This window comes from Paenibacillus sp. CAU 1782, from assembly GCF_054551715.1.
Map to the genome: position 1 here is coordinate 1 of NZ_JBTOLL010000005.1, position 115343 is coordinate 115343.

General features: G+C 50.6%; 95 protein-coding genes (1 of these 95 running past the window's edge). 42 read left to right on the top strand and 53 right to left on the bottom strand.

The genetic code is table 11. The features are described from left to right. Positions 1-249: 249 nt before the first annotated feature. Positions 250-558 carry a hypothetical protein gene (locus ACX93W_RS13615; protein WP_459392927.1) on the top strand — a complete coding sequence of 103 codons (309 nt, stop codon included), beginning with the start codon at positions 250-252 and terminating at the stop codon, positions 556-558. On the opposite strand, the gene deoC is transcribed toward ACX93W_RS13615, so the two are convergent. Next, a complete protein-coding gene (gene deoC, locus ACX93W_RS13620) occupies positions 555-1202 on the bottom strand; it encodes a deoxyribose-phosphate aldolase (protein ID WP_459393155.1) in 648 nt (215 codons plus the stop codon). The genes ACX93W_RS13615 and deoC overlap by 4 nt on opposite strands. Positions 1203-1420: 218 nt before the next feature. Here deoC and ACX93W_RS13625 point away from each other — a divergent pair, with 218 nt between their 5' ends. Further along, positions 1421-2248, top strand: a complete 828-nt coding sequence (locus ACX93W_RS13625; RefSeq protein WP_459392928.1) for a purine-nucleoside phosphorylase — start codon at positions 1421-1423, stop codon at positions 2246-2248. A 72-nt stretch (positions 2249-2320) separates the two neighbouring features. Then, positions 2321-3886 carry an HD domain-containing phosphohydrolase gene (locus tag ACX93W_RS13630; RefSeq protein ID WP_459392929.1) on the top strand — a complete coding sequence of 522 codons (1566 nt, stop codon included), beginning with the start codon at positions 2321-2323 and terminating at the stop codon, positions 3884-3886. A gap of 51 nt (positions 3887-3937) precedes the next feature. Here the strand turns inward: ACX93W_RS13630 and ACX93W_RS13635 are convergent, their stop codons facing one another. The 4 genes from ACX93W_RS13635 to ACX93W_RS13650 form a co-directional block, all read right to left on the bottom strand. Then, on the bottom strand, positions 3938-5656 hold the full coding sequence (locus ACX93W_RS13635; protein WP_459392930.1) for an ABC transporter ATP-binding protein: 1719 nt from the start codon (positions 5654-5656) through the stop codon (positions 3938-3940). Between the two features lie 161 nt (positions 5657-5817). Then, positions 5818-6321, bottom strand: a complete 504-nt coding sequence (infC, locus tag ACX93W_RS13640) for a translation initiation factor IF-3 (protein ID WP_459392931.1) — start codon at positions 6319-6321, stop codon at positions 5818-5820. 154 nt (positions 6322-6475) lie between these two features. Further along, entirely contained in the window at positions 6476-7453 is a 978-nt protein-coding gene (locus ACX93W_RS13645; RefSeq protein WP_459392932.1) for a diaminopimelate dehydrogenase, read from the bottom strand. Positions 7454-7510: 57 nt separating this feature from the next. After that, positions 7511-8770 (bottom strand): Glu/Leu/Phe/Val family dehydrogenase, encoded by a 1260-nt coding sequence (locus ACX93W_RS13650; RefSeq protein ID WP_459392933.1) that lies wholly within the window; start codon positions 8768-8770, stop codon positions 7511-7513. A 499-nt stretch (positions 8771-9269) separates the two neighbouring features. Between ACX93W_RS13650 and ACX93W_RS13655 the strand changes: the two genes are divergently transcribed. After that, on the top strand, positions 9270-10442 hold the full coding sequence (locus ACX93W_RS13655; protein WP_459392934.1) for an amidohydrolase: 1173 nt from the start codon (positions 9270-9272) through the stop codon (positions 10440-10442). Between the two features lie 44 nt (positions 10443-10486). Further along, positions 10487-11311, top strand: a complete 825-nt coding sequence (locus ACX93W_RS13660) for a class I SAM-dependent methyltransferase (RefSeq protein ID WP_459392935.1) — start codon at positions 10487-10489, stop codon at positions 11309-11311. Positions 11312-11368: 57 nt separating this feature from the next. Here the strand turns inward: ACX93W_RS13660 and ACX93W_RS13665 are convergent, their stop codons facing one another. From ACX93W_RS13665 to ACX93W_RS13720, 12 genes are all read right to left on the bottom strand, one after another. Next, positions 11369-12547 carry a mannitol-1-phosphate 5-dehydrogenase gene (locus ACX93W_RS13665; protein WP_459392936.1) on the bottom strand — a complete coding sequence of 393 codons (1179 nt, stop codon included), beginning with the start codon at positions 12545-12547 and terminating at the stop codon, positions 11369-11371. Positions 12548-12692: 145 nt separating this feature from the next. After that, positions 12693-13376 carry an HAD family hydrolase gene (locus tag ACX93W_RS13670; protein WP_459392937.1) on the bottom strand — a complete coding sequence of 228 codons (684 nt, stop codon included), beginning with the start codon at positions 13374-13376 and terminating at the stop codon, positions 12693-12695. Positions 13377-13648: 272 nt separating this feature from the next. Continuing rightward, entirely contained in the window at positions 13649-14569 is a 921-nt protein-coding gene (locus ACX93W_RS13675) for an ABC transporter permease (RefSeq protein WP_459392938.1), read from the bottom strand. Beyond that, positions 14566-15456 carry an ABC transporter permease subunit gene (locus tag ACX93W_RS13680; protein ID WP_459392939.1) on the bottom strand — a complete coding sequence of 297 codons (891 nt, stop codon included), beginning with the start codon at positions 15454-15456 and terminating at the stop codon, positions 14566-14568. The genes ACX93W_RS13675 and ACX93W_RS13680 overlap by 4 nt, the downstream gene beginning before the upstream one ends. 123 nt (positions 15457-15579) lie before the next feature. Then, positions 15580-16344 (bottom strand): ABC transporter permease, encoded by a 765-nt coding sequence (locus ACX93W_RS13685; RefSeq protein ID WP_459392940.1) that lies wholly within the window; start codon positions 16342-16344, stop codon positions 15580-15582. After that, positions 16337-17263, bottom strand: coding sequence for an ABC transporter ATP-binding protein (locus ACX93W_RS13690; protein WP_459392941.1), 927 nt, complete (start codon positions 17261-17263; stop codon positions 16337-16339). Before ACX93W_RS13690 ends, ACX93W_RS13685 begins: the two co-directional genes overlap by 8 nt. An 80-nt stretch (positions 17264-17343) precedes the next feature. Continuing rightward, positions 17344-18039, bottom strand: coding sequence for a response regulator transcription factor (locus tag ACX93W_RS13695; protein WP_459392942.1), 696 nt, complete (start codon positions 18037-18039; stop codon positions 17344-17346). Between the two features lie 27 nt (positions 18040-18066). Further along, the gene (locus ACX93W_RS13700) at positions 18067-18993 is read right to left on the bottom strand and encodes a sensor histidine kinase (protein ID WP_459392943.1); all 927 of its coding nucleotides are present in this window, start codon (positions 18991-18993) and stop codon (positions 18067-18069) included. 375 nt (positions 18994-19368) lie between these two features. Then, complete coding sequence (locus ACX93W_RS13705; RefSeq protein WP_459392944.1) at positions 19369-20442, bottom strand: ABC transporter substrate-binding protein; 1074 nt, start codon at positions 20440-20442, stop codon at positions 19369-19371. Further along, complete coding sequence (locus ACX93W_RS13710) at positions 20439-21248, bottom strand: ABC transporter permease (protein ID WP_459392945.1); 810 nt, start codon at positions 21246-21248, stop codon at positions 20439-20441. Before ACX93W_RS13710 ends, ACX93W_RS13705 begins: the two co-directional genes overlap by 4 nt. Further along, entirely contained in the window at positions 21235-22053 is an 819-nt protein-coding gene (locus ACX93W_RS13715; RefSeq protein WP_459392946.1) for an ABC transporter permease, read from the bottom strand. The genes ACX93W_RS13710 and ACX93W_RS13715 overlap by 14 nt, the downstream gene beginning before the upstream one ends. Beyond that, a complete protein-coding gene (locus ACX93W_RS13720) occupies positions 22043-23182 on the bottom strand; it encodes an ABC transporter ATP-binding protein (protein ID WP_459392947.1) in 1140 nt (379 codons plus the stop codon). Before ACX93W_RS13720 ends, ACX93W_RS13715 begins: the two co-directional genes overlap by 11 nt. 485 nt (positions 23183-23667) lie before the next feature. On the opposite strand from ACX93W_RS13720, the gene ACX93W_RS13725 reads away from it, so the two are divergent. After that, a complete protein-coding gene (locus ACX93W_RS13725; RefSeq protein ID WP_459392948.1) occupies positions 23668-25467 on the top strand; it encodes a 5'-nucleotidase C-terminal domain-containing protein in 1800 nt (599 codons plus the stop codon). Positions 25468-26373: 906 nt separating this feature from the next. On the opposite strand, the gene ACX93W_RS13730 is transcribed toward ACX93W_RS13725, so the two are convergent. Both ACX93W_RS13730 and ACX93W_RS13735 read right to left on the bottom strand, forming a co-directional pair. Further along, positions 26374-28407, bottom strand: coding sequence for a YhgE/Pip family protein (locus ACX93W_RS13730; RefSeq protein ID WP_459392949.1), 2034 nt, complete (start codon positions 28405-28407; stop codon positions 26374-26376). A gap of 166 nt (positions 28408-28573) precedes the next feature. Further along, positions 28574-29176, bottom strand: coding sequence for a TetR/AcrR family transcriptional regulator (locus ACX93W_RS13735; RefSeq protein ID WP_459392950.1), 603 nt, complete (start codon positions 29174-29176; stop codon positions 28574-28576). Positions 29177-29342: 166 nt separating this feature from the next. On the opposite strand from ACX93W_RS13735, the gene ytxJ reads away from it, so the two are divergent. From ytxJ to ACX93W_RS13755, 4 genes are all read left to right on the top strand, one after another. After that, a complete protein-coding gene (gene ytxJ / locus ACX93W_RS13740) occupies positions 29343-29681 on the top strand; it encodes a bacillithiol system redox-active protein YtxJ (protein WP_459392951.1) in 339 nt (112 codons plus the stop codon). A 264-nt stretch (positions 29682-29945) separates the two neighbouring features. Continuing rightward, complete coding sequence (locus tag ACX93W_RS13745) at positions 29946-30368, top strand: MarR family winged helix-turn-helix transcriptional regulator (RefSeq protein ID WP_459392952.1); 423 nt, start codon at positions 29946-29948, stop codon at positions 30366-30368. Between the two features lie 26 nt (positions 30369-30394). Beyond that, a complete protein-coding gene (locus tag ACX93W_RS13750; RefSeq protein ID WP_459392953.1) occupies positions 30395-31033 on the top strand; it encodes a nitroreductase family protein in 639 nt (212 codons plus the stop codon). Between the two features lie 30 nt (positions 31034-31063). Further along, positions 31064-31363 carry a putative quinol monooxygenase gene (locus ACX93W_RS13755; protein ID WP_459392954.1) on the top strand — a complete coding sequence of 100 codons (300 nt, stop codon included), beginning with the start codon at positions 31064-31066 and terminating at the stop codon, positions 31361-31363. A gap of 142 nt (positions 31364-31505) precedes the next feature. Here ACX93W_RS13755 and ACX93W_RS13760 read toward each other — a convergent pair whose 3' ends face one another. Genes ACX93W_RS13760 through ACX93W_RS13770 form a run of 3 tightly spaced genes read right to left on the bottom strand, consistent with a single transcriptional unit; the run spans position 31506 to position 33486 of the window. Further along, entirely contained in the window at positions 31506-32075 is a 570-nt protein-coding gene (locus ACX93W_RS13760; RefSeq protein WP_459392955.1) for a ferric reductase-like transmembrane domain-containing protein, read from the bottom strand. After that, positions 32072-33070, bottom strand: a complete 999-nt coding sequence (locus ACX93W_RS13765) for an FAD:protein FMN transferase (protein ID WP_459392956.1) — start codon at positions 33068-33070, stop codon at positions 32072-32074. Before ACX93W_RS13765 ends, ACX93W_RS13760 begins: the two co-directional genes overlap by 4 nt. Continuing rightward, on the bottom strand, positions 33070-33486 hold the full coding sequence (locus tag ACX93W_RS13770; protein ID WP_459392957.1) for a hypothetical protein: 417 nt from the start codon (positions 33484-33486) through the stop codon (positions 33070-33072). Before ACX93W_RS13770 ends, ACX93W_RS13765 begins: the two co-directional genes overlap by 1 nt. Positions 33487-34039: 553 nt before the next feature. On the opposite strand from ACX93W_RS13770, the gene ACX93W_RS13775 reads away from it, so the two are divergent. Continuing rightward, positions 34040-35287, top strand: coding sequence for an S-layer homology domain-containing protein (locus tag ACX93W_RS13775; RefSeq protein WP_459392958.1), 1248 nt, complete (start codon positions 34040-34042; stop codon positions 35285-35287). 653 nt (positions 35288-35940) lie between these two features. Here ACX93W_RS13775 and ACX93W_RS13780 read toward each other — a convergent pair. Next, complete coding sequence (locus tag ACX93W_RS13780) at positions 35941-36747, bottom strand: YheC/YheD family protein (protein WP_459392959.1); 807 nt, start codon at positions 36745-36747, stop codon at positions 35941-35943. A 436-nt stretch (positions 36748-37183) separates the two neighbouring features. Between ACX93W_RS13780 and ACX93W_RS13785 the strand changes: the two genes are divergently transcribed. Further along, positions 37184-37636, top strand: a complete 453-nt coding sequence (locus ACX93W_RS13785) for a MarR family winged helix-turn-helix transcriptional regulator (protein ID WP_459392960.1) — start codon at positions 37184-37186, stop codon at positions 37634-37636. A gap of 61 nt (positions 37637-37697) precedes the next feature. On the opposite strand, the gene ACX93W_RS13790 is transcribed toward ACX93W_RS13785, so the two are convergent. Then, the gene (locus tag ACX93W_RS13790) at positions 37698-38387 is read right to left on the bottom strand and encodes a class I SAM-dependent methyltransferase (RefSeq protein ID WP_459392961.1); all 690 of its coding nucleotides are present in this window, start codon (positions 38385-38387) and stop codon (positions 37698-37700) included. A gap of 187 nt (positions 38388-38574) precedes the next feature. On the opposite strand from ACX93W_RS13790, the gene ACX93W_RS13795 reads away from it, so the two are divergent. Together ACX93W_RS13795 and ACX93W_RS13800 are read left to right on the top strand one after the other, a co-directional pair. Further along, entirely contained in the window at positions 38575-39330 is a 756-nt protein-coding gene (locus ACX93W_RS13795) for a peptidylprolyl isomerase (protein ID WP_459392962.1), read from the top strand. 101 nt (positions 39331-39431) lie between these two features. Beyond that, a complete protein-coding gene (locus tag ACX93W_RS13800) occupies positions 39432-39866 on the top strand; it encodes a DUF4395 domain-containing protein (RefSeq protein ID WP_459392963.1) in 435 nt (144 codons plus the stop codon). Positions 39867-40127: 261 nt separating this feature from the next. On the opposite strand, the gene ACX93W_RS13805 is transcribed toward ACX93W_RS13800, so the two are convergent. Further along, positions 40128-40937, bottom strand: a complete 810-nt coding sequence (locus ACX93W_RS13805) for a protein-glutamine gamma-glutamyltransferase (protein WP_459392964.1) — start codon at positions 40935-40937, stop codon at positions 40128-40130. A 71-nt stretch (positions 40938-41008) separates the two neighbouring features. Then, positions 41009-41788: a Cof-type HAD-IIB family hydrolase gene (locus ACX93W_RS13810; protein WP_459392965.1), complete on the bottom strand. Its 780-nt coding sequence runs from the start codon at positions 41786-41788 to the stop codon at positions 41009-41011. 240 nt (positions 41789-42028) lie between these two features. Here ACX93W_RS13810 and ACX93W_RS13815 point away from each other — a divergent pair, with 240 nt between their 5' ends. Next, positions 42029-42865, top strand: a complete 837-nt coding sequence (locus ACX93W_RS13815) for a hypothetical protein (protein ID WP_459392966.1) — start codon at positions 42029-42031, stop codon at positions 42863-42865. Between the two features lie 7 nt (positions 42866-42872). Here ACX93W_RS13815 and ACX93W_RS13820 read toward each other — a convergent pair whose 3' ends face one another. Continuing rightward, positions 42873-43262, bottom strand: coding sequence for a hypothetical protein (locus tag ACX93W_RS13820; RefSeq protein ID WP_459392967.1), 390 nt, complete (start codon positions 43260-43262; stop codon positions 42873-42875). A 532-nt stretch (positions 43263-43794) separates the two neighbouring features. Between ACX93W_RS13820 and hflX the strand changes: the two genes are divergently transcribed. Then, positions 43795-45075: a GTPase HflX gene (gene hflX, locus ACX93W_RS13825; protein WP_459393156.1), complete on the top strand. Its 1281-nt coding sequence runs from the start codon at positions 43795-43797 to the stop codon at positions 45073-45075. A gap of 82 nt (positions 45076-45157) precedes the next feature. On the opposite strand, the gene ACX93W_RS13830 is transcribed toward hflX, so the two are convergent. The 5 genes from ACX93W_RS13830 to ACX93W_RS13850 all read right to left on the bottom strand — a co-directional run bounded on the left by ACX93W_RS13830 (position 45158) and on the right by ACX93W_RS13850 (position 51679). Then, positions 45158-46144 (bottom strand): ABC transporter permease, encoded by a 987-nt coding sequence (locus tag ACX93W_RS13830; RefSeq protein WP_459392968.1) that lies wholly within the window; start codon positions 46142-46144, stop codon positions 45158-45160. Continuing rightward, positions 46141-47664 carry a sugar ABC transporter ATP-binding protein gene (locus ACX93W_RS13835; RefSeq protein WP_459392969.1) on the bottom strand — a complete coding sequence of 508 codons (1524 nt, stop codon included), beginning with the start codon at positions 47662-47664 and terminating at the stop codon, positions 46141-46143. The genes ACX93W_RS13830 and ACX93W_RS13835 overlap by 4 nt, the downstream gene beginning before the upstream one ends. 68 nt (positions 47665-47732) lie before the next feature. Then, a complete protein-coding gene (locus ACX93W_RS13840) occupies positions 47733-48836 on the bottom strand; it encodes a sugar ABC transporter substrate-binding protein (RefSeq protein WP_459392970.1) in 1104 nt (367 codons plus the stop codon). A gap of 92 nt (positions 48837-48928) precedes the next feature. Continuing rightward, the gene (locus tag ACX93W_RS13845) at positions 48929-50560 is read right to left on the bottom strand and encodes a sensor domain-containing diguanylate cyclase (protein ID WP_459392971.1); all 1632 of its coding nucleotides are present in this window, start codon (positions 50558-50560) and stop codon (positions 48929-48931) included. Positions 50561-50758: 198 nt separating this feature from the next. Continuing rightward, entirely contained in the window at positions 50759-51679 is a 921-nt protein-coding gene (locus tag ACX93W_RS13850) for an aldo/keto reductase (RefSeq protein WP_459392972.1), read from the bottom strand. 176 nt (positions 51680-51855) lie between these two features. Here ACX93W_RS13850 and ACX93W_RS13855 point away from each other — a divergent pair, with 176 nt between their 5' ends. Next, positions 51856-52344: a CHRD domain-containing protein gene (locus tag ACX93W_RS13855; RefSeq protein WP_459393157.1), complete on the top strand. Its 489-nt coding sequence runs from the start codon at positions 51856-51858 to the stop codon at positions 52342-52344. A gap of 147 nt (positions 52345-52491) precedes the next feature. Here the strand turns inward: ACX93W_RS13855 and ACX93W_RS13860 are convergent, their stop codons facing one another. After that, positions 52492-53856, bottom strand: a complete 1365-nt coding sequence (locus tag ACX93W_RS13860; protein ID WP_459392973.1) for a GerAB/ArcD/ProY family transporter — start codon at positions 53854-53856, stop codon at positions 52492-52494. A 26-nt stretch (positions 53857-53882) separates the two neighbouring features. Continuing rightward, a complete protein-coding gene (locus ACX93W_RS13865; protein ID WP_459392974.1) occupies positions 53883-54122 on the bottom strand; it encodes a hypothetical protein in 240 nt (79 codons plus the stop codon). A 127-nt stretch (positions 54123-54249) separates the two neighbouring features. On the opposite strand from ACX93W_RS13865, the gene ACX93W_RS13870 reads away from it, so the two are divergent. Both ACX93W_RS13870 and ACX93W_RS13875 read left to right on the top strand, forming a co-directional pair. Then, complete coding sequence (locus ACX93W_RS13870; protein WP_459392975.1) at positions 54250-55191, top strand: tyrosine-type recombinase/integrase; 942 nt, start codon at positions 54250-54252, stop codon at positions 55189-55191. Between the two features lie 39 nt (positions 55192-55230). Further along, the gene (locus ACX93W_RS13875) at positions 55231-55953 is read left to right on the top strand and encodes a methyltransferase domain-containing protein (RefSeq protein ID WP_459392976.1); all 723 of its coding nucleotides are present in this window, start codon (positions 55231-55233) and stop codon (positions 55951-55953) included. 6 nt (positions 55954-55959) lie between these two features. Here the strand turns inward: ACX93W_RS13875 and ACX93W_RS13880 are convergent, their stop codons facing one another. Both ACX93W_RS13880 and ACX93W_RS13885 read right to left on the bottom strand, forming a co-directional pair. Beyond that, positions 55960-56946 carry a hypothetical protein gene (locus tag ACX93W_RS13880; protein ID WP_459392977.1) on the bottom strand — a complete coding sequence of 329 codons (987 nt, stop codon included), beginning with the start codon at positions 56944-56946 and terminating at the stop codon, positions 55960-55962. A gap of 335 nt (positions 56947-57281) precedes the next feature. Next, positions 57282-58775 carry an FAD/NAD(P)-binding protein gene (locus ACX93W_RS13885; RefSeq protein WP_459392978.1) on the bottom strand — a complete coding sequence of 498 codons (1494 nt, stop codon included), beginning with the start codon at positions 58773-58775 and terminating at the stop codon, positions 57282-57284. Positions 58776-59032: 257 nt separating this feature from the next. Between ACX93W_RS13885 and ACX93W_RS13890 the strand changes: the two genes are divergently transcribed. Beyond that, positions 59033-61192, top strand: coding sequence for an ABC transporter transmembrane domain-containing protein (locus ACX93W_RS13890; RefSeq protein ID WP_459392979.1), 2160 nt, complete (start codon positions 59033-59035; stop codon positions 61190-61192). A gap of 117 nt (positions 61193-61309) precedes the next feature. Here ACX93W_RS13890 and ACX93W_RS13895 read toward each other — a convergent pair whose 3' ends face one another. Continuing rightward, a complete protein-coding gene (locus ACX93W_RS13895) occupies positions 61310-61906 on the bottom strand; it encodes a hypothetical protein (protein WP_459392980.1) in 597 nt (198 codons plus the stop codon). Between the two features lie 187 nt (positions 61907-62093). Here ACX93W_RS13895 and ACX93W_RS13900 point away from each other — a divergent pair, with 187 nt between their 5' ends. Beyond that, positions 62094-62561 carry a V4R domain-containing protein gene (locus ACX93W_RS13900; protein ID WP_459392981.1) on the top strand — a complete coding sequence of 156 codons (468 nt, stop codon included), beginning with the start codon at positions 62094-62096 and terminating at the stop codon, positions 62559-62561. A gap of 91 nt (positions 62562-62652) precedes the next feature. On the opposite strand, the gene ACX93W_RS13905 is transcribed toward ACX93W_RS13900, so the two are convergent. Continuing rightward, positions 62653-63660, bottom strand: coding sequence for an HD-GYP domain-containing protein (locus ACX93W_RS13905; RefSeq protein ID WP_459392982.1), 1008 nt, complete (start codon positions 63658-63660; stop codon positions 62653-62655). A gap of 379 nt (positions 63661-64039) precedes the next feature. Here ACX93W_RS13905 and ACX93W_RS13910 point away from each other — a divergent pair, with 379 nt between their 5' ends. The 3 genes from ACX93W_RS13910 to ACX93W_RS13920 all read left to right on the top strand — a co-directional run bounded on the left by ACX93W_RS13910 (position 64040) and on the right by ACX93W_RS13920 (position 74479). After that, positions 64040-64750, top strand: a complete 711-nt coding sequence (locus ACX93W_RS13910; RefSeq protein ID WP_459392983.1) for a sensor histidine kinase — start codon at positions 64040-64042, stop codon at positions 64748-64750. Positions 64751-64838: 88 nt separating this feature from the next. Then, positions 64839-65570 (top strand): LytR/AlgR family response regulator transcription factor, encoded by a 732-nt coding sequence (locus ACX93W_RS13915; protein ID WP_459392984.1) that lies wholly within the window; start codon positions 64839-64841, stop codon positions 65568-65570. Between the two features lie 212 nt (positions 65571-65782). Further along, complete coding sequence (locus tag ACX93W_RS13920; protein ID WP_459392985.1) at positions 65783-74479, top strand: GH36-type glycosyl hydrolase domain-containing protein; 8697 nt, start codon at positions 65783-65785, stop codon at positions 74477-74479. Between the two features lie 160 nt (positions 74480-74639). Here ACX93W_RS13920 and ACX93W_RS13925 read toward each other — a convergent pair whose 3' ends face one another. The 5 genes from ACX93W_RS13925 to ACX93W_RS13945 all read right to left on the bottom strand — a co-directional run bounded on the left by ACX93W_RS13925 (position 74640) and on the right by ACX93W_RS13945 (position 81190). Next, positions 74640-75428, bottom strand: coding sequence for a response regulator transcription factor (locus tag ACX93W_RS13925; protein WP_459392986.1), 789 nt, complete (start codon positions 75426-75428; stop codon positions 74640-74642). Continuing rightward, complete coding sequence (locus tag ACX93W_RS13930; protein ID WP_459392987.1) at positions 75421-77112, bottom strand: sensor histidine kinase; 1692 nt, start codon at positions 77110-77112, stop codon at positions 75421-75423. Before ACX93W_RS13930 ends, ACX93W_RS13925 begins: the two co-directional genes overlap by 8 nt. Before the next feature lie 164 nt (positions 77113-77276). Next, positions 77277-78932, bottom strand: a complete 1656-nt coding sequence (locus tag ACX93W_RS13935; RefSeq protein ID WP_459392988.1) for an ABC transporter permease — start codon at positions 78930-78932, stop codon at positions 77277-77279. After that, the gene (locus ACX93W_RS13940) at positions 78929-80035 is read right to left on the bottom strand and encodes an ABC transporter ATP-binding protein (protein ID WP_459392989.1); all 1107 of its coding nucleotides are present in this window, start codon (positions 80033-80035) and stop codon (positions 78929-78931) included. The genes ACX93W_RS13935 and ACX93W_RS13940 overlap by 4 nt, the downstream gene beginning before the upstream one ends. Before the next feature lie 120 nt (positions 80036-80155). Then, the gene (locus ACX93W_RS13945; RefSeq protein ID WP_459392990.1) at positions 80156-81190 is read right to left on the bottom strand and encodes an ABC transporter substrate-binding protein; all 1035 of its coding nucleotides are present in this window, start codon (positions 81188-81190) and stop codon (positions 80156-80158) included. 203 nt (positions 81191-81393) lie between these two features. Here ACX93W_RS13945 and ACX93W_RS13950 point away from each other — a divergent pair, with 203 nt between their 5' ends. From ACX93W_RS13950 to ACX93W_RS13965, 4 genes are all read left to right on the top strand, one after another. Next, positions 81394-81858 carry an Rrf2 family transcriptional regulator gene (locus tag ACX93W_RS13950; protein WP_459392991.1) on the top strand — a complete coding sequence of 155 codons (465 nt, stop codon included), beginning with the start codon at positions 81394-81396 and terminating at the stop codon, positions 81856-81858. 180 nt (positions 81859-82038) lie between these two features. Continuing rightward, positions 82039-82887 carry an SDR family oxidoreductase gene (locus tag ACX93W_RS13955; RefSeq protein ID WP_459392992.1) on the top strand — a complete coding sequence of 283 codons (849 nt, stop codon included), beginning with the start codon at positions 82039-82041 and terminating at the stop codon, positions 82885-82887. 205 nt (positions 82888-83092) lie between these two features. Continuing rightward, a complete protein-coding gene (locus tag ACX93W_RS13960) occupies positions 83093-83428 on the top strand; it encodes an ArsR/SmtB family transcription factor (RefSeq protein WP_459392993.1) in 336 nt (111 codons plus the stop codon). A gap of 178 nt (positions 83429-83606) precedes the next feature. After that, positions 83607-85400, top strand: coding sequence for a SulP family inorganic anion transporter (locus ACX93W_RS13965; protein ID WP_459392994.1), 1794 nt, complete (start codon positions 83607-83609; stop codon positions 85398-85400). A 55-nt stretch (positions 85401-85455) separates the two neighbouring features. Here the strand turns inward: ACX93W_RS13965 and ACX93W_RS13970 are convergent, their stop codons facing one another. The 3 genes from ACX93W_RS13970 to ACX93W_RS13980 form a co-directional block, all read right to left on the bottom strand. Then, entirely contained in the window at positions 85456-86808 is a 1353-nt protein-coding gene (locus ACX93W_RS13970) for an FtsW/RodA/SpoVE family cell cycle protein (protein ID WP_459392995.1), read from the bottom strand. Beyond that, positions 86805-87137: a PadR family transcriptional regulator gene (locus ACX93W_RS13975; RefSeq protein ID WP_459392996.1), complete on the bottom strand. Its 333-nt coding sequence runs from the start codon at positions 87135-87137 to the stop codon at positions 86805-86807. Before ACX93W_RS13975 ends, ACX93W_RS13970 begins: the two co-directional genes overlap by 4 nt. Positions 87138-87500: 363 nt before the next feature. After that, a complete protein-coding gene (locus ACX93W_RS13980; RefSeq protein ID WP_459392997.1) occupies positions 87501-87686 on the bottom strand; it encodes a hypothetical protein in 186 nt (61 codons plus the stop codon). Positions 87687-87962: 276 nt separating this feature from the next. Here ACX93W_RS13980 and ACX93W_RS13985 point away from each other — a divergent pair, with 276 nt between their 5' ends. The 3 genes from ACX93W_RS13985 to ACX93W_RS13995 all read left to right on the top strand — a co-directional run bounded on the left by ACX93W_RS13985 (position 87963) and on the right by ACX93W_RS13995 (position 89900). Then, positions 87963-88394 carry an SMI1/KNR4 family protein gene (locus ACX93W_RS13985; RefSeq protein WP_459393158.1) on the top strand — a complete coding sequence of 144 codons (432 nt, stop codon included), beginning with the start codon at positions 87963-87965 and terminating at the stop codon, positions 88392-88394. Positions 88395-88420: 26 nt separating this feature from the next. Then, entirely contained in the window at positions 88421-88744 is a 324-nt protein-coding gene (locus ACX93W_RS13990) for a hypothetical protein (protein WP_459392998.1), read from the top strand. A 100-nt stretch (positions 88745-88844) separates the two neighbouring features. Further along, positions 88845-89900 (top strand): LLM class flavin-dependent oxidoreductase, encoded by a 1056-nt coding sequence (locus tag ACX93W_RS13995; RefSeq protein ID WP_459392999.1) that lies wholly within the window; start codon positions 88845-88847, stop codon positions 89898-89900. A 193-nt stretch (positions 89901-90093) separates the two neighbouring features. Here the strand turns inward: ACX93W_RS13995 and ACX93W_RS14000 are convergent, their stop codons facing one another. From ACX93W_RS14000 to ACX93W_RS14015, 4 genes are all read right to left on the bottom strand, one after another. Next, complete coding sequence (locus ACX93W_RS14000; RefSeq protein WP_459393000.1) at positions 90094-90975, bottom strand: SMP-30/gluconolactonase/LRE family protein; 882 nt, start codon at positions 90973-90975, stop codon at positions 90094-90096. 162 nt (positions 90976-91137) lie between these two features. Then, positions 91138-92277 carry a toxic anion resistance protein gene (locus ACX93W_RS14005; RefSeq protein ID WP_459393001.1) on the bottom strand — a complete coding sequence of 380 codons (1140 nt, stop codon included), beginning with the start codon at positions 92275-92277 and terminating at the stop codon, positions 91138-91140. 21 nt (positions 92278-92298) lie between these two features. Beyond that, entirely contained in the window at positions 92299-93984 is a 1686-nt protein-coding gene (locus ACX93W_RS14010; RefSeq protein ID WP_459393002.1) for a vWA domain-containing protein, read from the bottom strand. A gap of 48 nt (positions 93985-94032) precedes the next feature. After that, positions 94033-94773 (bottom strand): hypothetical protein, encoded by a 741-nt coding sequence (locus ACX93W_RS14015; RefSeq protein ID WP_459393003.1) that lies wholly within the window; start codon positions 94771-94773, stop codon positions 94033-94035. A gap of 313 nt (positions 94774-95086) precedes the next feature. Between ACX93W_RS14015 and ACX93W_RS14020 the strand changes: the two genes are divergently transcribed. From ACX93W_RS14020 to ACX93W_RS14070, 11 genes are all read left to right on the top strand, one after another. Beyond that, a complete protein-coding gene (locus tag ACX93W_RS14020; protein WP_459393004.1) occupies positions 95087-96286 on the top strand; it encodes a tetratricopeptide repeat protein in 1200 nt (399 codons plus the stop codon). Then, complete coding sequence (locus tag ACX93W_RS14025) at positions 96283-97845, top strand: hypothetical protein (protein ID WP_459393005.1); 1563 nt, start codon at positions 96283-96285, stop codon at positions 97843-97845. Before ACX93W_RS14020 ends, ACX93W_RS14025 begins: the two co-directional genes overlap by 4 nt. Before the next feature lie 11 nt (positions 97846-97856). Further along, on the top strand, positions 97857-99065 hold the full coding sequence (locus tag ACX93W_RS14030) for a tetratricopeptide repeat protein (protein ID WP_459393006.1): 1209 nt from the start codon (positions 97857-97859) through the stop codon (positions 99063-99065). Continuing rightward, positions 99062-100621 carry a hypothetical protein gene (locus ACX93W_RS14035; protein ID WP_459393007.1) on the top strand — a complete coding sequence of 520 codons (1560 nt, stop codon included), beginning with the start codon at positions 99062-99064 and terminating at the stop codon, positions 100619-100621. Before ACX93W_RS14030 ends, ACX93W_RS14035 begins: the two co-directional genes overlap by 4 nt. Continuing rightward, complete coding sequence (locus ACX93W_RS14040) at positions 100608-101846, top strand: tetratricopeptide repeat protein (RefSeq protein WP_459393008.1); 1239 nt, start codon at positions 100608-100610, stop codon at positions 101844-101846. The genes ACX93W_RS14035 and ACX93W_RS14040 overlap by 14 nt, the downstream gene beginning before the upstream one ends. Then, entirely contained in the window at positions 101843-102172 is a 330-nt protein-coding gene (locus ACX93W_RS14045) for a hypothetical protein (RefSeq protein WP_459393009.1), read from the top strand. Before ACX93W_RS14040 ends, ACX93W_RS14045 begins: the two co-directional genes overlap by 4 nt. A gap of 150 nt (positions 102173-102322) precedes the next feature. Then, entirely contained in the window at positions 102323-103696 is a 1374-nt protein-coding gene (locus ACX93W_RS14050) for an ATP-binding protein (protein ID WP_459393010.1), read from the top strand. 886 nt (positions 103697-104582) lie between these two features. Continuing rightward, entirely contained in the window at positions 104583-105527 is a 945-nt protein-coding gene (gene argC, locus ACX93W_RS14055) for an N-acetyl-gamma-glutamyl-phosphate reductase (RefSeq protein ID WP_459393011.1), read from the top strand. 13 nt (positions 105528-105540) lie between these two features. Further along, complete coding sequence (locus ACX93W_RS14060; protein WP_459393012.1) at positions 105541-107298, top strand: AraC family transcriptional regulator; 1758 nt, start codon at positions 105541-105543, stop codon at positions 107296-107298. Positions 107299-107396: 98 nt separating this feature from the next. Beyond that, a complete protein-coding gene (locus tag ACX93W_RS14065; protein ID WP_459393013.1) occupies positions 107397-108440 on the top strand; it encodes an ABC transporter substrate-binding protein in 1044 nt (347 codons plus the stop codon). 383 nt (positions 108441-108823) lie between these two features. Then, on the top strand, positions 108824-109819 hold the full coding sequence (locus tag ACX93W_RS14070) for an NAD(P)/FAD-dependent oxidoreductase (protein WP_459393159.1): 996 nt from the start codon (positions 108824-108826) through the stop codon (positions 109817-109819). A gap of 1092 nt (positions 109820-110911) precedes the next feature. On the opposite strand, the gene ACX93W_RS14075 is transcribed toward ACX93W_RS14070, so the two are convergent. The 3 genes from ACX93W_RS14075 to ACX93W_RS14085 form a co-directional block, all read right to left on the bottom strand. Next, the gene (locus ACX93W_RS14075; RefSeq protein ID WP_459393014.1) at positions 110912-112828 is read right to left on the bottom strand and encodes a hypothetical protein; all 1917 of its coding nucleotides are present in this window, start codon (positions 112826-112828) and stop codon (positions 110912-110914) included. 18 nt (positions 112829-112846) lie between these two features. Continuing rightward, entirely contained in the window at positions 112847-113806 is a 960-nt protein-coding gene (locus ACX93W_RS14080; RefSeq protein WP_459393015.1) for a sugar phosphate isomerase/epimerase family protein, read from the bottom strand. A gap of 73 nt (positions 113807-113879) precedes the next feature. Continuing rightward, on the bottom strand, positions 113880-115343 hold the 3' portion of the coding sequence (locus tag ACX93W_RS14085; RefSeq protein WP_459393016.1) for a glycoside hydrolase. The gene runs 1446 nt beyond the window's last position; only the last 1464 of its 2910 coding nucleotides appear in the window; its start codon lies beyond the right edge, outside the window; the stop codon is at positions 113880-113882.

A 115343-nucleotide genomic window follows, 5' to 3' on the forward strand; every position in this document is an offset into this window, starting at 1 on the left:
TATCAAATCGATTATCTTCAGATACATCATGGTCTACTACAACAGGCAGCGAATCTATACCTCTAATCCAGGGGGCTGGCCCCCAGCTATTTATCGCGAAAGAGTGCTATCACAAGCAGCCTAGTAACGGGATTTCTGTATGAGTGTGTTTTCAAACTGCACTTTTATTGACAACTCCACAACATGTCCGTGAGCAACATGTCCGTTAGCGACATGACCATGAGTAACATGACCATGAGTAACATGACCATGAGTAACATGACCATGAGCAACATGTCCGTGAGTGGCATGTCCGTTAGCAACATAACCGAGAGGAACATGTCCGCCGTTAGCGGCATGACCGTTAACGTTGCATCCGCTGCATTCGCAAACATCGCTCCCTCCCGCAAATCTGGCACGCAAAAAAAGTTGAAGAAAAACGGACCGTTTCTCTTCAACTTTTTATTTTGGGGACTTGTTGGACGAATTAATGACTTGTTTGACGGATTAGGGACTCGTTGGACGGACGACCGCTTGTCTGCTTTACGATCGAGCAGCGCGGAATCGCTTGTTCATTAGTACCCCTCGCCTTTGCCTCCCGTTACGATGGCTACGCTGGAGCTTGCGCCAATGCGCGTTGCACCTGCAGCAATCATCTGCAAAGCAGTATCCAGATCGCGAACGCCGCCGGAAGCTTTTACTCCCAGATCAGGACCAACTGCTCGGCGCATCAGGGCGATATCCTCCGCTGTTGCTCCCCCTTTGCCAAAACCGGTCGAGGTTTTGACAAAATCGGCTCCGGCTTTTACGCAAAGCTTGCTAGCCAGTTCCTTCTCTTCATCAGTCAGAAGCCCTGTTTCCAGAATGACCTTCAGAACGGCTCTGTCGCGGCAAGCCGCAACAACTCCCTCTACATCTCTTTGCACGCCTTCGGCGTCTCCGGATTTGAGCAGGCCAATATTCAGCACCATGTCAATTTCGGTTGCTCCGGCGGCAATAGCTTCCGCTGCTTCAAAAGCTTTGGAGGCTGTTGTTGTTGCACCAAGGGGGAAACCAACAACCGTTGTGATGCCTACTCCCGTGCCCTTAAGCGCTTCAGCTGCAACTGGCACCCAGCTTGCATTTACGCATACGGTGGCAAATTTGTGCTCGGCGGCCTCCTTGCAAATATGGAGAACCTCCTCCCGTGTTGCATCGGCTTTCAAAATCGTATGGTCGATCATTGCTGCTACTTCGGCTTGCGTCAGGCTTGTTTTATTGCTCACTGCTATATTCCTCCCGTTACCTTATGATGGATATTCTTTCATTATAAGCTCTATCTCGCCAATCAACAACAACAGCGCCAATATGGTTTACTTTACCCTGCTTGTTGGGCTATTATGGATATGCTTCGTGAAAAAAGAACATCAGGCGTTCGCCTGATGACAAGGAGATGCAGCGCATGGAACAGATGTTGAACAAAATAAATGAAGCCGCAGCTTATATCGAAGGCAAGCTGAATAAAAAGCCCGCTATCGGCTTGATTCTGGGCTCCGGTCTTGGCGTTATGGCGGATGAGGTGGAGAACGCTACCATTATTCCGTATCGCGACATTCCCCATTTTCCGGTATCTACGGTAGAGGGACATTCCGGCGAGCTCGTAATCGGCGAATTGGAAGGCAAAACCGTCCTGGTCATGAAGGGACGTTTCCACTATTATGAAGGCTACTCCATGAAGGAAGTTGTGTTCCCGGTTTACGTGATGAAAAAGCTGGGCATCGGCACTCTACTGGTCACCAACGCGGCAGGCGGCATGAACCGTGCGTTCTCCGCAGGCGATTTGATGCTGATCAAGGACCATATCAACAACACCGGCAGCAATCCGCTGATCGGCGCCAATATTGCAGAGCTGGGGCCTCGCTTCCCCGACATGTCTCGCGCCTACAACCCGGAGCTTCGCTCCATTGTGGCTGAGCAAGCTGACAAGCTGGGCGTAAAAGTTCAACAAGGCGTTTACGTCAGCATTTCCGGCCCAACCTACTGTACGCCTGCGGAACTGACGATGATGGCGGCATGGGGCGCAGACGCCGTAGGCATGTCCACCGTGCCAGAGGTTGTAGCGGCCAATTATTGCGGCATTTCGGTAGCGGGCATTACCTGCATCACTGATATGGCCATCGGCGACGAGCTGGAGCCCCTTACCCATGAGCAGGTTGTGCGCGTAGCGGAAGAAGCACGCCCTAAATTCATTTCTCTGGTTAAAGCATCCGTCCGTTCGTTCCCCGTATAAACGTTCTGCGGCCGGCACTGCCGGCCTTAACGCGGTGTTTTATCCTATTTATGAGAAGGCGGGATTGGCGCGATGAGCATGAGAAACAACATCCACGGTGAAGGCAGAACCCTGTACCGCGCCTTCCTTCGCATCTTGCTTCGCAATTATTTAATCGGATCCACTGTTGCCGTTTTTGGGTTTGGCGGCATCATTATTTACAACACCCTAAGCATCCCTCTTGAAGAGCTAGTCCTGTTGGGCGGAGTTCTTGTATTATCGCTTTTTATCATGCTTTTTTGCGAATTGATTGTTTTTTACCGGCATATGACGCCGATTTCGTCTATATTCGGCACAGAGACGCCATCCCGTCAACAGCTTCGGGACGCTTATTTGCAGACGCATCGATTTCCGCTGCTTTCTGTAAAGCGCACCTTCGGCCCTCATTTTCTCGGCCTGTCGATACCGGCCGCCTCCGCCAGCCTCTTTTTGATCAGCAACGATTGGATTTCGCTGCCTTACGGCTATGTTCCCATTGCGGGAGCCGGAGCTCTTATGGTAGCGGGCATGCACGCCATGATTGAATTTTTTCTGACCACCTCGGCCATCAGGCCCGTCCTCCAGCATATCGGAAAAAAGCATTTTCACCTATACGGAGAGCAGTTGACGCTTGGCGGTACAGTTATTGTGCCGATTCGTACCAAGTTTACGATCGGGGCTTTTCTAATCGGCATGCTGCCTCTGGTCCTCTTTACGTTGGCTTCGCAAATCCGGATAGACAGCTCCACATTGGGCAGCTCTGCTCTAAGGGCATCCGCCCTGGACAGCTCCGCTTCCTATTGGCAATGGACCAGCATCATCCTCCTCATCGGCATTGCCTTCTCTTATTTGGGAGCTACGCTGCTTGCGCGCAATATCCAGGCACCTATCGCCACCGTTCAGGATGCCATGAGCCGGGTCCAGGACGGGCAGCTTGAGGTACGAGCCGACGATGTTTATTCTGATGAATTTTCCAGGCTGATTGCCGGGTTTAACCATATGGTAGATGGGCTAAAGGAACGCGAGCGAAGAAATGATCAACTGCTGCAGAGCTACTTTTTTACGCTGGCTGCCGCGCTTGACGCACGCGACGCCTATACGGCAGGCCATTCCGAACGCGTGGCGCAATTCTCCGTCATGATCGGCAGATTGGCAGGATGGCCAGAAGATAAGCTCGATCAAGTAAGGAAAGCGGCGCTGCTTCACGATATCGGCAAAATCGGAATACGGGACAACGTGCTGCTAAAGGAAGGCAAGCTTACGGAGGATGAATTCGAGCAGATCAAACGACATCCCGTATTGGGCGAAAATATATTGAAGCAGATCGAACCCGCCGATGCGATGGCAGAGCTGCTGCCAGGCGTCCGATGCCATCACGAACGTTATGACGGCAAAGGTTATCCGGACGGGCTCGCCGGCGAGCAAATCCCCCTTTTAGGACGCGTTATCGCAATTGCGGATGCCTATGATGCCATGACTTCGGATCGCCCCTACAGGCGGGGCATGATAACAAAAGATGCCTTGACCATTCTGGAGAACGGCCAAGGCACCCAATGGGATCCTGCGCTGACAAAACTTTTTGTGGAAGCTATGCGCGGCGAAGGAAAAAATACTGCCTGAGATCAGGCTTAAAAGCATAGCCGAGGTCTCGCACCCGCTTCATCCGCTTGCCTAAGCGCGGCTGAACTGAGCCTCATGAAGTCGGCTATAGATGCCTCCGGCTGCAACGAGGTCATCGTGGCGGCCTTGCTCGCTGATGCCGTTTTCCGTAACAACGATGATCCGGTCGGCATTTTTAATCGTGGCAAGACGGTGAGCGATAACAAGCGTTGTCCGTCCTACGGACAGCTCCGCCAGCGATTGCTGGATCGCCTGCTCCGTTTCCGTATCCAGCGCCGACGTCGCTTCGTCCAGGATGAGAATCGGCGGGTTCTTCAGAAACATACGTGCGATGGCAAGACGCTGCTTTTGACCGCCCGACAGCTTTACGCCACGTTCACCAACTACCGTATCCAGGCCGTTTGGCTGCGACTTGATGAAATCCTCCAGACGAGCGCGCCTGGCGGCTTCCATCACCTGATCGTCGCTTGCGCCAAGCATGCCGTACAGGATATTATCGCGAATTGTGCCGGCAAAAAGGAACACGTCCTGCTGCACAATGCCAATGTTGCGGCGCAGCGATTCAAGCTTTAAATCCCGAATGTCATGGCCGTCGATGGAGATGCTGCCGCTTTCGATTTCATAGAAACGCGGCAGCAGGCTGCACAGAGTTGTTTTGCCAGCGCCCGATGGACCCACGAAAGCAATGGTTTCGCCAGCGGCCACCGATAAGCTGATACCTTCCAGCACCTTCGCTTCGCCTTCATATCCAAACGTTATGTTGCTATAACGAATATCGCCCCTTAGCGTATCCACCTCAATGGCATTTGGCGAATCCGCAATGTCGGGAGCGGTATCCATAAGCTCAGTATAACGCTTGAAGCCGGCAATCCCTTTGGGATAACTTTCTATGACCGCATTGATTTTTTCAATCGGCTTGAAGAAGATGTTGGTCAACAGCACAAACGTCACAAAATCTCCGTAGCTCATATCTCTTGCAATGACATAAAACGCCCCCGCCAAAAGCACAAACAGCTGCACCAGGCGCATCAGCATATAAGAAACCGAAGCGTTCATGCCAATGATTTTGTAGGAAAGCAGCTTTGCTTCACGGAATCGCAAATTGTTTCCTTTAAACAGCTTGCTTTCATGCTTTTCGTTAGCAAAAGCTTGAACGACGCGAATGCCGCCAATGGCGTCTTCGACGCGGGCATTAAAGTCGGCCATGTCGCTGAACAGTCGGTTGGCCGCTTTGGTCATACGACCGTTGAAATAAAGCACCAGCACAATAATAATAGGAACAATCACAAACGTCATAATCGCCAATGCCGGATTAATGTACAGCATGATGCCAAAGGCGCCTGCCAGCGTCATTGCCGCAATAAACATATCCTCCGGCCCGTGGTGGGCTACCTCGCCGATTTCAAACAAGTCGTTGGTCATGCGGGATAGCAAATGACCTGTTTTGTTGTTGTCGAAAAAGCGGAACGACAGCTTCTGCACATGATTAAATAGCGCTTTGCGCATGTCCGTCTCGATATTGATGCCCAGCATATGCCCCCAATAGGTAACGATATACGACAGCAGAGTGTTGACAGCATAGATCAACAGCAGGACGACGCAGGCGGATATAATCAAGCCCCAGTTTTCATCTGGAAGCAGCGTGTTCACGACATAACCGACCGCTAGCGGGAAACAGAGCTCCAGAATGGCAAGCAGCACCGCGCAGCCAAAATCGAGAAAAAACAGTTTTTTGTAAGGCTTGTAATAAGAGAAAAATCGACGCAGCATAGTGAACTCCTGTTCTAACGTAATAGGGTCTGCTCAGTGATAATCATTTTCAAATAAAAGTATGGCAAAGTCGGCGGCCATGTGTCAAGGCTTTTCGGATTAAGCAGCCGGCCGTACATTTCTCGAGCTGGACAAGGTCGAGGTACAACGTGGCAACCTCACTATCCGTTTAACGGAGCCACTTCAACCGCGGCGCCTTTGCCGCTGACTTGAATGCCCGTCGTTTTGCGCCCCGAGCCCGCCAGATCGGTCAACATCCGCTCCAGCAGTTCCTTGGCCTTTGCGCTTTCCTTGCCTTTGGCTTGAACGGAAAGCAAAACGCGATTTCCGCTCCCCAGCAGCTTCTCGGCGCTCCTCAGCTTGGTATCATAATCATGGTCTTCAATGCCGGGAGTCAGACGGATTTCCTTCAGCTTGCCGCCGCCTTGCGCCTTGCGCTCCTCCTGCTGCTGCTTTTCCCGATCCCGCCTGGCGTTGCCTTTGGCAACCAGGCGACAAGGCGGCGGGCTGCTCAGCAAATTGTCGCAGACCAGATCCGCTCCCTGCTCCCGAGCCAGCTTCAGCGCTTCCTCACGGTCGACAACTCCTAAATCTTCGCCGTTTAATCCTTTCAGCACTACTTCGGACGCTTTTATTTGTTCATTCATTACAATCTTGGACGCCATGTTGCCACCCTCCATGCAAAATAGTAAAAACCTTTCCTCATTATAGACGAAGCGAAGGCCAAGCGGCATGTCTTATTTTTTTTAAGCCAAAAAAAACCGCTCCGGCGCCGAAGCGCCAAAACGGTTTGCCGCAAGCCCTTGGGCCGCGATGTGACTAGAGCAGTTCCTTGCGAAGCTCGGCCGGGCTTTTTGGAGACAGGAGGCCAAACGGAATATCGAATACCGTCTTGGCTCCGCTGCTGCCTTCAGCTGCCAGCTTATAGGCTGCCCGTGCATAAGCGACCAGAACGCTTGCCGTAAACTCGGGATTGCTGTCCAGCTTAAGCCCGAATTCGATAAGCTGCGTGCTGTTCACGCCTGTTTTGCCGCTGCGAAGCACCATGCCGCCATGAGGCATAGTGGAATGGTTGCTCCTAAGCTCCTCTTCGCTAACAAAATGAACCACCGTATCATAATCGGCGAAGTAGTTAGGCATGGAAACAATCTCCTGCTTGATGCTTTCCTGATCGGCACCCTCTTCAGCTACCACGAAACATTCGCGAAGATGCTTCTCGCGGGTCGACAATTCCGGATTTTCGCCGCTGCGTACACGATTAACCGCAGCTTCGCTTGGAATTGTATATTGAACGCCCGCTTTTACACCGGATACCCGGCGGATCGCATCGGAATGCCCTTGGCTTACCCCTTTGCCCCAGAAGGTGTATTCCTTGCCTTCCGGCAAGATCGCTTGTGCAAGGAGACGGTTCAGAGAAAACAAGCCCGGGTCCCATCCCGTGGAGATAACGCTGACCTTGCCTGCCGCTGAAGCTTCATTATTCACCGCTTCATAATATTCGGGAATCAGCGCGTGTGTATCAAAGCTGTCCACGGTGTGGAACAATCGCGCAAAATAAGGCCCTTGCTCGGGCAGGTCCGTCGCGGAGCCGCCGCAAAGGATCATGACGTCGATTTGGTCGCGGAACAGCTCAGCATCCTCGATAGCGTAAGCTTTAACGCCAGCCGTAATGGATGCAGGGTCTCTCCTCGTGAATATAGCCTCCAGCTTCATATCCGGATTTTGCGATATTGCCATTTCTACACCACGGCCCAAATTCCCGTAGCCGACAATGCCAATGCGTATTTGCTTACCCATGCTGCTAATCACCTTTTTCTTTAGGATAAAACTTAACTAAAATACATGAACGGCCTCTTAAACCCAACCTCTTGCTTGCATCGCCGCGGAAATACGCTTGATGGCGATCATGTAAGCCGCTGTGCGCAGATCTACGGAGAATTCTTTTGCCAGGTCGCGAACGGCGCGATACGAATGAATCATGTTGTTTTCCAGCTTCTCCAGCACTTCAGCCTCGCTCCAGTAGTAGTGCATCAGATTCTGCACCCACTCGAAGTACGAAACCGTTACGCCGCCTGCATTGGCCAATACGTCAGGAATAACGACTGTGCCTTTTTTAGCCAAAATGCGGTCGCCTTCCGGCGTTGTAGGTCCGTTAGCAGCTTCAGCTACGATTTTGGCCTGTACGGTATGCGCGTTTGCAGCCGTAATGACATTTTCCAATGCCGCAGGCACCAAAATGTCGACGTTCAGACCAATGATTTGTTCGTTGCTGATCGCTTCGGCGCCTTTGTAGGAAGCTAATGCGCCTTCATCCTTAAGGCGTTCAGCCTCTGCGATATCCAGGCCGTCCTGCAAGTAAATGCCGCCTTTGGAGTCGCTCACCGCAACAATCTTGCAGCCGGCTTCGCTAAGCAGACGAGCCGCGATGCGACCTGCATTGCCGAAGCCTTGAACAGCTACGCTTGCATCTTCCGGCGCCAGGCCCATATCCTCGAGCGCAGCCAGAATCGTGTACACGCAGCCTTGAGCTGTCGCTTCGTTGCGGCCTTTGGAGCCGCCAAGAATAATTGGTTTGCCAGTAATAACGCCCGGCGAATATTTGCCTTTCAAACGGCTGTACGTATCCATCATCCAGCCCATTGTTTGCGCGTTGGTATAAACGTCCGGCGCAGGGATGTCCTTGTCGGGACCTACAAAGTCGGCAATCGCCTCCATATATGCCCGGCTGATGCGTTCCAGTTCGCCTTTGCTGTGCAGACGCGGATCGCAAATAACTCCGCCTTTGCCGCCGCCATAAGGAAGGCCAACGACGCCGCATTTAAAGCTCATCCACATCGACAAAGCTTTTACTTCGTCAAGCGTTACATCCGGATGGAAGCGAATGCCTCCTTTAGTTGGGCCGATTGCATCGTTGTGTTGGGAGCGATATCCTTCAAACACCCGAATTGAACCATCGTCCATACGGGCTGTAAAGTTCACGGTTAGCACACGCATCGGGCGCTTCAGAATTCCAGTAATCTCCTCCGGCAATTGAAGGAGCGACGCCGCAGCGTCAACCTGTTGTTGAGCGATCTGGTAAGGATTCAAGTTTTCTTCCACTAACGTAACTGACATCGTAAACTTCAGCCTCTCCTTGGTAAATTTCACCCCTTCGCGACAAGATGGAATAGCCAGCGCTAGCCAAATCCTTTAGTCGACAAAAGAGAGTTTTTCTCATTTTACCCTCTGACACTCCGTTTTGGGAAGATTTTTTTGTATGATAAGTACAAATATTTTGCTGTTTTGTGCATTGAAAATTTATGTTTCATTTCTTGTTATGATGAATGACGAATAATGTTATGTTTTAACGCGTTAAATCGCATCAAAGGACTGCAACACCGAATATTCCTTGCACTATTTTGCATAAATATACAAAAGCGACGCAAAGAGAACATCAAAATATCATTTGTACGATCTGTACAAAAACTAGGCAGGGCACCCAGTTTTTTCTTAGCTCATCCGTTTTTCAGGATATTCGGTCCTGTTTGACGGACAGAAACAGCACATGGTAAGTTGAATGGGAAATCAATATCGCGGCTTTTAAAGGTTGTTCCATAGAATGGGAGAGATTGACATGTACGAACAATGGAAATCGGATTTGGATGCAGAATACGAGCAAATCATTGCCTGGCGGCGTTATCTTCATCAACATCCCGAGCTTTCGTTTCAAGAAACGGAAACAGCCCGTTATATCGCCGAACAGCTTCAATCCATCGGCCTGAACGTCAAAATGAATGTTGGCGGCAATGGTATTTTGTCCGTAATAGAGGGAGCTCATTCCGGGCCAACCATCGCTTTCCGGGCAGATTTCGACGCTTTGCCCATCCAGGAGGAAAATGATGTTCCTTACCGCTCTCTCAGGGACGGCGTAATGCATGCATGCGGACATGACGGCCATACGGCCGCTCTGCTGGGAGTAGCCAAAGTGCTTCAGCGTTATCGCGAGCACCTGCGGGGCCGGATTGTGCTGATTTTCCAGCATGCCGAGGAGAAACCTCCCGGCGGTGCCAAGGATATGATAGATGCCGGAGCGCTAGACGGCGTCGACGCCGTATACGGAGCCCACCTGGCAAGCTATCTGCCGCTTGGCCAAGCCGCTGCGACACCGGGAACGGCGATGGCGGCGGTTGACGCCTTCACCATTACCGTTAAAGGCAAGGGAGGACATGGAGCCAAGCCACATGAAACCGTAGATGCCCTTGTCATAGGCAGCCAGATCGTCGGGGCGCTCCAGCACATCGTCTCCCGTCATATCGACCCGCTGCATTCCGCGGTCGTGACGGTCGGGGTATTCCGCGCAGGCTCCGCTTTTAACGTTATTGCGGATAAAGCCGTTATTGAAGGAACCGTACGAACTTTCAATGAAACAATCCGGGGGCAAGTGGAGAAGGATATCCGCGATATCGTGCATGGCGTAACGCTGGCGGGACATGCCGGCTACGACATTGATTACTTGAACGGATATCCTGCGCTGGTTAATGATCCCGAAGAAAGCGCCAAAGTGGCGACAGTCATCTCGGACAAATTGGGAAATCAAGGACTGGTCGAGCTGCCGCCTTCCATGGGAGCGGAGGATTTTGCTTATTATTTGCAGCATCGCCCCGGAGCCTTCTTTAATGTGGGCTCTCGCGGAAACAGCGATGATACCGGCTATCCTCACCATCACCCCCGGTTTGATTTTGACGAGCAGGCCTTGTTGAACAGCGGTTATATTTTTCTGGGCATCGCGGCAAAGTCACTGCTATAGATCGTTTCAGGAGCAAGAGTGAAGAGTTTAAGGAGGACGAAACCATGCTGGAGGAAATCAGGCAAAGCAATGTTCAAAGATTCCAGGGATTCGGTCAACTGTATGACCAGAACAGGCCGGCAGCCCCAACTGAGATCGTGAGGATTCTTACGTCCTATCTGGGCGGACGTCCCCGTTCCGTTGCCGATGTCGGCTGCGGCACCGGACTATCCAGCTGGATATGGCTGGAGGAGGCAGACCGCATTACCGGCGTGGAGCCAAGCGATGATATGAGGGCAGTCGCCCTGGCCAAGTGGGAAGCTAACGGCGGCCCCGGCCATCTCCAATTTGTCCCGGGTTTGTCCCATGATCTGAACATGCCGGACGGCAGCGTGGATATCGTAACCTGCTCCCAATCGTTTCATTGGATGGAGCCGGAATCCACTCTGGCGGAGTTTGCCCGCGTGCTGCGTCCCGGAGGCATATTCGCCGCTTATGATTGCGACTGGCCTCCCGTTCTGGATTGGAGACTGGAGCAAGCCTACCTCGCTTTGACCACTCAAGCGGACGAAACCGCAGAGCGTTTAGGAAAGTTAGGGGAGCGGGAACCCGCCCATAAATGGAGCAAGGAGCGTCATCTGGAAAACATAGAGAAGTCGGGGTTATTCCGCTATGTGCACGAAATCGTATTCCATAACCGTGAAATCTTCGATGCCGATCGTTATGTCAATCTCGCGCTCAGCCAAGGCGGCCTGCAGACGGCGCTGAAGCTTGGAGCCAGCGACTTGCTGCAAGCGGCTGATCAATTCCGCAAACTGGCGGAAGACGTATTCGACGGCGAAAGCCGCTCCGTCTTATTCAGCTACCGAATGCGGCTCGGCATCCTGTAATCCCAAAACGGTCCATGTCTCCTTCTCGCAGCGAGGTCGGAGCATGGACCGTTTGCTTCAGAACTGGCTAGCTATCGCGGGGCCATACTGATGCTTCAATTCATAATACTTGCTGGTGATATTTTGATGGAGAGCATGTTTTTGCGGAATGCCCATATATTGCGTGACAACCTCGTCCGCCCCCCGTAGCCGAAGCGCATTTTGCAGCTGAACAGCCTCCGGATCATCCTTATGGTCAAACATCATCGCCGCCGCTATCGCCTCCGTCAGACTCTCTGTTCCAAGTCCAAGCCGATGGGCCTGCATAGCGGGACGAATCAGTCTGTCATTCAGCGACAGCTTCCGCAGCGGAGAACGTCCTACGCGAACAATTTCATCTCTTAATCTGGGATTGGCAAATCGTCTTGCCATCCGTTCTATATAGCTGCTGTGTTTATCTTTATCCCAATGATATTTGGCTCTCAGCAGTTCCCCGGTTTCATTCATGGCATTAATAACCCGGCCTCGCAGCTCCGAATCCTTCATAACTTCCTGAATGGTCTCGTAGCCTTCCAGATATCCATGATAGGCCGCCACGCAATGCCCCGTATTAACGGTAAACAGCTTCCGCTCGATATAAGGCTCCAGATCATCCACATATTTAACGCCATCGATTTTCGGGAACCCCTCCAGCATAGTCGAACGGTCAATGACCCATTCAAAATACGGCTCGACCGTTACGCGCAGCGGGTTTTCGTCGGCTTGGGCCGGCACAATCCGGTCGACCGCCGTACATGGGAACGCTACCGTTTCCCCCATGTCCTTCCGCATGTCCTCCGATATATGCTTGAGAATGCGCCGCTTGAGTTGGGTACTGCCGTCAATGGCGTTTTCACAGGCAATGACATGCAGCGGCTTCCGGTTGCCTCGCAGCAGCCGCAGCTCAATGCCCGCCGCAATAGATTCCGCGATATGCGCCAGCGCACCCAATCCTACCGCCGTTGTGACAAGATCGGCTTCGGCAATTTCGTTAGCGATTTTTTGGGCGTCCTTGCTATTAACGGCACTAATATTCCGGACAAGCTCGGTATCTCTTGCTTCGTTAGCTAACGTCACGGAATAACGTTTCTGCTGCTGCAGCAGCTGCACCTTCTTTTCGTTTCTCGCCACAAAGGTGACTTCAAAACCGGACTGAGACAACAACAAACCGATAAACCCTCTGCCTATGTTTCCCGCTCCGAAATGGACTGCCTTCATGGCTTTTCTCCCATCCTTTCAATGTAAAATTACAACCAATAATAATTTGAATATTCCGTCTATTCGGCTTTTAGGAGGAGGCGGTATCATCCGCCCAGGATAAACACCCTCCGTTCGCAGCTATGTCTAGAGGTCAGACTTTGCCTTATGCCCCAACAGCGCTGCTGCCGCAGCCCTTGCTGACAAGCTCGTCAAAATTCACGTCAGCCAGCGATTCCGCATGTTTATTCAGGCTTCCCTCATCAAACGGCAACAGCTTGGTCAGCTCATTGGGAACAATGATGCAATGCATGCCCGCTGCCGCAGCCGCTCTCGCCCCGTTGGGAGAATCCTCGATAGCTACCGCTTCGCCAGGTTCAACGCCTAACCCCGCCAGCGCCAAGCGGTACAATTCCGGATCGGGCTTTACTTTGGCTACATCGTCCGCCGTAGCCATAAATTCAAAGTAATGGCCGATGCCAAGCACAGCCAGATGTCTCTCGATCCAATCCCGTTTGGAGCTTGATGCCAGACCGATTTTCAAACCGGCTGCCTTGGCTGCCTCCAAATAATTAATTACGCCGGGACGGATTTGTTCCTTGCCCATCCATTCCGCATGATCGCGATGCACAGCGGCCCGGAACTCCTCTTCGTCGATAGGCAGGCCGTGCTCGGTCATCAGATACGTATAGGGATTGAATTGATGCAGGCTGGTACCGACGCATTGCGAATACTTTTCCAGCGTCAACTCCACACCATGGCTCTTGTAGCGCTCCCGAAATGCATAATACCACGGCGTCTCTGTGTCAATGATCGTTCCGTCAAAATCAAAAACCAATGCTTTTATCACGTTAAATTGCTCCTTTCCCTGCTTGCGAACAAGCTTCACGTTAATTATGTTAACAAGACCGTAACACGATTTCAGGGATAGCGTCAAGGCTGAACGCCCATAGGAAACGGCTTTTGAACACCAAATCCAAAAATCTGAGAAATCGTGGAAACCGTTGGCATGACTGAAAAGACAGCGTTTTTTGGCATCGCTTTCATTTTTCAGAAAATTTTTTTTATTTTTTTTAAAAAAACCCCCGCCGATTTACAAGCTCTGGCGGGAGTTTGCTACGTTTAAAGATGCGAATGCTTGGCGTATTGCTTGCCGTATTTTTTCTCCAAACCTTTTGAAATCAGATAAAAGCCAGTAATCAACGTCATATAAACAGCAAGCGGTACATAAAAAATCCACTGATGGACATAAAATTGGCTCCGCGCAGCTCCGATCAGTCCGCCCCACTCATGGCTTCGGCTGTGGAATTCCAGCGGGTCGGGATACATGATGGTCCCCCCGGCAAATACATTGAAGATCGCCAGCTGTCCAAACAGAGTCAGTACCAGAATCATTTCCTGCACGGCTAAAATCAGCAAGCTTTCCTTCAGATGCGGCAAAAGATGACGAAACATGATGGCGAAATTCCCCGCTCCGAGCGAATGAGCCGCCGTTACAAACTGTTTTTCTCGGAGAACGATTGTTTTGGCTTTGACCACGGAGGCGACGGAAGGAATGCCTATCGCCAGCAAAAGAAGTCCCAAAATGGCGGACATCGCAAAGGTTGACGCCGATGGATTAATGGAAACGCCCAGCATAGCCAGCCATACGACCAAAAAGATCGGTATGCCGTTTAAAACGCTCCAAAAAGAACCTCCGCCTGACTTCCCCCCGCCCTCACGGCTGTAATAGCCGAGCACCAGACCCGCTAATCCGCCGAGCAGAACCCTCAGCGCCGCAATGCCTATCGAAAGAAACACCGTATATTTGGCGCCGTAGAGCAATTTGGTCATCAGATCATAACCGTATTTATCCGTTCCCAGAGGATGTTCGGCACCCGGCGGAACAGGAGGAACCAACACTTTCCCTTTTCCGTCTTCGCCGACGATGTATTCGATTTTGGTCTGGTGCTTGAGGTCATACGGCGCAATCCATGGAGCCAGCAGCGCCGCAGCGATGAAACTCATTATAATGACAAGCCCCGTAATCAATGTTTTGTTCATCGCGCGAACACCCTCCCCAGACCGTACAGAAACCCTCTCAATATCCAATAACCGATGCCGTACAGCGCCAGGAACGATAACAGCCCATTAACAACAACGCTATATTGGTAACCCCAGCTGCTAAATGCTGCCGCAAAAATAAACTGGGAGATCCCTTTGTTATTCATCAAATATTCCACAATAAACAAATTGCCCATAATAATGCCCATCAGCTTGTGCAAATCGCCTTTGATGTAGGGAAGAACATTCGGCAGCGCATGGTAAAACAGAATGTAGCTCTTCTTTAACCCGCGCGCTTTGGCCGTTCCGATATAATCCTCCATCAATGTCAGCTTCATCTGCATCGACACATTGCGAATCAGATAGCCGGCCGGAATAATCACCATGGCTATGAGCGGCAAAACGACGGCAGGTTCATCCGAATTCAAGGTAGCTACCTCAAACAGTAAAACTCCCGTCTGCTTGAGAACAAAAACGACGCTAAACTGGAGAATAAGAATGATGACAAACTCCGGTATTGATCCCGTAAAATCGACAATGCCTTGCAGCCAGCCCCTTCTGGAGGATCCAAAAAAGATACCGGACATCAAACCGATCACCGTTCCCAGTACCGCGGCGGCAGCAACATAAAAAAACGAAATCATAAAATGGCGGCCGATCATGTCGCGGAAATCAAACTGATTTTTGCCCAAATAGAATTGAAATGACTCTCCGTTCGACAACCCTGTTATGTAGTTTCTCAAGCTCTGAAACCCTTCGCTCCATGACCATCGCAGCGCTGCCTGGCCCTCGCCGCCGGATTGAAGCACAATCGGCATCATGGCGATAATAAAAACAAACGCAAACAAAGCCGCTGCCACAGCAGCCGCACTAACCGCTCTAGACATGTACGCCCCGCTCCCCTCCGGTTTTTCGACAAATATGATTTAGTATAACGCCCTTAGCCCGTTTTGGGTAAGTATAAAATCACAGATGGCAGAAAAATCCCATTAAGCGCCGCACGGAGCTATCTACCTTAAATCTTCCTTCATCTTGTAACGTACCGCGATGAGTCCGAATATGAACAAAGCTACAGCAGCAACGCCGAAAACATGAATCAGGTCTCCGCTATCACCCAGATCCTTGGTACCGGTAATGGTGTTGACCAGAAGGTAACGCGAAAGCCGGGGCGAACCGATCGCCTCCTCCAGGACGGCAAGGACCATACCGTGAACATTAAGAGCGATTACGATCCCGACTGCCACACTCAGCAACGGGTTCCTCGCCACCATGGTGATGCAAAGCACAAGAACAGTAAAGGCGAAGTGCAGCAGAAACTGTCCGATCAGCAGTTTAAGCAGATATCCCAAGTCGCCAATGGCCGCTTGACCGAAAAAAAGCTGCCTGCCGACCAGATCGACGATGAGCATCACCGCAAACAAAAGCAGAGTAAACAGCGCTTGAACGACCATCTTGGACAGAACAGAATGAACACGCGCATGACGCATGCCGATGTAGTTCTTGTAGAAGCCGCTGTTGTATTCGCTCATATAGAAATAAACGGTGAAAACCGCAAGGTATAGCAGCATCCAGGCGGGCGGCTGAGCCAGAGTATTTTGGATAAACTGAATTTCATTCATCGTACTGACGGACAATCCCCCGACCTCCATAGAGGATTGATACTGCCCCATCATAAAGATGCCGAACAATTGGAAAGCGCCAAACAACAACAGCAGCAGCGGCACCACTTTGTTGCCTGCAAAGCGTCGCAGCTCCATCCGCAACAAATTAAACATGCGTATCCCTCCCGACGCCCGTCCGTTCCAGAAAGTACTGCTCCAAACTCTGCTTGTGCTTATGAATCGAATGGACGAGGATGCCGCCTTTCACCAGAACTTCCACTATTCGGCTAGCTTCCGCCCGCTCATCGTAGACATGGAGCACCCGATCGTTCAGCACCTGATAATGCGTCAATCCTAACTCTTGCTCCAAAAGCGGGATAACATCTCTCGCAGCAGGAACCTCCAGTTCAATCCGCTCGCCGCATTTAGCCATCAACTCATCCCTGCTCATGACCTCGATAAGCTCCCCTTGATGAAGGATGCCATATTGCGTGGCGACCTTGGACAACTCCTCCAGCATATGGCTGGCGATGATGATGGTTAGTCCTGTTTTGTTCAAATCCAGAATCACCTGACGGATGTCCGCGATCCCTTGCGGGTCCAGTCCGTTAATCGGCTCATCCAAAATCAACACATCGGGACTGCCAAGCAAAGCGATTGCAATGCCCAGCCGCTGCTTCATACCCATGGAAAAGTGCTTGACCTTTCGTTTGCCTGCTTCCTCAAGGCCTACCAGCTTGAGCAGTTTATCAATCTGCGGCTTCTTCTCCTTCAGCCCATAGGCGGTTGCCAACAGGCTCAGATTCTTTTCAGCCGAATATTGGGGATACAAACCCGGCTGCTCCACAAGCAAGCCCATCCTCTCAAACAGAGAAGGATTATTCTCAGTCGTTCGATTAAAAAAATAGATGTTTCCCTCCGTCGGATACACGAGGCCACCGATCATTTTCAGCAATGTGGATTTGCCCGCTCCATTGCGTCCGATCAATCCAAAAATTTCGCCTTTGCCAATCCTGGCGCTGACCTCGCGCACAGCCGTTATCGCTTTATATGTCTTGGTCAATCGCTCCAGTTCAATGATATTTTCCGCCATGCTTCATCCACCTCCTGTCTCCAGTAAACCGGACAGAGACTAAGCCAACGTCAAGAAAATGCTAAGAAAGATCAAAGATGTCAGGGACTCATTCGAAAACCGATGCCCCAAACGGTATCGATATAGCTCGCAGAGGAGCAGACCTTAAATTTATTGCGAATATTGCTGATGTGGACAGTAATGGTTTTGTCCTCGCCTAGATATGGCTCGTCCCATGCTAGCTCGTATAAGTCTTGCTTGGTAAAAACCCGTTTCGGGTTCCTAACCAGCAGTTCGATAATTTTGTATTCCTGCCGAGTGAGGGGGATTTCCCGCCCTTCAAGCGTAACTCGATATTCTTCGCTATCCAGTTGAAGCTGCTTGTAGCTGTAGGAAGAGGGCGCGGAGACTGGCGATTCTCGCTTGATATGTACTTGAATGCGGGCAACTAGCTCCATAAGCGAAAAAGGTTTTGTCACATAATCCACCGCTCCCAGTGCAAACAGGTTAAGCTTGTGGTCCAATTGATCCTTGGCAGTCAGGACGATGACCGGGGTCGCGGGGCGTGGTTGCTCTTTCAGCTCTTGCATAAAGCGTTCCCCCGACAAGCCGGGCAGCATCAAATCGAGAATAATGAGTTGGAAATCGCCACGTTCCAGTTGCAACAAACCTTCGCTTCCGGAATAAGCTCGCGTGCATCTATACCCTTCTTGAGCAAGGCCGTCGTACAAAATCTGATTGATATGAGCATCATCTTCTACTATTAATATTTTGCCTTCCTTGCTTTCAACAGCCATGACCGTTCTCCTTTCCCGCTCCTATTTTCACTGTCGCATCTTCGTCTCCCCAGCCTTCTCCGTCTTGCAAAAGGTAATACCGAGGTGAAACTCGCCATTTTCCAGTTTGGCGTCAGCATTTCCATTCATTTTTTCCATCAATGACTTGACAATGGCAAGCCCCAGCCCGGAGGAGCGTACGGTGCGCGATGAATCCTCCTTATAAAAACGGGTGAACACACGCTCGATCTGCACTGGCTGGTCATCCCGCAACGAATTGAAGAATACAAGGCGCGCCGTATCGGGATAATTCTCATAACGAATACTCAGGCTTCCGGCTCCATGCAGTAGATAGTTCTGCAGGATGTTCGCAAAAACCCTTTCCAGCGCGTTTCCATTTGCTTTTATCCATAGCGGATGATCGGGCAGCTCAAGCGTCGGCTCATGCCCAATACGGGAAAAATCGTCGATTAAAGCAATAAGGTTGCGCGAAAGCACCGCATTCAGCTCAAGCGCTTCTAATTCAAAACAGTATTCGGGGTTTTGCAGCTTCGTATATAGAAACAACTCGTCCACCAGTTGAATCATTTGGGAGGTTCGGGACTGGGCCTGCTGAATATAATGGGCGTGGTCCTCGGGCTCATCTGTCCGCTCCGCCAGCTGGAGATAGCCGTCCAATGCCGTAAGTGGTGTGCGTATATCGTGGGAAAGGCTAATAATTGTTGTGTTAATCTCCTCATTGCGGCGCGCGAACTGCTGCTCAAGCTCACGCTGGCGTTGCAGCAGCACATTGCAAGACCCCATCAGCCGCTCCACCTCCGGCGGCTTTATTTGGGTTGATATCCACTTGAATGACCCGTGCTTGCCGATAAAATCAAGCTGCTTACCGATATCTCGAATTTGGCTCCGGTACACCAACAGATATCCCGTCTGCAGAATCAGCAGCATCGAAACGATGATCAAGGCGACAACCATGTTACCCTCCCCCTATTGCTCTTCGCTTTCTAATCTCCCATTTACTTTTTTGCCATTTCTCTATCTTGAGTCTACCACGATTTACTCTGACAGACATTTACCATAACAGATGGACATCAATGACCGTTAAAAGCCATTTTTGCTTAACCCTGCTGACAAGCATCAACTTGCAACCACCGTCAACGCCCCCTCGTCCCATTTATGTACAAATAGCCATAAAAAAACAGCGGTTTACCGCAACTTACTCCCCATTGACCGGGTTGCAAATCGCAGAACCGCCGTTTTCCAATCGCGATAAAGATATCCCTTCTCGCTCCCACTACATTTACTTACGATTCATCACAGCCACTTCGGATTGGACTGAAATGATTACATCTACTTCCGATGCATTTTAAATTCCAGAAACAGCTCATTGTAATGGGATAGCATACGAGGCCCCAGGTTGTCGTAAACCTCCAGGCGGCTCGTCAGCTCCTCATCGGGATAGAAACGTTCGTCTCCCGATATCTCCTCGGGCAGAAGCGCAAGCGCGTCTTTGTTCGGCGTGGAATAACCGACGTATTCCGTATTCTGCGCCGCCACCTCGGGGTCCAGCATAAAGTTGATAAACTGATGCGCTCCCTGGAGGTTGCGGGCTGTTTTTGGAATGACCATGTTGTCGAACCACAGATTGGAGCCTTCCTGCGGAACCACGTAATCCAGTTCCTCGTTCTCCGACATGATCTCCGATGCGTCACCGGACCAGACCAGGCCGGCGGCTGCCTCTTCGTTAGCCATCAGCATTTTGATTTCATCGCCGACAATGGCTTTTACGTTTGGCGTAAGGCGCGACAACTTGGCAAGCGCCTCCTGCAAATGCGCCTCTTCGGTGTCGTTAAGGGAATAGCCCAAGCTGTTTAGCCCCATGCCCATTACCTCGCGTGCTCCATCCAGCAGCATCACTTTGTTTCGCAAGCTCTCGTCCCACAGATCATTCCAGCTGTCAAAGGTCAAATCGCCCACCTTATCGGGATGAAACACGATTCCGACTGTTCCCCAGAAGTAAGGCACGGAATAGGCGTTTTCGGGATCAAATGACAGGTGCATGAACCGCGAATCAATATGCTCCAGGTTGGGAAGCAAGGAATGATCGATCTGCAGCAGCAGGTCGTCCTCCTTCAGCTTGCTGATAGCATATTCCGACGGAACCGCCACATCGAATACCGTGCCGCCTTGCTTGATTTTGGTCATCATCGCTTCATTGGAGTCGAAGGTTTGATAAATGACCTTGATGCCTGTCTCCTCCTCGAAGCGGGCAATGAGATCGGGATCGATATAATCCCCCCAATTGTAAACCGTCAGCGTGTTCCCGCCGGAGTAACCCGCGCTGGAATTCATGTACGAGGTTACATAGATCAGAGCGAAGGAAACCGCAAACACCAGCACAAACATCCGCACCAACTGCTTCACAGGCTTCCCTCCTTTGCCGCAGGCCGTACATTATTGCGCTTGTTAATGAAGTAATAGCCGATGACCAGCACGATTGTAAACAGGAAGATCAGCGTCGACAACGCATTGATGGACAAGGATACGCCTTGACGCGCGCGGGAATAAATTTCAACCGATAACGTTGAAAAACCGTTCCCCGTCACAAAGAAAGTCACTGCAAAGTCGTCAAGCGAATAGGTCAGCGCCATAAAAAATCCGGCAAAAATACCCGGTTTGATGTAAGGCAGCACAACCTTGGACAGCACCTGCCAGCCGCTTGCCCCCAGATCGCGGGCCGCGTCAATCAACGTGCCGCTCATCTCTTGCAGCTTGGGCAGCACCATAATGACGACAATCGGAATGCTGAACGCGATATGCGACAGAAGCACGGATACAAAGCCAAGCTGAATGCCCGCCAGCGTAAACAGGATCAGAAACGATGCGCCGATAATAACGTCCGGGCTAACGATCAATACGTTGTTTAACGTCAGCAAAGCGCCTTTTGGCCGATTGCTTCGGATGTAGTGAATGGCGATGGCTCCGAACACCCCGATAATAGTAGAGATCGCTGCCGACAACAGCGCAATAATAAACGTATTCAGTACGATGATCAGCAGCCGGGTGTCTTGGAACACTTCGCCGTAATACTCCAGCGTAAATCCTTCAAACTCCCGCATCGAGCCGCCGCTATTGAAAGAATAAAACATCAGGTAAAAAATTGGCGCGTACAAGATGGCGAATACGGCAATGAGATAGAGGCTCTCGAGCTTCCATTTACCTTTTGACAATGTCGATCAGCCCTCGCTTTCTGTTGCCCGTCAGCAGCATCAGCAGCGCCATGGCAATAATCAGGAATACCGCGATCGTAGCGCCCATGCCCCAGTCCTGCGTGACCAGAAAATGCTGCTCGATGGCTGTACCCAGCGTAATGACGCGGTTGCCCGCAATCAGACGCGTAATCATAAACAGCGACAATGCCGGAATAAATACCGCCATGCAGCCCGCCTTAACGCCGTCCAGCGTCAGAGGAAACACTACTCTGCGGAACGTCATCCAAGACGAAGCGCCGAGATCCCGCGCGGCGTATACCAGGGTTGGGTTCATTTTTTCCAGAGCGTTAAAAATTGGCAACACCATAAACGGAATAAAAATGTACACCGACACAAACACAAAGCTGAAATCGGTGAACAGAATTTGTTTGTTGCCGATGCCCGTAAGCTCAAGCACCGTATTGACGAAGCCGTAGGTGCCGAATAACCCGATGAACGCGTACGCCTTCAGCAGCAGATTGATCCAGCTTGGCAAAATAATAAGCAGCAGCCAAAGCGTTTTGTGCTTGGTGCGCGTCAGCAGATACGCCGTCGGATAGGCCACAAGCAGCGAAAACAGCGTAATGAGGAACGCGTACCAGAACGAGCTAAGCGTCATTCGCAAATAAACGGGCGTAAAAAACTTGGCATAGTTGTCCAGCGTAAATTGGCCCTCTACATTAAAGAAGGAATAATAGAGAACGAGCAAAATCGGCGCCACCACGAACAACACGACCCACAGCATGTACGGAATGAGGTACAGATTGCGCGCCTTAGCCTCCATGGCTGCCTCCGCCGCCTTCCACCGTCTGCCCGGCGCCGTCCTCGTAGGACTCCAATCTCCGATCAAACTCCTCTTCCGTTTCGCCCAGTCTCATAACGTGAATCGCTTCCGGTTCAAAATAAAGCCCGATCCGCTCGCCAACGGCCGCTTTCCGCGTGGAGTGAACCAGCCACTCGTTTTCCGAATCGTCGTAGCAGCTGATTTCATAGTGTACGCCGCGGAACAGCTGAGTATCTACGCGCACCTGCATCTTGCCCTTTTCAGGCGAGGTAATCTCCAGATCCTCCGGCCGGATGACGATATCGACGATTTCCCCATCATTCAGTCCTTGGTCGACGCATTCATACGAATGGCCCGCGATCTCCACCTCGAAATCACGCAGCATGCGGCCTTTGACGATATTGGATTCTCCGATAAAATCGGCAACAAACCGGTTGATGGGCTCGTCGTAAATATCGTTTGGCGTGCCGGATTGCTGAATCGTCCCTTCGCTCAACACAAAAATTTCGTCCGACATCGCCAGCGCTTCCTCCTGGTCGTGCGTGACGAAAATAAAAGTAATGCCAAGGCGACGCTGAAGCTCCCTTAGCTCATATTGCATCTCCGTACGCAGCTTGAGATCAAGCGCCGACAATGGCTCATCAAGCAGCAGGATTTCCGGTTCGTTGACAATCGCGCGCGCAATTGCGACCCTCTGCCTCTGGCCGCCCGACATTTCCGTGATTTCGCGGTTTTCATAGCCGCTAAGGTTGACGAAACGAAGCGCTTCCGTTACCTTGGCGGACAGATCGGCGCCTTTTACTCCTTTGATCCGGAGACCAAACGCGACATTTTCAAATACGTTCAGATGGGGAAACAAGGCATAATCCTGAAACACCGTATTCACCTGGCGGTTGTTGGCCGGTACCTTATTAATCACTTTTCCATTAAAATAGATCTTTCCCTCCGACGGCTCCGTAAACCCGGCGATTAGCCGGAGAATAGTCGTTTTACCGCAGCCGGACGGCCCTAGCAATGTATAAAATTTCCCGCGTTGAATTTCAAAGCTTACGCTTTTCAGTACGGCGGGATCTCCGGGATCATATTGTTTCGTGACATGTTCAAAACGGATAATGCTTTCTTCCGTCATTTATGCGCCCTCCTTGCAACCAATAATTGAGAAATCAATGTGATTATACATCATCTCCACAAAAGGGCAATAGTATTTGTCATTTCTTAAAAGTCTATAGGATGAACAAAATGACGTAGCAATCTAGCGCCATAAGAAAGTTTCTTACGATCGGGAACAAAGGCAGTCGCGTGCCAATATGGCTTCCATATGGGACTTTTCATCCAAATCTAACCTCTGAAATCAATCCTTAAGCCTCAGGATTGCCTCCAACCCCTTTTCATCGCGTCAATTCATTTCACATAAGTGATTGCATCCATTCCCCAAACACAACTCCCATATCACACAACATGTCAGAAAATTCGATCAGATTCTCTACTCTACCTCATTTTAACCTGAAATTTACATAGGTTATGACCCAAAATGACAATTTTATGTTAAACTATTCTAGCTGGTCAGGTATTTACTAGACTGCATGTTACATTATTTCTGGGAGGGAATACAAGTTGAAATTGAGAAACAAGTGGTTAACATTGATTCTGGCTGTTGTTATGGTAATGGGATGGACCACATCTGCATTTGCCGAAACAGCTGCGACAAGCGAAACTGCTAGCCAGGCCGAGAAAAAAGAGGAAGTTACCAAAATTACGCTGCTGCACACAAACGATACACACGGAAGAGCATTGGAAGCTAGCAATGACGGCATGGGATTTGCAAAGGTTTCGACTCTGGTTCAGCAATACAAGGCCAAAAACCCTAACACGCTTCTGTTAGACGCTGGAGACACTTTCCACGGCACGACATTTGCTACGCTGGTTCGCGGCGAAAGCATTGTTGACGTCATGAATCAGGTCGGCTATGACGCTATGGCAGCCGGCAACCATGATTTCAACTATGGCTATGAGCGTCTGTTGGAGCTCGCAGAAATGACGGTATTCCCTGTATTGTCCGCAAACGTGAAGCATCCGGACGGCTCTTACGTCCTGGAGCCTTACATCATCCGCGAAGTGGACGGCATCAAGCTGGGTATTTTCGGACTGACAACACCGGAAACAACATACAAGACTCATCCCGATAACGTAAAAGGCCTTATTTTCGAAGATCCATCCGTTGTGGCAAAAGAAATGGTTGCCGAGCTTACAGGAAAAGTGGATATCGTTATCGCTTTGACTCATCTTGGCATCGACGAATCCAGCACTGACACAAGCATTAAAGTGGCAAAGGATGCACCCGGCATTGATCTGATCGTGGACGGCCACAGCCATTCGACTCTTGTTGAAGGTCTGGAAGGCGCAAACGACACGTTGATCGTTAGCTCCGGCGAATACACGAAAAACCTTGGCGTTGTTGAACTGGAATTTGACGCCAACAAAAAGCTGGTCTCCAAAAAAGCGCATCTCGTAAATAAAGAGGAAACGGCAGAGGTTGAGCCTGATCCTGCAATCGTTAAAGTAATTGAAGAGATCCAAAAAACCCAAGAGGCTGTTTTGAGCGAAGTTGTCGGCTCCACAAACGTGGTGCTGGATGGCGAACGCGAGCAGGTACGCGCAGGCGAAACAAACCTGGGCAATCTCATCACTGATGCAATGCGCGACGTAAGCGGCGCCGAAGTTGCCATCACAAATGGCGGCGGCATCCGAGCTTCGATTTCCAAAGGCGATATCACGAAAGGCAGCATCATTACTGTTCTTCCTTTCGGCAACTACATCGTAACCAAAGAATTGACTGGCGCGGACATTCTGGCTGCTATCGAAGCAGGCACAAACGCTTATCCGGAGCCTAAGGGCGCTTTCCCTCACGTTAGCGGTCTGACGTATGCAATTGATCTGAACAAACCTGCAGGCGAACGCGTCGTTAACGTCAAAATCGGCGGCAAAGCGCTTGATTTGAAACGCAGCTATGTCGTTGCTACAAATGATTTCATGGCAGCTGGCGGCGACGAATACACAATGTTTATGAATGCTCCAATCAAAAACGAGTTCCCGGCATTGGACGAATCGCTTATCGCTTACATCCAAAAGCAAGATAAATTGGATGTAAAAACAGAAGGTCGCGTTCAAATTATCGAAAAAGCGGCTGAGCCGGTTAAGCCAACCGAGCCGGTTAAACCAGCAGAACCAACTAAACCGACAAAACCTGCTCCGCAGCCTGAGCCGGAGAAAGTCGTTTACGTGGTACAAAAAGGCGATAACCTTACGAAAATCGCAAAAAAATACAATGTTACTTGGCAGTACCTTGCTAAGCTGAATGAACTGAAAAACCCGAACCTGATTTTCCCAGGTCAAGTTATTAAAATTTCGGCCTAATCCATTACAGGTTCCGCAAGACTGGCAACATCAAGCACAGCGCAGCGAGCCGTTCAGCACGCTGCAAACAAGCAAGCGAGCCGTTCAGCACGCCGCAAACAAGCAAGCGAGCCGTTCAGCACGCCGCAAACAGGCAAGCGAGCCGTTCAGCACGCTGCAAACAGGCAAGCGAGCCGTTCAGCACGCCGCAAACAAGCAAGCGAGCCGTTCAGCACGCCGCAAACAAGCAAGCGAGCCGTTCAGCACGCCGCAAACAAGCAAGCGAGCCGTTCAGCACGCCGCAAACAAGAAGAGCTCCGCTTAAACAGCAGAGCTCTTCTTGTTTGCATCTATTAATTACACATCAGCATAGTGATGTCACCACACCAACAGCTGGCCTTCAACTATCTAGCGATCACCGATGTTCATTAAAGCTCCAACTAGCTACTTTACTTCTTCTATCGGTCACCGATGTCCATTACAGCCCCAATTAGCCACTTTTACTTCTTTTAACGGTCACCAGTGTCCTTTAGACGCTCAAAAACCGTGTTTAGAGGGCGAATTCAGGCTTTAAAGGTCATGCATGACCTTTAAAAATGGACATTCGATCAAAACAAGGCTCTAACGGTCATGGATGTCCGTAAGGCTCTAAAGGCCACAGACATCCATAGTCTTCTAAAGTTCATCGATGTCCGTAAGGCTCTAAAGGCCACAGATATCCGTAGTTCTCTAACGTTCATGGATGTCCGTTAGGCTCTAAAGGCCACAGACATCCATAGTTCTCTAAAGATCATCGATGTCCGTAAGGCTCTAAAGGCCACAGACATCCATAGTTCTCTAAAGATCATCGATGTCCGTAAGGCTCTAAAGGCCACAGATGTCCGTAGTTCTCTAACGTTCATGAATGCCGCAGTTGTGCAGCATGCCTTAAGCCGTGGTCAGCTTTGCATTTGCCTCCGGCTCTGCGCCGGAGCGGGTGCGGCGATGGACAAAGGTGAAATACGCCAGTGTAAGGAAAGCAAATACTCCCGTAAAGCCCTCAAGCCAGGCCATATCGCTCCACATCCGGCTAATTTCTCCGCTGGAAATCACGTCTTTTAGTCCAGCTACCGTGTAAGTCATAGGCAGCCAAGGCGTCACATGCTGCATCCAGCCTGGAATCAGCTCCAGCGGGAAAGTTCCTGCCGAAGTGGTCAACTGAAGAATCAGCAGAATAATAGCGGCAAAACGTCCCGGATTCCCCATAGTCGTAACAAAGAATTGAACAATCATCATATAGGTAATGCTTGTTGCAATCGAGAACAATATAAACAAAGGTACATTTTGCACGTCAAGCTTCAGAATGAAAAGCAGCGCCGCATCGGCAACAAGGGCTTGCAGAACGCCAATCAGAACCAGCGTCAGCGCCTTGCTCCAGAACCAGCTCCAGCCGTTTGCCGGACGAACCGCAGGTTCTTTCATTGTATAAACAATCGTAATCAGCAGCGCGCCAACATACAAGCCCAGAGACAGGAAGTATGGAGCAAACCCTGTACCGTAATTGGCAACCGTCGTTACTGGCTCTACTTGCAATTGGATCGGCTCGGCGAACATTTCGGCCTTGTCGTCGTTAAATGTCAGGTCGCTTGTTGCCGACGAAGCATCATTCAATTTGGTGGACAGCTCCTGCGCGCCATTATCCAATGTCAGCAAGCCGCCCGACAATTCCCCGGCGCCGTCCTTCAGCTTGGACGAACCGTCATTTAGTGTAGCCGTGGATGTTTTCAACTGCGACAATCCGCTCGACAGCTCGGATGCTCCGCTAGACAACTTGCCGAGGCCCGTTTCCAGCGTTTCTGCACCGCTTTTTGCGCCAATCAAACCTTCCTTAAGCTGAATGCTGCCAGCAGCCAGCTTGCCTACGCCTTGCTCCAGCGAATCAGCCCCGGCCGCAAGCTGTTTCTGTCCGGCTGCGGACTGCTCGAGACCGCCAGCGAGACGTTTGCTAGCTGCCAGAAGAGTCTGGAACTCTGGCGATTCCGCCAATGCCGGATTGGCAGCTGCCATCTGATCCAAGCCGGCAGCCAGGCCGTCCGCTCCGGCCTTCAGTTCAGCTGCGCCTTGCGAGGATGCCGCAAGTCCGGCAGCAAGCTGCTTGGCGCCTGCATCCGCACTCGCGCTGCCTTCCGCCAAAGCCGCTCCTGCGCTCTCCAGCTGCGTCAGACCGCCGGTCAGCTTGCCTGCTCCGGCTTTAAGCTCGCTGCTGCCGCCCGCAAGCGCAGTACCCGCCGCATCCAGCTTGCCCGCGCCGTCTTGCAGAGCGGCCGTGCCTTCCGTCAGCTTGGCAAGATTTTGCTCCAGGAGCTGGGCTCCGTCTTTGGCCTTGGATGTGCCATCGGCGATTTGTCCCGCGCCGTTCCCTGCCTTTACAATGCCGTCGGCGGCATCCTCCAGTTTTTCAAACACGGTTTTTGCATAAGTTTCCGTTACTTCCTTGTTCAGCATCGCTCTCATTTGTTCAACGGCAGTGTTGCCGATTTGGCCGGCAAGAAAGTTGAAGCTTTCATTAGGGAGAAATATCAGCTTTGCCGGCTGCGGCTGATCCGAAGTCAGCGTTGTTGCATCCTGCGAAAAATGCTCCGGTATTTCGATCGTCATATAATATTTGTTGTCTTTCATGCCTTGAAGGGCCTCTTCCTTGCTGACGAATGCCCAGTTGAATTTGCGGCTTTCCTTCAGTTTATCCACAAAGTTGTCTCCGATATGCAGAGACTTTCCTTGAAATTCCGTGCCCGTGTCATTATTGACGACGGCAACCGGCAGCTGATCCATTTTGGAGTAAGGATCCCAGAAAGCTCCCAGAAACATCGCCGAATACATAACGGGCACCATAATAACAGCTATAACCGGAATAAGAACTTTCTTATTGCGCAGTATAGCCTTAAGCTCCTTGCCGAATTGTTTGAATCCATGCCATTTCATTGATGATCCACTCCTGTTTTTTCTATAGAATTCTTGAACTTATATAGGCATTCGGCTGGGCGTATCGATACTAACTGACCGATTTAGTAAAATGGTCATTTTTGTACAAAAAAACAGGTCTCCATCTCTAGGGACGGAGCCATTTTGTTCCTGCTAAGGCGGGTAGTTAGCCCTGGGCCAGCGCGCATCCGGCATCATCGGGCGCCAGGCCGCCTTCCAAATAAAATCTCAGCTTTTCGGAAAGCTGCTGCTTTGAAATGGGACCGTATGTTTTTTGCCAATCCACGGCAAGTGCCATATACAGCTTCAGCATAACAAAAGCGGTCATTTCGGGATCGCAAGGTTTGATCTCCTTACGCTCTACGGCTTTGCCGACCTGAGCCGAAATATAACCGACTACAGCCCGCTCTAATTGGCCCAGCGCTTCCACTGCCATCGGCGTTCCGATTTCGCGCACCTCTTGCAGCAGCTTCAACGCCAACTCATGCTGCTCGCGGAAATCAAGCAACCTCTCCAAGGCCGCGTTCAGATTGTCGAAGAAATGACGGTTGGGCTGGATCACCGATTCCGCTACGTTTTTCATTTCAAGAATCATTTCTTTCATAATGACCTGAAACAGCTCTTCTTTGTTGGCAAAAAACGTATAAATGGTACCTTTTCCAACTGAGGCTATCCGGGCCACGCCATCCATTGTGGTTGCCTTGTAGCCAAACATCGAAAAGGATTTGGCGGCAGCCTCAACAATCAATTGTCTGCGATCAACTGACATCTATACACCTTCCTTCATCTTCGATGGATATGAATGTACAATACCACCAAACTGACCAAAATACAAAAACGGTCATTTCGTATTACCAACTATATCACCGATTGATCTGTGATGCAACTCACTTTTTTTGCTATAATAAAACCATTACAGCCAAGGAGTGAATGAGATGACATACAAGGAAATTACTTCAATTGATGAATGGTCCGGCGCGCTCGAAGCCTCATCACAGCGTCCGCTGGTTGTTTTCAAGCACAGCACCACCTGCCCGGTCAGCGCAAACGCGCATGATGAATTCAAAAACTATTTGAACGGCAGCCCCCGCGAGGATGTCGACTACCTGCTCGTAAAGGTTATCGAATCGCGTCCTGTTTCCAATAAAATCGCGGAGGATACTGGAGTGAAGCACGAATCACCCCAAATTATTTATGTCGATAAAGGCGCCAAAGTATGGACAGCTTCCCACTGGTCCGTTACCAAAGCCCACATCAGCGCCGTTCTGGACTAATTTCCGCAAGCCTGAGCCATAATTTTAATAAACAAACGGCGTCCTGGAGGAGCAGCTCATTCATAAGCCGCCCCCTCAAGGCGCCGTTTTGGCGTGTTTCCGATATTTCCCCATAGGATTTGCAAAAGATAAATACGTATGCTATATTAATTGAGCCGTCAATGATTGATGGGTCAAATATTGATAGGTCAAGTATCAACCATTCAAATACTGATCTCAGCACAATTGTCCTGTTCCATTTTATTCAGCAGGAGGCCACCAGTCATGACTAACCAAATAAATACCAACGAAGATCAAATTCTGAGCTTGCTTAACGCGTTGCGCAACAAGCTTAGTCCCAAGTTCGAGCAATGCACCGGCATAAGCTCCTCGCGTCTTGAGATTCTCCATGAGCTGTGTCAAGTCGACGAGATTAACCAGTCCATGCTCCAAAAGCGCATTAATATCGACAATGCCGCGATTACCCGCCATTTGAAGCAGCTTGAGGCAAACGGCATGGTGATTCGGCGCAGAAATCCAGATGACAACCGCGAAACCTTCGTTACTTTAAGCGAGGAAGGAAAACAGCGAATCGAGGGGTACAAAAGCGAGCGTGACAGCTTCGTTAACCAGATTCTGGACGGCTTCAGCCAGAAAGAAACTCAGCAGCTGGCGGATTATCTCAAGCGTATGATCCATAATATTTAGACAATCAAAAAGGAGATGTTCACATCATGAGCAACAACCAACCGTCCAATGATTTTCGCGAAATCGTTTTAAACCGCCGTTCGATCAAGGCTTACGACCCTGAAGTTAAAATCAGCAAGGAAGAAATGACCGAAATTCTTGCCGAGGCCAATCGCGCTCCTTCTTCCGTCAACCTGCAGCCATGGCGCTTTGTCGTCATCGAAAGCCAGGAAGGCAAGCAGAAGCTTGCTCCGCTGGCACGCTTTAATCAAACGCAAGTGTTGACCTCATCGGCTGTTATCGCTGTTTTTGCCGACATGGAAAACCTTCAATATGCCGATGAAATTTTTGGCAAAGCGGTTGAGCTGGGTTATATGCCTGCGGAAGTAAAGGAAGCGCAAATGCCGATTATTAAAAGCTTCTACGCAAACTATTCGGCTTCCCAATTGCGCGACGTGAATTTTGTCGATGCAGGCCTGGTTTCCATGCAATTGATGCTGGTTGCACGCGCTCACGGTTATGACACAAATCCCATTGGCGGATACGAAAAAGACCAAATCGCCGAAGCATTCGGATTGGACAAGGAACGTTATCAGCCCGTAATGCTAATCAGCATCGGCAAAGCCGCTCAGCAAGGTTATCCTTCCTACCGGCTGCCTGTCGAAACGGTTGCGACCTGGCAATAAAACATCTTACACCAAGAAAGGGCGATTGTTATGTTAATCATCCATGCCCATTTGCAGATCATTCCTGAACAAGAAGATGCATTCCACGAAGCAGCTCGCGCTTTGATTCCTCTAAGCCGTGCCGAAGAAGGCAATGCCGGATACCAGCTGCTGAAAAATACAGAAGTGCCTCATCGCTACACAATGGTTGAGCTATGGAGAGATCAGGAAGCGGTGGCCTTGCACAACGCCAGCAGTCATTTGCAAGCTTTTATCAAGCAAGCTCCCGACTTCATGGCAGCGCCGATGGAATTGCAGGCTTTCACGGGAGAACCCGTCAATAAAGCATAATTGAATTGCAGGCTTTCACAGGAGATCCCGTCAATAAAGCACAATGCTCAGGAGATGCCTCTCCTAACAGCTTCAGATAAAAACAGCCCCGCGGCAGCAAATGCCCGGGGCCGTTTCACTTTTGCTTGGATTGTTTCTTGCCTTACCCTGCACGTCGTGCCGGTTGTGCGTTCTTCGCCCCGCTGCGCAGCCACATTCTGCCGACAAACAAGGCCAAAGTAACCGCAAAGGTGATGATATACATCGCCTGCGCCAAGGGATGGCTGGAATCCGTACCCGCCTTGATGCCGTGCAGCAAGCCCATCAAATAAATTGGATAAGACAACATATGGATCGCCAGCCAAAATGGCCTTTTCAGCTTCGGCCGCAAATCCGTTGTCAGCAAAAGGATCAACATGCCGTACATCGACAAAGTGCCAAGTCCGTACCAGAGCGGATGGTCATGGGCCGTAAACGGGATAAGCAGCTCGCCCCATGTAAACGGCGAATACGTGTCAATAACCAAAACGGCGGCATGGAATAACGCAAGCAGCGTCCCCCACTGAGTAAGCCTCATATGCCATTTGTACAATTCCGCTTTGAGCGGACCTTTGGCAAAAGGATATCCATACAGCATCCCAAGCGCCATTCCGCCAAAAAGCAGCAGGTATGCCGTAATGCCGAAAATACGCGTCAGCTGCCAAGTCGGCCAGCTCGTTAACCAATCCATCATATCCATCTCTCCTCCCCAATGCCTTTCATGTGAGTGAAGGGCTGCCATTCCATCCTGTCCCTAAGCTTGTTTCCCCGCAATTCAATCGATCCGTTCTTCCAGGCAAACAAGACTTCATATCCGGGAGCTTGCTTCTCCATCAGCGCCAGTCCTTCCTCTCCCGCAATACAGACCGTTTTGGCCCAAACCTCGCAGGCAACAGGATCTTGCCCAGCAACCGTAGCCTGTACGATTCCGCTGCGCGACGGCTCGCCTGTTCGCGGATCGATCAGATGATGGCGCATTCCTCCGGAATGCCGCCACATGCGGCCCAATACGCTGGAGGTAGCAACGGCTCCATCATGCAATTGCAGCATGCCGATATCGTCCTTGGCGTTCCAAGGCGACGAAATTGCGAAAGCCGCGGCCCCTCCTTCCCGTCCGCGCCTCCAATAGAAGGCATCACCGCCCGCATTAACAAGCGCCGCTTTTACATAAGCCTTGCCTTTAAGCCATTCACCGGCTTGCAATGTAGTCCAGCTTTTGGCTATGCCGCCAAGATCAACGCCCGCTCCCCCGCTCAGTCGTGCCGCTTTCATGGAGATATCCAGCTCCAACCCTGAACGAAGGATTTCTTTTCGAGGTTCTGCGCTATTGCCGTTATCCCCGCCCGCCCCTTTCATCAGTTCAAAAGAACGGTCATACCCCGCTGCAAGCAGCTCCGGCAATATGCCGATCTGGAACAAACCGTCCGTGACTTCGCGGTACCGTTCGGACATGACCAGCAGCTCAAAAAGCCTGTCCGATAGCAGCACCAGCTTGCCTCCAGAGGAATTGAAGGAGCTAAGCTCGCTATCCCGGCGAAATCGGCTGAAGCTTCCCTCGCAATCCCGGAACCAGTCCCGCAGCACGTTTGCATCCCTCTCCGCCAATGCAGAATGTTCATTGTCATGCTCAAGCTGAGCCTCAACCTCCGTATTCATCGCGGAAAATGCGATGCGCGTTATCCTGTCCATCAGGACCTCCCTGTCCGCGACTGCATCCCGCCGGAGCTCTCCCGCTGCGACAGGCTTCCGCTGTCGCCGCTGCTCCCGGAGCTGTCTGTCGACCCGCTTGACCCCGTCGACCCTGTTGAATCTGTTGATCCGTACGAGCGGCTTGATCCGCTATCGGCGCCCCCTCTTGAGGTTCCACGGCTCCTGCCATAGCCATAACTTTGGCCGCTGGATGAGTTGCTTTCAAAACGGTCCACGTAACCGCTGCTTCCTTTAGAGTCAGCCGTATAGGCTTCCTCCGACGTTCCGCCGCTTTTTGCCTGGACCGCCTCTTGAAAGGCATTGCTGTTTTGCACCATTCCGAACAACAGCATGACAGCCGCCGCGCTTCCCGAACCGATTTTCCATTTGAGCCATTTATCGCTTTTTTTCTTCATTGATGTCACTTCCCTTTTCGATATGGGATTTATATAAGTTGAACAAAAGAGTTTCCGCAGTGTAGGTCGGCGTGTGAAAAGTTCTTCCGATCGCTGTTGTTCCCAGATTTCATGAATCATAAAGTTTAATGGTGGAAATCCGGGTACAAAGGCGAACACTTCGCTTCCACAGAACCATTCACACTCTGACCTGTCGCTATTTTCTTTTGTTCAACTTATCTAGGTTGTATTTTTATTAGTTCTTCTGTTATCAAGAATAAAGGCGTTTCCTGAATTTTTTCTTAACTGAAAATAAACGCTGCATTATAATTCAAAAAAAACACCAGTCTGCATGATGGTTGGTCCTAAGCTGCAACGTGTCTTTTTGACCAGTTCCTTCATTTTTAATAAGCCGAACTAACCACTCCCCGCCTGTTCCCTCCAACCTTATGACCGAAAGACATAGGGCCATCAGAGACCAAAAGGTTGTGTCAATCAGCCCATTCTAAATAACGAATAGTTGTGGTTATCTAGAGAATGTCGGAATATATCGTTTTAGGAGGACGGAATACATATGAAACGTTTTACACTGCTTTTTGTTGGAATGTCGGTGCTTTTGGCGTCGTTCCTTTACCAGCCTGGCGCTGATCGGGCCGAGGCGGCTTTGTCGAATGCTCTGTTTAGCGACACAAAAGGGCATTGGGCGGACGAGACCATATCCACGATGGTCGGCAGGGGTATTTTGGAGGGTTTTCCGGATGGGACTTTTCGCCCTGACGAACCGGTTAAAGTGGATCAGTTTGTCAAAATGCTGGTTCTCTCTTACTCCGACCTTCATCAGAATGGCTCGCGCAGCTGGAACGACGGCTTTATGAGCTCGCTGAGTCCCGAGAACCAGGCGATTCTAAAGCAGGATTATCGTTACTTCAGCTTTTTGCCCGCGACAACCGGATATTGGGCAAAAGATTATATCGATATCGCCAGTGATCTTCATTTTCTCAATAAAAGCCGCTACAGCGATTTTCAAGCCAATATGACAAGAGAAAACGTTGCCGAGGTGATTTATTACACGCTGCAGGAAACCGAGTTTCTGGAGGATGGAGCTTTTGGTCAAAAGATGGCCCAGGCATTTGGCGATATTAAAGGCGCTACAGAGCGGGAGCAGCGCTTTATCGCGGAAGCTCTCGTGAAGGGGATTATGGAGGGTTACCCGGACGGCTTTTTCGGCGTTGGCCGGGAAGTCACGCGCGCCCAGGCGCTCGTTATCCTCAACCGTCTGACAGCTCCGGAGAAACGGATCAAAATCGCGGTATCGCCCGACAAGCTGGAGCGCATTGTGCCGACGGCGGGCGGCGGTAGCAAAATTGTTATTTTCCCGGACAAACGGATGTGGGACGCTTATGAATCCTTGACTGCGGTTGGGCAGCTGCGCGGCTCCAACCATGATATCTACGATACGACCTTGCGCTTGTACAAGGATCAGTCTGAAAAGGAAAGCGTGCAAAACGCGCCCGCTGGCTCAACATCGCTGAATGAAGAAGCTGCCATCTGGCTGGACCCCGCCTACAAAACGTATGGCATCACCATTCGTCTGAGGGATGGCGCGCTTGCCCGCAACCGCGAGGCAGTAGAGCAATTCGCCAACGGCCTGTTCGGCTACAATGCCAGCACCTTCAAGGATCTGTTCAACAGCGTCGCTTCAAAAGTGGAGAGCGGAGAGCCCGTATCCGCATCCAGCATCACGATCGGCAGCGACACCGTCAATGTGCTGATCGATGCGCGCAACAAAACCGTTATCTTTTCCGTAGCGGTGAAAAAATAGATGTATAGGTCGGGCAACCAAGCTTCTGCCCCGAAAAACTTTGTATTCGGAATAAGATGAATCATATCCAGATAAATTGAAAGCGATGCTGGTCATGCATGACCGTTAGAGTGGCAAAAACCGCATCGGTAAGTGGCTGTCTGAAACTTTTGTTACGGTGAATCATAATTCAGCAAAACCGGTTCCTCCCGAAAAGGGTGTCTTGGATGCTTCAAACCTATTGTCCGTCTAGCGGTCACCGATGACCGCTAGAACACCAAATCGATGCATTGGCTTCAGCTAACGGTCACTCGTGTCCTTTAGACGCTCAAAAGCCACGTTTTGGGGAGGAATGTAAGCTTTTACGGTCATGGATGACCTTTAAAAATGGACATTCTATCAAAACAAGGCTTTAACGGTCATGGATGTCCGTAGCGCGGGGCTAGTCCCGGCACTCCACAAAGAAGCGACTTACCGTTTACAAGCCGAATTCGACTTGTAAACGGTAAGTCGCGTCGTGTTTGACTTCAATCGAAGTCAAGCGCGCAGATGTCCTTAAGACAGCAGCTGACCACAGGACTATAGCTGTTGTCCATAGGCCGCTGAATTATGGCCTATTTTTAGCAGCTTCCTAATTGGTCTAGCCGCGGACCAATGATAGCCGTCAGGCTTGCTCAAGGCTTCAGACACGCCAGCTTGTACGTTCGCCCATATTGCTTGCCGTAATGCACGATTCGGCGAATCATCGTTTGATCCTGCAGCACCGCAAACGGACAATGATCCGGACGGGTGTTTACTTCCAGAATCCAGGGCTGGAGCTCACGGTCCAAAGCAACGTCCACGCCAATTTCCTTCATGCCGGGATACGTGCGCCTCAGCGTCTTTATCGTGTTTACCCCTAGATTGGACAATCTGGACAAAAGCTCTTTTATTTGCTGGGGGCTCGCATAAGGACGCAAAACCTGCTCGGCAGGCAGAATCGTTCCCCCTTCACTGCCATTAGTCACGATTTTTCCGGGATAAGCGATTCGAGCAACGATGCCCGTTGTTTCATATCCGCCGGAGGGAGCTTGCTGCACCACCACCCTGAGATCGTACCGCCTGCCTTCGTAAGTCAGCAAATGAATGCCCTTCTGAATCAGATGCCGTTTGCTCCCGGCGGTTTTTTTTAGAGAATGATAGAGGCTCTTGTAATTGGCAAATTCGCTTCTATGGCCCCCAAGCTGATAACCATATGGAACTCTAGCAGCGCCATTCCCTTTTTCGACTCGCATCACGCCTTTGCCCATAGAGCCGACGGCAGGTTTTACATAGACCATTCCATAAGAATCAAGCATGCTTTGCAGTGTGTTAACGTTAAGGCGTTTGGTCGGCGGGACATATTTGCGCAATTCGCGGTCGCGCAGCAAAACATTCGTTTTTGCCCATTTATCGCCCGTTTTCTTCTTATATTGACTGATCTTCACCTTTTTCGCCCACATCGATTCTAATCCTTCTCCCTTCTTACGCGCTCGTCTCCCAACCGCCCTGCACAGTTGTCCGCCTAGCAATTGGATGTTTGTCTCTATTGCTCTCATTCTATTATTACTATACGCTTGGCGTCCGTTTATGTACGTAGGCCTCTGTCGTCATGGAGCGGCAGATTCGGAGAAACATAGGGCATGAAAGCAGCAAAGTTAATAGGCGACTTGACAATAGCCGCCGCAATTCCTATATTTAATTTAACACAATTTAATTGTCTCAAACTTTAAATCAACACTTGCCTTCAACCGAGGTGAAACGCTTCGGGACAAAGGGCTCTTCCGATCGCTGTTAAAGCCCGATTTCATTTTATTTTAAAATGGGCTATGGAAAATTTGATTATTAGGTTGATTCCTTAATTTCATGAAGTTAAATACACATAACCCGGAGGTCATAATGGATTCCGCCAACCCGCTTAAACTCAACAATCAGATCTGCTTTTCCCTGTATTCAATCTCGCGCGAAATTACAAAGCTGTATCGTCCGCTTCTGCAAAATCTCGGCTTGACCTATACGCAATACATTGCCATGCTTGCCCTTTGGGAACAGGACAAAATTACCGTCAGTGAGCTAGGAAGCCGATTGTACCTGGATTCAGGCACCTTGACTCCGCTGCTCAAAAAACTGGAAGCTGCAGGTCTCGTCACGCGTACACGAGATAAAAAGGATGAGCGCAGCGTGCTGATTGAGTTGACCGAACAAGGTGCTGCCCTGCGGGAACAAGCGCTTCATATCCCCGAACAGCTTGCTTGCCAATTGGGCGCCACTCCCCAAGAAGGAATCGAACTGCTAAAGCTGATGCACACTCTGATGGATCGTATTCAGGCCGGTCAAAACGAGGAGGCTTAACCTGGCGCTGCCGGGCTAAACCTCCTCATTTGCAGTCCGAAACGGACGTTGCGAACTTTGTCTAATCCCAGCTTTTCCACCAAACGCCGGCGCATTCAGGCAATAGGCTTTGACCGCTTTTTGCGACCTTATCGCCCAACTCGTCACCAAAGAAAAAACGGCTCAGCTCTTCCGCCTGCTCCGGCGAATCAAATTCGTAATCCAGTCTGATCCACTTGTGGCTGAAGCCATAATCCTCCTCCAGAGCCTTGTAATAGTCCAGCAAAAAGGAGGGCGGCGATGGCGTCTCGAAGCCCGTTCCCATCGTTTCAAACAGAATGGCCTTGCCTCCACTGCGCAGCACCCGCTTCATCTCGCCCATCACCATATCCAGATTGCTGCGCCACTCCGGGTCCAGACTGGAGCACAGATAGCATACACTCCAGCCCGACACAATCAGATCGCTGCATTCATTCTCCAGCGGAAGCCAGCGATGGTCGCCAACCATGACTCCCCAGTTTTGCAGCCCATGCTGCCTAAGCTTATTTCCCGTAATCTCCAGCATGGATTCGGAAGCATCTACCGCAACTATACTCCGGGCCGCTCCCGCAAGCGGGACAGCCAGCCTCCCCGTTCCCGCTCCCATATCGATAATATCAAGACCTTCAACGGGACAAATTTCATTCACGCATGCCAATAGTTCAGGCTGCTTGCTGATCAACGCCTCATATTGATCCGCCTTGTCCCTGTAAATCCCTTCATGATCCGGCATTTCTCCCTCTCCTCTCAAGTGGTTGTCCACAAGCCAGCCAAGGCAAGCAGATAATCCGTTGCCCTTGCCTCTTGTTCCCCCACTTTAAACGTTGACGCAGCGGCAAAGTCAACACCTGCAAGGAACTTTCGTCGGCCAGCAGTATTGTGATACTATGAATCTGGATTAAGTTAAAGGGGGAATATGCTTGTTTACCAATCGTACTAACAAACGCTTCATGCTTTCAGCGCTTCTCCTGCTATCCGTCCTGCTTGTCCTTGCAGGATGCGGAGTCGATCGCAAACCTCAGAACACAAGCGGAGCGGCAGGCGGCGGTTCAACGCCAGCAACGGAAACAGCGACGCCTTCGCCTTCACCGGAAAGCACAGTGGAGCCAACGCCGGAAGGCCCCGAGCTGTTGGGATCTGACCAGCACCCGGAAGTCACGCTTGAAATCAGCAACGGCAAAAATATCGTTATCGAGCTTTATCCGGAGGTTGCCCCAAACTCGGTCAGCAACTTTATTTCACTGGTTGAGCAAGGCTTCTACGACGGCTTGATCTTTCACCGGGTCATTCCCGGCTTTATGATTCAAGGCGGCGATCCCGAGGGGACCGGAATGGGCGGACCTGGCTACAGCATTGCAGGCGAATTCAACAGCAACGGCTTCGAGAACGAGCTTAAGCATACGCGTGGCGTTATTTCCATGGCCCGTTCGGGAGATCCCAATTCGGCCGGCTCCCAATTTTTCATTATGGTAGAGGACGCGCCACATCTGGACGGTGAATATGCCGCGTTTGGACAAGTCATCGAAGGCATGGAAACCGCCGATGAAATTGTCAACCAACCAGCAGGCTCAGGCAACAGACCGGTAGAGCCGCTGTCCATCTCCAAAGCTACAGTCGATGTTAAAGGATTGGACATCAAGGAGCTTGAAAAGGTGGAAGCGCCAAGCCTGGAATAGGACTTGTCTTAAAACTCTCTTAGGGCATCCGTTGTATTTTCATTGCTTCCCATCTATAATAGGGTTATATATAAAAATCCTATAGGGAAAGTTGGGATAGAATGAAGGAAATCCCTGTTCTCTTTGTACGCAGCAATCAGGCCGGCATAGTCCTTACGCTGCTTATCGCAATTACTTTGCAGCTGCCATGGCTGGTAGCCGCTTTATGGCTCATTCAGGCGGTTGGTCTTGCGTTTGGCCCAAAAGCCAACCTATTTATTGCCGCCATACGTCCCTTCGGGGCAGCAAAAGCAGCCTCCGGCCCAACCGAGGCAGCCGAGCTGCAGCGCTTTAACAACAGTCTTGGCATCGGATTTTTAACCTTGTCGCTTATCAGCTTTGCGGCAGGCTGGAATCTCGGAGGTTATCTGTTCGCAGGCATGATGGGCGCGGCAGCTCTGGCAGCCTTGCTGGGCTACTGCATTGGATGCACCATTTATTTTCAGTTCAAGCAGCTTCGCGCAAAAAGGGGCTGTCCAAAAAGTCAAACGCTCTAACGGACACGGAAGTCCGTTAGACGCGTAAAACGCAGATTTTGAAATTCTAACGGACATCCTTGTCCGTTAGAGCCCCAAAATGGGTAATTATTGGATAATTTTCACTGTAACGGACATCAATGTCCGTTACAAACGCAAAAAGTTAAAAAATAAGCGCTAACGGACACGGATGTCCATTAGCGTTTTTAATTGAATCAGATACGCGGATCGGCTTTTGGGACAGCCCCTTTTCCTATTCGATGAAACAGTCCATCGCTTTCTTCAACTGATATCCGCAGTTTCCAATGGAGCTTCCGCCGCTTCAGCAACCGGCATTGCCGCATCCTCATCATCGCGGTATGCCAACAGGCGTATGGATTCGAAATCGGGCGTAAGCACCAGGTTCTGAAGGTAGGCAGAAACCATGCTGCCGGGTCTTCTCGCCCGGTTCAGCTGCGCAATGATCTCCTGCCCCGTTCCGATGCCAATGCCGTGCCCAAAATAAAGGTTGTCGTCCAGCACCACAACATTTTCTCCCTGCCATTCCGGCGTTTGCGGATCATGATCGGGATTTTTAAAATACAGAACGTCGCCATGATACACCTCGTTCAGATCATAGGTGGTGATCAGGCGCATATCGCGGTCATATTGCCAGTCGCGCAGGAACAGATTTTGAAAATGCCGGTCAAAAGCAGCAGGCCCGATTGCATCCAATACGGCTTTGTACAGCAAAATGATGATTGCACCGGCACATTCGAATGCATAAAGATGACCATTCTCGTAAATGTCCGCAACCGCTACGGATGGCGGTACGCCGGGTCTGAGCAGGAACCCGCCATTGGGCGTCCGTATCCAGTATCGTTCGTTGCAGCGGGAGTTGCTGAAGGTCGCGAAGCCTACCCCGCTGGCATACATATCTTTGGCGGATTGAACGATATGCGATCTTAATTTCAATTCAAACAAAAGCGATTCCAAATTGCGGTAGCGATAAACGACAGGGCTGTTCATTTTTCTCTGAAGCGTCTTGCGTTCAAGCTCGGTCAGCATCCGAGGCGGGATCTGAGCGGAGCTGCCGTCCAATATTACAATCACGCTATTTCCCCCAAGCCAGGTTAATGGATTAGGTTATTGTACGTGGGCAATGCGGAATGTGTGAAACGGGATTATTCAGGAAGCAATCCCGCCTTGATTAATCCATTGCGTATGCCGCGCTCGTCCACATGCGTTGTCACGTAATTGGCGAACGGCAGCAGCTCGGGATGACTATTGCCCATGGCCACGCCAAAGCCGACAAAATCCAGCATTTCTTTATCATTCAATCCGTCGCCAAAAGCGACCGCATGCTCTGCCGTGTAACCAAGCTCCTTCAACAGGGCGGCAATGCCTTCCGCTTTGGAGCCGCCCAGCGGCAGCACATCCATTGCGTACGGATGCCAGCGAATCAGCGTAAAGTCGCTTTTCAAGCTTTCGTACAACGGCTCGTCCTGGCTTTCGCAATGCAGGAACACCTGAAAAATGTCTTCATCACGCCAGAAGTCGGGATTATAGCCCGGCAGATCCACCTTCAGAGACAACACGGCCTCCGTTACAAAAGGATGCTCCTCCCGGTCGCTATAAAAAGCATGCTCCCCTTCAAAAACAAGTCCGTGATCATGCTCGCCCGCCAGTTTGACCAGCGTCTCCAGGCTTTCTTTTGAAATGTGCCGTTTATAAAGCGGCTGGCCCTTGTACACCACATAACCGCCGTTCAGGCAAACAAAGGATTGTATGCCGAGGCTTTCGGCTAGCGGCTTAATGAAATAAGGAGCTCTTCCCGTTGCGATAACGGGTTCGATGCCGCGTTCCTTCAGCTCCTGAATGGCCAAAATGGTATCCTGCGGAATTTCCTTTTCCTCGTTAACCAATGTTCCGTCAATATCAAAAAATACGATCTTGTAGCTCATGCTGACCTTCTCCCATCCCTATTATCTATATCGCCATTTTACCATAAGAAATGCCGGCTAATGGTCTTTCCCTTAAAAATTGCAATCCCTTAAATTGGGATTGACCGCTTTGCCCATTTAGGGTATAGTATGAAACAAATATGGTGACCGGCCGGGAAGCACCCGCAAGGATGGAGAACAACTCTGTCCATGCGGGTGCTTTTTGCGTTGCGCGCCGGTTTGATAAAGGAGGATAAGAGGTTGACTGCTCAACTCAAAAAAAGAATGATGGTTTGGCTGGCTTTACCGCTGTTGGTCATGGGAATATGGTCAGGCTACATGCCAGCCGCGACTGCCGCTCCCTTCGTTTTCAGCAGCTCCGCGCAAAAAGCGTTTGACAGCATGGCGCAATCCGCAGCGCCTGCCAAAGGAGGCGAGCTCAGACAGCGCTACGCCGAATTGCAAAGCCGGCAGCGGGAAGAGGTCGAGCTGGATGTCGTAATAAGCAAGCTCCACTACCGCAACGAGGAAAGAGACCAGGCCCTTCGCAAGGCGATCAGAGAAATCGACTCCGGCAAAATCGCCTCGCTGGAGACTGAAGCTGCCAAAGCAAAGAAAAAATACGAACCGCTTTTTTCTCTGTATGAAACGCAAAAGAAACAGCTGAGCATGGCCAAAGCGGCCAAAAACAAAACGCTGACGTCCTATTATCAAATACAGACCGACATTTCGAAAGCGGCCGTGCAAATCGCCAAGCAGGATATCGCAAATAAAACAGCCGCACACAAAAAGGCCAAAGCGGATGCTTCGGCCAAAATGAAGCTTTTGCGGGACATGCTCTTCCCCAACAAGGCACGCTCCAGCGGAATCAAAGCAGCCAAAAGCGAAGCTTCCGCCGCCAAAAAACTGCTTACCGCTGAACTTAAAACCTTGAATCAAGCCGTCAAAAAAGAGGATGTACAAGCTACCCTGACTTCGTTAAATAAGGCATTGACCCATCAGAAAAAGATCAACGCCCGCAAAACTGCGATTCAAGGTCTTGAAAATACAATAAGCGAAACGTTGGGCAAGGCCGAAGCCAAACTCAAAACGCTCTAAGCACGAATTACGAACGGGACTTGCGCACAAAAAACGCAATGATCTGAGCCACGCTTCCTGCGGCAAAGCCGCATACAGTAAACAGCATAAATGTCAGGAAGCCGGCCAGATCCTCCCAGCCCGTCTGCTCGGCGGTATAAGCCGACATGGCAATTAGTCCGGAAATCAGGCCTAGGTTGGAGAACAGCCATAACCAGCGGGCTCCAAGCCAACCCGCCAGACTGAACACGAGAGAAATCACTACGCCGAGCAGCGCAAAACGCAGCATATGAACAGAGGTCAGGGTTTGTCCGTTGATGCCGAAACGTATAAGCCAAAGCGCGCCGCTGGTCAACAGCGTCGACAATAAAGCGATGCTCCACCATATTTTGCTTCCGGCTGCAGGGATCCACCTCATAACGCTACACTCTCCTTGTTGGGGATTGCTCAAAAAGTCCAATTTTCAAAACGGACTTTCTGAACTTGTACTTTTAAAACGCAGCATACAGCGGTTTTGTTTCTTTTGCAAGGGTGGAAGGTTTTTCAATTTTCATTGCTCTTGCGTCATCAAATGTGCTACACTGGTTTCATTCACAGGAATGGAGGGTTGCAGTGTGATAGATTACATCCGAGTTAGGTCTTTGCGTGGCTAATTTTAATATAGCGCCAAAGCTCTGCCCTGCGCAGAGGACTCAGGATAAGTCTGTCCGCATAAGCCGTTACACTGGCGGCAAGCAACCATACGTCATGTTTTGCCTATAGCTTCGGGAGTCATGTTTTTTCAAGGCTTGTTCACTCCAAGCTAATGGCGCATTGACGCATTTTTCACTTATGCGCACCCATTCTATCCTATATCCTCTTGCGTCAATTCCGAACACGGGCAGCGTTGCCTGTGTTTTTTTTCGTATTTCTGAAAACTATAAGAGGACAACGGAGGTTGATATTGTATGATGGAACGTCAAAATAGACCAAAAGCAGTTATTGTCGGGGTACAATTGCAGCGCGACCATGATTTTGCCTACTCCATGATGGAGCTGCGGAATCTGGCAGATGCTTGCAACATTGAAGTGGTAGGCGAGCTGAGCCAAAAAGCGGAGCGTGTGAACCCCTCCCATTATATCGGCAGCGGCAAAATTGATGAGCTCCGGGCCTTGATGGAAGGGCTGGAGGCGGATACGGTTATCTTTAACGATGAGCTCTCCCCATCCCAGCTGCGCAATCTGGAGAAGGATCTGGAATGCGTCGTCATGGACCGCACCATTGTTATTCTGGATATTTTCGCGGAACGTGCCAAAACGAGAGAAGCTCAGCTGCAAGTCGAGGTTGCGCGACTGCAATATTCCCTGCCGCGGCTGGTTGGCTTGCGAGCCTCGCTAAGCCGCCAAGGCGGCGGGGGCGGCGGAGGCCTTCGTAACAAAGGCGCCGGGGAAACCAAGCTGGAGCTGGACCGCAGACGGATTGAAGATCGCATCAGCGCGCTCCAGTCCGAGCTGGAGAAGCTAGTTTCAACAAGGCAATTACAGCGTAAAAAAAGGCAAAAAAACGAGCTGCCCGTTGTCTGTCTGGTCGGGTATACGAATACAGGCAAATCCAGCTTGATGAATGCGCTGCTGGAAACCTATGATCCCGAAACGACCAAGCAGGTTTTTGCCAAAGACATGTTGTTTGCCACCTTGGAAACTTCGGTCAGAAGCATCGAGCTGCCGGACAACAAATCCTTTCTGCTTACGGACACCGTTGGTTTTGTCAGTCAGCTGCCCCATCACCTGATCAAGGCGTTCCGCTCCACGCTGGAGGAAGTGACTGAAGCAGATCTGCTGCTGCATGTCGTGGATTTCGCGCATGAGGATTACGAGCAGCTGATCCAGGTGACAAACGAAACGCTGAAGGAGTTGGGGGCCGACGGCATCCCGACGATTTATGTGTACAACAAATGCGACTTGACCGATCAGCCTTACCCTCGCGTAACCGAAAACCGGCTTTTTATGTCCGTGAAGGAACATAAGGGCATGGAAGAGCTGATTCAGCTAGTACGAAATCACATTTACAAGGATTTTGTCGTCAAAGAAATTCTTGTGCCGTTTAGTCAGGGCAGGCTCGTTTCCTATTTCAATGAGCATGCTCATGTTATCGAAACCGCCTACGAGGAGGAAGGCACACGCCTGAAGCTGGAATGCAGCATTGCCGATTACGAGCGCTACCGGAACGATTTTATCGAACTGGAATCTTAGTCGGGCAAAAAAGCCGGAACAAGGGTTGTCTGTTACAGACAGTTCCTTGCTCCGGCTTTTCGTTGTCCCGCTATGGCTAACACTAATGTTTCCGTTTGTAATACGTTATGGCCAGAGCCAAAGCCAACACTGCGCCTTTGACGATATCCATCGCATAATATGGAACGGCCATCATAACCAGCCCGTTGGACAAAATACCGATCAGCACCGCGCCCGCAAGCGTGCCGAACGCATTGGGCTTTCCGGCTCCAAAAACGGAATACCCGATAAAGGCTGCGGCCACGGCTTCCATCAGATAGCTTCCGCCGGAGTTAACCTCGGCCGTCATAACGCGGGCTCCCAGAATAATGCCGCCAATTCCCGCAAACAAGGCGGAGATCAGGTAAGCGGCCAGCCGGTATTTGCTTACCGCAATGCCGGAAAGCTTCGCGGCCTCCGGGTTGCCTCCGATCATATACATATAACGGCCATGCTTGCTGTAATTCAGGAAGAGATGGACAGCCAGCACCACGATGACCATCACGATGATAATGCCGGGCACCAAGCCCAGGCTCTTAAAGACAGCCGGTATTTTTCCGGTTGCAAAATCTCCGTTCGGCATAATCATGTTTTGGGAGACCGTAGCTCCTCGGGTATAGGTCATTGCGATTCCCTGGAATACAAACATCGTGGCTAATGTCATCAACATATCCTGGATTTTAAAGTTGATGACAAGGAAGGCGTTCACCAACCCAACAATCAGGCATGCAATCAGGGCAAATGCGATACCCAGCCCCATATTGAGTCCATGCCAGACAAACATGGAGATGACGATAGAATTGGCCAGCGTTGCCGTTGATCCCACGGACAGGTCAAAGCCCCCTATCGCGAGCGAAACGGTCAAGCCGATTGCGATGATGGTAACAATGGAGATCGAACGGAAAATGCTGATTATATTACTTTGGTTCAAAAAGTTGTCCGTGGCTAATCCAAAAAAAACAACAAGCAGCAAAATCGTAATCAAGGTTCCATATTTGTACATAAATTCAAAAACGCCAGAGGTTGTCCGTTTTGAGCTTGCTGCTTTCATGCCTGCATTAAACCTCCCGTACTATACAGCAAAATTTCTTCTTCGTTAGTCTGCTCCGTGTGCAGTTCCTTTGCGATTTCTCCGTCGTACATGACATAGATCCGGTCCGTCAGCCCCATCAGCTCGGAGAACTCGCTGGAAGCATACAACACGCATTTGCCCCTTGCCGCCAGCTCCGCAACCAACTCGTAGATATCGCGTTTGGCGCCTACGTCAACGCCTTTGGTTGGCTCGTCGAAAATATAAACCTCGGCGTCGACCAGCAGCCATTTGCCAATCGCTACTTTCTGCTGATTTCCGCCGGACAAATTTTTGACTTTGGCGTCCGGTCCCGGCGTTTTTATACCCAGAGCCGTAATCTGCTCGGCCGCTGCAGCCCGTTCCTTGCGCCGGTTGATCCATAAGCCAAAACGGGTAAAATGCTTCAGGCTGGCTGCAGTCAGGTTTGCTCCAACCGACTCCTCTACCAGAATGCCCTCGCGCCTTCGCTCCTCCGGGACCAGCGCAATCCCGCTGCGAACCGCATGATAGGGCGTGCGGCAATCCAATGGTTTGCCGCCAAGAAAGCGATCCCCCGTCGCGCTTTCCGATGCGCCGAACAAAGCGCGGCAAAGCTCCGTTTTACCCGCGCCCACAAGTCCGCCAATACCCACAATTTCGCCCTTTCGAATATTCAGCGCTACACTGTCTATTTTCCCGGGATCCTTCATCCCTTTTGCTTCAAAAGCAATTTCGCCAATGTCGCGGCTCCGCTCCGGAAATTGGCCCTCCAGCTTGGCGCCCAGCATATGCTCGACTACGGCTTGCTGCTCGACATTGGCAATTCGATCGTTTAGCACGACCTTGCCATCACGCATAATCGTAATATCTTCGCAAATCTCGTACAGCTCCGGCAGCCTGTGGGAAATAAAAATGATGCCCACGCCTTCCGATTTCAACAATCCCACCAAGTGGAACAGACGCTCCGTTTCGGCGTGGCTAAGGGGAGCCGTCGGTTCATCCAGCACCAAAAAGCGGCATTCCCTTGTAATGGAGCGCGCAATCAAAACCAGCTGCTTCTCCGCAAGCGTAAGCTCCTGCACCAGCTTGCGGGTTGGAATCGACACCTTCATCCTTAGCAATACGGCTTCCGCCTGCCGGTGGAGACTCTTCCAGTTCATCAGATGTTTGCCCTTCATGCCATGTACGGTTTGCTCCAGCATAATATTTTCGCCAACGCTCAAGTTGGGAATAAGCGCTGTATCTACTTCCTGATAAACAATCTGGATGCCGTTGTCCTTGGCATGTTTGGGATTGCGGATCGACAATGTTTGTCCATCCAACAGGATATCTCCCGTATAATGATCATGCGCCCCGGAGAGCACCTTCATCAAAGTTGATTTCCCGGCTCCGTTCGCCCCAATCAACGCATGCGCGCGGCCTGCCGCAGCCTGAAAATCCACATTGCTTAACGCCTGAACGCCAGGAAATGCAATGGATATGTCCTTCATCACCAGTTGACCCGCTGCTTGGGCAGACATGAGGCTCCCCCTCTCCATAAACAGGATACGGCGCCCCTATCGCATGGATAAGGGCGCCTGCCGTTGCATTATTTGCCGTGTGCTTCCTTCAAAGCTTTGATCCAGTCTTCATTAAACGCATCCGAAGTGCCCCAGCCTGGAACAATCTCCGACAACGTCTGAACATTGACCGCTTCCGTGGATTTTTTCAAATCCTCTTGGGTAATCAAAGCCGCATCCAGGCTGTACGTGCCAGGCGTTTCTTCGCCGGCCAGCTTTTTGGCGGCAAGCCTTACGTTAACAGCGCCGATCATTTTAGCATCAACAGCTGCTGTCGCCACCCACGGGCTATTCTCTTCCTGCATAGCTTGCAGGTCGGCATTTGCTACGTCAATGCCGTAGATTTTCACCTCGGTGCGGCCGGCTTCCACCAGCGCGCGTGTTGCTCCGATCGCAAAAGCGTCCCATGTTGCAAAAATCGCATCAATCTCGCCTTTTGGATATTTGGCCAATATCGCCGCTACCGCATTTTGCGTGTCAACCGAAGTGTTGGCATTCGCTACGCCAAAACGGTCCAGCTCTACGATACCCGGATATTTAGCCAACGTTTCTTGGTAAATTTTATTGCGGCGCACCATCGGCGGGAAACCGTCTACCCACAGATATACGATTTTGGCCTCTTCGCCTTGCTCCTTCACCAACTGATCCAGCGCGAATTGAGCCAGAGATTCGTCGTTTTGCGAAGTAAGCGTAACGCCGTCAATCGCAGCCAGTTCATCGATGGAATCAAACGCTACAACCTCGATGCCTTTGTCACGCAGCTTTTGTACCGCTTCTACGGCGCCTTCCACATTGGCATGCGACAGGATAACCGCATCCACATCGCTTTCGCCGGCTTGCTCGATTGCATCCAGGAACTTCACCGTATCATCGTTGGCGGCAAAGGTATCTACTTTAAAGCCCAATGCCTCTGCCTCTTGCTGAGCGCCGGCCAGAAATTGAGCCGTATGTTCATCTCCTCCGATTTTGCGGATTACTTTAATATGGATATCGCCTTTTTCTTTGATGGCCGAGGGTACTCCTTCAACGTCGTTTACATTGACGCTTTTACCGCTTCCGCCGCCACAGCCCGTTGCAACAATGGCGATAGCCAGCAAAAATACAACGATGGATTGAAGCTTCCTGCTTTTCATTTTATTTCTCCCCTTAGTGTGATAAATATCATTTAACACAAGCAATCCTATCGGATTTAAACAAATCCGTCAATAGGTTTGTACAATATTTATTACACAATTGGGCCTTCATATAGAGTCAGCTGGTTTTTTCCTTTATTTTTGGATTCGTAGAGGGCTTGGTCTGCCGCCTTCATCAATTCGTCCGGATTCCGGCTTACCTTGGGCCACATCGCACCGCCCAGACTACAGCTGATGGTGACGCGGGGACCGTCCAGCTCAAACGGCTTTCGCATTGCGCGAAGGATGGAAGCCGCTATTTCTTCCGCCTCTTCTGTTGCTTCTTCGCCAGCGACGGTCAATACGATGAGAAACTCGTCACCGCCAATGCGGAAGAGATAGTCATCGTTTCGCGCGGCATCGCGCAGCCTCTCAGCCACAATCTGCAGCAGCAGATCCCCCGCGGTATGGCCATGCGTATCGTTTACTCCTTTAAAGCCATCAAGATCCATGTAGAGAAAAGCCAGCTCGCCGCCCCAAACTTCCGTTCGGCGCATTGCCTTGTGAAGCACCGTATCCAGGCCTCCGCGATTCAGCAGTCCAGTCAATTTATCGCGCCTGGCCACATCCTCCATCCGAACAAGCTCCGTCTCGGTTTTGGTCAGTTCCGCAATAAGCGCGCGCAGAGAAGAAGACAATACTTGAAGCTCTTTGATTCCTTTCGTATACGGAATCACAACCTGCTCGCCAAAACGCAGACGGTTGGCAGCATCCGAAATGCGGGAGATCGGCTTGGCTACCTGCTTGGACAACAATGGCGCCAATATAACAAAAATAAAAATAAGCAAAAAAGTGATGCTGACCATGTGGTTCATAAGGGAGCTGACAGGCAAAAACGCTACGGACTCCGGCTGCCGGACAATGATTTTCCAGCCTAGTCCCGGATAGTTGAGATGTCCGCTGCTTTTTGAATAACCCGTCAAATATTGGTGGCCGTCCGGCCACTTCACAATCGCCCATTCGTTGTTTTCGGAACGTTCCTCCATACCTTCCAGCATCAATTGTCGTCCCGTCCAGGCATCCGGTCCGGACAACACGGTATTGTCCAGTTGGCTGACAATAAACACCTCGATTTGATCATAGGTGCTGCCTTTTAACCCTTCCAGTACAGAATCACGCAGCTCTACCGACCATTTGGAACTCAGATGGGAAGCCAAAACGCCCGTTTGATTACCATCTTCGTCAAAGAGAGGCATACTTATGTCTACAAATTTGAGCGGCTCATCGTTTCCCTTGTTCAGCAAGTCGTTCAGAAGCACCGCTTCATGCACGTCCCCGACAAAAGGCCCTTTCATGCCTTCCTTAAAAACAGGGCGGTCGGAAATGTTAACGCCGGCCAGATTTCCGCTCGTAGCCGCGCCAACCACGCCCATAATATCGACAACCCCGATCCAGGCAAAGGACGGGATATTTTTGACCAGCTCATCCAGCACTTTTTCCGTTTCAGCCAAATCGCTTTGCATGCGGAGGGAGCTTAACTTGCTAAGCACTAATATTTCGTTGTAGCGGGAGTACATGTAGTAATCCTGCTTGTCTGCAATTTGATAGGCCGTAGATGCAAGACCAACACCTATCTCCGTTTTGAAATCATCATTAATCCGTTGTCCGATCAGTAGCGTCGCTGAACCAATTACAACAATAACAAGCACGGCAAATATGAGTGAAAAATAGGTTGTCAGACGCAATGGAAGTTCCTTTCCCTATCCCAGATGTCGATTTATGTCGCGAAACACATTCAGCAGTATTATATTGCATTTCCCCTATGAAAGAAAGAAAAAACTCCCTGAATAACATGACAAATATACTTATGTAGTAAAAGAAAAACTCCCTTGCGGGAGTTGAAAGCGCCTCATAATTAGACGCTGATTTCGCCTCTGTTGGAATCAAAGATTTACATCCTGCGGATGAGGATCAACAACAAGCTCTGCCGCTTTGGCATTGCCGATGACTTGATCCGGGTTTTTGCATCCCGGTATCACCGCCGTAACGGCAGGATGCTTCAGGCACCAGGCAAGCGCCCAGCCCGCCATATCCACGCCGGCAGGCACTTCCTCGCGGGCGATAGCTTCCACTTCCTCCAGCTTGCTGCGCGTATCCTCCGCGTTGTGGCGGTGGCGAACGTCATTGCCTTCAAAAACGGCGCCAGGCTTGTATTTTCCGCTGAGATATCCGCTGGCTAATGGCACTCGCGCCAAGACGCCCAGGTTTTGGGCCTGGCAGGATGGGAACACCTCTGCTTCAGACTTGCGGTCAAGCCGGTTATAAACGGCCTGGATCACTTCAGCGCCCACACGCGAGGATGCAGCCGTTTGATGGATGTTCCCGTTTTTGCCGATGGAAATGCCCAGATGGCGAATTTTCCCAGCCTGAACCTGCTTATCCAGCAACGTCCACAGCCCGTCATTGTCAAATGCGGAATCCGGCCCTGAATGGAACTGGTAAAGGTCGATATATTCTACCTTGAGCGCTTTTAACGAACTGTCCAACTGAGCAATAACAAGCTCCGGGTCGAACACATCCGTACGGGAGAACAAATCGTGAAACTGATGACCAAACTTGGTGGCAATAACCCAATCCTCCCGTTTCCTGCGGCTTACATAGTCTCCGATCAGCGATTCCGACAAATGATCTCCGTAACATTCCGCCGTGTCGATCAGGTTAATGCCCAGTTCTTGCCCCTTGTCCAAAATAGCGTCTACTTCTCCCTGGGTATAGTTTTGCCCCCATTCGCCACCAAACTGCCAGGTTCCAAGACCAATAACGGATACGTTTAATCCCGTGCTTCCCAATACTCTATATTTCATGCTATCGGCTCCCTTCTATTAACCATCGGCCTATCGCCGCCTACCTTCCATTATAACGGCCCTCCCTCCTCTCTCCAAACTCGCGGCAATTTCCGCACTTATGCAAGGACAACTAAACAAACTCTATCGCCATAAATGAATAGAATAGAGCATTAATCCTAAAGGAGTGATGCTTTATCGCTACGTTTACAGCTAGATTAAGAGGCAGGAACGAAGTGCCGCCAGTCCGCACGAACGCAACAGGCTTTGCCGTTTTCCGGGAAATCCGGAGAGGACGCGATTTTGAATTTGAGAATGGCAATGACAACGACGATCGCGGCGACAATGATAATAGAAATAACCGTAACCGTAGAAGACGCCGCAATTCGCGCCTTCGCTTCCGGCTGTCCTTGCGCAACATTCGCCGCGTAACGGAAGCCCATATTCACCTGGGCCGCCCTGGACAAAATGGCCCGATCGTCGCTTTCCTGTTCGGACCCTCCTTCAGAGGCGTGTCCTTCAGGCGCGGCGTTATAACCGGCACGCTGAGACGCGGCGATCTCGTCGGCCCCCTGGCCGGCCGTTCCATTGATGCGCTTATCCGCGAAATCGAGCGCGGCAACGCTTATGTCAACGTATTTACGCGCGAACATCCAAACGGCGAAATTCGCGGCCAGATCCGCTAAGCGGAGCATCGCTGCCGCTACTGAGTGGGGCGCATTCAGCGCGCGCCATTCCATGACCGGGTGACAAAGCATCCCCAAAAGACCCGATGAGAGCCGCAAACAGCGCCTCTCTCGGTTTTTTTGTGCCGTAAGCAGGGACCTTCCCTATCAATTGCTACCATTGTCTGAACCATGACCACTGCCGCTCTGCTTTTGTCCACTGCTTGCCGCATCGGTCCGTTTAGGGGTTTCCGTTATTCTTGTGTCGCCGCTCTTCTCAGCCGCGTCATTGGCATTGCCCGAGTTTTCTCTGACGTCGCCTGAGTCTTCTCCCCCATCATCTTGGCTCTTCCCCTCGGCACTACCCTCATCATTGGCGCTATCACTATCTGAGCTGTCTCCTTGCCCAACCTCCTCCGTCTCGGAGCCTGCTCCTTGAACAGAAGGCTGCCGAATGGCGGCTGTTAGGGTCACCACAAGCAGAGGGCAAAATAGTACAAGCCCTGTCCAGAGCGGATGAACAGCCGTTATCACGCCAATCCATTGGGTCGCGCTATCGTACGTCACAAGCCCCAGCAAAAAGCCGCTTAATGCAACCGGCATCACTAATACGCTTGCATCCTTTAATCTGAACAGCTTTGCAATGAACAGGCTAAGCACAAAAAGAGTAATGGTCGTCTTCATGTATGAGCCCAGAATCAACGCCATGCCGATGATGGATTCAATCCGTTGTATGATTTCCTGAAACTCCACGAGCCTTGCTATAGAAAAAAGCAGATAGGGATTTTCCGCAGCATACGCGCCAAACACCATAATCGAACAAAGCGTAACCACGCAAAGCAGAATAATGCTGATGCCAAGAGAAACCACCATGTGCTTCGACAGCAGCCCTCTTTTTTTCCTGGCCGTATAGGGAAGCAGCATGCCAAATAGGAAAATTTCAACAAAAGGAAAGCCGAAGGTATAATACGCTCCGTAAAAAATTGGAGTAACTCCTTTTGGCATGAGCGGCATAAGCATTGCAGGATGATAATCCGGTATGGCTAACGTAAGTACGATGACAACCGAAACGGTAGTAGTTACCATGATCAACATAAACATTCGGGCCATTACTTCAATTCCCGCTCGGGCAGTTAAAGACGAGATCAGAAAAATGAGGAAGGTAAACGCGTACAACGGAGTTTCTCGCAGCATGGAGCTAATCATAAACTGCCCTACGCCAACCACGATTGCGGCTTGCATGTGGAAAAGATACGACATCGTCAATAACCCGAATATCAGGGTAACTGTACTGCCTACCATTTTCCGGCTAATATCCACATAAGTCATGGAAGGAAAGCGGCGATTTAGAAATAAAAGCATACCCAATATGCCGAATCCGACCGCTCCCGAGAGCAAAAGCGAAATCCATGCCGAGTTTCCTGCCCGTTCAATAAGCGGACCCGGAACAAAAATAATGGAGGAACCTGTCATAAACACAAAAAACAGAACGCTCATTTGAAACGAACTGACCGTTTGTCTGCGAATATCCATCCCCCTCCTTCCGTCTACATTAACCATTAACTCCGCAGTATTTTGTCAATTGCTTCGCTTGCCGGCTTCAGCAGCCCCACAATATCAAACAAATCAGGCCAATCTGCATTGACTGCATAATCGATACCCATATACAATGACAACGCAATAATTGCGCCGTATACATATTTATCCCGCTTGGACATTTTGCGGCGCAGCGTCATTCCGTCGTATATCCAAACTCCGCCCAAAGCGGCGGCCAATACAAGTATTCGTTCCCACGGCACCTTTAACCCCTCCCGTCGATCGCTTTGTTGCCGTCGGCGCATAAACAGGAAATATTTACACAGTTTGAGTATGTCCTCCCGACGCTAGCGCTATACGATCATACTACCGACACAAGGAGCAGCATCAATGAACCTGACCATTGCACAATTCAACAGTCACCTGGAATCTTATACAACCTATTTGGCAGTCGAGAAAAACCTATCACCCAAGTCCATTCATGCTTATCAATATGATCTCAGCCTGTTTGTCCGATGGTGTCAAGCAACTGAGTCCCACAATGTTTCAGCAGAAGGAATCGCCTCCTATTTCGGCCATTTACATAACGAGGCTGGTTTAAAGGACACCTCCATTAAAAGAAAGTATTTATCACTGCAATCCTTTTATAAATTTCTGATCTACAAAAATCAAATAACTTCCTCCCCTATTGAGGGGTTGGGACGTAATTTCAAAAAGGCCAAGCGTATTCCAAAAACATTGTCCATCGAAGATGTACACAAGCTATTACTGGCGCCGCAGAACGATTTTGCCCGGTTAAAAAGTGATTTCCGAAAGCGGATATGCATCCGAAACAACGCAATCATTGAGCTTTTATTTTCAACCGGCATTCGAATCGGGGAATTGGTGGGCATACAATTGAAGGATATAAATCTGGAGAGCCAAACGCTGCTTATATTCGGAAAAGGGCGAAAAGAACGGATTTTGTACCTTTCATCGCAGGAGGTCTTGTCTGGCATTAAACAATGGCTTGCCGTCAGGCCCCTGTTCCAGCCTAATTGCGAAGCTTTGTTTTTGAACAAATACGGGGATCAGCTGACCATTTATTCCATAGAGGATATTTTCTACAAATACCGTGACGCTGCCAAAATCAACAACAAAGCCACTCCGCATTATCTCAGGCATACCTTCGCTACGCAGTTGCTGGATAATGGCGCGGACTTGCGATCCGTTCAAGAAATATTGGGTCATTCCAGCGTCAGCACAACCGAAATTTACACCGAAGTTTCCGTCCAGCGCAAAAAAGAGGTCTTGTCCCGCTACAACCCTCGCAACGGACTCACACTGAAATAAACCTCCAAATAACTATGAATTATTTGGAGGTTTTTTTAGATGAGTACTCTTCCAAACGAAGACATCATGAAATTTTATGATAGTCACGATAGCATCTGGCCAGAAGGAGATAATTGGCACAAATATACAAAGGAACAACTAATTAAGTTTGTGAATGTATATATAAATAAAATTAAACCAAAAGGCCATATTGAAATACTTAATGCAGGTTCAGGTGGTAGTACATATAATCTCAAGCATGAAATGCATCATGTAGATATAACAGAAAAGCATATATCTCACTTTAAAAATCATACCGTAGCAAATATTGAAGATATGCCATTTGAAAATAATACATTTGATGTAGCTATTTGTGTCGGGAGTGTCCTTAACTATTGTGATGCAAGCAAGTGTATAAATGAGCTTTCAAGAGTATTATCGCCTAAAGGCTATCTCATTTTGGAGTTTGAGAATAGTTGGAGCATGGAGTTTTATAAAACACCAATACATAAACGATCTTCTGATTTAGCAACGACTAAGTATTTTGGCTCTGAGCATCAATTATGGGTGTATTCCATCAGTTACATCTCACAAATACTAAAACAACACCAATTCAAAATACTGGATTCAAAAAGGTTCCATATCTTAAGTAGCTTTGCATACAAATACTACCAAGATGAAAATAAAGCAGCTAGATTTTGCAAGACAGACCCGTTCTTCAGGCTATTTCCATTTTTATCAAAGAGAAGTCATAATATATTTTTATTTTGTGAAAAAAGATAAGCTGCGTTATTTTCTTTTATTGGTCAGCCAAACTATTATGGCCGAGATAATTGCAGGTGCCAATGCCATATATACATCTGTTTGAACTTTAAATAGCTTTAATACATAGGTTGAAGCTATTACGATCACCACAGGAATAACAATTATGGAGCATACCAGCATCACATATTTAATTGCCTTACTTTTATTAATACTAGCAGGAACAGAACCAGAAGTTGTTTGTGATGAATCGTTATCAGTCAGAGTAGTATTATATTTTACGGGAATACTACTTTTACTTGAAATACTTTCCTGAAAGTCTTTATAGATATTGTCTAGATTACTCCTATATTTTCTCTTCTTTGACTCTTCTGCAAGAAATGGAGCATACCAGTTATAGTAATAAGAATAGTAAATACTTTTCACGATATTATTAACTGTTTCCTTTGATAATGTTCTTATTTCTCCATTAGTCTGCAAATAGAGTTTACAGTTAAACGAGCTTTCGTAGTTATTGTCACCTAATTGCGGCTGAATATAATTAACATCAATGTAACAAAAATTCTCCAAATAAATGAGCTTTTTTAGAAATGCACTCTCTCTATCAACTTGTTTTCCATTATCACGATCACTTATTTCTGTAATCCAATAATCCACTATAAAACGCATTTTTTCAGTAATATAGTTTTTAATTAAGCTAAATACGGGAAAAAACACTGCATTGACTCTGAAATCTTTGCTAAATGTAATATAGTCAAATAGAACGAGTCTATTTTTAGAAAAATAGGCCGTTTCTGAAAAACCAATTACGGTATTGTCCAAATAAACTGCAAACACCATAAATGTAAAATCTTCATTTTCTTTACCGTTATCTATCCAGTATGATATTTCATTACTATTGGTTCTTATTTCCACTGGGGTTTGTTCCTCGTATATCTTTAAAGCTTTTATATAATCCTCATCATCTGCTCTAGTAATTAGTTTTACTTTATAACAGTTTGTTAAAGTATTCAAAGGAACCTCCAAATAATTCATAGTTATTAGGACCTTAGCGGTTGGACTTTTGTATCATTATATCGTATTTTGGAGAGCAAGTTTGTCGGATTTTGTAGAATGGCTCAAAAGAATGGCGATTTCCCAATTAATTGATTTTCATTTGCTGATTTTATTCCAAATCGAGTTTAAAAACATAAAAAAACACTGCTCCAAATCACTCACCAAAACAGTAAATCCTGTTTTGGTGACAACTTGAAGCAGTCTTTGTGTAAACGATAGCAATTGAAATGGAGAGCCTACTCAGGCTTTGCCTTCTCTTTGCCAATAAAGCTTAAACTGGCGCTTTTCCTACCTCACCCCAATGCCGCTTGCTTTCTCTCCATTTCAACCGTCTCCGTCGGCGGCTCCCAACTTTCCAGGAACTCCTCTTCCGCATAGTCGTAGAAACGATCCAAAATAGGCTGGCGGTCATCGGTGAACAATTGGTCGGCGATGGAGGAGGCCAGACGCGGGATGGCAAACTTCAATCCCGATATGGCCGATGCGGACAAGCCGCAGCTGACCATGACGGAATAATTGAAGGCAAATAAGCCGTGCAGGCGCGCTTGCCCCTCTTCATCTCGCCCGGTAAATCCAAAGCCTGGCGTTAAATACGGATGCTCGTCAAGAAGCGGATTGGCGATTTCGGGCGGTGCGCTGTAACGATCGCGCCATCTTGCGATATCTCCGTCAACCAGCCGCAATTCAGACCTAAGCGCAGTATCCGAGACAAGCCCCGTGCTGATTATCAAAAAATCAAACGTATCTACGCCTTTTGGCGTTGTAATCTCTACCCGCTCCCCTTCCTCTCCCGCGCTTGCGGCCCGTCGGGCCTGAAGCCATGGCGAGCCCAGGTGCAGCCTGAAACCCGGCCAAGACGCGGCACGTTGGAAGGTATCATTTGTGGGCGGTTGATTGTATTTGTAGAAATGGGCAATCACCGCATATTTGTCGGCGTCGTTTAAAGCCCGGAACCTTTCAATCATGCCGGAGCCTTCCATTTGGCGGATAGGGTTAATGCGCGGAAGCTCCTTCCGTCTTACGAAAACATGAACCTCCGATGCGCCTGAAGCCAGTGCGACATTCGCATTATCGAAAGCGGAAGCCCCTCCGCCCAATATGGCGATACGCTTGCCTCGCAACCCATCAAAGTCGATAGGCTCAGAGGTATGAGCATACAGATGACGGGGCACATGCTCCGCGATCATAGACGGCACATGCCATTCGCCTCCGCCTTGAATACCTGTTGCCAACACGACTTTCCGCGACAAAATAGTACGTGCGGGGGCACCCGCACCTTCCAGATGCAAACGATGCACGCCATCGCCAAGCGGTTCAACCAGCGTCAGCCTGGTTTCATTTGTCACAGGCAACTTCAGTACCTTTCTGTACCAGCGCAAATAATTCATCCAGTCGCTGCGCGGTATTTTGTCCAGCTGTTCCCAAGCATCCACTCCCTTGCAAGCTTCCAACCAAGCCCGGAAGGTTAGGGAAGGAATGCCTAGATCAATCGACGTGAGCTGCTTTGGAGTACGCAGCGTGATCATCCGGGCGTAAGTCTCCCATGGCCCTTCCATCCCCGCCTCGTTTTCGTCAATGACCAGAACATTCGCAATCCGCTCCCGCATCAGCCCAAATGCCAAACCCAAGCCGCTTTGTCCGCCGCCTACTATTACAACCTCATAGACATGCTCATCCTCATACCTTCGCGGGGCAACCCAATCCGCGCCTCCGTAGGCCAAATAGTCCAAATCCCGTTTCACCGCTATCTCCAGCGCCGCTAACCCTTCATGCTCCGTACCTTCCATTTTCCCGCCCCCTAACGTTATGATCTTCACATCACGTCAGCTTTAGTGACATATTACTTTCATCTTATCTTGTTCGTTCACATTTTTAAATAGCGCAGCCATTTTCTGGTCAATCCAACCAACTCATTTGCAAAGCCATGTGCAAAATGAACAGCATAAACGTTTTGTCTGGCCCGCTTAACTCACTTGTTTATCAGCATGAATCTTTCGTTTACAGCAAAACCAATGTGCGTTACTCTTAAATTATTTGGAAGGAAGTGTTCTCTCTGAGCCTCGTTCGCAGCATTGCCAGCCAGTTTTGGAAATACAAAGCGCTTAGCTCGTTATTCCTGCTCGCTCTTCTATTGGAGGTTGCCTACGGAATTGCAGCGCCTTATAGTTTGAAATTTCTTGTGGATGAAGCCTTTACTCCCAAAAATGTGGAGATGTTTCTGCTCATCCTCGGGCTGCTGCTGGCCGGGGGATTGTTCAGCGTGTTCGCAAACGTGCTGGGCGACTATGCGCTGGGGAAGCTGGGCGGAAAATCGGTGCGAGATCTAAGATTGGGGCTGTTTTCCCATTTACAAAAGCAGTCTCTTCCTTTTTTTCAAAACTATAAAATCGGAGATCTCATTACGCGGTTTTCTTCGGACATGTCGTCCATTGACGGGGTTATACGGGTTACAAGCCCTTTTTTTCTGAGGGAAACTTTAAGTGTAGTGATGGGTTTGACCATGCTGTTTCTTCTGGAGTGGAAGCTGACGCTGGCTGTTATGGCGGGCTCCGTCTTGATGATTGCAGGACCACGGTTGTTGCAAAAACGGGCCGAGTCCGCAAATATGGCGTATAAGGAAGCGCAAGCGCATTTTTCCAACACGGTAGACGAACTGATTAAAGGCTACAAGACGATCAAAAGCCTGCACCTGCGCAATCGAATATTGCTCCAGGGACGCAAGCGAATCCTCGAGCTGTTCAATACGGGCTTCAGGCTGCATATGACAAACGCGTTGATGGAGCGGTTTCCAATGACGGGGCTGCTCGTGCTGAACGGCACGATGATCGGATTCGGAGGGTATTTGATTTTTCAGGATCAGATGAGTATCGGCGAGTTCATCGCTTTTCTGACTCTTTTTATGAGCGTAGGGCAGTCGGGCGCCAACTTGACCTACCTGATGCCCGCCCTGATTGAATCTCATATCAGCTTCAAACGAATTGCGGAAATCATGGAGCAAAAACCATCCGTTCCGGAAGCGGAAAATGCCAGGGAGCTACCCGCCGCCATATCGCGGATATCTTTTAATGACGTAACCTTCGGCTACACCGAGCAATCGGATCAGTTGCGCCGTGTCAATCTGGAAATTCCCGTCGGAAGCTATACGGCGTTTGTAGGCACAAGCGGCTCCGGCAAAAGCACGGCTCTTCAGCTGCTTGCCCGTTTCTACGATCCGCGGCAAGGCTCCATTAAATTTGATCAGCTTGATCTCAAAGAGATCACCGAATCTTCTTTGAGGAGTTATGCCGCGTTGGTCACGCAGGAAACTTTCTTGTTCAATACGACGATTCGGGATAATCTTGGGCCGGAGCCCGATTCCGCCATTTCGGATGTAGAAATGGTTGAAACGGCAAAAAAAGCGCAAATCCACGAGACGATTGTAAGCTGGCCGGACGGCTATGATACCGAAATCCATCATGAAGGAGGAACGTTGTCGGGAGGCGAAAGACAGCGGCTGTCTATTGCCAGAGCTTTGCTGCGCAAACCGAAATTGCTGCTTCTGGATGAAGTTACGGCTGCGCTTGATCCTGTGACCGAAGCGGAAATTAATGCTCTGCTCCTGCAACTTAGAGGGAAACAGACCCTTGTTTCCGTGACTCATCGTTTGGCTTCGATAGAGCATGCCGATTGCATCCATGTGTTCCATAACGGCACGATCGAAGAATCCGGCACCCATCAGGAGCTGATGCTTCTCGGCGGGCGCTACAAAAGTTTATGGGACAAGCAGCACGGCCTGCATCTTTCCCCTGACGGAAGTTCTGCTTCCGTTGACGCGGCCCGCCTGGCAGAGCTTGGCTTTTTCGCCGGAATTGAGCTGGGGCTGCTAGAGGAAATTGCCCGCTCCTTCGCAACGGAAACGTTCAACGAAGGCGATACGGTTGTACGGGAAGGCCAGCAGGGGGACAAATTCTATCTGATCGTTCGAGGCAAATTCGACATTCTGAAGGAAAGCGGAGATGGCGAAAAGATTCGTCTGGCCACGCTGTTGGACGGCGACCACTTTGGGGAAATCGCTCTGCTTCGCAATATCCCGCGCACGGCAACGGTTATGGCCGCTGCCCCTTCGGTGCTCCTGTCCATCAGACGCGAGGCATTTAACAGGCTGATTTCCGCCCAGCCACAAATCCGCACGATGCTGGAGCAATCGCTCGAAAAACGCTCTTAAAGCACTTATAAAAATGGGCCCTGCCCCATTCATGACAAATAGGCTGTCCTCCCTTGGGAATAGGCAGCCCTTTTCGTTTAATTGCACGTTTTCTCTTATCACTCATGTTTATGTTTGTTACTCATCTTTTACGCCAAACCCGGCGGCGTTCAGCGTATGCCGGAGAAGCTCCTTTAATTCAAGATGCTGCAGCTGCTCCACAATGGACACGATGGAGGGATCAGCACCCTTTTTTTGCTGCAGAGTGATTAAATCCACAAATGAAGAAGGCGTCCATCCGCTCTCATCCCGGTATTCACGCAAAAGAGTGATGCTTTCCCCTTGAATACCGGCTTGAAATTCGCCGTATTCCTTTAACCAATGCGCTACGGCGCTCTTCACCTTTTCCTTGGCGGGATGGCGTCCAGCCTGCATAAACCAATATTTGCTGTTGCCAAAATCCCGTTCCATCCGATGCATCAGGCCGTGCCAATAGCCTCCTGTCGCATCAAATTCGATTTGCTGCGCATAGGAATGCGAAGCATCCAGGCTGTCATTCAGCAGATAAAGCCCCGCCATCAGGGCTTTAATGACGGTCTCCTCTTCCCTTGCGCCCCAGTCCAGTTCTCGTATTCCAGCCTCCAGCTCCCTATCCCATACATGAAGCGGCGACAAGCGAGGGGCTTCCTCCCGCTGCATTAGTCGGTCTACAATCTCATTCAGCTTTTGGTCCATTTGTTTCGCGGCCTCCTTTGTTTGGCGTCAAATCCATAAACTCCGGTTCGTTTATTGGAAGTGTACCATAACTTGGGCACATTGCGTTTATTGTGATACAAATCATAACAGCCTTTTCCAGCTTGTATATAATGAAGTTCCCATAGACGGGACAATCCAATCACAACTTACCTAAGGCGGTGACAGAATGACAACCAAACAAGTAGAGACCGAAAGCTTTACATTTGAAGATATGAAAAAGATATCGCGCAGCAAGCTGGGCAATTCTGTACCAATCGAGCTATATCGGGCAATTCGTTTAATCGGGATGTATCAGGGTTTGCCAATGAAGGGCAGAGCAACAACCTTTACGTTGGGCCGTAAAATCGGAGAAAGCTTGCCGGTGAATTCGGCGGAGGAACTGCTGGATTTGTTCCGTGAGCTAAAAATCGGCGATCCCGAAATCGTAAGCAACGACGGAAACAAAATGCATATCGCCGTACATGATTGCTTTTGCGAAGGACTGCCGGAAATCAGCGGAAATTTGGTATGCGACCTGGAAGGCGCAATCATGGAAGGCGCTTTGAGCAAGCTCTACAATAAACGCGTATCCGTACGTGAAATAAAGTGCAATGTGAATGGAGACGATTGCTGCGAGTATGAAATCCGCTTCTAGGGCATGTTTGCAAACATACCCTAGCGTCATCCAATACGCAGAAGCAGGAGTTTACCGTTCCATTTCTCTCTGCTTCTGCTGCCTTACAGGGTCAAAGGATGCTCACCATGTTCAAATCCCGGTTTTTGGCCAGGTCCATAAAGAAGCCGTCGCTCTCTACAATAGGATGAACAGGGTCCTCCCGTTTTACGCAAATAATTCGGGCCTCCCCGCCATTGGACAAGCTGACCCGGTTGCCGATCAGCGTCTGCATCAACCGATCCATAAACGCAATGGATAACTCGGGGTCGAGCTTGCCGTAAGCATCTCTATTCATTTCCTGAAGCACCTGGTAAAAGGGAACCGCGCTTTTGTAGGGACGCTTCGAAATCATCGCATGAAACACATCCGCAATAGCTACGATTTTGCCAAAGAGGTGAATATCACCGCCTTTTAAACCATGGGGATAACCGCTGCCGTCCATCCGCTCATGATGCTGAAGCACGGCAAGCGCCTGCCGTTCCGTAATATCCGGACATCTTGTCACCAATTCGTAGCCGTATTCCGGATGACGCTTGATGCAGGCAAACTCCTCATGACTTAATGCCCCGGTTTTGTTCAGAATACTCCCGGGAATTCGCACTTTGCCGATATCATGCAAAAAAGCCGCCATAGTCAATTCATCCAATTCCTTGCCGGTCATGCCTTGGCTTTGGCCGATCAGCCGGCTGAACAGAGCTACGCCTACACTATGACGAAACGTATAGTCATCATTTTGTTCCAGATAAACCAACGCCTGCCCCAGATTTGCACAATGGGTCAACTCCCCGATCAACGGTACCAGCCTGTCGCGAATACCCGTTAATCCAAGCTTTCCGCACTGGCGGGCTTCTCCGAACACCTCTTTTATTTCCTGTACGGCCTCGTCCAACAAAGCGCGGAACTTGGCTTCCTCGACATCGCATGCCAATAGCTGGACTCTTTGCCCGCAAAGCAGGTCAATATCTCGTCTGCTCAGAATCGAAAAAGCGGGAATCAGCATAACGTCATATCGATTATAGATTGGCTTTTTTACCCTCTTCCCAACAAAAGAAACCTGGCGCAATCGCGCATCCTTCATAACCGCCCCCGCTTTCTGCTGTCATGTCGGGCCGCATACCGCCCGCGGCACAGCTTGAGCTTTTCCAGAAGATCAATCATCTATTGCACAAACAACGCATCTGAGGAACTAACGATTTAAGACTTTTGCACCATAAAGATTACTATGGCGCGCATTTTTTGTCGAATTGCAAATGGATACGGCGGGATTGCGTTCCCATCATTTGAAGGCAGTATTCCGTTCCTTTCAACGATAATAATCATCATTTCAACCCTCTAGTTTCATAATCTCCTCTCATATCGATACAATCTATCATATTTTTCCATTTTTTACTTTGCAAATCAGGGCGGATTTTAGGTAATATCTTAGTTATCAACTTCAATACATTAAGGAATAGATAATGACACAGCAAAATTGGTTCCAGCAAGAGCAGACGTGGAGCTTCATCAGCCATGAGTTGAGAACTCCTCTTAATTCCATAATCGGCTATGCGCAAATGATGATGGACGACACGCAGCATCGTCTGCCGGAGGCCCAGCTTCGGCGCGTTTCTACTATTTTGAAGGCGGGCCGCCACCTGCAAGATTTGCTCAGCCGCATGTCGCGGTACGATTCGGCTCTGCAGGACAACGAGATTCAGGAGCAAGAAGAAATCGACCTGCTGCAATCCGTAAGAAGCGCAATCGCGCTTATTAAGCCAATCGCCCGGCAAAAAAACATTGTTATCCATAACACCCGCTCCGCCCAAAGCATCATCATAGCGGGCAGTTCATCCGCCCTTGACCAGATTATTCTCAATTTGCTGGACAACGCCGTCAAATATAATCGCAACAACGGTTCAATCGCGATTTCTTACGAGATTGATCGTCTTTTTGTAACCGTATCCGTGAAAGATACCGGGATCGGCATCCCGGAAGACCAACTGGATCATATTTTCAAACCCTTCTATCGCATCAAGGATAACAAAGAGACCTGTACGGGGTCCGGCATCGGACTTGCTGTCGTGCAGCAGTTCGCGTCATTTCTGAATGGAACCGTTGGCGTCACAAGCTCAAAAAATGATGGCAGCATGTTTTGGTTTACACTTCCTCTGAAGAACTCAACATCCTAGAGCGTGTCCTAAAACTCCGAAGGAGCCTTGTCCTAGCTCCATAGCCGCATAATAAATGACACTTTTAAAAATCGAGAGGCTGGACAACATGTTGAAAACCCGTGTAATCATTGCAGATGACGACGAGGATTCTTTGGACATACTTGGGTTTTATGTGCGGCAGCATCCTGATTTTTGTATCCTTGACAGTTGCAGGGACGGTGAGGAATTGCTAAACTCCATCCTGTCCAGACAACCCGACGCGGTGCTGCTCGACATCCAGATGCCCAACATGAGCGGGATGGAGGTCATAGCCAGGTCGCTGAAAATCAAGTCGGACCTGCTGTTTGTTTTCATTTCAGGTTATGAGCAATACGCTATACAAGCCTTTGACCTGTCAGCCGTCGATTATATTCTGAAGCCTCTGGAAAAGTGGCGTTTATTCGCCGCTCTGGCGAAGGTTAATAAAGCAAGAAAACTGCAGGCTGAGGTCCCGCTCATCAAGCTTAATCAGAGGATATATATCCGGGACAACAATCATCATTACTATATCAATCCCGATGACATTATTATGGTCGAAAAAATAAGCGGGAAATGCGAGATCACGACCGTCTCCAAAAGCTACACCGCCTCCCAAAATATTAGCGAGCTGCTCAAGCTGCTGCCGGAGGATGCTTTTTTCCTGTCCCATCGCTCTTATATCATTAATATTCAAAAGGTTTCCCATGTTACGGCTGCAAACCAAACCTACATCGCCCATTTTGCCCAAACCTCCAAATACGCCCACATCTCCAAGCTCAAATTCGATGAGCTGCATCGGCGAATGAATCCCCTGCCGTAAGACATCCCGCCCGTCTTTCCGTCTACTGCGCCAACCAAACAGCAAGCAGGAGTGACCGCGAACAAGAGTCACAGAAGACCGGGAATGCCGCTTTCTGCAAGGGGCGGCATGTCTCGGGCTCTCCCTCCTTTATTCTTTTTTCATAAAAATCTCCAAAACGTGGAATGGTAATGTAGTGGTTTTTTACATTATGATCCATGGGGGATTCAGGAATGGATTTAGATCAGGAAAAAATGCAAAATCATGTCCATAAGCTGGCGCTGGAGCATGAGCCGCGAAACAAGCGCACCTCATCGGGCATGCTGGCGCGCATGATGGTGAACGATATAAGCGAGCTGCGGCGTTTTATCGCCGAGCTTCAGGAGCAGCGCGGCTTGTACCAGCAGCCGGCAGAGGAATGGCTGCTTGATCACGCCGAGTTCGTGGAATCGGAGCTGGCCGGAATCGGCCTTGAGCTGGAGCAATTCCACACCAGAGGGCTGCCTGCCGTCAACCATGGAGCAGAACCCCGCATCTCCGCCATTTGCCGCGATTATCTGGAGTATTCGGATGGGGAGCTGATCGAAGAAACCTTCGCTTCCTACGTCCGCTATTATCAGGAAATTGCCGTATTAACGTCGGCAGAAACGTGGCTCCTCCCGCTTTTTCTGAAGATGGAGATTATAGGCCGATTAACGATGCTGATCAAGCCGCTTAAGGAGCGGAGGGATATTGAGCGCCAGGTTGAGCGGATGCTGTCTGGCATTCCCGAAGCGGAGCTTTCGCCGGAACGCTTCAAAGCCGCATTGGATGAAGCAAATATCGAGCTGCCCTTGTCGGGCGCCATGATCGTCCACCTTGTCCGGCATTTGCGCGAGCACGCGGAGGACTCCGCCCATGTTGGCGAATGGCTGGTTTGCAAGCTGGATAACGCAACCGAAGATCTGGACTCCATTTTGTCATATGAATATCGGCTGCAAGCGGAATATCAAGCCAGCATCGGCAATGCCATCGGCAGCTTGCGCAAGCTTTCCCGTTGGCTATGGAGCGGACTCTTTGAAGAAATCAGTATGATAGAGCACACGCTGCGGACAGAAGCCGCCAGCGATTATCCCAAGCTGGACAGCGCCAGCCGGCATACCTTGCGTTGCCGCGTCGAAAAGCTGGCTGCCGCCATGGGGGTGCCGGAAAATCTGGTTGCCTCCCAGGCCGTTGAGTTAGCCGATGATTCCTTCATGAAGAGCAAGGCGGATGAAAACAGCTCCGTTATGCCGCCACGGAGCGCTTATGCGGCTTATTATCTGCTGGACCCTCGCGGCATGACCGCGCTTAGGGCGGCGCTAAAGCAATGCGGCAAAGCCCGCAGGCTGCCGGAGGCTCGCCTGAGAGGACGGGCCGGCGCTCTCTATATGCAGCTTCTTTTTATCGCCACGGCGGCTGCCATGGTGTGCTTTGCTCTATTTATCGGAACAGCCGATTCCGGCACTCCGCTGCTATGGGCGTCAGCCCTGCTGCTCCTGATCCCGGCAAGCGAGTGGGGCGTAGCCGCCACCCATTGGCTGATCGAATGGCTTGCTAAGCCGATTCGACTCCTGCGTTATGATTTTTCCAAAGGCGTTCCGGCCGAGGCGGCAACCATGGTGGTCATTCCCGTTATCTGGAGCCGGCCCGATCATGTATTGGCTACGATGGATCGTCTGGAGCAGCATTATCTCGGCAATCGGGATCCGCATATCCGGTTTGCCGTACTCAGCGACTTTCGGGATGCCCCGCAGGAGACAACAACCGAAGACGGCGAAATTCTGAAGCTGGCGCAGTCTGAAATCGATCGGCTGAATCGCGAGCATGCCGACGTGTTCCATCTGTTTCACCGCCGCAGGCAATGGAATGATGCAGAGCGGGTCTGGATGGGCTGGGAGCGTAAGCGCGGCAAGCTGGAGGAGTTCGCAAGACTGCTGGAGGGCGAAGCAGAAACCAGCTTTGACACGACGACCGGGAACGGCTCCGCTCTACGCGACATTGTCTACATTATTACACTGGATGCGGATACCCGGCTGCCGCTGGAAAGCGCGCAGCGCATGATCGGCGCGATCCATCTGCCCTATAACCGACCGCGTCTGAACAAAAGCGGCACCCGTGTCGTGGATGGCTACGGCGTGCTTCAGCCCCGTATCGGCATGACTTACGAAAGCGCGCAGCGCTCCCGGCTATCCTCTCTCTACGCCCATGAGGCCGGACTTGATCCCTATGCCTTTTCGGTATCCGATCCTTATCAGGATGCCATGGGGCAAGGAATCTTTACGGGCAAAGGCATTTTTGACCTGGCCGTATTCCGGCATATGCTGGACCGGCGTTTTCCCGAAAACCGGGTACTCAGCCACGATTTGCTGGAAGGCGGATTCCTGCGGGCCGGCTTGTTGTCGGATATTGAGCTGATCGACGATCATCCCCCTACCTTTCTGGCTCATCAAAAAAGGCTGCACCGGTGGATTCGGGGAGATTGGCAGCTTCTGCCCTGGCTAAGCCGCGTTGCCCGCAACGGCAAGGGAGAAAAAGCAGCCACCCATCTGTCGCATCTGACGCGATGGCATATTGCCGACAATCTGCGCCGCAGCCTGCTGCCGCCTGTCCTGCTCGCGCTGCTGCTCGCCGCTCCGCTGCTGCCTGGCCATACCCTGCGCTGGACCGCGGTGGTGCTGCTGACAACGCTGCTGCCCTTTATTCGCGGGCTGCTGAACCGCCATACTTGGCTGAATCCTACAGGCTTGCTTCGCACGTTAGCCCATGCTGTTTTGACGTTAACAACGCTTCCTTACCAAAGCGCGATGGCGCTTGACGCCATTCTGCGTACACTGTACCGTCTCACGGTTTCCAAGCAACGCCTGCTTGAATGGACCAGCCAAGCGGAAGTGGAACGGGCCAGCACCGGAAAGGGCATACCCCCGATGGGGGGCATGACGGGAGGTTACGCTCTGAGCGTTCTTATGGCGTGGAGCGCATTATCGGCTAACGATCCTTATGCCAGAGCTCTGGGGCTAACGCTCGCCTTGCTCTGGTGCGCCGCTCCCTTTGCCATCCTGTGGCTGGACAAAGCTCCAAAGCTATCAGAACCCGCATTTGAGGGGCAGGAAAAGGAAGCTTTGCACAAGCTGTCCCGAGATATCTGGAGCTTTTACGAGGATTACGTGACCGCCGGAGACAACTGGCTCCCGCCGGACAATGTGCAGATTGAGCCCGACAAAGGCGTCGCGCACCGAACGTCGCCCACCAATATCGGCATGTATGCGGCCTGTGCGCTGGCCGCGAGGGATTTTGGCTTTATCGACACGGAAGGATTAGTAGAACGGCTTGAGCGTACGGTAACCACGATCGAGCGTATGGAAAAATGGGAAGGCCATCTCTACAACTGGTACGACACGCAAAGTCTGGCGCCTCTGAATCCGGTCTATGTCTCCACTGTGGATTCCGGCAATTTTGTCGCTTCGCTGATGGCCGTTAGAGAAGGGCTGTTGGAATGGCTGCGCGCGGATTGGCGGGGAAGAGCGGAAGGCGACCTCACGCGCGGCGAGGAGACTCGTTCGCGATGGAAAAGCGGCAAATTCGAGGTTGCTTTTGCGGCAGAGCTGGGCCTTGGCAATGGAACGAAGCATAACGGCGGCGCCCGGGAAAAAGCCGCTCTCATGGCGCGGGGAAGTTCACTGGCGGAGCGGATCGAGGCTTTGATCCGCGCCACCGACTTCCGTCCGCTGTACGATACGTCCACTAACCTGTTTGCGCTGGGGTATCATGTCGAACGCCGGACACGGGACGACGTGTTATACGATCTGCTGGCGTCGGAAGCCAGACAAGCCAGCTTTGTAGCGATCGCGCTGGGCCAGGTTTCGGTGGCCCACTGGAATGCGCTGGGCAGGACATTGACCAAAGCGGCCGGACAGCCCGTTCTGCTCTCCTGGTCGGGGACCATGTTTGAATACCTGATGCCTTGGCTGCTGATGAAAACCTACCGTCGAAGCATCTGGGACAGCACCTACCGGGCTGTCGTCTCCCGGCAAATTCAATATGCCGCGGAGCGCAATGTGCCGTTTGGCATATCGGAATCCGGCTATTCGGCATTTGACCACGCCATGAACTATCAATATCAGGCCTTTGGCGTTCCGGGTCTGGGCTTCAAGCGCGGACTGGATCAGGATCTGGTGCTGGCGCCGTATGCGACGATTATGGCGCTGCCTTTTGCCCCTCGGGAAGGATTGGCGGCTTTGAAGGGCATGGAGGGGCTTGGAGCGAGGGGGCAATACGGCTTCTATGAAGCCATCGACTTTACTCCGCGAAGATTGCGGGATGGCCGCAGCCACTCCGTAGTCCGCAGCTTTATGGCCCATCATCAAGGCATGAGCCTGCTGACGTTGGCAAATCTGCTCCTGCCCCATACCATGATCGAGCGGTTCCACCGCAACAAGGAGGTGCGCTCCGCCGAGCTTCTGCTTCAGGAGCGAGTGCCGCGCCGTTCCCGAATGATTCGGCATCCTGCGATGCATCGCTCACTTCCGAGCCGTGAGGGGCAGAAGCTTCAAGAAGAGCCGGCGCGCGAATTTTCGTCTCCTCATACCGAAATACCGGAGACGGCTGTATTGTCCAACGGGGTATTCAGCACGGTCGTTACGGCAAGCGGGAGCGGCTTCAGCAGTTGGGAGGGCATGTCGCTTTCGCGTTGGCGCGAAGAGCCGACAACGGATCCTTGGGGAAGCTACGTCTATATCCATGAGCCATCCTCCGGCAAGCTCTGGTCGCCCTCCTACCAGCCATGCCGAACGGAGTCCCAGGGACAAAAGGTTACGTTTGAACCGGACAAGGCTTCCTTCCTGCAGGTTTGCAACGATGTGGAGAGCGTCATGGATGTTTGCGTCTCCCCGGAATGCAATGCCGAGCTGAGACGAATTACCTTGACTAATCGGGGCTCCGAAACCAAAGTGCTGGAAGTAACGACGTTTATCGAGCTGGCTATGTCGAACCCGATAGCCGACGACGCGCATCCCGCGTTCAGCAAGCTATTTATCCGAACCGCCTATGACGAGCGCAGCGGCTGCCTTGTCGCCAGCAGGCGCAAGCGTGAAGCCGACGAACGCGAGCTATGGGCCGCCCATCTGCTGACCGCGGAGGGCCAAACGCTCGGCAATGCGGAATTCGAGACAGACCGCGCGGCCTTTATCGGACGCGGGTTTCGGCTGAATTCGCCGCAATGCATCGCCTCGCGGCTAAAGGGCAAAACGGGCTCCGTCGCCGATCCCGCTTTTGTCATGCGCCGCCGGATACAGCTGTCGCCCGGCGAAAAAGCGTCGCTGTACGCGGTCACCTCCGTGGCGTCATCCCGCGAGGACGCAGTGGAGGGCTCGGCTCGCTTGGCCAAGGGGCCGTCCGCGGAGCGCACCTTCCAGCTGGCATGGACGCGCAGCCGGATCGAGCTGCGCAGCCTCGGGCTGGAGCTTGGCGATGCTTACGCCTTCCAGCGTCTCGCCGCGCAAGTGCTCTATACGCCGCCGCTTGGCAAATGGCGCAAAGGAGCCATTATCCACAACGTCAAAGGCCAGTCCGGTCTGTGGTCGTTCGGCATCTCGGGCGACAGGCCTGTTGTGGGAGTAACCATCGACAACCGCAGCCACTTGCCGTTTATTATCAAGCTGCTGACCGGTCATGAATATTTGCGCCGTCTCGGCTTGTCCTTCGATCTCGCCATCCTTAACCTGTCGGAGAGCGGCTACCACCGCCATCTGCAGGAGGCTTTGCTCCGCGCCGTCGAGCATGGCGTCGACCGGTTTGGCGCGGGTGCCGCAGGCATTCATGTGCTTCCCGCCGACACCATGAGCGCCGAGGACGTGACGCTGCTCAAGGCGGTCTCCCGCCTTATGCTGCGAGCGGGCGGGCCCAGCCTGGCCGGGCAGCTTCGCACGCCGCGCAGGCAAAGCCAAGACGCGGGCAAGCCGCTCCAAGGCTCCAGACAGGCGGCGGATTCCGCTGAAGCGGAAGCAGTCAGCGCAGCCGCTGCCAGAACTGTCGGAGGGACGGCAGCGGATCGTTTGGCGGCTGCTCCCGATTCTTCCGCAGCGGCTGCAATCTCGCGGCTTGAAGTGACCGCTACTGCTGCGGCAAGCTCAAGCAGCTCGGGCGGCGCCTCTGCTGCCCGGACGGCTGACTCGCTCGCCGAGACTTCAGCAGCAGGCGCTGCAACAAGCTTAAGCGGTTCCGTCGCCGCTGCCACCGGAACGGCTGACTCGCTCGCCGAGACTTCAGCAGCAGGCGCTGCAACAAGCTCAAGCAGCTCGGGCGCCTCTGCTGCCCGGACGGCTGACTCGCTCGCCGAGACTTCAGCAGCAGGCGCTGCAACAAGCTTAAGCGGTTCCGTCGCCGCTGCCACCGGAACGGCAGGCTCGCTGGCCGAAGCTGCGGCACAATTCCGCAGCCAGCTTATGCTTGAGCCTGGCGAGGTTCAATTCTATAACGGCTGGGGCGGGTTTTCGCGGAATGGGAAGGAATATACAATGCTCATCGAGAGCGACCGCCACTTGCCCGCTCCATGGATCAACGTACTTGCCAATCCGACCTTCGGAACACTGATTTCCGAGCTTGGAACGGGCTATACGTTCTGGCGCAACAGCCGCGAATGCAAGCTCACGCCATGGAGCAATGACCCTGTCCTCGACCCCCCAGGCGAGCTTGGTTACCTTCGCGACGAGGATACGGGCGAATACTGGACCATTACGCCCGGCCCTGGACGCAATCCCTACCCGTACCGGGTGACCCACGGGCAAGGATACTCCGTTTTCCGGCATGAGCGGAACGGCGTTGCCCATACCTTAACGACATTTGTGCCGCTGAAGGACCCTGTCAAAATAATGACGCTGCGTCTGCTCAATACCTCTCCGGAGGTCCGACAGCTATCTGTTACCTACTATGCGGAATGGGTCATCGGGGTTAAGCGTCAAGGCAATGCGTCTTTTATCTCTACGCATTGGCATGAGGAAGCGGGCCTTCTGACGGCGCGCAATCACTATCAGGAGACGTTCCGCGAGGCAACGCCTTTTCTCGGCATTTACCGGGAAGCGTCCAACGGCGAAAGGACTGAAAACACCCCTTCCGCGATTCGAAGCGGCGACGATCTATCCTGGACGGGCGACCAGAGTGAATTTATCGGGCGAAACGGCAGCGTTGAGCAACCAGCGGCGCTAAGCCAGCCGCGGCTCGAAAAAAGGTCCGGCGCCTGCCACGCCAGCTGCGGCGTCATTCAGCGGAAATTGACGCTTGAGCCCGGAGAAGAAGTCGATGTCAGGATTTTGCTGGGCTGCGCCGAATCGGACGAAAAGGCTGTCCAGTTGGCCCAAACGTACAGCAGCGCCTCCGTTTGCAGGGAAGCGAGGAAGGAAACCGATGCTTACTGGCAAGAAACTCTGGAACAAATCACCATTGAAACGCCGTCTGCTGAAAGCAATATTTTGCTGGGAGGCTGGCTGCTGTACCAGTCATTGGCGTGCCGGATGTGGGCGCGTTCCGCTTTCTATCAAGCGGGCGGAGCCTACGGCTTCCGCGACCAGCTGCAGGATTCGCTGGCGCTTCTGCACAGCAGACCGGAGCTGACGAGGCGGCAAATTCTGCTCAATGCCGCTCATCAATACGAAGAGGGCGACGTGCAGCATTGGTGGCATCAGGAAACGGAGCGCGGCATCCGCACCTTGTTTTCGGACGATCTGTTATGGCTGCCCTATTCCGCATCGCGATATATCGAGCAAACCGGAGATGACGCCATTCTGGACGAAATCGTACCGTTTCTGACCAGTCCTCCCTTGCGGGAAGGAGAACATGAACGGTATGAGGAAACGGTCGTTTCCAAACAGGAAGCCACGTTGTTCGAGCATTGCCGACGTGCGATTGAGATGGCGCTCAGCCGCATGGGCGAACATGGCTTGCCGCTAATCGGCGTTGGCGACTGGAATGACGGCATGAATCTTGCCGGAGCGGCTGGACGAGGCGAAAGCGTATGGCTGGGGTGGTTTCTGTATGAAGTAATGGACCGGTTCTCCGAGCTGTGCCGCAATAGGGGCGACAACGGGCTTTCTGTTCGTTATGAGCAGGCTCGCCAGAATCTCTCTGCATCTCTGCAGGAGCATGCCTGGGACGGCAATTGGTATCGAAGAGCCTTTACCGACACCGGCACCTGGCTGGGCTCCGTCTATAACGAGGAATGCCGCATCGATGCCATTGCCCAGTCCTGGTCGGTCATATCGGGGGCGGCTCCAAGGGACCGCGCCTTGCAGGCCATGCAATCCTTTGATCGGGAGCTGGTTGACCGGGAGCTTTCGCTCATCCGGCTGCTGACGCCTCCTTTCGACCGGACGGAGCCAAGTCCCGGTTACATTCAGGGCTATCCGCCCGGCATTCGCGAGAATGGAGCGCAGTATACGCACGGGGTCATCTGGAGCATCATCGCCTGGAGCAAGCTTGGCCGGGGCGACAAGGCCTTCGAGCTGTTCCGCATGCTGAATCCCGTCAACCATACGCGGACCGACCAGGAAGTGCGCAAATACGTCGGCGAGCCTTACGTCATGGCGGCGGATGTCTATACGGCGGACCCCCACCACGGCCATGCGGGCTGGACCTGGTACACCGGCGCTTCCGGCTGGATGTACCAAAGCGGCATTGAGTGGATTCTGGGCTTGCAGCGCCGAGGAGACCGGCTTTACGTAAATCCTTGCATTCCCGACGAGTGGCCGGGCTTCAAGGCCACCTATCGTTTTGGGAAAACGGTGTATTCCCTCTCCTTCCGGCGTGACGGAGCAGAGAGCGCCTCCTTGCAAGCGGGACCGGACAGCTATATTTCCCTTAGCGATGACGGCGCGGAGCACCACATCGACATAGGACTGTCACTTCCAAAAAGAGGCTAGTCCGCACAAGCAACCCCTGTATTTGACCAAAGTACGCATGACATGACAAGCACACGTCACATGACGATGCCAAAAAAGCCGGCATATGCTGTAAACCAGCATATTGTCGGCTTTTTAACAAGATTATTTCGCGCTCCGCCATAAGCTCTTCGGCCCCGCCCTATATCCCTTTACTCCCGCCGTAATGCTCTTGGTATTGGCTCGGCGTCAGATTGGCGTATTTTTTGAAGATGGCAATAAAATATTTGTAATCCTTAAATCCCACCTTTGCCGCAATTTCATATACCTTGGCTTCCCCGTCGTTCAGCAAATCCATCGCGCATTGAATGCGGTAACGGTTCAGAAAGTCATTAAAGGTGTACGAAGTTTCCCGCTTAAACACGGCGTTGAGATAAGAGGCGCTGACCCCAAGCTCTGTGACCACGTCCTGGATGCCGATTTTTTCACTGTAACGATTCTGTACGTAACGAATCATTGCCCCCACATGCCGCGACGACTTGCCGGGCATGCGCAGCACCGACGCCAAACTCTCGCCCTGCTCCTCCTCGGCCGCATGCATCCGCGCATACCTTCTCCGCATCTCAACCTGGCTCTTTGCCCGCTCCAAGGCAGCCAGCAGCTGATCCTGTTCCAGCGGTTTCAACAGATATTCCGTTACGCCAAGGCGTATAGCCTCTTTTGCCAGTCGAAACTCATCATAGCCCGACAAAATAATATAGCTGCAAGCCGCCTCGCCCAAGCTCGCCTCAATCATGGAGATCCCGTCCAGCAGCGGCATATTGACATCCACGATTACAATGTCCGGCTGCAGCTCCTTGATTCCCTGACAGCCCTCCAGCCCGTTGCTCGCCTCCCCTACAACGACGCATCCGGCCTCCAGCCAGTCAAAGGTATAGCGAAGACCCTTGCGGATCATTTCTTCATCCTCTACGAGCAGAACCTTATACATCCTCTTCCTCCCTCCGATACGGAACGGCAAAGGTAATGACCGTCCCCTCGCCAAGCAAGCTCTCTATTTCAATACCATAGCTTTCCCCGTAAAGAAGACCTAACCTCCGGTGCAGATTATGGAGTCCGATATGCTCCGCCTGGTTGTCCTGCGAGGTCATGATTCTTCTCACCTCCAGCAGTCGTTCCGGACTCATGCCGCCCCCATTATCCTTAACCTGAATGATCATATCCTTTTCCTGAATCCATCCCGTCACAGTTATATCAACAACCTCGCGCTGCCTGTAGCCGTATTTAATGCTGTTTTCAATGACAGCCTGCAGCATCAGCCGGGGAACCAATGCCTTTTTGGCGTCCTCCGTCACTTCCTCGAAGTAATTGAGTCTATCCTTAAAGCGCATCTGCTGCAGCTTCATATACCCCGCTATATAGCTCAAGTCCTCGCCAAGCACAACCAGACCGCCGTCATTGCTGATACTGTAGCGCAGATGCCGCGAGAGAGTCAGCACAATATCCTGCGCCAGCTTGTTGTCCACCACAATGGCATAACGAAGCGTCTCCAGCACATTAAAAATAAAGTGGGGATGAAATTGCGACTGAAGATGTTTGACTTCGATCACCCGGCGCAAATCTGAAAGCTGCTCGTTTTTGTCCATCAGCTCATTGAGTCTCCGAAGCATAATATTGAACTGGTTGGCCAACGTCTCAAACTCGTCTCCGGAGCCTGAGCCAATAAAGACATATGACTGCATATTGCCCGATTGAAGCTCGCGAACCGCATACAGCAGCTTGTCGACGGCTCGGGTCTGGCGATTTGAGAACAACCGGGCGGTATATTGAATTAGCAGCCAAAGCAGCAGGCTCGCCAGCGCAAAAAAGACGCCAAGAGATAAATATGCGGCATGATTCCAGCGTACCGCGCTTAACGTATAAATGCGCCATTCCGGAGTTGGCACCGCCGTTTCGTTGCTGTAATATTTCCAGTCCCCGATCCAGACATAACCGCCGGAGTCCCTGCTGAGACTGTATTTGTTCATTAAGCCGCGCACCACATTATTGGTAGTGGCGATAACCGTACGGTAGCGATCCGTCACAAAAGCAATTTCATTATTTTGCACAAAAATGAGCTTCTGAAAATCCTCCTCATACAATTGGTAGATCAGGTAGCCGCCCCCGCCCGTTATTTCATGGGCGAAGGTGTATGCCGTATACCGGTCGTGAGAAAACCGGATATGATTGGTTTCCGCCAGCTCCGAAAGTCCCTGACGCCTCATGCGCGAAGCAAGCGACTGAAGCGCCGCGTCCGTTGAATAGGAGCTGTAATTGGCCGACGATGCCAGCATGTCTCCCTCTGCGCTTACAATATGCATGATGCTTTTGACCTTCTGCCGGTTGTTGAAATCATAGAAGCGTTCGAATACGGCTGGCCCGTTGCGGCGCGACTCCGCAAATTCCCGGACTTCATCGGATGCCGCCACCACATTCATCTCTTTATAATAAGCTCCGTACACTTCCTCCAACGAAGCTTTGATCATCCTGCCCGCTTCTTGCGTCTGGCTGATTAACAAATAACGGTTGTTCAAAATCGTAAATACAAAGAACAGAATAAAGAGGATCAGGATCGGCGCAAATGTGTGCAGCAAAAACATGCGGCGAAGAGAATCCTTGAAGCTGAGCTTTGACATCGGCCATCATTCCTCCATCTGCGGGTGTGGCTGGAGGTTTTTCCAGCGTAGGCATAGTTGAACGGACAAGCTACATAAAGCCGCAAAAAACCGGAGCCCGCGTAGGCGGGACCGGTCCTGCTTGTTGCCAGACATGTAGGAATGGCGGGAATATGGCTGCAAGGCTACATGGTAACCTCTTTTTTGCCGGAAAGCTTGAAGAACAGAAGCAGCGATATTACCGTAATTGCGGTAAGCAGCGTAGAGAGAGCTGCCGCTACCCCGTAGTTGCCTCGAACGACCTCGGTGTATACCGCCACCGTCATCGTCCGGGTATTGCCCGTATAAAGAATGATGGAGGTGCTAAGCTCCGTAATAATGCTGATCCAGCTGATGATGGCTCCTGCAAAAACGCCCGAAATCATCATCGGCACCGTTATTTTGAAAAAGGTCCTCATAGGGGAGGCGCCCAGACTGATCGCAGCCTCCTCGATACTGTCATTGACCTGATGCAGCACGGCAGCGCTTGACCGAATCGTATAGGGCAAACGCCGGATTACAAAAGCGATAATGAGAATAACGATTGTCCCGCTTAACACAAACGGCTGTTTGTTGAAGGTGACTAAAAGCGCAATCCCGAGAATGGAGCCGGGAACGATATACGGCAGCATCGTAAAGGTGTCCAGCACATTGGCTGCGGCCCCTTTGCGTTTGACCGTCACATAAGCAATCAGCACGGCCGCAAACGTAATGATCGCAATCGTGATCCCCGCCATCAAAAAGGTGTTGTAAATGGAATCTCCCACCTTCGTGAAGGCAGCGCGGTAGCTGTCCAGCGAGTAGCCATCCACGAATATTTTGCCTGAGGTTTTCAAAAAGGATGTGTACGCAACGTATGCCTGCGGCATCATAGCCAGCAAGGTGAACAGATAGACGTAGGCATGTGCCGCGATATTCGCGATTCCTTTCAACTGTTTCGGTTCGATTGGATTCAACGCGCTCATACTGTAGGATTTTCGGTTTGCCACAAACTTCTGCAATAGAAACACCGCCGTTGCAAACAAAACAACAATGACGCTGATCGCCGCCGCAAACCCGTCGTCTCCGCCTACCTCGCTAATAAACTCGTTGAAGATCAATACCGGTACCGTTCGGAAGCCCTCACCGATCAGCATCGGGGTTCCGAAGTCGGCAAATGCGCGCATAAAGACCAGCAAGCCGCCTGCCAGAAGCGTAGGCGTAATTAAGGGAACGAGAATTTTCCACATTTTCTTAAGCCCTGTGCAATTCATGCTCTCCGCGGCTTCCATAAGCGAATTGTCCACATTTTTGAGAGCCCCCGATACATACATAAAAATCAGCGGGGACAATTGCAGAGTCAGCACTAATAGAATACCGGAAAACCCATAGATATCGGGCATTTTGAAGCCAAGCGTATCATAAATGAATGTCGTAATGACTCCGCTTCTTCCCAAAAGCAAAATCCATGCATATGCTCCGATAAACGGAGCAGACATCGACGAAATCAGAATAAGAATACGGACCGTGCCGCTCCCTTTGATTTTGGCGATCGTCATAATGTAGGCAAGCGGACCCGCAACGATGATGGATAGCAGGGTAACGCTTACCGTTACCTTTATACTGTTCCAAACGGCATTCATATAATAAGCTTTGCTAAAAAACTTCTGGAAATAAGCCAGAGAAAATTCTCCGGTATTTCCGTCGAAAAAGCTTTTAATCAACAACATAAACAGCGGCAAGGCCAAGAAGAGCATATAAGCAATAAAGATGATGACCGTAATCAGACTCCATACGTCCCAGCGCTTGCCCCGCAGCATCATGGCCGCGCCTCCCTGCCGAGGTTCCGTTCTCCGGTTGCGTCATATACATTGATGCCGGAGGCAACGATACGAAGCCGGACATGCTGACCGATCTCGATAGGCGCGCTCTCTTGGGACGGCTGAATCACCTCAACCTGCCCACCATTATCCAGTTGGACGATTAGATGCGTGTTAAGTCCCAGAAAAACATGATGAATAACCTTTGCCGGCAGCCCAACCCCGTCTTCGCTGAGTTCAAAATGCTCCGGCCGCACCGACAGCTTCACTTCTTTGCCTGTTTGACCCTTCAAGACCCCATCCAACCATGTTGCAGGCAGGTTGTAGCCGCTGCCAACCGCCAGGGATACATGTCCGTCTCCGCCGATCTCCGCTGTTGCCTCCAATATATTAGTTCTGCCTATAAAGGTGGCGACAAACAAATTAGCGGGATGGCGATAGATCTCGCGCGGAGTTCCGATTTGCTGAATAACCCCCGATTTCATGACCGCAATCCGGTCGGAAACCGCCATCGCTTCCTCCTGGTCGTGTGTGACGTAAACGGTTGTTATGCCAACCTCGCGCTGAATGGATTTGATGGCATTCCTCATATCTACGCGAAGCTGCGCATCCAGATTGGACAACGGCTCGTCCATCAGCAGGACATCGGGATTGATGACAATGGCTCTTGCCAGCGCAACCCGCTGCTGTTGTCCGCCGGACAGATTTTTGGGCATCCGGTCGCGATACGTTTGAATTTGTACGGTGTCCAAAATATCATGAACCCGCTTCTGCGCTTCCGCTTTAGGCACCTTGCGGGTTTGCAGTCCAAACGCCACGTTTTCGGCGACGCTCAGATGGGGAAAGATAGCATAATTCTGAAAAACCATTCCGATGTTCCGTTTGCCCGGCGGCACCTTGTTCATGACGGAATCATTAAAGGCCAACTCTCCGCCTTCTATGCTGTTGAAACCTGCCACCATACGCAGCAGCGTCGTTTTCCCGCAGCCGGATGGACCCAGGAGGGTGAAGAATTCACCCTCGCGGATATCCAGCGACAGCTCGGGAATCACCGTTGTCTCTCCGTATTTTTTGACGATGTTGCGAAAAGAAATGCCAACGCTCATATCCTGCACCCGCTTTCGTTGCCATGCTTGCTCTTTGTTGACTAACACGGCGTATCAAGTTTAAGAATCTCCCGGCACGCTGCTTGCTCAATGCCACCGGTCTCTGTAATGTTTACCGCGTTACTCCGCAATGCTGGTGAACAGCTCGGTGTATCGTTCGATGATAGATGCCTTGTTTTCCGCCACGTAAGCTACATCCTCTTCAAGAACGGCGATGTCGGACATTGGCGTCATAAAGTCGGCGATTGCGGCATCGGCACGAAGCGGGCGGTTCGTTGTTTCTTGTCCCAAAGCGTCCTGTCCCTCTTTGGAAATCAGATAATCAATAAATTTTTTGGCGTTTTCTTCGTTTTTGGAGCCTTTTACGATACCCGCTACCGCATCCAGGAACACGGCGCCTTCCTTGGGATAAACCACCTTGACTGGCGCGCCGTCTCTTACATAGCTAACCGCGGGATCTTCATAAGTCAGAGCTACGACGTATTCTCCATCTGCTACGCTTTTATGCGCTTTGCTGGAGCCTCCCGCAATTTTGCCATCCAGGTTCTCCAGCAGCGCCGCTACATAATCCCAGCCTGCGTCGGAGGTATAATCGCCGCCCATAGCGAGGAGCATATTCGTTAATTGAGCAAATGCGGAGCTTGAATTGGCCGGGTCAGCCATCGCGATTTTCCCCTTCAGCTCCGGCTTTAGCAGATCGGCATATCCATTAATTTCGAGATCGCCCGCCAGATTGGTGTTAACCAGCAGCACGCTTCCGTCAGATACATAGGAGGTCATGATGCCGCTTGTATTGTGGTGTCCTTCCAGCAAATCCTTGTCGTTGGCAGACACATATTCCTGAAACAGATCGGCATTGTCATTAAATAGGGCAAAAGCGCCGCCAAACATGATGTCGGCATAGGGATTGCTTTTTTCGGATTGAATCCGTTTGATCAGCTCTCCGCTGCCCGCAGAAACCAGCTCGACGGAAATTCCCGTCTGTTTCTCGAATGCCGGGATCAGCGCATTAATCATGGCTTCGCTGTTAGGCGTATAGACAACCAGTTTGTTAGAGCTTTTGCTTCCTCCGTCTTCCGTTTTCCCACCGCCGCAAGCCACTAGCAAAGAAATCATCAACGTCATGATAATTGACATGCTTAACCATTTTTTCATTGTGTCCACCCCTTATTTGAATGTAGCTTCAGTTTATCAGGTTCATAACTTATTAAAATCCTAAAATTCGACAAGATCATCTAAAATTCGCAACCAAAATAACGATTCATGTTATTTAATATAACATAATATTTATGACCCAAAAGATTCGATTGACATTCCAATTCGTTAGAACTAAACTGATTACAACGGTGGTGATTGCGATGAAACAAATCAGCAGCCGGTTTTCTCTAGCTGTCCATACGCTTTCCCTGATTGCAATCATGCCCTCGGAATGCACCGGCGATACCATCGCCCGCAGCGCAAATACCAATCCGGTCATTATCCGACGCATTATATCCATGCTCAAAAAAGCGGGACTGATTCAGGTGCGCCCCGGTATCGGAGGCTCTTTTTTGCTGAAGGAGCCGGAGGCTATTACGCTGCTGGATGTTTACCGGGCGGTAGGCGTTATCGAAGACAGCCAATTGTTCAATTTTCATAAGCATCCCAATCCGGCATGTCCCGTGGGAAGAACAATGGAAAACTCCCTGCGCCGCGAGCTTGCTGAAGCCCAGCAGGCCATGGAGCAGCGCCTGAGCCAAACGACGATTAAACAAATGATGGATGCGGCCCATGCCGAGCTTGACAGTTCCTCCAAGACGCCGGAGAATGAAAGCATTGAATGATGGAGCAGACCGGATAGGCTAAGATCCAAATAAAAAGTTGTTCATAAGAGGCTGTTCAAAACGTTCGGTAACCGGACCTTTTGAGCATGCAACTGAATGAGCATTTTTTTAGCCCTCGTTGTAATCAAAATGGTTATAACTATTTTCATTTACACTATTACCTTTTGGGAGGAATTTAAAATGAGTATTTTGGTAACTGGAGCAACAGGTCAATTAGGCGCGTTGGTTGTGGAGAGATTGCTTGAGCTGGTGCCCGCGGAGCAAGTAGCGGTTAGCGTTCGCAATCCGGATAAGGCCGAGCATTTGAAAGCAAAAGGCGTAGATGTACGTCAGGGCGATTACAGCAACCCTGATTCATTAGAGAAAGCTTTTGCGGGTGTAGAGCGGCTTCTCATTATTTCCGGAACGGATGCTGAACGACTGCAACAGCATAAAAATGCAATTGATGCGGCCAAAAAAGCCGGTGTCTCATTTATCGTTTACACCAGCGTCGTCAATGCGGCTAACAGCTCGCTAAGCCTTGCGGCCGACCATAAAGCAACCGAGGCTTACATTCAGGCATCCGGCCTTCCTTATGCCATACTTCGCAACAACTGGTATATCGAAAATGACGCAGACAGCATCAAAGCAGTGGCTCAAGGCGCTCCGATCGTCCATGCCACAGGCACAGCTACAATCGGCTGGGCTGCCCGCCGTGATTACGCTCATGCCGCTACGGCGGTTCTGACAGGCGAAGGACACGAAAACGCCATTTACGAACTATCCGGCAAGCTTATCAGCTACGATGAACTAGGCTCTATCGTATCCGGCGTATTGGGCAAGGACGTTCAAGTTCAAAACGTGGATGACGCCGCTTATGCGGAAATGCTGATTGGCCTGGGCCTGCCGGAAGGCGCGGCGGCATTCGTTACCGGCTTCCAAACTGCTATGCGCGAAGGCGCTTTGTCCGTTGAAAGCAATGATCTGGAGAAATTGCTTGGACGTCCGCAGCAGCCGCTGGCTGAAGTGATCGCAACCTTGTTTGTATAAGTGCAAAATCGCAATTTTCAGGCCGCTCTATCCTGAGAATTGCGATTTTTTTATCTTCATGTATGCGAGAGGAAGCATGGCATCACGCTGGCTGGACGAAACAATAGCCAAATACGAAGACTTCTGGTTTGGGATGCCCCGCATCCATCTATTGTGATATGATATTTATATATTCAGAAGTTTAAAAGTCGGGAGAGTAGGCGTTATGGGGCAAAATAACAATATCCAGCAGTTCAAGGCCGATTTTTTTAAAGCGCTGGCGCATCCCATGCGCATCCGCATTCTGGAGGTGCTTAGCGAAGGCGACCGGAACGTCAACGAGCTGCAGGCCATTCTTGGCTCGGAAGGTTCCGCCGTGTCCCAGCAATTGTCGGTGCTGCGCAATAAAAATGTAGTCAGCGGCATCAAAGAGGGCACCAACGTTATCTATTCGCTTCGCGACCCTCTGATCAAGGACCTGCTTGCCGTAGCCAAGCAAATATTCGACAACCATCTCGTTGACGCCATCTCGCTGCTTGAAGAAATGCGCGGCGAATCGTGATTACCACCAAACAAGGGCTTCCGTAAGCAATGTTGCGGAACACCTTGTTTATTTTGTTTATTCAGGCCTTTTTGACCAAAAGCCGCATTGTATTGTCTTTGACATTCCGTATCCTTAGGAGTAATTTAATCTATATATTCAAATAATCAAATATTATGAAGAATAGAAGGTTGCAATCATGAAATGGAGCGGAAGATTTCAAGGATATCATGGGGCCGCGTTTCGCAAGGACGCGATCTCCGGCTTAATTGTCGGGATTATTGCTATCCCGTTAGGTATGGGATTTGCCATAGCATCGGGGGTGAAACCGGAATACGGCCTATATACGACAATTATCGCCGGCATCCTGATCTCCTTGTTCGGAGGCTCCCGCTTTCAAATTGGCGGACCAACGGGAGCGTTTATTCCCGTGTTATTAGGCATTATTTTGCAATACGGCTATGAAAATCTGCTGATTGCCGGGTTTATGGCCGGCTGCATGCTGGTGGTGATCGGCCTGCTGCGGCTTGGCAGCTTAATCCGGTACATCCCAAGGCCCGTCACCATCGGGTTTACGGCGGGTATCGCCATCTTGATCTTCAGCGGCCAAATCGCTAACTTTTTGGGATTAAGCGGCATCGAAAAGCATGAACGGTTTTTGCCCAATATGGCCGAGATTGGCAGGCATGTCGGCACGCTTAATCTCTATAGCCTCGTTACCGGGGGAGTATGTCTCGCTGTTTTGCTGATTTTGCCCCGAATATGGCCGCGAATTCCGTCTTCGTTGGCTGGACTTGCGGTATCTACCGTTGTTGCGGCGCTTTTTTTCAATGGCGAAGTGGCGACGATCGGCTCTTCATTTGGTGAAATATCAGGTTCGCTGCCCCAGTTCAGAATTCCTGAAGTTACCGCAGAGCGGCTTCTATCGCTCCTCCAGCCTGCCTTTATTATCGCTATGCTGGGAGGCATCGAATCCTTGTTGTCTGCCGTAGTTGCGGATGGCATGGCGGGTGGCCGCCATAATAGCAATCGCGAGCTGGTTGGGCAGGGGATAGCCAATATGGTGACTCCGTTTTTTGGCGGAATCCCTGCGACAGGGGCCATTGCCAGAACGGCAACCAATATCAAAAACGGCGCTGTCTCGCCCATGTCCGGCATTATCCATGGAATTGTTGTCCTGCTGGTGGTGGTGCTGTTTGCTCCTCTCGCCTCCCATATTCCTCTGTCCGGCATGGCTCCAATTTTGATGCTTGTTGCCTGGAATATGTCCGAACGCAAGGAGGTCGCTCGCATGCTGAAGGCGCGGTCCAGCGACACCCTTGTGCTGCTCGTTACGCTGTTGCTGACCGTATTCACGGAACTGACCACAGCGGTAGCCGCCGGGTTGCTGATCGCGCTGGTGCTGCATGTCCGGAGATCGGGCCGCTCGCTTTTGATTCATAAAGTATTGCCGGACCAGGACTCAAGGCTGAAGCAAGTGCTTTCGGGGATGGTAGGGGGTGTACGGGATTGTCCGCAGATTGGCATCTTCACCATCGATGGGCCCCTATTTTTCGGAGCGTCGGGGAGCTTTGAAGAGGCCGTTTCAACAAAAATGGAACCGATGCCGAAGATTTTGCTCCTTCGCATGGGCAAGGTTCCTTTTATCGATTTGACAGGTGAAGCCGATCTTGAACGTTTGTCCAAACGTCTCGCTGCCAATGGCGGCATGCTGCTCCTGTCCGGCGTAAGAGAACAGCCGCTCAAGCTGCTGAGGAGCACGGGGTTATTGGAGCATATCGGCGAAGACCATTTGTTTTTGCATACTGGCGAAGCCATCGATTTTGCGCTGCAGCAGTTGGACCGTGATGCTTGCGGCGGCTGCAGCCAATACGCCTTCCGCGAATGCTCGGCCCTGTGCAAAGCAAGGGTGTCGCAACCACAATCGCCAGTTGCCGGGGATGGCAAAAACGCCCTGCCCGCTGCATTGTCGGGGCAAGGCGTCTCCTACTAAAGGCGGACTGGTCTGCCCGAAACTGTCGGGGAAGTCTTTCGATGCCCAGGCAGCTTCAGGCGGGCTCCCGATGTAAGGTAGTGGGCATCATGTCTTTTCTCCGGAAAATGGATAGCAACAGCCCTAATGCCGCAAACTCCACAAGCGAGATGGGGCTCCAACTGATTAATGGCAGCGAAAAGCCCATAATTGGCAGGAGGCCAAGGCACATCACGATGTTCCATGCAAACTGTACGCCAAATAAGCCAGCTAAACCAATTGTCAGCAATTTCGCATATCCGTCCTGCAATCGCATCCCTGTCTTTATTATTCTAGCCGTAAACAAAAGTACAATGACAATGATGGCCGCTCCAAATACCCAACCTAGACTTTGAACCAGATAAGGAAACAGCATTTCACTGGAGAAGTAAGGCACGGTGATATTTGCAGACGGAATGCCCCAGCCTTCCCCCCACATTCCTGCCGAAGTAATGGCCTCGATGGATTGTTTTGTTGCGTATCCGGCATCCGTATCGAGACGAAGGAAGCTCGTTAGCCTGCTTCCGATATACATAAATCGTCCGTCTTGAAACCATAGCAAGTTCACCGTTAACACCGCCAAACTTCCGCCCATGGCCAGAATCAGTTTAAATCTCCCCGAGGCAGCAAGTAAAACCGTTAGTCCTAATGCATAAATCAACATTGAGGCTAACGAAGGAGCTGACGCAAAGAAAAAGCCGGGCAGCAATACAAAAAGAACCAGTTCCTTAAGTAAAAGCATCATCTCTGCCGTTAGCTTTTTGACTTTATGGTGGTTTTTTTGGCGGTAAAGCATACCGGCAGCCGCAATAATAAGAAAATAAGGAGCCATTGCGTTCACGTTAAAACCGACAGAGCCAACAATAATCCATTCTCTGCTGCCATTCATCTCCATTCCAAATACCGAGCCTGTAAACATCAACCCAATCGTCAGAATGTACAATGCAGTGGATAAACGGAGAAGCTTCCTGTAATTTAAAAGGGCTAAAGTCAGCATAGTCACGATACCGGCAGTCCCAATAATGGCTTTTGTTACAATAGGAAACGGCCATCTATAATCAGCATAGGAAAGTTTGAGCGTTAGCAGCGATACAATTGCAATCACAACCATGGCTCCAACAAGGAGCAGCAGGCCCCAATCCGTTTTTGGTCGATGTACCGCATGAAGACCCTCGCCAATAACTGAAGGACTTCCCATTTGTTTTATAGCTTCGCGTACAGCTTCTTCTTCGCTTTTGCCATCTGTCTCAACAAGCTGCTCTATCCGATCATCCAGATGCCCCAGCAATTCCTCCCTGATATCGTCATGCATTTCCTTGGCCTTTATTTCAAAGCAAACGTCATCCAGAAACTGTACGACTAGGGGATTCTGAAGATGGCGTTCCGTCATAACCCGCCCTCCCCGATCACCCGATTAACCGTCGTGCTGAACAAGTTCCATTCCGCTTCTTTTTCCTTAAGCCCTCTGCGGCCCGCATCTGTAATCCGGTAATACTTCCGCTTCCTTGCGCCCTCCTCGCTCCAATACGCCTCCACCATCCGATCTGCCTCGAGTGTATGCAGGATGGGGTACAACGTCCCTTCCTTAAGCGCAAATACGCCATTTGATTTGAGCTCGATTTGCTTTGTCATCTCGTAGCCGTACATGTCCTTTCGATCCAACAGCGAGAGGATCAAAATAACCGTGCTTCCTTTCATTAACTCCTTGTTGATTTTCATGCTTAACCTCTCTTTCTTTACATCATAACTCTATGCATCGGATATCTATGTATAAGAATACAGGAAAATTTCTTCCAAAACAAGCCAACGCAAAAAAAAAAGCGCTACCCCAGAAAAGGAAGAGCAATCGTCTCTTCCCATTGCCTGAGGCAGCACTTTCTATATAGGTTGAACAAAATAAGAGTAGCAACAGGTCAGAGTGTGAATGGTTCTGGAGAAGCGTAGCGCTCGCCTTTGTTCCCGGATTTCACCATTAGCCCCTATGATTCAGGGAAATCTGGGAACAACAGCGATCGGAAGAACTTTTCATACGCCGACCCACACTGCGGAAACTCTTTTCTTCAACTTATATAGAGCCCCAACTTATTTCCGTTTTTTTTGAAACCGGCTAAACATAATGAACGCCGCTGCAATCATGGCTACGAAACCAATATTCGAGGCTGCATCCCGCTCCATCCCCAGAACCATACATAGATTCGTTACAAGGCTATTTGTCAGCACCGCCACTGCTATCAGCATAATCGGACGCCAGATATTGTACCTTCTCATAACTATTCAACACTCCCGCCTGAAATCGTTATCAATAATGAATGTTTCCCGCCTGCCCGATTATTACGATGCAATCGCTAATTCCGGACAGCATAAGTCTGTCACGGAAACTATACCAGTTTTGCGGTTCCTTGTCCATTTGATGCCCCATTAGAATGATTCCGGAGAAAAGCATAGGCTTACGAAGCAACGTTCTTTCAGAACATTCTAAGCGTTCGCCTTTTGCTATAATGAATGAATCATAGCAGTCCAACTATTTCCAAGAGGAGGAGATTAATAGTGAACTATCAATTTATGTTGAATAAAGGACACATCTTCTACGAATTGACGGAAGAAGCTATTTTAAACACGGAAAAAAGAATGGGTACTGCATTTCCGGACGAGCTTCGAGCTTTTTATCTTGATATAGGATACGGGCTCATCAAAGGTCAAAGCATCAATGCCATCAACAGGCTACTTAGCCCTGCTGCCTTAGCGGATATCAATTTGCGGGAAGGGCATTATGAATTTGATCCTGATCTCGACGATATTTACGAAGATAAAGATCAGCTAATTTTTTTCGAGGTGAATGAAGGCGTTTATCTGACTATCAGTTTATCGTCGGAAAATGGAGGCATTTTTTATTTTGGCACACAAATTGCACCTTCATTAGAAGCCTTTTTAAGGCAATTCCTTGCGGATAACGAATATTACATTGATTACGTATAATGAACGTTTCCTTGGAGGGTAGAAATTTGGCTGAAATGAACAAACTAACAAAATGGATTGAGGAAGGAAAGCAATTAGGCAGCACGCTAACCTTTGCAGATAATGGCCAGACAATCTGGTCTTCCGTCGCTGTGCAAAAATGGAATGGCATTTATTTTACGTATGTCGATGAAATAGACGAATCCAAAATGAATGCCGAGCAATTCAGAAGGGAAGAAATATGCCGTTTTGATTGCCTGAATAATGCTTTAGAACACCTTCGCCAGACTACCAAAGTTATGGTAAGCGAGTTGGCGCCGTGCAAAGGACAGAAGTTATTCCATCCGCACTTGGAGTCTCAGGATGAATGAATTGCTCAAGAAAAGAAGTAAGTTAGATTATTTCACTTACTAATATTGATTTACATTATATTTTATAGTAGAATGAAAACAACAAAAGGAGGCGGCAATAATGTTGGAAATTGGCATTAGCACGTTTTTGGAAACGACACCCCATCCCGTTACAGGGGAGCGTATCAGCCATGCAGAACGCTTGCGTAACGCAGTAGAAGAAATTGTTCTGGCCGATCAAGTCGGTCTTGACGTTTATGGTATAGGCGAGCATCATCGTGAAGATTATGCAGCAAGCTCACCGGAAATCGTATTGGCGGCTGCAGCCGCTCGCACTAGCAAGATCAAGCTGTCCAGCGCCGTAACTGTACTGTCCTCGGCAGATCCTGTCCGCGTGTACCAAAACTACGCAACATTGGACGGTATCTCGAACGGGCGCGCGGAAATTATGGCGGGACGTGGTTCTTTTATCGAATCCTTCCCTTTATTCGGCTATAGCCTTGATCATTATGATGAATTGTTTGAACAAAATTTGGAGCTATTGCTTAAGATTCGGGATAATGAAAAGGTGACCTGGTCCGGAGGCCATCGTCCTGCTATTAATAATCGTGGCGTTTATCCACGCTCCGTTCAGGAACAGCTGCCCGTATGGATCGCAAGCGGCGGCAACCCTGAATCCGCTATTCGTGCAGGTACGCTGGGGCTTCCTATCGTATTCGCCATCATCGGAGGTATGCCGGAAAGATTTGCCCAATTAGTTGACCTGTACAAAAAAGCAGCTCAGCAAGCCGGACATGATCCTGAGAAGCTGCAAATCGCTACACACTCCCACGGCTTTATCGCCGACACGACGGAGGAAGCGGCAGACCTGTACTTCCCGTATCACCAAGTTCAGCTCAATACGATTGGCCGCGAGCGCGGCTGGCCGCATTATGACCGGGCGGCGTTCGATTCTTCCCGCAGCTTGCGCGGAGCGTTGTATCTGGGCGATCCAGAATACGTTGCCGAAAAAATCGTTCTGCTCCACAAAAACCTGGGCCTTACCCGCTTCTTCCACCATGTTGATGTAGGAGCCATGCCTCATCGCGAGGTATTGCGTTCCATCGAGCTTCTGGGCACAAAGGTGGCCCCAATCGTACGCAAGGAACTGGAGAAAAATAAAAGCAAGCAAGACTAAACCCCTAAGCAATGCCCTTCCGCATTGCAATAGGCACACAAAAACAAGCGGCAAACCTTTTTGGGGGGCCGCTTGTTTTGCGTTGCGCATTTTTCACTGCGCATATAGTCGCTTAATTCCATCGCACTGCCTTAGTCTGCCGGGTCAGCTCCTTGCGACGGGATAAGCGCCAACTTATTGCTACCGCGAAGCCTTATTTGCCGTTATAACGCGAAGCTAGCCGTCCTTTTACACCGGGCACATAGGCAAAAACGCCACCGGCCAAGGGTTCATTCTTTAACCGTTCTTCGCTAAGCCCCACTCTTGCGGAGGTAATGTACAGCACGTCCAGATTTTTGCCGCCAAACGCGCATGAAGTAACCTGCGAAACGGGAAGCTCTACCTTATCCAACTGCTGCCCGGTTGCCGGGTCCCAACGGGTAATGCAGGAGCCGCCCCAGTGGGCCAGCCATATTTTGCCCTCCGCATCTACTGTCATGCCGTCCGGAAAACCAAGCTCCGATGGCACTTCCACCAAGGGACGCCGTTCACTTATTTTTCCGGTAGCGCTGTCATAATGGAAGACATCAATCCGCTGAGTAGGTGTATCAATGTAATACATTTCGGTTCCGTCCATACTCCACCCCAAGCCGTTGGAGCAGCGAATATCTTGTACCTTCCTATGTATTTCCCCATCCGTATCCAGCATGTAGAGCGAACCGGCAGCCTCTGAACCGCTTATAGGCATCGTGCCCGCCCAGAAACGTCCGGCGGGGTCGCATTTACCGTCATTAAATCGATTGCCCTCCAGGTCCTGTTCAGGGTCTCCAATAAATTCAAGCTGCCCGGTTTCAGGGTCCAAATAATGCAAGCCGTTCTGCAGGGCGCAAACCAGCCGCCCATCCTCCGATTCCACCACAGCTCCTATCCGCGCGCCAACCGGAATACTCCGTCGTTCGCCCGTCTTCGGCTGGAGAAATTCAATACAACAACCTTCAATATCGACCCAAGCCAACATTTCTTGATCAGCCAGCCAAAGAGGCCCTTCACCCAATTTGCTTTTGACATCCAACACTAATTCCGCACTATGCACCATTTCTTCACCTCGCAGAGTATAGTTAAGCAAACCTTCATTTCATACTTGTCCAACCCGGACATGGCAAGACGCCCTGCCAGGGCGTCTCCCATATATGCCAATCAAAACTTAACCTATCTAATTGAGCAAATAAGCACCCACGATGGAGGAGCCGTTTTTTCTCTAAAGTCCCAGCTTTTTGCCCTTTTCCAGACGCAAGATCTGGGCTTCGCCCGTATCCGCCAACTCTCTGAATTGGATGATGGTATCCCGCATCCTCGGTAAAGCTTCCTGCTTGTAGGTGCTGATGGATTCAAATGCGGACAGCACGTCCGTAAAAGCTTGCTTAAGCGTATCGACGGAAATGCTGGACTCCAGGGACTGCTTGTGGATCGCAGCACCTTGCTCCTTCAGCATACGAGAGGTTCCGCTAATAAGCGTATCCGTTGTTTTGTTGAGCATTTCAATTTTTTTGAGCACGATTTGCTGGTTGTATAGGGCGCTCGCTACCGTTACAGCGATACGCAGAGCGGAAACCGTTACGTTGCGGGCGCGGTCAACGCCGCGAATCAATTCCTTGTTGTTGCGCATGACCACCTCAAGCGCCATAATGCCCTGCTGGTTCACAACCATCATCTGCTGCATATCCATTACGCGCTGGCGCAGCGGGAACAACACTTCCTCCGTAATGAACTGAATTTTGTCGGAGGTTTCATTGCGCAGCCGGGCTGCTTCGATCTGGGATTCGATTTCCGTATCCATCAGCGTGCCAAGCTGAATTTCCTTCTCCAGCTTTTTTGTCAGCTCGCGCAGCGCCTGCTGCTCGAATTCCAACGTCGTATTATCGTTGCGCAGCACGGTTTTTCCTTTGTCCAGAGAGACGATAATATCCGTAATGACCGTGTCCGCGCGCTGATATTTGGCAAAATAATTACGAAGCGGATTAAACAGTTTTCCCAGGAATCCCGATTTGGCAAAATCGATGACGCTGGGGTCCAGATCCTTAAGCTGAAGATTCAGCTCCGTCAACCCTTTGGCCACTGCTCCGCCTTCGTCGCCCGTCTTGGATAGATTGCCTACGGAAACTTGAAGCAACGAATTTTTTTCCGAGGAGGTACGCATGGTATTCAACCCAAAGCTATCAATGGATTGAAGAATTTCCCTGCGTTTCTCAAGTGAATTTACATCCAGCTCCAGTATGGAAGCAACATTGCCCGCCGCAAGTTGCTTAAGCTGGGTCATTTCCTCCGTATCCGGCTTTACCTCTTCCTGTATAGCCGTTTTGATTTTTTCAGGACTTACCACTTCCATTGTAAAAGACATTGCAGCCCCTCCTTCGATTAGTTACATTTGTACATTCAGCAAATTGCCGATTTTGTAGACGACGTCGTCAGTGTCCGCATTGATGCTTGCCGCTTCATTAATGCTGGAAATGCTTTGAAGCGCTTTGATGTTGGCGTTGTAGCCAATTGTGTAGACCGGAATCTTGTAGGTTTCGATCAAGCTGCGGATATCGTTAAGCGAATTTCCTTCATTCGTTTCGCCATCGCTCAATACGAAGATAAGCGGCCTCACACTTGGATCGGCGGCTAATTCATCCTGCAGCATTTTCATGGCGACCACTATGCCGTCAAAGGTTGCGGTCCCGCCGCCGGCCTGCAGGCTGTTGATCGCTCCAACAAACATGGATTGCTGGTTCGCGTCGTATGTGCCGATAGGCAAGTTGATCGCGACGTTGCTGGAATACGATACAAACCCGATGCGGTTGTCTCTTCCCAAATATTTCTGCCCCTTCAGCAGGGATTCCTTCAAGCGGTTAAGCGGCTCTCCCCCCATGCTTCCGGAGACGTCAGCGACAAATACCGCCGCGATCGGCTTGTTGCCGTCTTTTTTCTCTTTCCACAGCTTCTGGGCCGCCGCCAAAGTGGCGCCTTCAGGAGCTACCAGCTCAGGGGAATAATCCTCCAGCCCGTTAAATCCTTTATCCGTTCCCAGCTTCTGATACTTGTCGCCCGCCACAAAAGCCGCAAACTCCTTCAAAATATCGATTTTCTCCTGCGGCAAATCGCCAAGCGCGTACAGAGGACTGTCATGTCTTACGCCAAACGGGGTAAAGACATAGCCGGTTTTGAGATCGGCTGCATTGACATAAGTCTGGTACTCCAGAACAAATGCGTCCAGCATGCCCGTTTTGGCGGCATCGCGCATTTGAAGCGTCGTAGATGCGATAAACGGAACATTGGCCTGGAACTTCTCAAAACCCGCAATCGCTGTTTCCCCTAACAGATCGGAGCTGTCAAAGGTTGAAAGCGCCGTAACAAGGAAGTTAAGACCGGTCGAACTTGCGAAGGGGTCTGTGTATCCCATTGCAAGCTCATTGGCGGCAATAGCGTCGGTCAAGGTTTTGATGTTCATCGAGCCGTATTTCTCCATCAGCTCGTCGTATTTCGCTTTGGTAGCCACGACGCCGGTTACGTTGCCAACCAATCTTTTGGAAATAAGCTCTGCCGGAATGCCCTCAGCCTTAACCATCTCTCCCCATAGCTCATTGGAAGGCGTAAACGCATCCGGGACATATTTTCCGGACCGAATGAAATCAGCTGCCGTGCCGGAAGCAATATTGCGAATTTTAACGGAAACCGGATTGCCGTTTACCGTAATGCCCGCTTTGTTAAACTCCTCCGCAACTTCATTCAGCCAGCCGTCAACGCCGGTACCCGATTTTTCAGTCGAAGAAAAAATTTCCACATAATTGCCTGTTGCATTTTCAACAGAAACCGGGAACTTGGAGATATCCGGCAGCGAGTCGGCAATCGACACCGGATCAAGGTCAATCTGTCCCTTTATCGGTTCGGCTACCGTAACCGCGATTTTACTGTACAGCTTTTCGAGCCTTTTGCCCGCATCCTCCGTAGACACCTGAGCCTGGGATTTGCCCAAGTTGGAGGTCAAATTAATGCCGTAATAAACAGCTCCGAATACGGCCGCCGCAATCAGCGTCATGACCAGTATCGCTTTCCCTTTTTTCATGAATCGCACTCCCCCTCATAGCTGATAGACTCTGTTGCTTGCTTTATTTTATTGCTTGTAATGCTTGGTCTGCACGATAAGCGCATTTAACTCCTGGATGCCGTGAATATCTTCGATATTGCCGGTGTAGGAGCCGCCCAGACGTGCCATTTCCAGCAGCAACTGGTCGAGCTTCAGCAAAATCTCTTCATTGGCTCCCACGTAACGGGCAACATCGCCCATATATTGATCATGAAGCTCTTTTTTCTGCTGAGCCAGGCTTCCCGATAACCTGCTGAAGCGCTGCTCCGACAAATCTGCCAATTCCCTGGGATCAAACACGGCAAGTTTGTTCAGAATGCCGCGAATATTGCCGTAGAACAACCCTTCGACTTCTTCGACGACTCCGGCAAACCTCCTATAGCTCAGCTCCGTTTCCTGAAACCTTTCGCCAAGCGCTTTCATCAACATGCCCCTACGACGTACCATTCGCTCTAATTGATCCATTGCCAGCCGAATGTCCCTCTTCAGCAGCTTGTTGTCACGATAGAAGGACAGCGCCGATGCAAAGTCTTCATGCGTGCGAGCTTCCTTCAGCGGCAGCGGCGCCGGCGGCCGCAGCAGCCAGACGTAGCTGCCGTAGAGAAACGCCATCAGGCTGACAACGACCATCGTGGCGCCTATAGCCCCCTCCATGGCGCTTCCTCCTATAATCTGTATGCCAAGCAAGCCCGGCGACAGCACTGCGACATTAAGCAAAGCAATGACTCCCACAAGCCCTAACAGCTTGACGAAATTTCCGATCCTCATGACACCACCCCCGTTGCCTCAATAAGGCGCTTTACTGAATTGCCGCACGATCGTTCTTTATATCCCTTTATTACGCATATCTTCGATCTGCGATGCAATTTGTTTTCGAAAGACCTTCCTATCTTTTCCTTGTCTGCCGATAATGTTTATATTGCTATGAAAAACACTCATTTTAGACACACTCAAGATGAAAGTGTCCGCTCGAACGACACATTCCCCTCTAAAATAGAGCATCTTTTCCATTTTGAATATATTTTTTCGAGATTATGATGTGGCAAAAACCATTCATTACAACCAGATAAAGGAGTCTTGTATGTCCAATGAAAAAATAATAGACACAGATATCATTCAAGAGATGAGAGAAAAGATGGACGCCGCTTACGCCAGGCGGGATTTCACCGGGTCACTGGAGGCCTCTTACCGTATTTTACAACATATACCCGATGATGGCGATGCATTGTATACGCAAGGCAGCTGTTATTACATGCTTCTCGACTATGACAATGCTTTGCAGACATGCAAGCAGCTGTTGGCGCGTGATCCCGAATTTTCGCTTTTCACCCAGTTGACAGGCAGAGTTTATTTCGAGCTAGGGGAATGGGACAAAAGTATCCAGTACCTGAAACAATCAGCAGAGCGGGATCCCAATAAAGCCTCTACTTTTTTTCTGCTGGCCGATGCCTATTTCCGTTCCAAAAACCCGAGTCAAGAAGTCGCGGGGATTTATAGACGCTACCTAACAGCAGATTTCCTGAATACGATGGAGCTGGCTGAACAGGCCATTTGCAGGGCGATCGAGCTGCGTCCCGCGCAGGCGGGCCAACATGCTTTGTATGGAGCGCTCTTGAGTACTCTGGTCCGGGAAGAGGAGGCTGAGGTGCAATTTCGGGAAGCCATTGTGCTGGAGCCTATGAATAGCGGCGTTCATTCCAACTTTGCACGGCATGCCTACACGCAAGGCCGGCTCAAGCAATGCCGGGAGCATACCGAGCAGGCACTGCTGCTGGACCCAAACGACAGGCAGGCGCTATTTTTGGCCCAAAAACTCGAGCTGTACCAAACCAATCCCGGAGCAGTGTTGGTGGAAGTGATCAAAATGCAACAAATAAGAACCCAGATTGCGCCGAATCCCGCTCCATTGTATTTGAATGCAGCCCGGCTAATGATGGAAGAAGGAAGCTTGCAGCCCGTGGCGGAGCTGAGAGCCTATCTTAAGCTGATGCCGGATGATCAAAATGCGGCAATTCTGTATGGTCAAGCTTTGTTTAACGATAAACGATATATTCATGCCAGAAGCTATTTTAAGAGAATGCTTGCACAGTACCCTGACAACGCTTATGCCAAGCAGTGGTATGAAAAAAGCAAAAAGGTCAGCCCCGTGCTTATCCTTTCTTCTTTCCTGATCCATTTCTTGTTCTATCACCCAGTTAGCTGGCTCATGACCTATCTTGTTTTTCCGTTCCCTAGGATCATCCGCGCAATCTCTGGCAGAAAAGGACGTGCTTTGACATGAATTCAGCAGCAAGAGAAGAAATAATTGCAATCCTAGGCCGAGTAAAGGGAGTACATTATTATAGCGGGAACATTCCTAAGAGAGTCGAACGCAATGCCCGCGACGCTTTTCGAATACCACCGGAAGATGAGTTATTCGCCGTAGTGGACCTGGCAATCATCAGGAAAGGAAGATCAGCGCTTCTTTTTACCGACAAAGGAATCTATTTTAAGTATGTGGGGAGCTTTACCATTCTTACATGGGCGCGCCTAAGTACAATTCAAAACATACGAGCAACGGGTCGAAGTACGCTGATGCTTGATGATCATTTAGAAATCGACATTAGCCAACCGCCGCCCACCTACGAAGAGATGGCACGGATTCTGCGAGACCTGCGCGACGTGGCCCATAAATATCAGTTGCCTGGAACCATGCACAAGCTTGATGGAGAAGGGTATGCCGTCGAAGAAGTCTACAACCAGTATACCGGCCTGAGCATTGATGAAAGTATTAAGAAGGTCGTTCTGGAGTTTGGCGGTTATGCCTGCCTCCCTCCTTTTGACGCCAAAAAGGCATCTCATATAGCTAAGCGATTTCTAATCCCGGCAACCGAGTCCGTATTAGCGTTTTTAGATTTTGGCCAGAATGGAAGCGGCAAAGAAGGATTTCTTCTCACATCAAAGGGGTTTTACTGGAAGACCAGTATCCGTTCCCTGTGTTATGTCTGGGAAGACTTATACGCAGCGCCTGATCTGATTTTACCGAATAAATCGAACCTCGAAATCGACGGTCAATCGTTGACCAACTTATCGGTTAGCAGTGGTTTAACCAATATCGGCATTAAGGAAATTCTCCAAAGAATCATCAGCCTCCGGCCCAAAAATCAGGAATTCCAACGGCCCGTCCTTCCTGCTGAGGGCTGGCCTATGTTGATGAAGGAGGAAGAAAAGCAGCGCGTTTTTGACAAGCATGTCATCCATTCCATCGTCAAGAAGCGTACAACAACGGAATTATCATTCAGATTCGATCCTGCTGATCGTTCGCTCACGGAGATTAACGAGGAGTGGATAGCAACTTCAAACAGCACATTGGCTTCCTACACCAAGGGAGTCACTGTTTCGAACCAAGGCATATACATTAATACCATTTCTACCGCAGGCAGAGCAGCATCTTTTATTCCCTATACAAGATTGGCTCATGCTTCATTATTCTTGGAGGGCGATAGAAAGCTTTTTGTAAACAGCTGGTATGTAATGGAGGATAGAGACTCACCTGATCTGTATAACCTGCTTTTGGATCTAAAAGCCTACGCGCTCTCCCTGCTCGCGGATGACGCCCCGGAAATGTACGAGAAAGAAGCCATGTATATGGATGTCTGGCCCATCCCCTATACCGGAAGCTCGAAAGCAAAGAGGTGGGTAGTCGCCGAGGATAAGGTGATACGCGGGGTCTGGGACGAATTCGAGCTGCGGCATGGCTTGGACAACGGCATTATTAATCCGGACTGTCTGGATGTATGGAGTGAAGGAATGGAGAGCTGGATTCCCATGACGGAATGCAGCTTGATGAAAAAAGAGTAAGGAGATTGCAAATGGATTCCACAACAACAGAGGATCAACGAATAGAAGAGCTGCGGGAAACGATTAACCATCTTTTCGAAACTGGCAAATACGGGCAAGCACTTGGTTATATACATGAGCTTTTAAAAGAGTTCCCGAATGATTGGCAAGGTTTGATGAAATTGAGCCGATGCCACCTGATGCAGGACCGCTTGGAAGAAGCGGAGCAAGTAGCCAAACAACTGTTAGAGCAAGATCCCCGTAATGAAGAAACGCTATTATTGCTAAGCCAGATTTACCGGGATCAAGCCAAATGGAACATGTCGATTGCCTTTTTGGAGCAAGCAATAGCCGAAAACCCGGAATGGGACTATCTGCATTTCAGCATGGCCCAAACTCTGTTCAATAAGCAAAACTTGTTTTTGTGCGTCGATGGCTATTTTAAGAGGAGAATTAATCCCGATTATTTGAAAAATCACCAAAGCGCGGAGGTCTCGCTTCTAAAAGCAATGGAGCTGCGTCCAGGCACAATGGATCATCATGCCTTGTACGGATTAGTACTGGACAGATTGCTCCGAGTGGATGAAGCAGAAGTCCAGTTTCATAAAGCTATCACGATGGAGCCGATGAATCCTTACGGCCATGCCTGCTATGCTGAATTTCTGTATATACAGGGCAAATTCAAAGAATTTCGCGATCATGCCAACCAGGCGCTCATGCTGGATCCCCATCATCCCATGGCGGAGAGTCTCACCATAAAACTGGACAATTACGAAAATTCACCCGCCAAGATACTAAAAGAATTGACGGCTACTCATCAACTGCGAGCTGAATTATCGCCAAATCCTGCCTATCACTACTGGCGGGCAGCCCTGCTAATGAATGAGCATGGCGGTTCCGAGCCTCACAGAGAGCTGAGGGCTTATCTAAGGCTTGTGCCAGATAATCAGAATGCGCAGTTACTCTACGGAAAAGCATTGTTTGACAGCAGGCGATACCTGAAAGCCCAGCGCTATTTCCAAACCTTGAGCAAGCTGCCGACCGCCAATAGATATGCAGAGGAATGGCTGCAAAAATGCTTTCGTGTAACCTTCTACAAAAAGTACATCTTGTATCCTGCTTTTTTTGCAATTGGAAAAACCCTTTTCCATCTCTTTTTCTCTTTATTTAAGCTGCTGGGATGGCCCATTTATATCTATAATCGAAACAAACTCTTACGAGGCGAGGCAAAAAAGGCATGAACACAACGACAAAACGAGACATACTTGATCGATTAAGCCGCTATGCCGGACCTAAATTCCAAGTGGAAACCATCCCGGAGAAATGGCAGAAAAACATAGCCGCCAAATTCGGAGCTCTCTCTCAGGGCGGATGGCTCGCCTTCCTGAATCTCAACATCTTCGGCGGAGGCAAGGAAGGATTGCTGTTCGACGAAACCGGGATTTGGATGCGTTATACCGTACATCAGGTTTATTTGACTTGGGCCAGGCTTGCGGATGCGGGAGAAATCAGCGTTTTGTCCGGGGACAAGGTTTCTATAGGCGGAAGATACACTCTGAACACCCTTAAAGGCTCAATGCCCGCCCCTATTTTGGCGGAAATGTTGATTGAACTGCAAACGCTGATTCGGGACAAAGGGCTTGCGGGCGTCCTGTGGAACTATGATGCCGACGGTTACGCAGCCGATGATATTTATGCGCGGTTTTCCGGCAAATCGCGCGCGGAGAGCATTCGGGAGTTATGCCTGGAATACGCTGGCAGCCCCTATATGCCGCCGTTCAGGGACAAGGCGGCGCGTTACATAGCCGAGGGCTTCACCGTACCGGAAAACGAAGAAATTTTGGCCTATCTAGATTTTAATCTGGTCATCGATTCCAAAGAAGGCATTGTTGTTACAGACAAGGGACTGTATTGGAATGCCAAGCAGCGCAGGCGTCCCATACCGTGGGATGATTTGTACGCTATGGCCCCGGTTGCGCTGCATGAGGATAAAATGCTTGTGCTGGATAGCCAATTGCTCCCGCTGGACGGAAGCAAGCTGCATGCTCGGGAAATCCTGGAGCTTCTAAGAAGAATCATCAGTCTAAAGCCGCGGGATGGCTCTTACAAAGCAACCGTTTTTCCTGCCCACCGGGAAGATCAACTTTCGGATGAAGAAAAACGCATGCTTTTCGACAAAAACGCAATTCGCCATATCTGCAAAAGGCATAGCCTGCTGAGCCATCCGACCTACTATCCTCCCGTTGTTGAAACCTATGAATCTGACGATGAGATTGTTATCGCCCGGAATATCTCAATCATTACAACGACAGTGGAAGGCCTATATGTAACGACGCGGGGTATCCGGTTCCGCAACAGCTATGAAGACAAGCCTGCAATGCCTGCTGCCTTGATTCCGTATGCCCGGCTTGTCGATGCCAAAATCAGCGTTGATCCTGCGGACGCATTGTACATCGATAGCTGGCTTGTATTCAAATCGGAGCATTCAGGAGAAATCGCCTATCTGATTATTTTGCTGCAGCTTTATTGCGCTTCTCTGAAGGCGGCTAACGCGCCGGATTATTACGAGCGAGAAGCCATCTACATGGACCCCTGGCTTATTCCCGTTCAAGGAACCCAATCTGACAGGCATTGGGTCGTGGCGGAGGAAGGCGTCATTCGCGGCATTTGGACCTCCATTGAGCTGACTTATGCCTGGGAGCATCGCCTGTTCGATCCATCAGTGATCTCTGTCTGGTCGCCGGGAATGGACCATTGGGACGATTTGGAGAGCGCTGATTTGCATGGAGAAAAATAATAGGTACAGACGTATGCTGGAAGAGAACGACTTGGAGCAGGTACGTCTAGCCATGAACGTTTGTTTCGGAAAAGGGAAATACACCGAAGCGATGGCAGCAATTCATCAAATATTGCGACAGCTTCCCGAAGACCGAGAAGCACTATTCGTTCTGTGCCAGTGTCAGTGGTTTCAGGGAAACGGCATAGATGCCATACAGACTGGAGAACAGCTGCTTTCGCTGTACCCGCAGGATGAGCTCGTCTTCTATCTGCTCAGCCAGATTCATGTTGACCTGCGGAAATGGAGTAAGGCGATCCATTATCTGGAGCATACAATTCGGCTTAACCCTCGCTGGGCCGAGCCGCATTATAGCCTTGCCAGATGCCTGCTCTATTCCTATAACCTGGATTTCGCGGTGACCGGACACTTCAAGCTTTCATTGTCCAAAGACTTTATGTCAATGACGGAACAGGCGGAATCCGAAATAACGGAGGCGATAAAGCTCCGGCCAGAGGCAGGCCTCTACCACGCCTTCTATGGCCTTTTGCTAGACTATATGCTGCGGCCGGAGGAAGCCGAACAGAAAATCCGGGAAGCTATCCAGCTCGACCCATTAGATGCAGTCGTTCATTCCATCGTAGCTCATTATCATTATAATCAAGGTAACTTTAAACAATTTCGCAATCATAACGAGCAAGCTCTCATGTTGGACCCCAACCATGAGAGGGCGCTTGGCCAGGTTCACACCTTGCATCAATATGAAACCATACCTTTAAAAATATATGAAGGGCTCATCGAATTGCACCAGACACGCGCCAAGCTTACAAAAAATGCGTCTGTCCATTACCGAATTTTGGCCCGGCTTAAATTGGAGGCTAATCTAGAGCAGTCTCTTCATGAACTGCGTGCCTATTGCAAGCTCGTGCCTAGTGACATTAACTTCAAAATCATGTATGGACAAGCTTTATTCACAAAACGTAGATACTGGGGTGCCCAGCGGTACTTCCGCTCTATGAACAGAAAGTATCCCGGAAACCCTTATGTGAAGCATTGGTTGGATCAATGTGAGGGGGTGGGCTCTTGGGGCAAGTATATACTCTTCCCCATTTATTCTTCTATAGAAAGACTGAAATATGGGATCAGGGTTCCCTTTACGAAACTGGCGACATGGCCCGCCTACCTCCTCTCTCGCCGCAAGCTTATTAAAAGGGATTCAGCAAATTATAAGGAGATAGATCAATGAAAAAGATTGAAATTAAAGAAATAGGAATCAAAAGCGCATTTAAGAGCACCCTCTATATTACAATTGTTCCATTAGGCATTTTGGCTGCAATCGGTTTATTAATGATAATTATAGGTGTAGCGATTGGACAAGGACAGTTATTAATTCTAGGAATACCTTATATTTTTATGTCATTTGTTATGATGGGCATATACGGGCTACTTAGTATGTTAACAGCGTTAGTATATAACAAATTTTCGACTAAGTTTGGTGGATTAGAGCTTGTCATAAAAGAACAAAATGAATTAAACCATGATATAGGAAATGAAAATAGAATAAACGGGTAATTACATAAATATGCTCGTGAACATTATACGTATCAATCAAGAAATCTGGAAACAACTGCGATCGGAAGAACCTTCCTCACGGCGGCCTAACCCCCTGCCGACATTATTTAGTTGAACTTATATATTAACAACAACGACAGGGAGTGCAGCATGGATAAATTAAAATGGATTGAAAAAATAGCACAGCGCCTTCCCGAGGACGCGGAAACCCGTTATTGGTTCGCAAAAGAGCTGGAGGCGCATGGACGTTACGTCGAGGCTTTGGCGGAATACGGAAAAGGCCTGGCTGTCTGTAGCGACGATAGCCTGCGGCAGCATCTAATCACGGCTTTGACAGAAGCAAGCCTTGCTATGCAAGGTAAGGGCACTGGGAGCAAGGAAAACAAAGGGGATATAGAAGAAGAAAATAGTGTAGACGACGCGGATCTGGAAGAGAATGACGATCTGGAAGAGAATGATGACGTTGAGGACGATGAAGATGATGACAGCGAGAATGATGATGAGGAAGATGAAGAAGACGACGACACGACCTCCTCGGCCAACAGCTATAGCGATTTGCCAAAGGATCTGAACGGCGACGCGGCTCAAACCTATCGCTCCAATCCTGGGTTACAGGTCGTGCAAGGCGGGAAAACAAAGGATAAAGCCGTCAGCTCCGAGGTGCCCGGTATTTCGTTTGCCGACGTTGCAGGACTGGCCGCGCTCAAGAAGACGATTCAGCTGAGAATAATCAGTCCGTTCCAGCATCAGGGGTTATTCTCCAAATTCCGCAAAAAGACGGGCGGCGGAGTGTTGCTATACGGTCCTCCAGGCTGCGGCAAAACCTTTATGGCGCGGGCTACGGCAGGAGAATGCCGGGCACGGTTTATTCCCGTCAGCATAACGGATGTGCTGGACCCCTATATCGGCGTAAGCGAGCAAAACCTGAAGGACCTGTTCGACAAGGCAAGATCGCAAAAACCAAGCATTATGTTTTTTGACGAGGTCGATACCATAGGTTATAGCCGCTCCAAATCCTCCTCCAATATGAGAGGCGTAATTGATACGTTTCTGACGGAAATGGAAGGGATCGACACCAGCACGGATCAAATCCTCATTCTCGGCGCCACCAATATGCCTTGGGACGTGGACAATGCGCTGAAACGGCCCGGACGGTTTGACCGAATGGTGTTTGTTGCACCGCCTGATGAGGAGGCGCGCAAGCAGCTGTTTGACTTGAAGCTTGCAGATCGATATATCGGCAACATTGATTGCGAAGAATTGGCGAAGCGAACGGAGTTTTTCTCGGGAGCAGACATTGATAATGTTTGCGAACGGGCGGCTGAGCTGGTGCTGGGTGATATTTTGGACACGGGTAAAGAAAGGGCTATCGGCATGGACGACATGCTTGCCGTCTTGAGCGAAATTCGCCCCTCCACCATGGAATGGCTCAAAACAGCCAAAAACTATGTCAAATATGCCAACCAATCCGGCATCTTTGACGATGTCGAGCTGTATTTGAAACAATACGGGCGAAAAATTTAAAGCAGTCTTGCAGTCTATGCAGTCTATGCAGTCTATGCAGTCTTAGTCATTATCTCCCCAGGAACACATCATGCAAAGACCTCCATGCTGCGAGTCTAATTACGCAAATCATGGAGGTTTTTTACGTACCATAGAGTTATTTATCTTGTCACTTTTTTAAAATTAAGCTCAACCTACTCATCAGCACTTGTTTTACAGTGAACAGGGGCGCTGAACGCTGAAGGTTAGACCCTTCTTCTTTCAAAATGGACATCGACAAAAAGCTTATCATCTCCTAGCGGTCACTGATGACCATTAGAGCTCTAAATGGCTACTTTGACTTCAGCTAACGGTCACCGCTGTCCTTTAGACGCTCAAAAGTCGCTTTTAGGGGACGAATTCAGGCTTTAACGGTCACGAATGACCTTTAAAAATGGACATTCCATTAAAACAAGGCTTTAACGGTCATGGATGTCCATAAGTGTGCGGCTGGCCTCCTGCCTTTGCACTCCGCATAAACGCCATATACCTTTTACAAGCCGGATGCAATAACTGGAAGACCCCCTTGTCCGGCAGTGTTTCGCCTTGTTTAGTATGAAGTTGATACTAGCAGTACCTAATCTATTAACACTTCCACTAATTCTAAGGTTGCAATTGAATTGTACCCCTTTATGCCGAGTGAAACAGGACAAGTCTCTGTTTACCCGATTGAACAATTAGTTAATGGTGTGTATAATTAGTCAACAAATCGTATTTTTATCCATAAATATGTATAATTATGCAATCCAATCAATTGATCAAGCAAGCAATCCAGCAAGCAACTAATCAATCAACTAATCCAGCAAGCAATCCAGCAAGCAATTAATCAATCAATTTGATCAAGCATTCAAAAGATAGGAGTGAAGAGATGAGTTACAAAATCTTTGTTGATGGACAAGAAGGCACAACGGGGCTTCAAATACACGAGCGCCTATCCCGGATTTCCGGCATAGAAGTGATGGAGATTGACCCCGAAAAACGGAAAAGCAACGAGGCACGCAAAGCACTGATTAATGAAGCGGATATTGTCTTTCTTTGTCTGCCCGATGCCGCTTCGCGGGAGTCCGCTTCCATGGCCAGCAATCCTCAAACACGGATTATCGACGCAAGCTCGGCATTCAGAACGAACCCTGAATGGGCCTATGGATTGCCAGAGCTGAATAGTGCTCAGCGAAGCCGCATCCGGAGTTCCGCCCGGGTATCGGTTCCCGGCTGCCATGCTACCGGCTTTATTTTGGCTCTGCAGCCTTTAGTTGCCGAAGGCGTGGTATCTAGCGATTATCCCGCGACCTGTTATTCTCTAACAGGCTATAGCGGCGGCGGAAAAAAGTTAATCGCTGAATATGAAAACGGCGTTAACGAACAGCTTTTTGCACCGCGCAACTACGGACTTGGCCTCAACCATAAGCATCTTCCGGAAATGCAAATGCACACCGGACTGCAGCATGCGCCGCTTTTCACGCCGATTGTCGGAAACTACTACCAGGGTGATGCGGTAGCGATTCCGCTACTCCCTAGATTGTTCAACAAGCAAGCTTCTGCCCAAGAAGTTCAAGAGCTGCTTGCCTCGTATTACGAAAATGAGCGTTTTATAAATGTGATGCCCTATGATTCGGAGGCCAACCTGGAAAACGGCTTCTTTAACCTCCAGCAATGCAACCATACCAACAATCTGGATTTGTTTGTTTTTGGACATCAGGATCAAGTGCTGCTGATATCCAGATTCGACAATCTTGGAAAAGGCGCGTCTGGAGCCGCCATTCAAAATATGAATATTATGCTTGGTTTTGATGAAGGCGCGGGATTGGAGTAAGGGAGGGACAAGGATGCGCAAAAAGCCCCATAATGAACATGTTTTTTCTGCATCGCCGCTGCCTTATGCAGCTCATGACGGCTATCGGCGCAGTGACTTGCCTCCGTCCGCGCTGCCGCCCGGCCCCGGAGAACCAACCCTGGCGGAAGAGAAGCCTCCTTTCGTTTTATTGCGCCGCGGCCTTCATTTTAAGGGAAAATGGTCCTCTACCCCAAAAAGACGGCAAATCAATAGATTCACCCTGCTCTATATTAAGCAAGGCGGCGGTGAATTAACGATAAACCATATTAAAATCCCAATAGCCGGACCACAGCTATTCCTGCTTGTACCCGGCATGCATGTGGTGGAGCGGATTGACTACATGGCCGATTGGGACGTCCATTATATTGCTTTTAAGCTGATGCGGCCAATCCGTATCAATGGCGACTGGTCGCTGGAGGCGTATGAACGCTCTCCTTTTCCCCGAAGCGGAGAAATAACGGTTGCCGATATGCCCGCAATACAGCGACTAGTTCAACAACTGAATGGCGGCGAAAAAGGGGACATGCTTGGCTGGAAACGCCAGTTAGCCCTCTCGGAGCTGCTATACACCCTCATGCAGGAAGAAAAGGCGCTGAAAAGCGACTCTGTGCCGGATGCAGTTCGCCGCTGTGCCGCTTATATCGACCGCCATTATGCCGAGAATATCCGAATGGACAAGCTTGCGGAATGGTGCGGCCTTCACCCAAGCACCTTTTCACGGCATTTTAAGCTCACGATAGGCATGACGCCCATTGATTATTTGACTCTCGCTCGTATCGAGGCGGCAAAAACTATGTTGTCCCCTGCCATACCTCTGCGCACAGTCGCGCGGAAGGTCGGATTTTGCGATGAATATTATTTCAGCCGCATGTTCAAAAAAACCGCCGGCGTCTCTCCTTCCGTCTATAGCCGCACGGCAGGCGACCAGCACCAGGGCAGCGGCGGGCGGAACGGCACGATCCTGGAGCCTGTCAACGTAGCGGTGACCTACATAGATGAGGTAGACCATCTAATTTCCCTCGGCCTGCTCCCAGCCGCGGTCCCTTTTGATCATCTTCCGGACGGAAGCGAAGCAACTATTCCCTATTTAAAGTCATATATCGGTCATCTGCCCCATATAGGCTGTGAGCATTCGATCGACAAAAGCCAGCTTCGCAAGCTGTCGCCAGAGCTGATCATCGCCGGCAGATTTATGAAGGATTGGGGCGTTGCCGGGCTCTCCGATATCGCGCCAACCCACTACTACATGTGGGAGGTCGATTGGAGAAATGTACACCGGCAGTTTGCAGCAGCGCTTGGGCGCGAGGCTCACGCGGAGCAGAATATCGCCCAGTTCGACCGGCTTGTCCGCTCTGCGCGCGACCGGATGCTTCAGGCATGCGCCCGCAAAACATTTGCTTTTATTGAATCTACCCGTGAAGGAGTGCGGATCAGCCCGTATATGAGCAATGGCGGATGGATGCTCTATCAGCAACTGGGGCTAACCCCTGCGCCGATTGTCAGCGTCAACGGCTGGGAGCATTTTGCCAAGCCGGAAGAAATCGCTTCGATCCAGGCAGATTATCTGTTTCTTGGGCAGCGCAGCGGCGCGCAGGATATACATGAGAAGTTGCTGGGACACCGGGCAATTAAACAGCTCGGGTCGCGTTTGATTGAGCTGCCTCGTTATCCTTGGGGCAAGGGCGGCCCCATTGCCTTCTCCCAAGGCGTCAAACTGATTTTGTCCATCTTTGCAAAAATCCACAAATAACTTGTTGGAATCCTGCATGGTTTTACAAAGGAAAATACGTTACTCTTCTTATTGATAAGAATTATCATTATTGATCATAGATAAGGGGAGAAACGCCAGTGAAAGTGAATGCAACAAAACAATGGATACTGCTGTTTGCCATGGCGGCGCTACTGATTGGACTTTTGGCAGGTTGCGGCGGTAATGCTAAAGGAAATAAAGAGGGCGCGGCAAGCTCGCCCTCGGCCAGCGCCAGTCCGGCGGCGGAGGAAAGCGATGATGCGGCAGCAGAAGCAACGCCGGAGCCTGAAGCGCCTACGACACGTACCGTTACAACGCTTGCCGGAGAGGTTGAAATTCCCGTTAATCCGCAGCGTATCGTGCTTACCTACGATGACGATGTCGATCACATGATGGCGCTTGGTCTCAAGCCCGTCGCCGCCCCTCTTTATCAGCGTACTGATAATATCGACGGCTATTTGCCCTATCTTGCGGATCAATTGCAAGGCGTCGAAACCTTTCCGCTTTCTGCCGATTTCGAGCCCATTCTTGCAGCCCAGCCGGATCTGATCATAGCGGGTTATCATCATCGGGAAGTACTTCAGGATTTGCAGAAAATCGCTCCTACGATCTATTTTGAATGGGAAGTCGATTGGAGAAACACACATCTGGAGATGGGACGCGTGCTTGGCCTGGAGGAAAAAGCGCAAGCTAATGTCGACGCCTTTAATGCCGAGATGGAGAAAACGAAAGCTTACCTCGCCGAAACTATTGGCGACGAGCCTGTTGCCTTCATTCGCGTTCGCCAAAATCAGCTGGAACTGTACGGCGGGGCCGGAACCGGTTCCTCCGCCTCCTTCATCCTTTACGATCTGCTAGGGCTGACCCCGGTAGAAGAAGCCGTAACCGATGTATGGGGCGAGCCATTTTCGCTGGAAAGCTTTACGCGTTTGAAGGCGGAGCATATTTTCCTCAATGTGCAGGAAAACGAAGAGAACAATGCGCTTGTTGATGATTTCCTTAGCAATACGCTCTACAAAAACGTGCCCGCCATTCAGAAGGATCATATCTATAGGGTGCCAACCTATCCGTGGGAGCGCGGTGGCCCAATTGCCTTTACAAAAGGAATGGAGGATCTTCGGGAAATGGTGAAACCACAATGAGCGAACAAACAGTGAATAGGACATCTGCTTCCGGACCCACAATGGCTATAGGAACGACATCCACAACAGGAACGACAGCCGTAACAGGAACGGCAACCGCAACAGGAACGACAACCACAACAGGAACGGCAACCGCAACAGGAACGACATCCACAACAGCAACGACAACCGTAACAGGAACGACAACCACAACAGGAACGGCAACCGCAACAGGAACGACATCCACAACAGCAACGACATCCACAACAGCAACGACAACCGTAACAGGAACGACATCCACAACAGCAACGGCAACCGTAACAGGAACGGCAACCGCTAACCGCTCCACGGATCCAAACCCGGAGTTGTACGATCTAACCATCATCGGGGGAGGGCCAGCTGGCATGTATGCGGCTTTCTATGCGGGAATGCGCGATATGAAGGTCAAGCTAATCGAGGGTAAAAACCGCTTAGGCGGTTTCCTTCATCACTATTCTGAAAAAATGATCTGGGATGTTGGCGGCACCCCCCCGCTTCGCTGCGAAGAGTTGATCCGGCAGTTGGATAAACAAGCCCGGACGTTTGATCCCACGATTGTGTTTGAACAGCGGGTTGACGGGCTGGAGAAGCTGCCAGACGGCGTATACCGGCTGTGGAGTGATACCGGCGAAGCCCATGATACCAAAACAATCCTTGTTGCGGTTGGAAGAGGCATTACCGAGATGACCAAGCTGAATATTCAGGGAGCAGATCGCTATGAGCTGACTAACCTGCATTATACGGTTCAAAACCTGGAGGTTTTCCGCGCTAAAAATGTACTGGTGTCGGGCGGCGGCAATTCGGCCGTCGACTGGGCCAACGAGCTTGCCGATATTGCCTCCCGCGTGACCGTCGTTCATAGGCGCGAGGATTTTGCCGCTATGGAGAGAAGCGTGGCCCGCATGCTGGAGGTAACGGATGTGCGAACCCCCTATGTGCTGCATGAACTCCATGGCGAAGTCGACACCATTTCTTCGGTCAGCATCCAGCACGCTGAAGGAGGCGCGACGGAAACGATTCCGGTAGACGCCGTTGTCGTCAGTCATGGGTACACGCGCAGCTACGGCGATTTATTGCAATGGGGACTGGATATCGGCTCTCATGGCGTACAAGTCAGCGACCAGACCGCGACTAACCTTCCGGGCATCTTCGCAGCCGGCGACTGCGCTACCTATTCCAACAAAGTTAAACTGATCGCTGGCGCTTTCACCGATGCCGTGCTTGCGGTCAACAGCGCCATGCAGTTTATTGATGCAGAGGCCCACAATATGGCTTACGTATCCTCTCATAACGAGCGGTTTCGGGAGATGAACAAGCAGTTTGCACGTACCGCCAGCAAGACCGGCGTAAACGCGGGATAAAGCCTCCTGATCAACCGTTTGTCGCTCTGACGGCAGAGTTGCTGCTAGAACTAGCATGTGAAATGCTGGCTTAAGAAACGCTGTCGCGCGATATGCCAGCACAAGAAATGCACGTGATACGCTAGCACAAGAAATGCTGTAACGCGATATGCCAGCACAAGAAATGCATGTGATACGCTAGCACAAGAAATGCTGTAACGCGATATGCCAGCACAAGAAATGCATGTGATACGCTAGCACAAGAAACGCTGTAACGCGATATGCCAGCACAAGAAATGCATGTGATACGCTAGCACAAGAAATGCTGTAACGCGATATGCCAGCACAAGAAATGCATGTGATACGCTAGCACAAGAAATGCTAGCTCTAGCAGCAACTCTCGGCGGCACTACTGACTAGCAGTCCAGCCCTTGCACCCTCTAACGGTCAGATATGACCATTACAGCCATTATTACGTAAAATTCAATTTGTAACGGACAAATACGTCCATTAGAACGATAAAATGGGTGATTTCGCCTTCATTTTTGTTTTAATGGACAGATTTGACCGTTAGATATTGTCCAGGGGGCTAAAAGGTGTTCTAATGGCCATTTTTGACCATTAAAAAATGCTGCGAGCCAGCTAGACACTATTTCGACCCCCAGTTTTTCATTTTTTTGCTCAAAAAAACTCCCCTCAAGAAACAGGCGTAATAATCATCCAGCCTGTTTCTTGAAGGGAGCTTTTTATGTTGCTACATCGCGGAGCCCCTGGGGACCTCTGCGGACTTCTCCGGACCACCGTGATTCCCCACTGACTCTGCAGACCTCTGGGGACCTCCGCGATCATCGATTACTTCTGCAGACCTCTGGGGACCTCCGCAATCACTGCTAACTTCTGCAGACCTCGGGTGCTTCCACAATTCCCTGCTAACTTTTGCAGACCTCTGCGGACTTCTCCGGACCACCGTGATCCCCCGCTGACTTGTGCAGACCTCTGGGGACTACGCGATCCTCTGTTAACTTCTGCCGACATCTAGGAACCTTCGTGATCCTTTGGTTACTTCCGCAGACCCCCGTAGGCTTCTGCCAACTTTTTGTCCCTTTACAAGCCTTAATTCCCTTTGCCGGACAGGATGATGTCGAATGTATGACGGTAAGGCGTCACCAGATTAACGAGGAGGGTTTGGCAGCCCGCAGGATGCGGCGCGTTGCTGATTCCCTTCACAGCATGCTGTCCCGCGCCTCCCGCAACCTCGATCCAATCCTCGCCAGCCGTGTACCTGGCCGTGCCCTCTTGCCAGAGTCGCACCGGAGAAACTTGCGGCTTACCCTGTGAATCCCCCGGCTTAGCCGCTGAATCCCCCTTGAGAGTCGATGAACCGCCGCCACCCTCAATGCCATCGCCAGACAACTCGCCCTCCGCGCCAAACACGAAGGACACCGAGGTCAGAATCGGCGCGGCATAATCGCTTGCGACCGTAATACGCCAGCCACGGTCCGTTTCCTCCAGATGCACTTCCACTTGATGGCTCTGTTCATGCGTTACTTCCCGATGCTGGTGAGGCAGCAGATACCACGGGCTGACAGGCCCGTTCGCCGTCTCCGGCAGATGTTTATGCGATACCGGTCCGTAATACCCCTTTTTCTCAACAGCTGTCAGACGAAAGCCTTTGCCTAGCTCCTCTAGCTCCTCTAGTTCCTCTAGTTCCTCTAGCTCCTCTAGTTCCTCTAGTTCCTCTAGTTCCTCTAGTTTCTCCAGCTCCTCCAACTGCTGCATCCTAACATAGCCGGGCCCGAAGAAGGATGACACCTGTACTGCCAATAATGACGCCGCCCCGTTCCGCACCGCAAAAAAGGATGTATTTTCCGTCATCACCGTTGCGCTGACGACTCCCGAACGAATGCGAGCCACCGGAGCGCCGAAGTCGGGATGCAGCTTGCTGTGGTAAATAACGCCGTGATGCCCCGCGTCGGCCATCCTGCTCACGTAGGCGCTGCGGTCAAAATCGGCGTTCAGCATCACACGATAGCTTTCCGGCAGCGGCTCAGGCTGCACCGACAGCTCGCGCAGCTCGGGGTAACGAAGCAGCGCGATTAGCGCATGGGTCGGTAGCCCTCCCGGCTGCTGCAGCTGACTGCCCGCCAGCTCCGACATGGCGGCCAGCAGGGAGTCCTTGTCGTGATGAGCCATCCAGCGCAGCGCCACAAAATAGGAGCCTAGATTATGGCGATCGCCGAAGTCCTGGCGGCCGGAATAATCCGTAACGACATCGCCGTTTGGATGAATCAAATAAGCCATCATACGCAAATTGCGGCGAACCGGCTCCAGCAGCTCCGGCATATCCAATTGCTCTGCCGCGTAGATCAACGCAATGTCGCTTACCGAGTTGTAGATCCCGTTGCTCCGCTCCGTCCACTCCCCGCCCGGCGTACAGTCCATTCCTTCCGCCAGCCATGCCATGGCCCGCTCCTTCAGCTCCGGCTTTCCCGTAAGCTTGTAGAGGAAGCCGATAGCGGAGGTCAGAATCCAGCGATGGTTAGGCGTATGGCAGCCTCCATTCACCATTGCGGGGATCGCTTGCTCAAGGAACTGCCTCAGCAAGCCCAGCGCCTCGCCGAACGGCTGCCACTCACGGGCGGCAGCCTCCAGCACTTCATGAGCCTGGGCCAAGCCCCCCACCACAAACGCCGTATCCGGCGGAGAGTGCATATTCGTCCAATGCGGCGAAATCGTGCCGTCCGGATGCTGGGAACGAAGCATAAAACGGAGCCCCAACTCCAGGCCGATCAGCAGCTCTTCATTGCGGTAGGAAGGAGAATCGGGATTGCTCAGCGCCGCTATCCAGTGAGAGATATACATCGCCGTTCCCCAATGGCTCGGCGTTGCAATGCCCAGCCACGGCTCCAGCACCCCGCCGTAAAAACGGTTATCTTCATCCCTGATTTGCCGCTCCAGACTTTCCAAAGCGCAGGTTTCATTAATGCCGACTAGCTTTTCGTAAATATCCATTCCTCTATAATCGCCCATCTCTGCCATGCCCCCCGTCTAAGATTCCAAAGCCTTCAGCTTGGATAACAAAATGTCATGGCTGGCATGAATTTCATGGGGCAAACAAACAGCCTTCAGCTCGTATACCTTTACCGGCGCTTCTGCGATAACAGGCAGGAAACGATCGAAATAGTCCATATCTCCGCTATGAATATAAGGACAATAATGGTCGGACAAACCTACCGTTTCATGAATGTGAATGCCGGCTATTTTGCCACGGATGGCTTCCATATCCTCCAAGGTATCGTACAGCCCCATTCGCTCCATCATCGTGGCATGTCCAAAGTCGTACCACAGGCCAACGGGCGCTCCCTTCAAACGGTCGATAATGCCGCTTGCTTCCCGAAGCGTCGGCAGCTGGTAGCAGCGCGAGCGGGTTTCGATACCCAGGCTAACCTTCCAGCCCTTGGCGGCAATGACTTCGCACGCCTCTTCCAGGCTTTGCTCGATACGGGTAATATAACGGGGAGCCTGGTCTTCCCTGCGGTCCAGCATTTCCTTCCACAGCTTCTGATAGGCTTCACTTTCCCGGCCTTGCTCGTGGTAGATTTTTTTCAGCTCGTTATCGATATTGTAATCGAATGGCACCTCGCCGGGGTGTACCACGACAGCTTCCGCCCCGTAACGATGGGCATAGGCAGCGGAATTGACCAGCAGCTCAATCGCCCGCTTCCTCTTTACCTCATCCTCAAAACCAAGCAGCACGGAATCCGTTCCATAATCGGGATCGGGATCATGCGGGAACGTATTGTGGACGCTGGAAACCCCGATTTCTCCTCGCTCGATCATGGGCTCAATGGTGGACAACAGCTCGGGCGTCACGTTGTAGTTCAACTCGACCCGCCTAAAGCCAAGGTCCGCAATCTCCTCAATCATGCCGTTGCCGGTTGTATGGCGCCGGATATTCCAGCAGGTCGAAAATGAATATTCTCCTTTGTCTTTCCTCGCATCCGTCATCCTGTCCATCCTCTCTGGTTCCAAAAGTATGAAAAGAAAGACAGGCCCGCGGGGGCCCGTCTTTCCAATTCCATCAATCTTGACTCATGTATTTGGAGTAAATGGCGTCATACTCGCTCTTGGTGATGGGGATAACCGTCCCATGACGGGGGCTGGCAGGCAAATCATAGTTGGCCGAAAGCGTCCACTTGCCGGAGTCCAAGTCCCTCGTCTCAAGCGGCACGTACCCTCGTCCGCCGAACTCGTCGACGAACAAGTACCATTTTTCCTCCGTATTGGATTTGAAAATGGTTGGCCCTTCCACGCCCTTCACATCGCCGACGCCTTCCTTGTTCAAAACCCCGTCCGTATCAAAGACGGATTTCAACGTTTCCTGGAAGACCATTTTACCAAAAGGAGAATTCGCTTCGTTTTCCCGTTCATCCTTCGTAAAACGGTATATCTTGCCGTTGTGGGCAATCATCGTTGTGTCGATGGTGGAATAGCCTAGGTCCATATACAGCTCCGGCTTGGTAAAGGTATAGAAGTCGCGGGTTTTGCTGTACAGAATCCGCTGGTACCATTCCCCTCCGCTGCGCGTGCCTTCGGCAAACAGCCTCGAAGCCCAGAATACGACGTATTCTCCGCTTTCCTCATCGTAAAAGGCTTCCGGGGCCCACGTATTTCCGGCTTCGTATGGCGCAACCTCCACCATTCTCGGCTCCGACCACGTCAGCAAATCATCGGATTCCCATACAATGATGGAACGGCTTCCGTCAGATTGCGCTTTGCCCCAGTCCCAGCTGCCGTTGATTTTCAAATCGGTGGCGATCATATAGAATCGATCCCCTTCCGGCGAGCGGATAATAAAGGGGTCTCTGACCCCTTTTTCACCCATTGTGGACGTAAGCACGGGTTTTCTGCCGTTCAGCTCATTCCAGCGAAGCGCATTGTTTCCATCGCTAAGCGCGAAATAGACCTGCTCGCCGTCCGGCGTTCCTTCTCCCGTAAAGTAGGAGAAGAGATAGCCGGCATAAGCTTCCTCGGCGGGAAGCTCGACAACGCGGGCGTCAAAGGACTTGGTTGCCGAAACCCCGTTTTTGGACACAAAAGCCGTCAGCTTGACTTCGGCATCGCCGGAGCCGCTAGCAGGCCGGGCCACCTCGCCCGAAGCTGTAACGACTAGCGGACTTCCGGATTGCCATGCGATAGTTGTTCCGTTTTGCCCTTGGACAGGCAGCGTGAGATTGCCTCGCACATTGTCGATATGTGGAATCGCCAGCGACTCAAGATCAGACGCAACCGCCGTCTCGTCGCTGCCGCTCTCTTTTGACTCCAACGTACTCGTTATTCCGCCTCCTGTCAAGGTAACAACAGACTTGGCCGGGATAACCGCCTGGAAGGTTCCATCCTCAAGAACCGCAACATCTTCGCCGCGCTCAAGATCAAGCTCGGACGTCGTAACGTAGGATTGCAGCACGGAAACGGCTTTTTCAAGGCCAATTCCATTCAGCGACAGCTTCACGACTTTGTCTTGCTCGCTGTCGTTCACGAATAC

Coding starts and splice junctions, on each gene's coding strand:
- ACX93W_RS13615 (WP_459392927.1), top strand. CDS start 250: ATGAGTAACATGACCATGAGCAACATGTCCGTGAGTGGCATGTCCGTT.
- deoC (WP_459393155.1), bottom strand. CDS start 1,202: ATGATCGACCATACGATTTTGAAAGCCGATGCAACACGGGAGGAGGTT.
- ACX93W_RS13625 (WP_459392928.1), top strand. CDS start 1,421: ATGGAACAGATGTTGAACAAAATAAATGAAGCCGCAGCTTATATCGAA.
- ACX93W_RS13630 (WP_459392929.1), top strand. CDS start 2,321: ATGAGCATGAGAAACAACATCCACGGTGAAGGCAGAACCCTGTACCGC.
- ACX93W_RS13635 (WP_459392930.1), bottom strand. CDS start 5,656: ATGCTGCGTCGATTTTTCTCTTATTACAAGCCTTACAAAAAACTGTTT.
- infC (WP_459392931.1), bottom strand. CDS start 6,321: ATGGCGTCCAAGATTGTAATGAATGAACAAATAAAAGCGTCCGAAGTA.
- ACX93W_RS13645 (WP_459392932.1), bottom strand. CDS start 7,453: ATGGGTAAGCAAATACGCATTGGCATTGTCGGCTACGGGAATTTGGGC.
- ACX93W_RS13650 (WP_459392933.1), bottom strand. CDS start 8,770: ATGTCAGTTACGTTAGTGGAAGAAAACTTGAATCCTTACCAGATCGCT.
- ACX93W_RS13655 (WP_459392934.1), top strand. CDS start 9,270: ATGTACGAACAATGGAAATCGGATTTGGATGCAGAATACGAGCAAATC.
- ACX93W_RS13660 (WP_459392935.1), top strand. CDS start 10,487: ATGCTGGAGGAAATCAGGCAAAGCAATGTTCAAAGATTCCAGGGATTC.
- ACX93W_RS13665 (WP_459392936.1), bottom strand. CDS start 12,547: ATGAAGGCAGTCCATTTCGGAGCGGGAAACATAGGCAGAGGGTTTATC.
- ACX93W_RS13675 (WP_459392938.1), bottom strand. CDS start 14,569: ATGAACAAAACATTGATTACGGGGCTTGTCATTATAATGAGTTTCATC.
- ACX93W_RS13680 (WP_459392939.1), bottom strand. CDS start 15,456: ATGTCTAGAGCGGTTAGTGCGGCTGCTGTGGCAGCGGCTTTGTTTGCG.
- ACX93W_RS13685 (WP_459392940.1), bottom strand. CDS start 16,344: ATGTTTAATTTGTTGCGGATGGAGCTGCGACGCTTTGCAGGCAACAAA.
- ACX93W_RS13690 (WP_459392941.1), bottom strand. CDS start 17,263: ATGGCGGAAAATATCATTGAACTGGAGCGATTGACCAAGACATATAAA.
- ACX93W_RS13695 (WP_459392942.1), bottom strand. CDS start 18,039: ATGGCTGTTGAAAGCAAGGAAGGCAAAATATTAATAGTAGAAGATGAT.
- ACX93W_RS13700 (WP_459392943.1), bottom strand. CDS start 18,993: ATGGTTGTCGCCTTGATCATCGTTTCGATGCTGCTGATTCTGCAGACG.
- ACX93W_RS13715 (WP_459392946.1), bottom strand. CDS start 22,053: ATGGAGGCTAAGGCGCGCAATCTGTACCTCATTCCGTACATGCTGTGG.
- ACX93W_RS13720 (WP_459392947.1), bottom strand. CDS start 23,182: ATGACGGAAGAAAGCATTATCCGTTTTGAACATGTCACGAAACAATAT.
- ACX93W_RS13730 (WP_459392949.1), bottom strand. CDS start 28,407: ATGAAATGGCATGGATTCAAACAATTCGGCAAGGAGCTTAAGGCTATA.
- ACX93W_RS13735 (WP_459392950.1), bottom strand. CDS start 29,176: ATGTCAGTTGATCGCAGACAATTGATTGTTGAGGCTGCCGCCAAATCC.
- ytxJ (WP_459392951.1), top strand. CDS start 29,343: ATGACATACAAGGAAATTACTTCAATTGATGAATGGTCCGGCGCGCTC.
- ACX93W_RS13745 (WP_459392952.1), top strand. CDS start 29,946: ATGACTAACCAAATAAATACCAACGAAGATCAAATTCTGAGCTTGCTT.
- ACX93W_RS13750 (WP_459392953.1), top strand. CDS start 30,395: ATGAGCAACAACCAACCGTCCAATGATTTTCGCGAAATCGTTTTAAAC.
- ACX93W_RS13755 (WP_459392954.1), top strand. CDS start 31,064: ATGTTAATCATCCATGCCCATTTGCAGATCATTCCTGAACAAGAAGAT.
- ACX93W_RS13760 (WP_459392955.1), bottom strand. CDS start 32,075: ATGATGGATTGGTTAACGAGCTGGCCGACTTGGCAGCTGACGCGTATT.
- ACX93W_RS13765 (WP_459392956.1), bottom strand. CDS start 33,070: ATGGACAGGATAACGCGCATCGCATTTTCCGCGATGAATACGGAGGTT.
- ACX93W_RS13770 (WP_459392957.1), bottom strand. CDS start 33,486: ATGAAGAAAAAAAGCGATAAATGGCTCAAATGGAAAATCGGTTCGGGA.
- ACX93W_RS13775 (WP_459392958.1), top strand. CDS start 34,040: ATGAAACGTTTTACACTGCTTTTTGTTGGAATGTCGGTGCTTTTGGCG.
- ACX93W_RS13780 (WP_459392959.1), bottom strand. CDS start 36,747: ATGTGGGCGAAAAAGGTGAAGATCAGTCAATATAAGAAGAAAACGGGC.
- ACX93W_RS13785 (WP_459392960.1), top strand. CDS start 37,184: ATGGATTCCGCCAACCCGCTTAAACTCAACAATCAGATCTGCTTTTCC.
- ACX93W_RS13790 (WP_459392961.1), bottom strand. CDS start 38,387: ATGCCGGATCATGAAGGGATTTACAGGGACAAGGCGGATCAATATGAG.
- ACX93W_RS13800 (WP_459392963.1), top strand. CDS start 39,432: ATGAAGGAAATCCCTGTTCTCTTTGTACGCAGCAATCAGGCCGGCATA.
- ACX93W_RS13810 (WP_459392965.1), bottom strand. CDS start 41,788: ATGAGCTACAAGATCGTATTTTTTGATATTGACGGAACATTGGTTAAC.
- ACX93W_RS13820 (WP_459392967.1), bottom strand. CDS start 43,262: ATGAGGTGGATCCCTGCAGCCGGAAGCAAAATATGGTGGAGCATCGCT.
- hflX (WP_459393156.1), top strand. CDS start 43,795: ATGGAACGTCAAAATAGACCAAAAGCAGTTATTGTCGGGGTACAATTG.
- ACX93W_RS13830 (WP_459392968.1), bottom strand. CDS start 46,144: ATGAAAGCAGCAAGCTCAAAACGGACAACCTCTGGCGTTTTTGAATTT.
- ACX93W_RS13835 (WP_459392969.1), bottom strand. CDS start 47,664: ATGTCTGCCCAAGCAGCGGGTCAACTGGTGATGAAGGACATATCCATT.
- ACX93W_RS13840 (WP_459392970.1), bottom strand. CDS start 48,836: ATGAAAAGCAGGAAGCTTCAATCCATCGTTGTATTTTTGCTGGCTATC.
- ACX93W_RS13850 (WP_459392972.1), bottom strand. CDS start 51,679: ATGAAATATAGAGTATTGGGAAGCACGGGATTAAACGTATCCGTTATT.
- ACX93W_RS13860 (WP_459392973.1), bottom strand. CDS start 53,856: ATGGATATTCGCAGACAAACGGTCAGTTCGTTTCAAATGAGCGTTCTG.
- ACX93W_RS13870 (WP_459392975.1), top strand. CDS start 54,250: ATGAACCTGACCATTGCACAATTCAACAGTCACCTGGAATCTTATACA.
- ACX93W_RS13875 (WP_459392976.1), top strand. CDS start 55,231: ATGAGTACTCTTCCAAACGAAGACATCATGAAATTTTATGATAGTCAC.
- ACX93W_RS13885 (WP_459392978.1), bottom strand. CDS start 58,775: ATGGAAGGTACGGAGCATGAAGGGTTAGCGGCGCTGGAGATAGCGGTG.
- ACX93W_RS13895 (WP_459392980.1), bottom strand. CDS start 61,906: ATGGACCAAAAGCTGAATGAGATTGTAGACCGACTAATGCAGCGGGAG.
- ACX93W_RS13900 (WP_459392981.1), top strand. CDS start 62,094: ATGACAACCAAACAAGTAGAGACCGAAAGCTTTACATTTGAAGATATG.
- ACX93W_RS13905 (WP_459392982.1), bottom strand. CDS start 63,660: ATGAAGGATGCGCGATTGCGCCAGGTTTCTTTTGTTGGGAAGAGGGTA.
- ACX93W_RS13910 (WP_459392983.1), top strand. CDS start 64,040: ATGACACAGCAAAATTGGTTCCAGCAAGAGCAGACGTGGAGCTTCATC.
- ACX93W_RS13915 (WP_459392984.1), top strand. CDS start 64,839: ATGTTGAAAACCCGTGTAATCATTGCAGATGACGACGAGGATTCTTTG.
- ACX93W_RS13920 (WP_459392985.1), top strand. CDS start 65,783: ATGGATTTAGATCAGGAAAAAATGCAAAATCATGTCCATAAGCTGGCG.
- ACX93W_RS13925 (WP_459392986.1), bottom strand. CDS start 75,428: ATGTATAAGGTTCTGCTCGTAGAGGATGAAGAAATGATCCGCAAGGGT.
- ACX93W_RS13930 (WP_459392987.1), bottom strand. CDS start 77,112: ATGTCAAAGCTCAGCTTCAAGGATTCTCTTCGCCGCATGTTTTTGCTG.
- ACX93W_RS13935 (WP_459392988.1), bottom strand. CDS start 78,932: ATGATGCTGCGGGGCAAGCGCTGGGACGTATGGAGTCTGATTACGGTC.
- ACX93W_RS13940 (WP_459392989.1), bottom strand. CDS start 80,035: ATGAGCGTTGGCATTTCTTTTCGCAACATCGTCAAAAAATACGGAGAG.
- ACX93W_RS13945 (WP_459392990.1), bottom strand. CDS start 81,190: ATGAAAAAATGGTTAAGCATGTCAATTATCATGACGTTGATGATTTCT.
- ACX93W_RS13950 (WP_459392991.1), top strand. CDS start 81,394: ATGAAACAAATCAGCAGCCGGTTTTCTCTAGCTGTCCATACGCTTTCC.
- ACX93W_RS13955 (WP_459392992.1), top strand. CDS start 82,039: ATGAGTATTTTGGTAACTGGAGCAACAGGTCAATTAGGCGCGTTGGTT.
- ACX93W_RS13960 (WP_459392993.1), top strand. CDS start 83,093: ATGGGGCAAAATAACAATATCCAGCAGTTCAAGGCCGATTTTTTTAAA.
- ACX93W_RS13965 (WP_459392994.1), top strand. CDS start 83,607: ATGAAATGGAGCGGAAGATTTCAAGGATATCATGGGGCCGCGTTTCGC.
- ACX93W_RS13970 (WP_459392995.1), bottom strand. CDS start 86,808: ATGACGGAACGCCATCTTCAGAATCCCCTAGTCGTACAGTTTCTGGAT.
- ACX93W_RS13975 (WP_459392996.1), bottom strand. CDS start 87,137: ATGAAAATCAACAAGGAGTTAATGAAAGGAAGCACGGTTATTTTGATC.
- ACX93W_RS13980 (WP_459392997.1), bottom strand. CDS start 87,686: ATGAGAAGGTACAATATCTGGCGTCCGATTATGCTGATAGCAGTGGCG.
- ACX93W_RS13995 (WP_459392999.1), top strand. CDS start 88,845: ATGTTGGAAATTGGCATTAGCACGTTTTTGGAAACGACACCCCATCCC.
- ACX93W_RS14000 (WP_459393000.1), bottom strand. CDS start 90,975: ATGGTGCATAGTGCGGAATTAGTGTTGGATGTCAAAAGCAAATTGGGT.
- ACX93W_RS14005 (WP_459393001.1), bottom strand. CDS start 92,277: ATGTCTTTTACAATGGAAGTGGTAAGTCCTGAAAAAATCAAAACGGCT.
- ACX93W_RS14010 (WP_459393002.1), bottom strand. CDS start 93,984: ATGAAAAAAGGGAAAGCGATACTGGTCATGACGCTGATTGCGGCGGCC.
- ACX93W_RS14015 (WP_459393003.1), bottom strand. CDS start 94,773: ATGAGGATCGGAAATTTCGTCAAGCTGTTAGGGCTTGTGGGAGTCATT.
- ACX93W_RS14020 (WP_459393004.1), top strand. CDS start 95,087: ATGTCCAATGAAAAAATAATAGACACAGATATCATTCAAGAGATGAGA.
- ACX93W_RS14025 (WP_459393005.1), top strand. CDS start 96,283: ATGAATTCAGCAGCAAGAGAAGAAATAATTGCAATCCTAGGCCGAGTA.
- ACX93W_RS14030 (WP_459393006.1), top strand. CDS start 97,857: ATGGATTCCACAACAACAGAGGATCAACGAATAGAAGAGCTGCGGGAA.
- ACX93W_RS14035 (WP_459393007.1), top strand. CDS start 99,062: ATGAACACAACGACAAAACGAGACATACTTGATCGATTAAGCCGCTAT.
- ACX93W_RS14040 (WP_459393008.1), top strand. CDS start 100,608: ATGGAGAAAAATAATAGGTACAGACGTATGCTGGAAGAGAACGACTTG.
- ACX93W_RS14045 (WP_459393009.1), top strand. CDS start 101,843: ATGAAAAAGATTGAAATTAAAGAAATAGGAATCAAAAGCGCATTTAAG.
- ACX93W_RS14050 (WP_459393010.1), top strand. CDS start 102,323: ATGGATAAATTAAAATGGATTGAAAAAATAGCACAGCGCCTTCCCGAG.
- argC (WP_459393011.1), top strand. CDS start 104,583: ATGAGTTACAAAATCTTTGTTGATGGACAAGAAGGCACAACGGGGCTT.
- ACX93W_RS14060 (WP_459393012.1), top strand. CDS start 105,541: ATGCGCAAAAAGCCCCATAATGAACATGTTTTTTCTGCATCGCCGCTG.
- ACX93W_RS14070 (WP_459393159.1), top strand. CDS start 108,824: ATGTATGCGGCTTTCTATGCGGGAATGCGCGATATGAAGGTCAAGCTA.
- ACX93W_RS14075 (WP_459393014.1), bottom strand. CDS start 112,828: ATGGGCGATTATAGAGGAATGGATATTTACGAAAAGCTAGTCGGCATT.
- ACX93W_RS14080 (WP_459393015.1), bottom strand. CDS start 113,806: ATGACGGATGCGAGGAAAGACAAAGGAGAATATTCATTTTCGACCTGC.